Origin of the sequence: Pseudomonas sp. MF6776 (assembly GCF_016613125.1) — a bacterium.
GTDB classification, from domain to species: domain Bacteria; phylum Pseudomonadota; class Gammaproteobacteria; order Pseudomonadales; family Pseudomonadaceae; genus Aquipseudomonas; species Aquipseudomonas iridis.
Genome location: NZ_JAENSQ010000004.1, coordinates 115,109 through 230,451, shown reverse-complemented (window position 1 = coordinate 230,451; position 115,343 = coordinate 115,109). Strand labels below are relative to the sequence as shown.

Below are 115,343 nucleotides of genomic sequence, written 5' to 3'. Positions count from 1 at the left end.
CTAAGATTTCGCATTCCTTCGGGTTTCGCTGGAAGGTATGAGGTATGGATGAATTATCGTAGGGGGCCAAATGTCGAAGTTGTTCTTGAACCTCAGTTGTTCGAGGCAGGTCAGTGGCTTTCGATTTACGTTTCCGGTCTGAAAGACGGTACTGGCCAGTTTGAGGGTTATTGGAGTATTTGGGGGGGACCTGCGAAAGCAGGAATTCAACGTGTTCTTGTGGAACCACCGGCCACTTTTGATGATGGTTATATTATTCAAAGGCAACTCACAGGTAGTGCTGTGTGGGGCAGTACTGTATACCTTGTAGAGGATGTCGCGGGGCAACAGATATCCAATGCTGTTACTGTTGGGTCCGACGGTAAGTGGATGTTGACTTTGAATTCGGGTGTCAAGCCAGGACATTTCAGAATCCATGAGAAACTACCTGGCTTAGTTGAAAGGATTTCGCCATCGGTGGTTTGTGTCGAATTAGCTGCAGCCGTTTTAACCAGTCCAGTAGAAGCTGCAGTGATGACGGAATTTAAAGGAACCGCTGCCTCCGGTACTACTCTAGTAGTGGTTAAAGCGTCTGATCATTCTTTCAAATTGTCAGAGAGAAAAGTTGTGGGTTCGAACTGGTCGCTCCCGCTAAGGCCAGATACGCCACTATCTTGGGAGCAATTGCAGATTCAACTGCAGTTCCAAATCAAGGGGTCGCAACTCCGTTACTCGAAGCCATATACCGTGCAAGCTTTTGGGTTGCCAGTAATAACTCATCCAGCCTCCGGATCAACGCTTGAAATGGCCGCTACTATTTCGGGCGACCGTGGAGTTTGGGGCGCAGTAATCGAAATTTTGCAGGATGGGGGGGGCAGATTGGGTTGGAAAGCGGCGACCCCCACCTGGGATGTGCGTCTTGACTTGCGCCCAGGACCTATATCGCTTGTACCTGAGACGGTTGTGAACGGTGTGCGATTTGGGCGTGGTGTACCGCGCGCCTTCAAAGTTCGCCCCCCCAAAATTGCCGATGTCAACGTCGAAATGATCGACAAATCCATAACCTTCTCTGGCACTGGCTACCCCGGTGCAACGGTTGTGATCACCGTCCAGGGCTGGCAGGTCACCCTGCCACAGCCGGTTGTTGCCGTAGATGGCAAATGGGAAATCAAGGCGACTGACTTACCGCTCGGCAAGCTCCCTGCAAGCATTTTGCAGAAGGTTTCCGACAATGCCAGCGGCTGGGTCGAGTCGTTGCCATACAACTTCGAAATCAACAATTCACTGCCCGACGTGTATGCCGTGAGTTCCACTGATGATTATCAGCCGACCTTCAGCGGCAAGGGTTTTACCGGTGCCACCGTGAGGCTTTTCAACCCCGGCGGCGGCAGTCAGGCCGCACCCGAGGTGGTCGTGCGGGATGGGGAATGGCAGAGCAAAGCCAGTCAACAGTGGGGGCCGACGCTCAACCGGGAAGTGCATATCAAGCAGTTTCTGGACAGGCATCAGTCGCTTAATTGGGTTAAACATCCCGTCACCATCCCGCCGCAGGCTCCGACTATTGATTTGCCAGTCGAGGACGGTCTGTCACCGACTTTTAGCGGCACCTGTTGGCCGAATGCGCTGGTGAACATTGCGTTCAATGACGACCCCGCTCCGTATAACGCAACCGGGACCGCAGGTATCTGGACCTTCCGCCGCCCCACCGAATTCAGGCACGACATCACTTACACGATCACCGTCAGTCAAACCGTTGCTACCCAGACCTCAACTGTCACGACGAAATCCTTCACGGTTTTGAGGTCCATGATCACTCCGGTCATCACTCACCCCAGCGAAGGCAGTGACGTGGGGCACGAACTCGTGATCAAGGGCTCCGGCGGGATGAAAGGCGCCACGATGCAGGTGCGTGATGTGGTGTACGACAAAAACTTGTCTGCGTCCCAAGTGCTGAGTTCGGATGGGGATTGGGAGGTCCTCGTCCGCAGCCTGAATCTCAGGTCATACGGCATCGAAGCACTCCAGAGCGACAAGAACCGCGTCTCCAAGAGCAAGCGGCTCAACTTCAACGTGGTGGTGCTGCCGCCGCAAATCACTCAGCCGACAGCGGGCGGAAAACTGCCCCGAACCGCGAAGCTTAAAGGGCTGGGCCGGCCAGGAGCGCGGGTCCAGGTCTGGGTGGTGGGCGCCACCAAGCCTTGGCTCGAGGACATTGTCGTGAGGGCGGATGGTCAGTGGGAGTGCGAGGCGGCATCGCCGGTGGGCGTCAAAAACATTCGAGCCCTGCAGAGTTTTGAAGAGGACGGCACGCAGCACCATTCAAGGTTCACGGACGCTGTGCAATACAGCGTCGTCCCGGCGGCGCCTTTTGTCGAGACGCCGGTTGCTGGCCAGCTCATCGGGCAGCGGGTGGTGGTGTCGGGCTTTGGCGTGCCGGGCGACACCGTCAAGGTGAAACTCGGCGCCGTACAAGCCAGCGCTACAGTCATGGCGGACCGTACCTGGTCGATGAACCTTGTGCTCACTCAAACCGGCGGTATGCACAGCCTGGAAGTGACATCGGCGCTGGATGAATTCGAATCTGAAGCCGCACAGCGTCCAGTGGTGTTGGGCACGTTTGTTCCGTCCATCGATATCCCGGCGGCAGGGCGTCGGGTCGAGAATCCGCTGCTGTTTGCCGGACGAGGGCGGACAGGCGTCGGGGAGATAGTGAGCTGGTACGACCCGGATCAGAAGTGGCTGGCGGATGTTCCCGTCACTGGCAATGGCTGGCGAGGCCAGGCCGCGACCCCCCTGAGCTTGGGCGGTCAATGGGTGCGGTTCAGCCAGACGCTGGCCGGAGGAAATGAGGGATCACACTCGGCCTGGGTTATCAGCCCGCGTTTTGAGGTGGAACCCGAGATACCGGGTAAAGCTGGCCTGTAAATCCGACAGGCGGTCATAAAACCTGTCAGATCTGACAGTAGATCTCGGCGTTGAATCGGCGCCAAATCTAAACCAGAACATTGCAGCCTGACGCCATCGTAAGGCTGCAACAGACGGTTATCGACTCAAGGAACAGGATCATGGCTCAAGCCATCCGCCCGGCAGTGCAACTGTACGAGCAGTTGTTCAGTGAAGAGCAACAGATGCAGGTCATCGGTCTGCAAAACCTCAAGACTTACCTTGTGGACGGCGGTTCGATTTTTCCATTGGTGCAAAAGGGCGTACCCGGCCTCGTCAGGGAGTACGGCTTGAGTGTCGAAGATGCGCAGCGTTTTTTGCGTCGGGCCAACAGTATGGCCACGTATGTGCGCCGCCAGTTTATCGAGCACATCCTTGTCGCTGACCGAAGCGCGCAGGGCGCTCCTTCTTCAGGGCTGTTGTCGATGGTCGACGGCCCGAAATATGAAGACATTTTCAAAACCGCTTTTGAAGAAATGAGCCCTCCGGACGCGCTGGAATCGTGCATTTCACCGGTGGCGTATCTGATCGATTTGCTGGTCTGGGTTCGCGACCGTATCGAGACTCAAGGCGACGGGGACAAGATCGCGCTCGATAAGCGCCGTACCGACTTGAAGAAGTTGTCGATCGATTTCAATGCGGTGTACCAATCGTTGTCCTCGGTCGACATCATCACATCGGTGTTGGAAGCCTTTATCGTTGCGAACCAACCGAGCAGCGACATTGAAGACATCTTGATCACATCGCGTTATCCCAACGGCTTGCCCTATTACCAGCATTGGGTCACGGTCGACGGCATCGCTCAGCTCAAAGCGCTGTCGGTGGGCGACTTTGTAGACGCTGTGGATTTGTCTTACCCCTATTTTTTAGGAGGATCCAAGGCTGCCCGCCCCGCTCGGGCCCTTTCACATGCTTCGCGTCTGGGGCCCTATCAGCGAGATTTGCTGACGGAAGCGATGCCTGCCGCAGATGCCTGGGAAGATTTTTATCTCGTTAACTTCGGCGCAGGGGAGACGGAGTGGAAGACGCTGCACCATGTTCCGTACTTCGCCGCGCAAACCAAACTTGACACTTTGTCGCTCGAAAGTCTGTTATCGGTCGAGGCATTCGCTCCGGTGCGTTCGGCCAACGTGACCTATGACTCACCACCGACAACGCAGCAGCCCGAAAGCGGCCGATCCGGCTCGGTTTACATCAATGCCAATAGCCATCCTGGTGTATCTATCACCACGGATACCACTTCGCTTTTAAACCGTTTGTCCGTGAGCCCCGATAGTGTCGAAGGACAGTTTGCCTTCGACCGGATGAACCGCAAGATACGTCTGGACATCTGGCTGCAATTGCCCTGCGATGAAGTGGACGCCTTATTGGTGGCCGCGATGCGGGCCGAGAAGCGTGGCGATTCGAGCGGCGATGGTGAATGGCTGATCTCGGACAAAACTGTACATGCGCTCGGGTTGTTCCAGATTCTGCGCCAACGCTACAAATGCAAAGCAGCAGACTTTGCTGTGTTCCTCGATGGCATGTCGATCTACGGTCGCGGCGAAGCGTTCTCGCAGTTTGATCAGGTGTTCAACACTCAAGCGAACTATGGCCAGCCCATGAAGCTTGATAATGGGGCATTCCCGGTGGTGCCGGAACCGGGTGCGAATGACCTGACGATCAACCAACTGTGCGCCGGCCTGCGAATCGACTTGCGTACTTATCAATACCTTGCGGTGGCCGTTGCCCGCGCGCACAACATGACCAACAACCAACTGCAACGCACCCTGCCGATCATCTCGAGCTTTTACCGGTTGGTGTGGTTGCCCAGGGTGTTGCGCATGACACCGCTCGAAGGCGTGCTGATGTTGCAGTCGCTGGGGGGCGATAACTGGGTCAATGGTCTTGCGGGGGCGCCTGCAATCAAATCCGCAGCCGGCGATAAACCGGATATCTTGACGCTTATTAGCGCCATGGACGCCTGCGCGCAGTGGTGCGAGCAAAGCGAACTGCCAGTGCTGTGGGTGATGCAGCACGCGGTTGAATTGTCGCCAGGGCGAGAGGCGTGGGAGCGCGATCTGGCGCTCTTCGAGCAACTGCGCAATCTGCTGCCGAACGCGCTGTTTACCAATGCCGGTGTGTTGATGGCCGGCTTGCCTCCTGCCGGAGCATCAGACTGGCTGGACTTTCTGACGCACAGCGTCGACGTGGTGCTGCCCGATGGTAGTTTCGAGTCACTGGGGCCGATTGTTGATGCCAGCGGTTTGGTGCTGGCACCCGTCGGGACGCCGGACGAATACCTGATCTTTGCCCGTAAACGGCTTGGCTGGGCGGTCGATAATGCGCTTGGCGCCACCTGGGCTACTCAACGCGACGCTCTCGTTGAAAGCATGCTCAACGTGCTTTTGGAAGCCCGTGATGCGCAGGTTTCGGTCGTAAAAGAAACGCTGGCAGCCTATGCCGGTGTTGCGGTGGAACTTGCGATTCCGGTCATCAATTGGGCCGGCACAACGGTTTTCCGTTTGTTGAAGCAATTGATCCAGCGGATCGGTTTAACCGGCGACCCCCGGAAGCTGAGGCGCAATGCCGAAACCGATTCGTTGATCGATCTGTTGGCCGATGTGCGACGGCGTAGTGAGGTGGTTTCGACCCTGGAACTCACAGCTGAGTTGTTGCAGGACTATCTGGATTACGGCCATCTGGCCTGGCTCGGTCAGACCGATAAATACGCGATTTCAGTGAACACGCTTTATTACCTGTCGGTACTCAAGCGGGCATTTTCACTCAGCGAACAACCGCAGCAGAAACTGCTCGACTACCTGCGTCAGGTCAATGCACTGCCAACCTTGTCCGTTCACGCCCGGGCCCTGGCGCACCAGGCGTCGACCATCAAACTGGCCGAGTTTTTCGGCTGGAGCGTGCAGGAGGTGCGCGAGTGTATCCGTCACATTGACTCCGCTCTGCCGATACTCAAGAACCTCAAACAACTGGATCTGTTGATGCGGGTCCTGGTGCTGTCCACCAGGACCGGTATAGATGCCCTGACGATTTTGCAGATCGGTACCTTGCCTGCGACTGTGAACGACGGCGATTCCAAAAAGGCGTATGCCGACGCGGCCGAGCGCGCCTTGTTGAGCGAAACCGGTGAACAGGCACCCCCCGTCGAGCTGGCGGCTGATTTGAAACAACTGGTCACTACAACGTGTAGCGTCGATAACACAGAACTCATTGCCAGGAAGCCCGGCGAGAAAGCCACCTTTACAGTGACGGTGAAGGATGCTGCGGGACTGGCACTTGAGGGGGTCACGGTTTATTGGCAGACCACACTGGGCACGGTACAGAAGGGCACAACCGACAACAAAGGCACGTTGATGGCCGACTACGTGCCCGGCAGGACTATGGGAGCGGAGACGCCGAAGTATTGGCTCGATCTTTTCGATCCCGAATACGCTCCGACCATCAACATTGTTGCTGATGCCAAGACCATGGAGTTCCCGCTCTTCTACAGATCCCCCGAGCCATCGGAAGTGGTGCGCAAGGGGGAGGAGGGCGTGCTCTACGCCACGATGATGGATAAGTATGGAAACCTTGGTCAGGACATGTTGGTGGACTGGTTCGTAAGTAACGTCGAGTCCACAAAAGAACCTATAGCGAGTGTGCGGCCCTCACAAACCTTCACCAATCAGGAAGGGCTCACGCGGGTTTTCGTCTCCAGCCCCACCGGGGGAACCTTTGTGTTCAGTGTGCTCAGCCAGGGCAGTGAGCAACAGGCCGTGTTCAACCCCATCACGTTCGAGGGCGATGAGGCCCCGGAGTAATCGGTCGTCTCATCAGGGATTTTTCTCGGGTTTCCCCAAGGAGCAAGGATCATGGCACTGAGTGACATTGGCGTTCTGCTGGAAAAACGCCGTTCTGCACTGCTCGAATACTGCATCGGTCAAGTCAATAAAACGCAATACGGGTTTGTGAAGACACCCGCCGATATCTTCGAGCTCTTGCGGATGGACCCGCTGGATACGTTTGCGGTGCAGAGCTCCTGGGTGGCCGAAGCGACCAGTTGTGTGCAGCAATACATACATGCCGTGTATCGCAAGCTGGAACCTGGCTACACCACGCATCAGTTCCCGCCGAGTGACCTGGCCGAATGGCAGCTATACAGCAACTATCCGGACTGGGCAGCGGTGCAGTTGATTTCAATCTACCCGGAAAACTACATCAACCCCTTTGTCCGGCAACGCAAGTCCAGCCTGTTCAAGAATCTTGAAAACGACCTTAACCAGAGCCGCTTGAACAATGATTCGGTGCAGGCCGCGCTGCAAGGCTACCTGCATAGATTCGAGCAGACCTGTGATCTGGATGTGCTCAGTTGCTACATGGACGGCGCCACGCCTGCCGTGGCTGATTACTATTTTATTGGGCGCCAGCGAGCGCAGCCGTTCCAGCACTACTGGCGCAAGGCCGAGATCGAGCTTACGCCCGGCTGCGTTGGCGTCAATCCCGCGGCCTGGAGTGAATGGCAGGAGATAGGCATTCAGCCGGCCCATCGGGTGCTGGATATGCGCCCGGTGTTCTGGAACGGTCGCTTGTGCCTGGTTTGGGCTGAGTGGCGGGACAAGGTTGCCGGCCAAAAAGCTGATGATTTCCTGCCGGCTCATTTGAGTGTCAAGCTCGCGTTCATGACGCAGAGTGGGCAGTGGTCGGCGCCGCTGGATGTCTACAGTGAAGATGCCGAGTCCGACGATGAGCCGAAGAATTTTCGTTTGGTTGCCACCGTGTTGATGGAGAGGCCCCCGTCGAAGGGCAAGCTGGGGATTTTGATCACGGCGGATCAAAATCCAAACAATTTGAGGGTGCACAGGATTTTCGATGTGCTGATGCGCCTGGACACAATTGACGTCGGCACTTGGCTGGATGTGGCAAGGAAGCGATTTGACTCGCCGGAAACTGTTCAGCATTCACTGGGCAATCAGGTAACGATAACTAGCGAGGGCGCCCCCGAGGGGCCCCTGTCGCCTTTTCTGAGTCTGCAAGCCACCGCCGTGCGTGATGGCCAATTTGACAAGGTGACAGTGATCGGTTCGTGTGCACCAACAGGGTTGCCCAACACCCCGCAAACGCTTCGCTTTGTATTGGGGTTGGTGAATAAAACGGTGGACGATGAGGACCTGATCGTTGACCTTCCCCCCGCCGGTGGCTGGACAACCGAACCGCTGACGGTGAGTCGCCAACAAGGCTCATGGCCGCAACCCACGGAGTTCAGGCTCGATACGGAAACTCCCGATTATGGTGGTAGAAAGTTCAAGCTGACGATTGTCGATCTATCAGACTTCACTGCGCCGACCCTGCTGAAAAACAGCGCTGACGCGGCGCAGTTTCTCTGCTTTAACCTGCCGTCGCCGTATCTGAAGTACGCCCGCCTGAATTCAATGTTCGGCCCTGAACTGGTCGAGCGCGGCAATATTTCCGTGAGTGCAGTACTGGATTGGAACACTCAGTTCATCGTCGAACCGCCACCTGAAGATGATCCGACGTTCAAGGAACCCAACGGGGCGTTTGACGGGGCCAACGGGCTGTTTTTTTGGGAGCTGTTTTTCCATCTGGTGCATTTGGTCGCCAAGCTTTTGTGCAACGAAGAGCGCTTTGCCGATTCGCAGAGCTGGCTGCATTACGTGTTCGACCCACAGGCGACGGCGGATCAGTCTGACGTTAATGGCAAACCACTCTACTGGCGCTGCCGACCGCTGGCCAAAAACCAGGGTAACCCCGGTTGTGAAGCCAAGGCCCCCACCGATCCGGATGCCATCGGCTATTCGAAACCCGAACACTTCAAGATTCTGATGTTCTGCGAATACGTGAGAAATCTAATTGCCTGGGGCGACTGGCATTACCGGCAGTTGACCCGCGATAGCCTTGTGGCGGCCAAGCTGTGCTACGTGCAAGCGGGGTTCCTGATGGGCAAGCCACCCACAGCGCGCACGGTGTCGCATTGGCAGACCTCGACGGTTAAAGAACTGTTGGATCAGTGCAAAACCCGCCCAGAGCTTGAAGCCTTTGAACAATCGCTGAACTTCAGCCTGGCGCAAGTGGCCTCCGGCTCCGATGTGGCACCCATGCTGGGCATGCTCGCCTGCGGGCCGTTCAAGGCGCCGATCAATCAACCGCTCGTGGATCTGATTGCGCTGCCAAATTACCGTATGAATAACCTGCAAAACAACCTCACCATTGACGGCAAACCGCTGAATATTCCGCTGTTCAGCCCGCCAACCGATCCGAACCAGTTGCTGCGTGATCTCGCAGCCGGCGGTGGCGCTGGCCCTCGGCCGATGGGCGGAGGGCAGGTGGCTTGCGCGTTTCGCTGGAAGATAACCTTCGAAACGGCATCGCGCGCTGTGCAGATACTGGATGACCTCGGTGCCAAGGTGTTAAGCACGCACGAACGGCGTGATCGCGCCGAGCAGGATGAGTTGCAGCAAACCCATCTGGTGGAACTGGGCGCGTACTCCAAAACCGTGCAGGAACAGTCCATTGCGCAATTGGAAGCCAGCGTGACGGCGCTTGAGCAAAGTCGCGCCGTGGCGCAGCACCGCGCTGAGGCGTACGCACGCAATTATGACGAAAACGTGTCGGCTGCCGAATACGAGGTCATGGACAGTCTGTACTCGTCCAAACAACTCGCGCTGGCGTCCACCCACCTCAAGCCTGCGGCGGCGTCGGCGGCGGCGCTGCCGAATATCCTCGGGTTTTCCAATGGCGGGCATCGCGTGGACCAGGTGATTGAGGCCGTCAGTTTAGTATTGGGCATTACCTCGTCGGTGAAGCTGATGGACGCCGATAAGCAGGCAACCACCGAAGGCTATCGTCGACGCCGTGATGATTGGCAACTGCAACGTGATCAGGCGTTGTTGGAAGTCGATGCCATCGATGCGCAAATCGAGGCGCAACGTCATGCAGTCACTGCTGCCCGAACCAGCCTGGCGCAAACCCTGCGTACCAATAGCCAGGCGTTGACGATCTACAACTACCTGAAAAAACGCGCGACCAATGCGGAGCTGTTCGGCTGGATGCTCGGTCAGCTCAAGGCTTTGCATTACCAGGCTTATGACGCGGTCGTCAGTTTGTGCCTGACGGCGCAGAACTCGATGAATGCCGAAACCGGCGACTACGATACGCAAATCCCCATACCTCAAGTGTGGTTCGACCAGCGTCATGGCTTCACGGCAGGCGAGCATTTGCGTGGGCACTTGCTGCGCATGGAGCGCGAATATCTCCAACGCTATGAGCGGCGACTGGAACTGACGAAAACAGTGTCTCTGAAAAAGCTTTTTGACGACCCGATCGATCGACAGAAAAGTGCAGACAGCTGGGATGAAGCGCTCAAGCAGTTGCGGGAAACAGGCTCGCTGGAGTTCAGCCTGTCGCAGTTGCTCTTCGACCGCGATCATCCGGGGCATTACTGCCGCCAGATCAATTCGGTAGAAGTCAATCTGCCGGTGCTGCTTGGGCCCTACGAGGATGTTCGAGCCACGCTGGTGCAGATCAGTAGCAGAACGGCGACCCGGGCCACCACGCAATCGGTGCAGTACTTGCACAATCCGCAAGGGATCGCGCCTTCCGATGTGCTGTTCAATTTGCGCAGCGGTCAGCAAATCGCCTTGTCATCGGGCATCGCCGACACAGGCATGACGGCGATGAAACCCGACGAAGGCCTGCTCAATCCTTACGAAAACACGGGTGCCGTATCCACGTGGAGGCTGGACTTCCCGCGGCCGACAAGTCCATCGCAATCGGAGTTGCTGTATGCAATCACCGACATCGTCCCGGTCTTGAAGTACACGTCCAGAACCAGTGATACAACGTTTGCCAGGCAGGTGACGGAGCTGGTCAACGCGATTGAAAATCCCGAACAAGGCAAATCCGGCAAAGGAGCGCGCAATCATGGATGAACCCGCCATTCAAGCGAATGAAAGTCTGGTGGTCGATGGGGATTTCACCCGTCTGACAGGGTGGAAAAAGGGCGGGTTGGTCGGCATTTCAGCGGATTGGTATGGATCGGAGCGGATCAATTTTCTAGAGGCCTCCGACGGGGGATGGGTTAAGCAGACCATCAAGATCCCCTTGGAGCCAGGCATCAATGCGCGATATGTATTGAGCTTTCTTTGTGAGGTGCGACATGTCCAGTCAGGCTGGATGCGAATCCTCAGGGAAAAGGAAGAATTGCTCGCTATCGAGCTTAAACCCGGTGGCGCGAACCGTCTGGATCAAGTTCAGTCTTCTTTAGCGAGCGGGGAGCCACTGGATTTCGTACCGATTGAATATGCTCAGGACCTCGTGTCGGTTGCACAGGATGATGAGCTGACCATTGAGATCACCAGCCCGAAGAATGACCCTTCGGACAGGCAATCGAAAATCTGTATAACGCGCGTAAAAGTGCTGGTGCATCTGACGCCACTGAAGCTGGAAAAAATGCAGCTCGACGAGCAGACGCTGCTGCCAGGCACCCCGCTATACCTGTGCCTGGGAACCAAAGAAGCTGGCCTGCCCCATCAACTGAAGTTCGTACCCGAATCCGACAATATTTGGCTGGGCAGTGGCGCGTCGCTCAATGCTGACCTCAATCCGCAGGAAGCGGTGACCGCCAAACCCGGCTGGGGGGTGAATCAGTCGCTGGAATCAGCATGGCTGCTCTATATCCCCCGGATCGATGATCGGCAAGGTCATGAATTCCATCTGAGCCTGCGTAACCGCTACAGCGCCATCCCCTACGCTATCCCCGTGTTGCTTGGGCATCACCGATTGGCGTTCACGGATGAGCGCGAAGCCACCCATTATCCGGTGCTGGAGTACGCGCAGAATGTCGGGCTGGGTGTGCGAGTGGTGTCGTATTACACCGGTCAGCCGATGGCCGGCCACGCAGTCACCTGGTCGGTTGAAGGACAAGGGTTGAAAGCATCGACCGTCACCGACGAAAACGGCTGGTGTGATTATGTCTATGAACCGACGGCTGCCGGTGGTTTTGTTGTCACCGCGTCGGTTGCCAGCCCCTATTACGCCGACGGTGTCGTCATTCGAACGTTTCCGGTCACGGTGCTGGCGAAGGATCCGTGGCCAGAGCTGCAGACCGTTGTGGATGGCAGGTTGACGGCCTGGGAGGCGCAAGGTTATCCGAACCGGGGCAGTGCCCATCCGGTTCGGCTGAGATTTGCCGGGAACAGCCTCTTTGCAGGTACCGAGCTTTCAATGATTTGGCAGGGTGACAGCGCTGCTCAACTCGGCGTTGATGTCAGCCCGGCGCTGGATACTCCGGTGCCTGTGACATCGGCAGATCTGGTGTGGATGCTGACCAGTGAAGACAGAATTGACGGTCGGTTCCAGCTGATACTGCGCTGTTCGAAACTGCTGCACCTCTCGCCGCCAAAACCGATGTCGCTGGCGCGCAACCGGGTCAAAATCGGCAAGGTGCACGAGGCCAACAAGTCGCCGATTGTGGACGAAGACGAAAGCGTACTGTTGCGGGTGCAGGTGCTGTATGAGGCCTCTTTGGGTGATGGCGCTCCAGTCAGCAATGCGCTGGTGGACTGGCGAACACCTGAAGGTGAGGTCATTAAGTGTGTGACCGGCGCCGATGGCTGGGCGAGCTTGTTGTACACGCCGAAAACCGCAGGCGAGGTTGTCGTCACGGCCAGCATCAAGGCGCATCCCGAAGCGGTCTCGCTCAATCGAGACTTCACCGTCCACGCCCTTGCGACCAGTCCCTGGAAAAGCCATGTGAAGATTTTGCTCGACGGCAAGACAGTCGATCTGAAATCGGTCGGTGTGCTCTGCCGACAGGGGCACACACATACGCTGAAGGTCGAGCCAGTCGCCAACAGCCCCTGGATTGGCAAATTCATCAAGCTGAAGTGGCGTGGCGTTGACCCGGACATCGGTCTGACACCCTCTGACCTTGACGATTACAAGGCGTTGCCGGAAACAGGCGCGGAGTGGACGCTGGATTCTGCGGCAGATAACAGTACCAGCAGCTTGTTCGATCTGGAGTTACACCTTAATGGCGAAATGTCTGTTCGAGCGCTGCCCGGGAGGTTGCTGGCCGCGGATTTGAATAAAGAAGTGCAACTGATGCTCGATCAGGTGCGGGCGCAGTTGGACGACCAATTCCTTTATCCGTGCATGGGGGCCATTCACCATTTCAAAATCCTGCCCAATGCTCTGAGTCCGTTGGTGGGGCTCAAGACTGAATTGAAATGGACGGGAGATTCCGCTGAGAAGCTGAATGCAACGATTGAGCCGGCGCTGGATGTTGTGCGAATCCTGGACGATGGTGGCGTGGCCTGGACGCTGGATTTTTCCGCCAGCGAGCAGCGGGGACGTTTCGATTTGACCGTCGGCCTGCCTGAACTGGACTTTGTTGCTGTCGCTAAACCGATGGATTTGTATCACAACAAAGTCAGGATTCAGACCCTGCTCGAATCGGCGGTGGATCTGGTCGTTGGTCAAGAACCGGTGTGGCTGTGGGCACGGGTCTTTTCGCACTTCACCGGCCGGCCGGTGGGGCAAGCCAACGTGAAGTGGTGGGACGGCGTCGACGGTGGCATTCAACCGACCGATGATGAAGGCTGGAGCCGATTCCCCTTCGCACCGAAAACGGCCGGCGAGCATTCGGTGAGCGCGTTGGTAGACAGCAATTTCGATGACTACGCAGACTCGAGCTCGATACAGGTCAAAGCGCTGGCGAGAGATCCGTGGGACGGGTTGATGGTGAGCTATGAAGGGCGGCCGACCCAGGCGTGGGGTGAAAAAACCTACTTCCCGCGGCGCAAAGGCACGTACACGCTCAGAGTAACGGCAGCGCAAAACAGTGAGTTGTTCAATCACCAGCTCGCGCTGGGGATGACGGGCACCGGGCCTGCGCAATTAGGCCTACGTTTCCTTGAACCTGTGCTCGGGAAGCCGATTCCATTTGGCACCGCAGGGTTCGATTACCAATTCACCGTCGATAGCGTTGTCGATGGCAGCTTCGGATTGTGCTTCGCCTCCAATCGACTGGCGAACTTGTCCCCGGTGAACGCGATGTCCTTGGGTGAAGGCTCGCAGGTGGTAAAAATTGCCGAGCGTCAGATCCTCAACCAGACGTTGTTCTGGGGTGATGAGGTGTTTGAACAGATCACGGTGGTCTCCTCGGTTACGGATCAACCGATGGCGGGCATGACTGTAACCTTGAGCAGTCCTGACTTTGGGGAAGTAACAACCGAGAGCAATTTTTATGGGGTAGCGAGCATTCGTTTTGTTCCCGTTACACCGGGGGCATTTGAGTTGACTGCTACGGTCGGCGATGCGCTGTACTCGGAGTCACTTTCGTTGCCGTTTTTCCTTCATGAACCCCGGCAAATTCGCTCACTCACCAGTCCCAATCCCAGTGGCAAACCCGGAGATCCGGTATCAGCTGTCGTTAATGTAGTGTCGGCCCTTACTGGCGAGCCATTGCCGGACGTCGAAGTGGAGTGGGAATACCCTGACAGAATTCTTGCGCCGACCAGAACAGATATCCACGGTGATGCACGGGTCCAATTCAGATTGGCAGGCAAACAACGTGGGGCGCTCCAGGCCTCTGTAAAGGGTGGGTTGGCCGGATGGCAAGTTCGGTCGATTGAGTTTGTGCTGGTGCCGAATGCTGGCTGACCTTATTGGGGAAGTCATTCATCTATTTAGTTAGTTTGCTCTGGCGTTTTACAAGGGAGTTATAAGCATGAGTACTAATGCGATGCCCCACTCAAATACCTGGCTGCAAGAGTTTGCGCCCTACGTTAATGGTCAACGTGTGAAGTGGCCTGACCTGACGCTGAATTTATTGGATAACGACGAATGCACACTGACACTGGACTATGAATACAGTTGGCTGATCGGCGATCCGGACGCCTTTATTACTATGCGATACCAGTCCGGCCAAGAGGGACACGGGCTGGTTTTCGATCCTCCTTTAGGGCAGTTGATTGAAATGGCCGAAGGTTCCACTTCGTTGACCTGGACTATCAAAACAGATGGCGCACCCAGTGGAGCTTTTGGATTGGAATTTGCCTTGCCTTTAATTGGCGACCTACCACCGTCACCACCTGTGCCGGGGACGATATTGAATATGGCGCAGGAACTGGAAATCAAGTTTGACGAATTCGATGTTGCCTTTGGAGGTGGTGCTTTTCCATGTCTTGGTGCAAAGCACACGTTTACCGTTCGGCCCAAACCCTCCAGCAAATTACTGGACAAGGCTTTCAAACTGACTTGGGGCGCGGAGCCTGGCGCAGATCTCGGGGTGAAGATTGCACCTGCTCTGGGGGCAGAGGAGGTGCTAACGGAGGAAGGAAAAACGTGGGATCTGGACTGTCTCAACAGTACTCAGTCAGGGGATTTTTCCTTGCAACTGACGTTAGTCGAATCGGGAGTAACGTCATCGCCATTAACTCTGTTATTGGCCCATAACCTTGTAACTGTTCAGCGTTGGACAGAGGAACATTGGCAATATCCAGCCCTTACTTGGTATACGCACCATATTCGTGCTACGTCGGTTTTTTTAAATAAGCCTGCTGCGGGCGTTGTCGTAACTGTAATAAGAGATGATTACATCAGTTACCCGAGAACCAATGGGGCTGGCTTGTTTGTTATGGATAATCGCAATAACGCGAATATCAGTATGTCTGTTTTGAATCACTATAACGGGATCGTCGTCTGATCGACGTTTTTTGAGTTTCCACAAGGAGGTCATGAGTATGAGTAATGATCCAACGCCCGAGTCGAATACCTGGTTGCAAGAGTTCATGCCTTTCGTAAATGGCCAGCGGGTGAGATGGCCTGACTTGAAGTTGAATTTATTGCCTGGCGACGTCTGCACGCTGACACTGGACTATGAATACAGTTATTTGATTGGCCTGCCTGAGAGTCGTATTGGTCTGTATTACCTGGCTGGTGATGACGAATCCGGACTGGTTTTCGAACCGCCCCTGGAGCAGTTGATCGATATGGCGACAGGCACCACGTCGGTGAGTTGGACTATCACGGCGCAAAACGCACCCAGCACCGCTTTTGTATTGCAGTTTGAACTTCCACTCTTTGGCTTACCCGGGTCACCGCCCGTGCTGGGGACGTTGTGGAATTTGGCGCAGGAACTGGACATTAAATTTGACGAAGTTGATGTCGCCTTCCCGGGCAGCGCTTTTCCATGTCTCGGTGCAAAGCACAAGTTGACCGTTCGACCCAAACCCTCCAGTCGCTTGCTGAATAAGCCAATAAAACTGGAATGGGAAAAGGCTCCTGGCGCGAATCTCGGTGTGGAGATTTCACCTGCGCTAGGGACAGAGGAGCTGCTCACGCAGGAAGGTATAACGTGGGAACTGGACTGTCTCGACAGTACCCAGTCCGGGGATTTTTCCTTGCAGATAACGCTCGTGGAATGGGGAGTAACGTCATCGCCATTAACCATGTCGTTGGCCCATAATCTTGTGACGGTTGAGCGTTGGACGACGGAACATACAACGCCGATAGGTCACGAAAAGTGGATCAAGCGTCATATTCGCGCGACCTCCAGGTTTTCGGGTAAGAGGGCGAATGGTGTCCGAGTTAACAAAGCCGGTTCCAGTCAAACTTTTAGGATCACCGATTCATTGGGTGAGGCAGCTACAAATGTTCATACACAAGGAGTCCGGCGGCTGGAAATTCTCAACCGATATGACGGAACGATCGTTTGACACGGCTTGAGGGGGCGCTGAGCAATAAACACCTTTTCACTGAGAAAGGGTGTTTTGCTCACCGGTTACAAATTACCCGCCTTCTTTAATGCCAGATACCGTGTCACCAAGCCAACCCCTAGCTCAAAGGGGCGCGAATCCAAAAACTGGATTTCATGAGCACTCAATCGCTCATGCAGTTCTGCCCGTTCGTTCAAATAGCTCACGGTGCCGCAATAGGCTAATGCTTCGGGCAGTGTTTGCACTGGCGACTTACGCAATATGTCGAGTGTGTCCTCGCGCAGGCTCGCCACCAGCACTCGGTGTTGCTGGCTCAGACGCTTGACTGCATTTAGCAGTTCCTCATCGTCCTCATCGCGCAAATTGGTGACCAGCACCACCAGTGCCCGGCGTTTTTGTCGGGTCAGGAGTTGGTTGATGGCGGCTTGGTAATCGGCGGGACGTTGCGTGCTGTCGAGGTCATAGACGCTATTGAGCAGTACGTTGAGTTGGCCATTGCCTTTCACCGGCGCAACGTAGCGCGGTTGATCACTGGCAAAGGTGCTCAAGCCCACGGCATCGCCCTGGCGCAGGGCCACGTAACTGAGCAGCAGGCAGGCATTGAGCGCGTGATCGAAGTGCGACAGTTCATCGTCCTGACTGCGCATGCGTCGGCCACAGTCGAGCATGAAGATGATCTGCTGGTCGCGTTCGTCCTGATATTCGCGGGCAATCGGTGTGCGTTGGCGGGCGGTGGCTTTCCAGTCGATCTGACGCAGACTGTCGCCCTCACGAAATTCACGCAGCTGGTGAAACTCCAGCCCTTGGCCGCGACGTTGCCGTTGGCGCACGCCGAGCTGGCTGAGCCAGTTGTCTACCGCCAGTAATTGGCCGCCGTAGAGTCGCGCGAAATCCGGATAAACCCGGGTGTTGTCGATAACGCTGAGCAGGCGTTTGCCCGACCATAACCCCAGTGGACTCGGCAGGCTGGTTTCGCACTGTTCGAAGCTGAAATGCCCGCGCTTGAGAGGGCGCAGACGATAGCTGATCTGGCTGTGCCGACCCGGTTGCAGCGCAACATTCAACGGCAGGTTTTCGAAACTCAGGCCATCGGGGACATGGTCGAAAATCTGGATGTTCAATGGCTCGGCAAAATCGTGTTCAACCTTGAGCTGCACCTCACCCCAGCGTCCTAATGCGAGGCTGCCGGGCATCTGTCGCTTGATCCGCACGGTGGGCAAACGCTTGAGGCGCACCGCGTCGAGTGTCGCCAACGCCAACAGTGCCAGCAGCAGTCCCCAGTTGATCGAAAGCAGACTGGCCGGGAGCTCGATTTGCAGTGCCTGCAAAGTGCCGAGCACGATGGCGATGGCCAGCAGCACGGCGACCCAGCTCAATAACAGTTTCGAGGGTTTCACAGACGCGGCGCCGGGACTTGGTCGAGCAGTTGCTGCAGCACCTGATCGACTTGCAGGCCTTCGATGTCCAGCTCCGGGGCAATGCGCACACGATGGCGCAACACCGCCAGCGCGCAGCCCTTGATGTCATCCGGAATCACGAATTCACCGCCGCGTAACAAGGCTCTGGCGCGGGCGCACCGCACCAGCGCAATCGTGGCGCGTGGCCCGGCGCCGAGGCTCAGGCCTGGCCAGGTGCGGGTGCTGCGCGCCAGGCGAACGGCGTAATCGAGCACCTGATCATCCAGCGGCAAATCGCTGGCGATGCGTTGCAGGGCTTGCACGTCCTTTGCTTGCAGCACGGTGCGCAACGGCTGCACATCAAGCATGTCGGCGCGGGTCGAGCGACTGACCTGACGCACCATGTTCAGTTCCTGTTCCGCGTCCGGGTAGTCCATGCGCACCTTGAGCATGAAGCGGTCGAGTTCGGCTTCGGGCAGTGGGTAGGTGCCTTCCTGTTCGATCGGGTTCTGCGTCGCCAGTACCATGAATGGCTGAGCGATCGGCAGGGCGCGTCCCTCCAGCGTGACCTGGCGCTCCTGCATCGCTTCGAGCAGCGCCGCCTGGGTTTTCGCCGGGGCGCGATTGATCTCGTCGGCCAGCAGCAGATTGGTGAACAACGGGCCTTTGCGCAGCTTGAATTGCTCGGTTTGCAGGTCATACACGGCATGGCCGGTGACGTCGCTGGGCATCAGGTCGGGAGTGAATTGAATGCGTGCGAATTCGCCGCCAAAGCAACGCGCCAACGCCCGCACCAGCAAGGTCTTGCCCAATCCGGGAACGCCTTCGAGCAGCACATGGCCGCCAGCGATCAACGCCGTCAGGACGTCATCAATCACCGGATCCTGGCCGATGACCGCTTTGCGCAATTCGCTGCGCACCGCTTGCGCCAGTTGACTGGCGCGCTGGCGTTGCTGGGCGGCGTGGCTGGCGCTGCCGGGCTCGATCTGTTCAGTCATAGCGTGTTCCTCAAGGTTTGCAGGTGGGCGACCTGGCGGCAGAAATCGGCGCTGGACATCCGCCGGTTCGGCACCGGGCTCAAGGCCTGGCTGATGGCGCGGGTGGGTTGTCGGGTCAGACGCGACAACGCCAGCCATTGTTCGGCAACATTCAATTGATCAAAACCAGGATGGCGGCGGCGGGCACGGCGCAACACGTCTTGTTGCAGTGCCTGCAACAGCGCTTGCTGACCGTTGTGCCGAAGCATGAAATCGGCACTGGCGCGCAAGTGTTCCTGCAACTGCCGGCGGCCATTTGCGGCTGGCGCCTGAAGTGGGCCATGGCGCACGCCGGCCTGCCAGAGCCACAAACCGATCAGCGCAAGCAGGGCGACGATGGCTTGCGGAAAATAGCGCCAGAGCAGCGTCAGCAAGCCATCGTGTTCGGTGTTGTAGATCAGCGTGACATCGGTGTCGGCGCTCAGATACCAGAGCAGCCAGGCGTTGTCGTACTGGGCGATCGCCGTGGTTTTCCACAACTCGGCATCAGTGACCACTGTGATCGAACCGAGGCTGTAGGCCAGTTGCATCATGTGTGTGGCCTTGGCGCTGTTGGCCCAGGCTTGCGCAAGATTCTTCGGGTCGTCGAGGTGGAAGTCTGTGTCGAACCCGGCGTAGGCCGGGGCGTCTTCGTCCTCCAGATACAACTTGGTCAATTTCGGGTACGGATCCGTCTCCTGATCGGCGGGCGAATCCTTCAGATCCTTGCTCAGGGATTGATGCAGTTGCACCCGATCAAGCAACAGGTCGTTGCTCTGTTTTGACTGTTCATCCCACAACGATTCGGCGACGAACACCAGCCGCCCGCCAGCCCGCGTCCAGTTCAATACCTGATCGACCTGACGCGGGGTCATCCGCGAGCGGTCGTTGAACAGCAGCAGGGTGTGCCCGTGCGGTTCGATATCCGGCAGCACAGCCAGGCTTTCGGCATGGCTGACGTTGATGCCGCGCTCACGCAAGAACATTTCCGCCGCCAGATAAGGATTGGCCTGTGCGGCGGGCGATGGGCCGTGATCGATCTGTTCCTGATAAGGCTTGGCCACAAGGTAGAGAAAAATGCCCAGCACACTCAGCAGCGCGACGAGCAATGCGCCGCCCCACCACAGCGTGTGCCGATTCAACGGGACGCTCCATGGCCGAATAACGCGCGCCAGCCATCGCACAATTCCTGTTGCAGGTGCACCGCCGGTACGCGATGCCCGTAGGCCATGTTCTGCCAATGGGTGGTCAGGGTGCGGCTGAATGCGAGCAGCTCCGGACGCTGGAGTTGTTCGACTCGCGCCAGCACCTGATTTTCGGTGTCGGCAGCTTTCAGGGTCAGATCGAAATCGTGGAGCAAGTGACTGAGCAGGCCACGATAGAGCAGGCTCAGGGCCGCGCGTGGCTGACTCTGCCAGAGTTGTTCGGCGTGGGCGGCGATATCGTCGGGCAAGGTGTCGCGGTTCAGATCCAGGCCGAAGGCTTGCTGCGGCACGGGCCTTTTTGCCCGGGCGGGCAGGGCCGGACGGCGGCTGACAAACGCTTGCAGAAATTCGCGGTAACGCCAGATCAGCCAGCCTAGCGCAGCGATCAATGTGCCCCACAGCAATACTTCGATGATCGTGGCCAAGGCGTTGAAGTGTTGGCCATCCAGCCAGCCCAGCAGGGTTTTGAGCCACTGCGGGGCTTCACCGGGTGGTTCTTCTTTGGCGGTGTTTGCCGGGTCATCGCCAAAGCGGTAACGGGTGACGGATTCCGGGTTCTTGAAGGGTGGTTGTTCGAGCAGTGCCTTGATGCTGTCGCGTGATGCCTGACTGGTCAGTGGCTGATTCAACAGACGCGGAGCGTCCGGCGCATCAACAGGCTCGGCAGCCCAGACCGGTTGCACAGGTGGCAGCAACAGACACACCGCCAGCAGCACGCCGAGCACGCTGCTGCTCAGCCGTTGGCGCAAGCGTCGGAACACCAGTTCAATGTCCCACGCTTCCAGTTGCGTGCGCCGGTTCAGATAGAGGCTGAACCCGCAAGCCACGTAGATCGGCTCCCACACCACCAACACCAGCGCATAGAAGACATTGGTCAGGTGCTCCAGCCAGCGCCATTCGTGATCCGCCGCGAGAATCAACGACTGCCAGTCCCAATCGGTTTCAATCTGCTGCGGCAACAGCAGGTAGAACAGCACCAACAGGCCGATCCACAGCGCCGTTTCCAGATGCACGCCGATGATGGTCAGCCACTGCGCGGCGCCGGCGTTGCGTTGCAGCAGCACCTGTAGACGTTGTTGCCGTTCACTGCCGTCCAGGCCTTCGAGTTGCACCACGGGCATCAGGAAACTGCGGCTGAAACTCAGCCGTCGCCACGTCAGGCTGGCCAGCAATTGTGGCTTGAGCAGGCGCGGCCACTCGCGCAGGGCTTGCTTGAGCGTCGGGGTTTCGCCGAACAGGGCTTTGGACAGAATGTACAGCGGCAGGCGTTCGTAGGCCGGCTTCAGCCACCAGAAGATAAACACAGCCAGGGATGGCGAGTCCCACAACAATACGCTGAGCAAGGCGAACAGCGGCAGGGTGACGATTGCCCAACTGGTCATTAACAGGCGCCGGTGTTGCTGGCTCATGAGCACGCCCAGGTCCATGGCTTCCCATGTTGCGCGCGGGCGGATCACCACGGTGGCATCACTCAGGCGCATGACGGGTCCTTCCGGCGAACAGCAAATAGCTCGCGACCAATATCCACAGACCGGCGCCGACAAGGTATTTGGTGAGCGGCGCGACGCTGGTTTTCGACGACCAGTACGCTTCGATGAACGCTGCGATCAGCAAGAACAGCATGACCCCACAGATCAGCAGCACGCTCTTGCGGGCGGCGCGTTTCAACGCTTCTGTGCGGGTCAGGCGCCCCGGTGCGATCAATGCCCAGCCAAGTTCGAGCCCCGCGGCGCCGGCCAGGGCGATGGCCGTCAGTTCGAAAGCGCCATGGGCGATGACGAATGACCAGAAGGTCTGGCCGAAACCGATTTCGCTCAGGTGCCCGGCCACGGCGCCGATGACCAGACCGTTGTAGAACAGGAAAAATGCGCTGCCCACGCCCATCAGCAAACCGCTGGCGAACGTCTGAAAGGCAATGCCGATGTTGTGCATCACGTAGTAACCGAACATCATCCAGTCTTCACTGGCAGCCCGCTCGGCCGGGCGCCCGAGGTGGCCGGCCACCGGGTCGTACATGCTTTGCATTTCACGCACTTGATCGGCGGGGATGAGGTTGTAAACCAACTCGGGGAACATGTAGACCAGCACCGCGACACCGATAAGGCTGCCAAAAAACAGCAGGCCGGCGACCAGCACGAAGGGCCATTCGCTGCGCACCAGCCGGGGGAAACCGGCGAGGACGAAGCCGATCAGGTTGGCGCCCAGTCGACTGCGATGCCGATACAGCTGTTGATGGCCGCGTAACACCTGTTGTTGCAGAGAGTCGATGAGAAAACTGCTGTAGCCGCGTTCCTGCGCCAGCGCCAGGTGTTGGCAAAGGCGTCGATAGGCCTTGGGGAAACCCGCCACTTGCGAGGTTTCCTTGCCTCGTTCGAGGCGTTCAAGGGCCAGCGCAAAACGCTCCCATTCGGCCTTGTGGCGACTTTCGAAAAGACTTTGCTTCATGTGGGGCCCAACAAACCGCGAGCGATCCCGTTGAGTTCGGCGACGGCTTTGGGGGCGGAAATATGCAGCGGCTGGGCCAGCAAACCGGCCAGCTCATTGACCCGTGCGGGTGACAGTTCACCTTGGCGTTCCGCAAACCCGAGCACAGCACGTTGCTCGCTCAGGGTGAGCGGCACGGGCGCACGGCGGGGTTCGGCGTCGGGTAATTGCGGGCGGGTCAGCGGGCGTTCGCTGTACACCACCAGCGTACCGGCGGCGATATCGCCCAGACGTTTGAAGGTTGGGTGTTGCAGGCAACTGATGGCGCCGAGAAAGTAGCCGAACGGCAGCAGGTCGACAAAACGCAGCAGGTTGCGCAGCAAGGAGGCCGACCAGCCGATGGGGGTGCCGTCGTCGTGCACCACCCGCAATCCCATCCATTGTTTACCCGGCGAGCGCCCCTGACGCAGCACTTCGAACAGCACCATGTACCACCAGCTGATCGCAAACAACAGCAGAGAGCCAAGGCCCATGCCGAGTCTGCCGAGCAACGCCAGCACAATAAACAGCACGCCCATGATCAAGCCACGAATCCCCAGATCAATCGCGAAAGCGATGGCCCGCACCATCAACCCGGCAGGACGCAACGGCAAGTCGATACCCTCCGGCGTTTCGACCTGATGCCGCGTATCCAGCGGTGCTTTCCTTGGCGGTGCTGTGGGTTCGAGCATGGGCTACCTGATGTTCGCCTGTTCGGGATGCAAGTGGGGTCGATGCTAGCAGCCTCTCGGGGGAAAACGACATAACTATGTATTGCACATCGTGTGTCGCCCGGTGGTTGAATGACGCGAGGCTGGCCGCGACCGCGGTTGAGCGCCTAGACTTCGCCGATCTTCAGTTCAGGAACCGCCCGTGACTTCCATCTTCTGGTACGACTACGAAACCACCGGCATCAATCCCCGTTGCGACCGGCCGCTGCAGGTTGCCGGGATTCGCACCGACCATGAGCTCAACGAAATCGACGAGCCGGTCAATCTCTACTGCCAGCCCAGCGAAGACATCCTGCCGCACCCGGCCGCGTGCGCGATCACTGGCATTACCCCGAGCCAGCTCGCCGAAAAGGGTTTGAGCGAAGCCGATTTCATGACCCGGGTACACGCGCAATTGGCCGCCCCCGGCACGTGTGGCGCGGGTTACAACACCTTGCGTTTCGATGACGAGATGACGCGCTACAGTTTGTATCGCAATTTCTTCGACCCGTACGCGCGCGAATGGCAGGGCGGCAACAGTCGCTGGGACTTGATCGACGTGGTGCGTGCCGCGTATGCCTTGCGTCCGGACGGGCTGGTCTGGCCGACCGATGACGAGGGGCGGGTGACCCTCAAGCTCGAGCGCCTGACGGCCGCCAACAACATTGATCACGGGCATGCCCACGAAGCCTTGTCGGACGTGCGTGCGACCATCGCGCTGGCGCGGTTGATCCGTGAAAAGCAGCCAAAGCTGTACGACTGGCTGTTCCAGTTGCGCAGCAAGCAAAAAGTCATGGATCAGATTCGCCTGTTACAGCCGATGGTGCATATCAGCGGACGCTTCTCCGCGGCGCGCAGTTATGTCGGCGTTGTACTGCCGCTGGCCTGGCACCCGAAAAACCGCAACGCCTTGATCGTCTGCGACTTGCACCTCGATCCGCAGGGCTTGCTCGATCTGGATGCGCAAACCCTGCGCCAGCGTTTGTACACCCGCCGTGACGATTTGCTGGAAGGCGAGTTGCCGGTGCCGCTCAAGTTGATTCATATAAACCGATGCCCGGTGGTGGCACCGCTGACGGTATTGCGTGCGCAGGATCAGCAACGGCTGGGCCTGGACATGGCGCTTTATCAGGAACGAACGCTGCGACTAACTGACGCACAACAAGTTTGGAAAGATAAAGTTGCGGCGATTTATGCCAGTGAAGATTTCACCCCGAGCGAGGATCCGGAACAACAGTTGTACGACGGATTTATCGGTGACCGCGACCGGCGTCTATGTGAGCAAGTCAGAGCGGCCGATCCTGCTCAATTGGCGCAAGAGCAATGGCCTTTCGATGATGAACGGTTGCCTGAATTACTCTTTCGATATCGAGCACGCAACTTTCCAGAGACGTTGAATTCTGAAGAGCAGGAACGCTGGCAAATATTTTCGCGGCAGCGTTTGTCCGAGCCTGAATGGGGTGCACCCAATACCTTGAAATCTTTTACGGAGGCCGCAGAGCAATGGTTGCTAAGTGCGACACCGATGCAGAAAGAGGTGCTCAATGAATGGCAGAATTATGTCCAGGCATTACGCAAACGTTTGAATCTTTGAAATCGAACATCGCCGGGAGCAAATTCCAGGCATAAAAAAACGCCAGCATTCGCTGGCGTTTCTTTTTTCGCGGATCGCTCTGCGAAGGCGTTGCGGCTTAGCCCAGCAGGGTAGCCCAGCCTTCAACCACGTCACCGCCCCACTTGGCTTTCCACTCTTTCAGAGTTTTGTGGTTGCCACCTTTGGTTTCGATGACTTCGCCGTTGTGCGGGTTTTTGTATTGTTTAACTTTGCGAGCACGCTTGGTGCCGGTAGTTTTTACTGCGCCGCCGCGTGGTGCTTTGGTTTTCGATTCCGGATCCAGCAGCGCGATGATGTCACGCAGGGATTTGGAGTATTCGCCCATCAGGGTGCGCAGTTTGCCTTCGAATTCCAGCTCGGTTTGCAGTTTGTCGTCTTGCGACAGGTTCTTCAAACGGGCTTGCAGCTCTTTGATTGCTTCTTCGGTGGCGCGATATTCGTTGATCAAGGACATGATTACTACCTTAGTAGAGTGCTGAATTGCAGGGGACAGTGGCGCAATAATAGTCAGGCTGTTTCATCAAGTAAACATTTAACCGGGTTTTTTATTTAAATGAGTTACAAGAATTAGCGGCAAATTGAATGTCCAGTTAAATAGTGTGATGCAGTCATCACAGATATTCACAGTGAACGGCACAAGAGGGGCCATTGGTGGGTGGGCAAAGTTGACGGTGGTCCCGTGAAAAAAACGCCATGCTGCGGGGCCGGTCGCGCGTGCGCGTTCATCAATACTGCAGTTTTCCTGCGCAGTCGCTAGAATGGCGGCCTTTGCGAAGTTCTGGAGTTACCCCCTCATGCGCACTTTTCGGCTGGTGATTTCTTGCCCGGACCGCGTTGGCATCGTTGCCAAAGTCAGTAATTTTCTGGCATCCCACAACGGCTGGATCACCGAAGCGAGCCACCACTCCGACAATCAGGTTGGCTGGTTCTTCATGCGTCACGAGATTCGTGCCGATTCGCTGCCGTTCGGTATTGAAGTATTGCGCGAGAAGTTTGCGCCAATCGCCGAAGAGTTCTCGATGGACTGGCGCATCACCGATACCGAGCAGAAAAAACGCGTGGTGTTGATGGCCAGCCGCGAATCCCACTGCCTGGCTGACCTGCTGCACCGCTGGCACAGCGATGAGCTGGATTGCGAAATATCCTGCGTGATTTCCAATCACGACGACCTGCGAAGCATGGTCGAGTGGCATGGCATTCCTTATTACCATGTTCCGGTCAATCCGCAGGACAAGGAACCGGCCTTCGCCGAAGTGTCGCGTCTGGTCAAACAGCACGACGCCGAAGTTGTAGTGCTGGCGCGCTACATGCAAATCCTGCCGCCGGCGCTGTGCCGCGAATATGCGCACCAGGTCATCAATATTCACCACAGCTTCCTGCCGTCGTTCGTCGGCGCCAAGCCTTATCATCAGGCGTCGCTGCGTGGCGTGAAGCTGATCGGCGCGACCTGCCATTACGTGACTGAAGAGCTGGACGCGGGGCCGATCATCGAGCAGGACGTTGTGCGCGTCAGCCACAGCGACAGCATCGAAGACATGGTGCGTTTCGGTCGTGACGTCGAGAAGATGGTTCTGGCGCGCGGTCTGCGTTATCACCTCGAAGATCGAGTGCTGGTGCACGGCAACAAGACTGTGGTGTTCTGATCGAACTCACGCATGCTTGAAAAAGGAAGGGCCTGGGCGTTCAATCGTCCAGGCCCTTTTTTGTATAAATCCCTTTGCCGTTTTTTGATCCGAGGAAAAGCCATGAGCGATCCACTGGACAAAGCCACTTCCAAAGCACCCGCTACGTTGGGCGAGGGTTGTTTGAGTCGCTATGACTCGGATGACATGAGCCCGGAGGATGGCACCGAGTTTCCCGGTGCGGCCGAGTTGTGGGAACAACTCATGGATGAACAGGATGAGGCTAAGAAGCCTGCCTGACTTTCATCAGTTTCCTCAGCAACGGTCGCCCAAGCATCAGCAGAAACACCGGCCCACCCACCACCAGATAGAAGTAAAACGTCACCACCCGCCAGATCAGAATCGCCGCCGCTGCTGTCGATTTGCCGACCATGGGTGCCAGCAGCGCCGCCGAGGTCAACTCCGCAGCGCCCGCGCCACCGGGCAACAGACTGAACTGCCCGGCGCCCAGCGAAAGCATCTGCACCAGAAAACTCCAGGCCCACTGCAAATCCGCTCCCAGGCCGCGCAATGCCAGATACAGCACGCTGTAGCGCAGCAGCCAATGCACACAGGTCAGGGCGAAGACTTTGCTCAAGGTTTGCCATGGCAATTTCAGCGTATCGATAAATGCCGCGAGAAAATGCAGCAGCTTGCGTGCCCAGCGGCGCCGGGTGTTGGGTTGCACGTTCATGCGTGCCAGCACCCGGCCGCTGAGGCGGATCAGTCGGCGATGGTAGCGCGCCAGTAGTACGCAACTGCACAACCCGCCGAACAGCGACACGGCGCTGATAATCAGCAGCCACTCCATACGGTCGCTGAGGTGTTGAAACAGGGCGTAAATCAGAATTCCGCTCAGGGCGCAGAGAAAAAACAGCAGATCACTGAGTTGATCCATGGCAAACACCGCACTGCCACGGGCCGGCCGTACGCCGCAGCGGGCCAACAGCGCCATGATTGTCAGCGGTCCGCCGCTGCCGCCAGGTGTCGCGCAATAGGCGAACTCGGCCGCCATGACCACGCCAAGGCTTTTCAGCGGCGTGACGCGGTCGCGTTGATCGCCCAGCAACAACCGCAGGCGCAAGGTGTTGATGCCCCAGCACAGCAGAATCATGCCGAACATGATCAGCAGCCACTTCAGGGGAAAACTTTGCAGGCGCCCCCAGATTTCACTGCCGCCGAGCAGCAGCGGAATCAGCACCGCAGCGAGCAGTCCGATCAGCAACACAATGCCGCGGTTCATGCGGCGTGCTCCAGTTGATCGCGCTGTTGGGCCAGCCAGTTGATTTTGGTCATCGGTACTCGTCCATCCGTCAGCAACCGTTCGAGGGTATTGCGCCAATATTCGCGGGAGAACCCGTGGCGCATGTCCACCGGGTGCAATCCTAGCCGAATCACCGGCGCTTGGCGCCAGCGCTGTTCACGTTGCTCGCTGAGAATTTTTGACAGGCCACGACGCCAGGCGCTGCGGGCACTCCAGACCAGGCCCGGTGCGTCGATCGGGGTGAAATCCGGCAAACGATACAGATGCTGCGGATCACTGGTGTAGCGCAACGGCAACTCGCTCAGCGCCAGGCGTGTGCCTTCGCTCATCAACCAGGCCGGGGCGACGAAACCGTGCAGTGGCCAGTCGTAGCGCTGGAACATCTCAATGCCGGCGCGAAGACGGGCGAGAGCAGCCTCGTGGGACAATCGATAGAACTCGCCCTCATGGGTATAGACGCGGCGCATGAACCAGTCTCTTGGTGTGCGCGGTCGAGGCTCCTGGTCATCATGGAAAAAACCGTGAAGGGCCAATTCATCGCCACGGGCAACGCGCTCGCTCAGAAGTCGACGAAAGTCCGGGTGCGCATCAAGATTGTCGTGGCGATGAAAGTCCGGCACCACCAGCCAGGTCATCGGCACGTTGCCCAGTGCGTCGACCGCCTCGACAAACGGTTGGTAATCCGCCCAGGTCGATGGCGCCACATCGTGCAACACCAGCAGCACAGCGGGTCGGTTCATGAGATCAGCCATTCGCCACCCGAGGCATCGCGTGGCCGAGGACTGCGTGGTAGTGACTCAGCAGGCTATCGACGACCGTGTCCCAGGCGTAATGGTGTTCGACATGTTGGCGCGCCTGAGCACCGAGTTTGCTAACGCCGCGACTGAACAATTCGCGCACGGCATTGGCCATCGCCTGCGGGTTATTCGGTGCGCAGAGCAGGCCGCAGGAATCGGGGACGATTTCTTCAAACGCCCCGGCCGCCACCGCCACGACCGGAATGCCGCAAGCCATCGCCTCAAGGATCACCAGACCGAAAGTTTCCTGATCACCGGCGTGCAGCAACGCATCGGCACTGGCCATCAGTCGTGCAACGGTTGGTGCCGTGCAGAATTCATTGATGACACTGACGTTATCCGGCACCACAGCGGGCATCGACGAACCGACCAATAACAAGTGATAGCGCGGGCCGAGGCGTTGCATGCATTTGAGCAGCACTGGCAGGTTTTTCTCTTTCGAACCACGCCCGGCGAAGATCAGCAGGCGTGTGTCTTCCTCGATCCCCAGTTCGGCCCGCAGGCCTGAGTCACGGGCGGCAGGGTTGAAGGTTTGCAGATCGACACCCAGCGGTTGCACAAAGACGTTGCGCACTCCGAGGCCGATGAGTTTGTCAGCCATGACCTGACTGGGCGCGAGAACCCGGTCAAAGTTGCCGTAAAGCTTGGTGACGTAAGCCTCGATGTTCGGCGTGACCCAATGGCCCATGCGGTTACTGACCAATAGCGGCAGGTCGGAATGATAAAAGCCGATTACCGGCACATCCAGTTGTCGCCGTGCATCCAGAGCGGCCCACGCCGTGAGGTACGGATCGCCGACTTCGATCAGATCCGGCTGCAAATCCTGCAGGACATTTCGCCAAGGGGCCAGGCGTACCGGAAAGCGATAACCCTTGCCGAAGGGCAGGGCGGGGGCGGGAACCGTGTACACACCATCGTGTTCGCCGAATTTTGCGCCGGGAATCAGCAAGCTATGGCGAATCCCTGATTTGATGCCCAGCCGACGGTGCTTGGCATCCAGATAAGTGCGTACGCCGCCGCTGGCCGGGGCGTAGAACATGGTGATGTCGGCAATGTGCACGGTGATCATCCCTCCGCTGTTGTTCTCCCTTGGTTGACCTTTATGAAGAATAGATGTTCTGTCGGGATTTTTGCGTTGGAACGAAGAGTCCCCTCTCCCGGGGGGAGAGGGGACTGATCGGGGTGTTTGGGGTTGCTGTTTCGACCTGAGCTTCTGAGCCGAACTCAGATTTGAAAAGCTTGAAGATCGGCTCCCTTTCCCCTCGCCCCCTCTGGGGGAGAGGGTTGGGGGAGGGGGTAAGCTCTTGATCTTAAATGCGGAAACTCCCCACCAATTGCGTCAACCGCGAAGCCTGCTGCTCCAGATCCGAACACGCGCGCAGCGTCGCGTGCAGGTTCTCCACGCCTTCCTGGTTCAGCGTGTTGATCTCGGTGATGTCGACGTTGATCGACTCAACCACCGCCGTCTGCTCCTCGGTCGCGGTCGCCACCGACTGGTTCATCCCGTCGATCTCGCCAATCCGCTGAGTCACGCTGTTCAGACGCTCACCGGCAAGGTTGGCGATCTCGACGCTGTCCTGGCTGTGACGCTGGCTCTCACTCATGGTGCTCACCGATTCCCGCGCGCCGACTTGCAGCTCTTCGATCATGGTCTGCACTTGCTGCGCTGATTCCTGCGTGCGATGCGCCAGGTTACGCACTTCGTCCGCCACCACGGCAAAACCACGACCGGCCTCACCGGCACGCGCCGCCTCAATGGCCGCGTTGAGCGCCAGCAGGTTGGTTTGCTGGGAAATGCTGGTGATCACTTCGAGAATCTGCCCGATGTTCACGGTTTTGCTGTTGAGCGACTCGATGTTGCTGCTCGACGCACTAAGCATGCTCGACAGTTGATTCATCGCCTTGATGCTGCGATCCACCACTTGCTGGCCGTCTTCGGCGAGGCCGCGGGCATCGCTGGCCTGATTCGAGGCCTGGGCGGCATTGCGGGCGATCTCCTGCGCGGCGGCGCCAAGCTGATTGATCGCGGCGGCGACACTGCTGGTGCGCGAAGCCTGCTGATCGGAGTTGTACATCGACGAATTAGACGCAGCGACTACGCGCAGGGCGACTTCGTTGACTTGGCCGGTGGCCGACGACACTTCGCGAATCGAGCCGTGGATCCGCTCGACGAAGCGGTTGAACGCCGTACCCAGCACACCAAATTCATCGTTATTGACGATGGTCAGGCGCTTGGTCAGGTCACCTTCGCCATCGGCGATGTCTTCCATGGCGCGGGTCATGACGTGCAAAGGCTGAATCAGGATGCGGATCAACATGCCGAGCAGGGCGAGGATGATGCCGACGGCGATGATGGTCGCAATGACGGCAGAGGTGCGGAATTCGCTGAGCATCGCGAAGGCCTGGTCCTTGTCCACCGACAGGCCGATGTACCAGTTCACCGACGGCAAGCCTTTGATCGGCGCGAAGGTAACGATGCGGGTTTTGCCATCGACGGTGACTTCACTGAAATCGCTGCTGATGCGCGGGGTGTCCTGTGGATACGCTTCCTTGAGTGATTTCATCACCAGGGCTTTGTCCGGGTGCACCAAAATCTTGCCGTCGGCGCTGACCAGGAACACATAACCCATGCCGTCAAAATCCCGGGCGGCGAGGGTGTCGACCAGTGATTGCAGGCTAAGGTCGCCGCCGACCACGCCGACGCTCTGGCCGGATTTTTTCGAGGCGGTGGCGACGGAGATGATCAACTGACCGGTGGCCGCGTCGATGTACGGTTCAGTCAAGGTCGAGGTGCTGCTGCTCTCGGCACCTTTATACCAAGGGCGAACCCGCGGATCGAAACCGTCGGGCATCTTCACGTCCGGGCGGATGGTGAAGTGGCCAGTGGCATCGCCCAGGTAGGTGGCCATAAACGTCGACGTCAGGGTTTTCTGTTCCAGCAGACTGGCGACATTGGCGGGTTCGGGGTTGATGGCGATGTTCTGGGCGGCGTTCTCGACCAGCATAATGCGGCCGCTGAGCCAGGTCTGGATGCTGCCGGCAGTGACTTCGCCCATCTCGTTTAGATAGTTATCCAGATCTTCACGAATCGCGTTGCGCTGCAGCCAGTCGTTGTAAAGCGTAAACGAGGCAAAAGCGGCGATGACGATGAGGGCGGCGGCAAGCAAAATTTTATGGCTGAAGCGCAGATTTTTGTTCATGGCTTGGGGTTCCGCTAAGGTCTTAATGTCCTGGGCGTGCTTTTATAAAGACGCGCAATATGGGCAAAGGTGAATAAAAGCTGATATTTCCGTCTCTCCTTAGGGAAATGTCCTACCGACTTTTCAGTCAGGTCTACGCCTTTATCTATCGGCCATCGCGAATTAAAGATTAACCATTGGGTGACAAAATGCCTGACTCATCGCAACTCGTAATCGGCGCCGATCTCGCGGGGCAACCGATCGCACAGGCCCTGCGCCTGGCAAACCGTCACGGTCTCATCGCCGGCGCCACCGGTACCGGTAAAACCGTGACCTTGCAGCGCCTGGCAGAAGCCTTCAGCGACGCCGGCGTCGCTGTATTTGCTGCCGACATCAAGGGCGACCTGTGCGGCCTCGGTGCTGCCGGCAACCCTCAGGGCAAGGTCGCCGAACGCATCGCCGGCATGCCTTGGCTCAATCACCAGCCGCAGGCTTATCCGGTGACGTTGTGGGATATTCACGGCGAGTCCGGTCATCCATTGCGCACCACGTTGAGCGAAATGGGCCCGCTGTTGATCGGCAGTCTGTTGGAACTCACCGACAGTCAGCAGTCGGCGTTGTATGCCGCATTCAAGGTCGCGGATCGCGAAGGGCTGTTGCTGCTGGATCTGAAGGATCTGAAAGCGCTGCTCAACCACCTCAAGGACAACCCGCAGTTGTTGGGCGAAGATGCGGCGCTGATGACTACCGGTTCCAGTCAGGCGCTGTTGCGCCGCCTGGCAACCCTGGAACAGCAGGGCGCCGAAGCCTTGTTCGGCGAGCCGGCGCTGCAGCTCGAAGACATCCTGCAACCGGCCGCCGATGGCCGTGGGCGCATTCATCTGCTGGATGCAAGTCGTCTGGTGCACGAGGCGCCGAAGGTGTATGCGACGTTCCTGTTGTGGCTGCTGGCCGAATTGTTCGAGCAGTTGCCGGAGCGCGGCGATGCCGACAAACCGCTGCTGGCGCTGTTTTTCGATGAGGCGCATTTGCTGTTCGGCGACACTCCCAAGGCGTTGCAGGAACGGCTGGAGCAAGTGGTACGGTTGATCCGTTCCAAAGGCGTGGGTGTGTATTTCGTTACTCAATCGCCAGCCGACTTGCCGGACGACGTGCTGGCGCAGTTGGGCCTGCGCGTTCAGCACGGCTTGCGCGCGTTCACCGCCAAAGAGCAGAAATCCCTGCGCGCGGTGGCGGACGGCTTCCGGCCCAATCCGGCATTCGACAGTCTGTCGGTGCTGACTGAACTGGGGATCGGCGAGGCGCTGGTCGGCACACTGACGGAAAAAGGCACGCCGGAAATGGTTCAGCGCGTGCTGGTGGCGCCACCGCAGTCGCGGATCGGGCCGCTGACGGAAACCGAGCGCACGGTGCTGATTGCCGGGTCACCGTTCAAAGGGCGCTATGACAAACCGATCGATCGCGAGTCGGCGTATGAAATCCTCATGGGGCGTAAAGGCCTGGCACCGGAGGCAGAGGCGCCGGTGGGCAAACCTGCGGCCGAGGAACCGAGCCTGGCTGATCGTGCCGGGGAATTTCTCGGCACGGCGGCGGGCCAGGCCTTGAAGTCAGCCATGCGCCAGGCAGCCAATAATCTGGGCAAACAACTGGTGCGCGGCCTGATGGGCTCGCTGCTCGGCGGCAGCAAGCGCCGCTAAAAAGCAAAGATCGTCCGATCGCGGCCCGAGCCTGCGGCAGCTCCTAGAGAGGAATGCATTTCCAACTGTAGGAGCTGCCGCAGGCTGCGATCTTTTGATCTTGCTTTCAGGTTTTGTCTTTTGCGTGTGCCGCCAACCGCTCCAGTGCCGCGCGCAACCCCGGGTCACTGATCCCGTCTGCCGTGGCCTGAATGGTTGCCGCCGCGTTCGTCGACAGATCCATCGTGTGCCCGGTCGCCCCGCGCTGAACCGTCGGCGGCTGCACCTTGAACAGAATCCGCGTCAGGCTGGCGAACTCATCGAACATCTGCAATTGCCGTTGCAGGCGTTTTTGCTGATAACGCAGGCGCGTGGCCCAGTGGCCATCGGTCACGATCAACAGCAGATTGCCTTCACGCCACGACGCTACATGGCAATGTTCGCGGGCAGCGGGTTGCAGTTGGCTTTCGAGCAGGCGTTGCAGATGACCCAGTCGATGGGCATGGCCGAGGATGGCTTTGAGCGGCTTGGCTTCGCGTAGCAAAACGGCGGGTGCTTTGGCCGTAAGAGGGCGAAATGCCATGATCGAACACCTGAAGTAACAGAAGCGCCATGGTAGCAGAAAGCACCGAAATCACTCGCCCATTGCTTTTGACCCTGCTTTACCCATTAAATCAACGACTAACTTCTTTCCCGTGTGGGTTGAAGTTGAGCAAAACGCCCCTATTTTAAGTGAGCCCCGTCAAAGCGCAGTGCCAGCATCGTGGAACATCGCCACTTTCCTCACCACCGTTTCCGGGTAGAATGCTCGTTCGCATGCGGCCATGAGGGCTGCTCGGGCGACTCACGGGGCCGCCCTCCATCCCTTTAGTGTGGAAGATCCTGCCGATATGTTTGCGCCTTTGTTAAAGAAACTTTTTGGAAGCAAGAACGAGCGTGAAGTAAAACGCATGCTCAAGACGGTACAGAACGTCAATGCCTTCGAAGAGCAAATGGTAGCCCTTTCGGACGATCAATTGCGCGCCAAGACTGAAGAGTTCAAGGCCCGCATCGCCAAAGGGGAAACCCTCGACAAGCTGTTGCCAGAAGCCTTTGCGGTTGCCCGTGAAGCCGGCAAGCGCGTCATGGGTATGCGCCACTTCGACGTGCAACTCGTCGGTGGCATGACCTTGCACGAAGGCAAGATTGCCGAAATGCGTACCGGTGAGGGTAAAACCCTCGTGGCGACCCTGGGTGTTTACCTCAACGCACTGTCCGGCAAGGGCGTGCACGTTGTGACGGTGAACGACTACCTGGCGCGTCGTGACGCCAACTGGATGCGCCCGCTGTATGAATTCCTCGGCCTGACTGTCGGCGTCGTGACGCCGTTCCAGCCGCCGGAAGAGAAGCGCCAGGCTTACGCTGCGGACATCACCTACGGCACCAACAACGAATTCGGTTTCGACTACCTGCGCGACAACATGGCGTTCAGCATGGAAGAAAAATTCCAGCGCGAACTCAATTTTGCCGTGATCGACGAAGTCGACTCCATCCTCATCGACGAAGCACGTACTCCGCTGATCATTTCCGGTCAGGCCGAGGACAGCTCCAAGCTGTACACCGAGATCAACAAACTGATCCCGCAGCTGGAACTGCACGTTGAAGAAGTCGAAGGGGAAGTCACCAAGGCTGGTCACTACACCGTTGACGAGAAGACCCGTCAGGTCGAACTCAACGAAGCCGGTCACCAGTTCATCGAAGACATGCTCACCCGCGTCGGCCTGCTGGCTGAAGGCGAGAGCCTGTACTCGGCACATAACCTGGGCCTGTTGACCCACGTTTATGCCGGTCTGCGTGCGCACAAGCTGTTCAATCGCAACATTGAATACATCGTGCAGGACGGTCAGGTCGTACTGGTCGACGAACACACCGGTCGTACCATGCCGGGCCGTCGTTTGTCCGAAGGTCTGCACCAGGCCATCGAAGCCAAAGAAGGCTTGAACATTCAGGCCGAGAGCCAGACCCTGGCATCGACCACTTTCCAGAACTACTTCCGTCTTTACACCAAGCTGTCCGGCATGACCGGTACCGCTGACACCGAAGCGTTCGAATTCCACCAGATCTATGGTCTGGAAGTGATGGTCATTCCGCCGAACAAGCCGTTGGCGCGTAAGGACTTCAACGACCTGGTGTTCCTGACTGCCGAAGAGAAGTACGCGGCAATCGTTACCGACATCAAGGAAAGCATGGCTGCCGGTCGTCCGGTGCTGGTGGGTACTGCCACCATCGAAACTTCGGAGCACATGTCCGCATTGCTCGTGAAGGAAGGCATCGAACACAAGGTTCTGAACGCCAAGTTCCACGAAAAAGAAGCCGAGATCATCGCGCAGGCCGGTCGTCCGGGCGCACTGACCATCGCGACCAACATGGCCGGTCGTGGTACCGACATCCTGTTGGGCGGCAACTGGGAAGTTGAAGTGGCGTCGCTGGAAGATCCGACCCCTGAGCAGATCGCCCAGATCAAGGCCGACTGGCAGAAGCGTCACCAGCAAGTGCTGGAATCCGGCGGCTTGCAGGTGATCGCGTCCGAGCGTCACGAATCCCGTCGTATCGACAACCAGCTGCGTGGCCGTGCCGGTCGTCAGGGTGATGCCGGTTCCAGCCGCTTCTACCTGTCGCTGGAAGACAGCCTGATGCGCATCTTCGCCTCTGACCGGGTGAAGAACTTCATGAAAGCCCTGGGCATGCAGCCGGGCGAAGCGATCGAGCACCGCATGGTGACCAACGCGATCGAGAAGGCGCAGCGCAAGGTTGAAGGCCGTAACTTCGACATTCGCAAGCAACTGCTCGAGTTCGATGACGTCAACAACGAACAGCGTAAAGTGATCTATCACATGCGTAACACGTTGCTGGCCGCTGACAACATTGGCGAGACCATCGCTGACTTCCGTCAGGACGTACTCAACGCCACCGTCAGCGCGCACATTCCGCCGCAATCGCTGCCAGAGCAGTGGGACGTCGCCGGTCTGGAAGCTTCGCTGCAGAGCGATTTCGGTGTGGCGCTGCCGATCCAGCAGTGGCTCGACGAAGACGATCACCTGTACGAAGAAACCCTGCGCGAGAAGCTCATGACCGAGCTGATGGCCGCGTACAACGAGAAAGAAGATCAGGCCGGTGCCGAGGCACTGCGCTCCTTCGAGAAGCAAATCGTTCTGCGCGTGCTGGATGATCTGTGGAAAGACCACCTGTCGACCATGGATCACCTGCGTCACGGCATTCACCTGCGTGGCTACGCCCAGAAAAACCCGAAGCAGGAATACAAGCGCGAGTCGTTCACGCTGTTCTCCGAGCTGCTCGATTCGATCAAGCGCGACTCGATCCGTGTGCTGTCGCACGTTCAGGTCCGCCGCGAAGATCCGGAAGCCGAAGAGCAACGTCTGCGTCAGGAAGCCGAAGCACTGGCCGCCCGCATGCAGTTCGAACACGCCGAAGCGCCAGGTCTGGAGCAACCGGAATTGCTCGGTGAAGAGGTCGATGTGGCCCTCGCCACCGCCCCGGTTCGCAACGAGCAGAAGCTGGGCCGCAACGAACTGTGCTACTGCGGTTCGGGCAAGAAATTCAAGCATTGCCACGGGCAGATCCAGTAAAACCCGTTTCAACCGCTGAAATACCCCGCGCCGCGACCGGCTCCTGCCGTCGCGGCGTTTTGCCATTCAAACCACTGCCTGCAAATGGGCGGTGCAGACATCATTGAGTAAGGAGCGCATTCATGGCTGTTGGTCTTGGTCCTTTGCCAACGTTGCACCCGGTTGCCGGTTTTGAACTCGGTATTGCCTCGGCCGGCATCAAGCGCCCCGGGCGCAAAGATGTCGTGGTGATGCGCTGTGCCGAAGGTTCGACGGTGGCGGGCGTGTTCACGTTGAACGCCTTTTGTGCAGCGCCGGTGATCCTGGCGAAAAAGCGCGTACAGAACGATGTGCGCTACTTGCTGACCAACACCGGTAACGCCAACGCCGGTACCGGTGAGCCGGGCCTGGCCGCCGCCGAGCGCACCTGCGCGAAGCTCGCTGAGCTGACCGGCGTCGATGCAAACCAGATTCTGCCGTACTCCACCGGTGTTATCGGCGAGCCACTGCCGGTCGAGAAGATCGAAGGTGCACTGCAAGCCGCACTGGACGATCTGTCGGAAAACAACTGGGAAGCGGCTGCCACCGGGATCATGACCACCGATACGTTGCCCAAGGGCGCCAGCCGCCAATTCCAGCATGACGGCGTGACCATCACCGTCACCGGCATCAGCAAAGGCGCGGGCATGATCCGCCCGAACATGGCAACCATGCTGGGCTACATCGCTACCGACGCCAAAGTCTCCCGTGACGTCTTGCAGAACCTGATGCTCGACGGTGCCAACAAGTCGTTCAACCGCATCACCATCGACGGCGATACCTCGACCAACGACTGCTGCATGCTGATTGCCACCGGCAAGGCTGCACTGCCGCAAATCACCCGTGCCGAAGGCGAACTGTTCGCCAAGTTGAAGCAGGCAGTCTTTGAAGTGTGCATGGACGTGGCCCAGGCCATCGTGCGTGATGGCGAAGGCGCGACCAAGTTCGTGACCGTTGAAGTGAACGGCGGCGGCAATCACCAGGAATGCCTGGACGTTGGCTACACTGTGGCGCACTCGCCGCTGATCAAGACCGCGCTGTTCGCCTCCGACCCGAACTGGGGCCGTATTCTGGCGGCTGTCGGTCGTGCCGGCGTCCCGGATCTGGACGTGAGCAAGATCGACGTGTTCCTCGGCGAAGTGTGCATCGCCAGCCGTGGCGCCCGCGCCGCGACCTACACTGAAGCGCAGGGTTCGGCGGTGATGCAGCAGGAAGAGATCACCATCCGCATCGAACTGGGTCGCGGCGATTGCAGCGAAACCATCTGGACCACCGACCTGTCGCACGAATATGTGAAGATCAACGCCGAGTACCGGACCTGAGCCAGTCTGAGACCGAGTCGCTCCATTGGCGAGCGGGCGCGTTCCGACACTGATCTCGGGTGCTCACAAAAGTTGTGTGCACCGGTGAACTCTGTGGGAGCGCGCCGGCTCGCGAAGGTGGCGGTCCAGACGCAACAGATCCCAAGGTTTTTCCACTGACGAAAAGGCGCCACACCATGTCCCTGCACCTGATCATCGGCGACAAACTGCTTTCCTCCTGGTCGTTACGCGCCGCGTTGGCGCTTGAGCTGACCGGCGCCCCCTACACCGAAGAGTTGATCAAACTCGGCAAGCCTGACACCCGTGCGCTTTTGCTCAAGCATTCGCCGACCGCCAAGGTACCGCTGCTGAAAACCGCCCTCGGCACTGTTGCCGATTCGCTGGCGATTGCCGAATACCTGGCCGAGCAGTTTCCTTCCGAGCAACTCTGGCCAACCGATATCGCCGCCCGCGCCCAAGCCCGATCAGCCTGTGCGCAGATGCACAGCGGCTTTTTCGCCATGCGCAACCACATGCCGTTCAACCTGAGCCACGACGCGCCGCTGAATCCGGTGCCGCCCGAGGTTAAGGTCGATATCGAGCGCATGCTCGCGTTGTGGGCAGAATGCCGTGCCGTCGCCACCGAGTCCGGGCCGTACCTGTTTGGCCGGGTGAGCCTGGCTGATGCGTTTTTTGCGCCGATCGCCGTGCGCCTGCGCACCTATCAGGTGAAACTGCCGGACGCCGACGAAGCCTATGTTGAAACCGTCTACCAATGGCCCGCCTTCAAGGCGTGGCAAAAGGCTGGACTGGAGGAATTGAATCCGTGAAACGCGTACACGTCGCCGCCGCCGTCATTCGTGACAGCAGTGGCAAAATCCTTATCGCCCGCCGTGCCGACACCCAGCATCAGGGTGGTTTGTGGGAGTTTCCCGGCGGCAAGGTCGAGGCCGACGAATCGGTCGAAACCGCGCTGGACCGAGAGCTGCAAGAAGAATTGGGCATCACCGTGGGTGCCGCTCGGCCGTTGATCAAGGTGCGTCACGATTACCCGGACAAGCAGGTGTTGCTGGATGTCTGGGAAGTGTCGAGTTTCAGCGGCGAGCCGCACGGCGCCGAAGGCCAGCCATTGGCCTGGGTGACGGCGAAGGAGCTGGTGAACTACGAGTTCCCTGCCGCCAACCAGCCGATCGTCGCAGCGGCACGCTTGCCTGCCGAATACCTGATCACACCGGAAGATCTGGAACCCCCGGCTTTGCTGCGCGGGATTCAGAAAGCGATTGCCGGCGGGATCAAATTGATCCAGCTGCGCGCCCCCAATGGCTATGACCCGAAGTACCGCGATCTGGCGGTGGACGCCGCGGGGCTGTGTGCAGGCAAGGCGCAGTTGATGATCAAGGGGCCCTTCGAATGGCTCGGTGATTTTCCGTCTGCCGGGTGGCACATCACGTCCGCGCAGTTGCGTAAATACGCGGCGGCGGGGCGTCCGTTACCGGCGCAGCGCTGGCTCGCGGCGTCTTGCCATAACGCCGAAGAACTGGCGCTGGCCGAGCAGATGGGTGTGGATTTTGTGACCTTGTCGCCGGTGCAGCCGACCCTGACGCATCCTGATGCTCAGCCCTTGGGCTGGGAGCAGGCTTCGACGCTGATCGAGGGCTTCAGCAAACCCGTGTTTTTGTTGGGCGGAGTTGGCCCGGCGGAGCGCGAAAAGGCCTGGGGTGTTGGCGCGCAGGGTGTGGCAGGGATTCGGGCGTTCTGGCCTGAGGCTTGATTATGTAGAGCGGCCACCGGCCTCATCGCTGGCAGGCCAGCTCCCACAGAGATTTATGTCGTTCACAGATGATGTGCACACCAATGGAACCTGTGGGAGCTGGCTTGCCAGCGATGGCGTACCGACAGGCTCTAATCCTTTGTCGGTTTTGCCGCCGGCTGCCACAAAATTTCCGCAATCCCCTGTCGCCGCGCAATCACCCTTGCCGCGACAAACAACAAATCCGACAACCGATTGATATAAGCCAACCCAACCCCGGCCAAGGGTTCTTCAGCATTCAAATGCTGACACCGCCGCTCGGCACTCCTTGCCAGACTCCGGCACACATGCGCCTGAGCGATCAGCATCGAACCGCCCGGCAAGATGAAATTCTCCAGCGGCCCCAACTCTTCATTCCATACATCAATCGCCGCTTCCAGCCGTTCGATTTCCGCCTCGTTCAGCGCCTGATACTGCGGCATCGCCAACTCGCCCCCAAGGTCGAATAGCCGATGCTGACAAGGTGTCAACACCTCGACCAGCTCGTTCAAGCCTGGATACGTCTCACTCTCGGCAATCAAACCGGCCAGTAACACGCCGACCTGACTGTTCAGCGTATCGACCTCGCCAATGGCCTCGATGCGTGGGTGATCCTTGGGCACGCGGCGGCCATCGCCCAGGCCGGTTTCGCCTTTGTCGCCGGTGCGGGTGTAGATTTTCGACAGGCGAAAGCCCATGGGTTACCTCGTTAATTGATTGGTTGAGCCGCGATAGGCAGCGGTTGGGCCAGCGGCAGACGCAAAGTGAAACACGTTCCTTGCCCCGGCGCCGACTGCACTTCCATCTGCCCTTTGTGGTTATTGGTGATGATGAAGTACGACACCGACAAGCCGAGCCCTGTGCCCTGGCCGATTTCCTTGGTGGTGAAAAACGGTTCGAAGGTGCGCTTGCGCACGTTCTCGCTCATGCCGATGCCGTTGTCCTCGACCTGAATCTCGGCCCACGGCGGATTGAGCCGCGTGCGCAGGATGATCCGTCCTGGCTCGCTGTCCTCTTCGCGCTGATGAATGGCTTGCGCGGCGTTTTTCAACAGGTTGAGCAGCACTTGCTCCAGCTCGTTGGCGGTGCCCGGCACCGGGCCTAGCGCCGGATCGAACTGGCGGATGATCGCCTGACCCTTGAAGTCAAAACCGATCGCCAGGTCGAAGTCGTTACCGGCGATTTCCACCGCTTGATCAATCAGGGCTGGCAGATCGCACGGTGCCATCTGACGAGTGCTGCGGCGACTGAAGCTGAGCATGTGGGTGACGATTTTCGCTGCCCGCGCCCCCGCCTGTTGAATACCATCGAGCAGTTTCGGGACTTCCCGGCCTTGCAGATAGCGGTTGACCGTGTCCAGCTCAATGCCCAGTTGCTCGGCGGTTTCGAGGTTCTTTGGCAGGTCTGTCGACAGGCGCCGACGGATGTTTTGCACGTTGTGCAGGATCGCACCGAGCGGGTTGTTGATTTCATGGGCCATGCCCGCCGCGAGGCCGCCGACCGAGAGCATTTTTTCTGACTGCACCATCATTTCTTCCAGCGACAGGCGCTGGGTGATGTCGTCGATACGGATCACCACGCCACGCCCGGTACCGCCCATCAGCGGGTAGAAGGTCAGCGCGTAATGTTTGGGCTCATCGTCCTTGAACCATGTCACCCGTTCGATCTTCGCCACGGTGTGCTGCTCGACCGTCTGCTTGAGCTGCGGCAAAAACGGTTTCAGCGGTTCGAACGCGAGGAAGATCGGCTGGTTCAGCGCTTCGTCCAGGCGCGTGCCGGAGAGGGCGCTGGCTTCCTGGTTCCATTGGGTGACGTAGAGCTGCTCGTCGAGCGCAATCAGCGCCGAAGGCATCGAGTCGATGATGCTGTTGAGGTAATTCTGGAAACCGGTGAGTTTCTTTTCGATTTTGCTGCGCACCTGAACTTCCAGCTCAAGCTTGCGGTTGGTGTGGCGGGTTTCCTCGGCCAGCCCCTGCGCCTGATCGTAAGCGGCTTGCGAGTCATCGCGGGCGCGTTTGAGCTGCTGTTCGCGGGCTTCGATACGCGACAGCATGGTGTTGAACGCCTCGGCGAGACTGCCGATTTCGTCATGGTTGCCGCGTGAGGCGCGCAACGCGTAATTCTCTTCGCGGGTGACCTGACGCGACAGCTCTTCGAGCTGATGGATAGGGCGGGTGATCAGCCGTTTGATCTGCCGGGCAATCACCAGCCACAACAGCACGCTGAAAATCAGGATGCCGAGGCTGGCCGTGAGCGTGCCGGTGTAGAACGCCATCGGCAGTTCGCTGCTGGCTACCAGCAGCAGATGACCCGGCTCGGTGCCGGGGCGGGGCAGGGTAATCACCTGGTTGGTGCGAAATTCGGTGAGTTGCCAGGCTTCGATGTGCCGGTAACGTTCCGGCAGGTGGAGTTTGTCGCCGTGTTGCAATTGCGCCAGCCGTTCGCCTTTGCCGTCATACAGGGCGGCGGCGCGCAGTGGTGAATAACTGTCGAGTTCCTTGAGCAGGCGTTCGGCGCTTTGCGGTGATTGCAGGGCTTCACTCACCAGGCTCGGGTTGGCGATCAGACGGCCGATGGTCTGCAAGGCCTGCGGGGCCATGCTCTCTTGGGAAATGTAATAGGCGGCGCTGATAAAAGTCAGGTTGGCGACCAGCAACACGGTGGTCAACAGCACCAGCAGGGCGGCCAGGAGTTTCTGGCCGACCGGCAGGTTTTCGAGGCGCTGGCGCAATGGCATCGGGTTTTTCGCAGCAAAGGAACAAGTCGCCAGCGTAGCCGCTGCTCAGTCGCTGGGCAATCCGAGGCTGCGCAGATGAGCGATCAGGCGTTGCTGCAGTTGATTGAGGTGCGGCAGATTCAGCTGGTGGCGTGCGGCGACTTTGCAGGCGTGGCCCAATAGATAGCTGATCTCCGTGCGGCGCTGATTGGCGACATCTTGATACATCGATGAGTAATTGGCCGCGGTGGCCTGGATCACCCGTTCGACTTCCTGTTGCAGGTTTTCCGCCGCCGCAGGTTGGCCACAGCGCTGCAGCAGTTCGGCGAGCTCGGCGCAGAGCGTGGCGACTTCGCAATGATGCGCCTGTAAGCCACCGTTGCGGCAGTTGTGCAACACCGTCAGCGGATTGATCGCACAGTTGAGCGCCAGTTTGCGCCACAGCCGTGTGAGGATGTCGGTGCTCCATTCGTGGGGGATTTTCGCCGCCTCAAGATCATCCAGCCAGATCGGCGCCACCGGATGAGCGGCATCACCGAGCCAGGTAAAACCGTGGCCGGCGAACACCACACGCCAGTCGCCATCGCGGAACGCACCTTCGGTACTTGAAGCGCTGATGCAGCGTGCATGCGGTACTCGCGCGGCGACAGCGTCCTGACTGCCGAGGCCGTTTTGCAGCAGAATAATTTCCGCATCGGGCGTCAAGCGTGGGGCGAGGCGGGCCACTGCGTTTTCGGCGTCGTAGGCCTTGCAGGCCACCAGCAGGCGACGGATCGGTTCGGGATTGTCCGGGGTTTCGCCGGGAACTGCATAAGTGTTGGCTTGTCCGTTTTCTACGAGGGTCAACCCGTCGGCTGCGTTATAGCTGTGCAAACGCGTCACGTCGCGCACGATCAGCCTCACCGGCAGGCCGGCCCGAGCCAGCCGCGTAGCCCAGAGTGTGCCGAGACTGCCGGCGCCGAGAATGTGCCAAGGGGTAGACATCAGTTTTTTGCTCGATTGGGGAGAGGCATGCGCGGCTCGCGTGTCGACAGGAAAAGACCCGTTATAATGAGCCCGATTTTAACCGCAAGCCAAGCGCGCTCCATCCACATAGAGCGCGCCTTTTTATTGGAGAAATTACATGCCGTCGTTCGACGTGGTATCCGAACTGGACAAACACGAACTCACCAACGCGGTCGAGAACGCCGTGAAGGAACTCGATCGTCGTTATGACCTGAAAGGTAAAGGCAGTTTCGAGTTCAAGGAAAAGGACCTGACTGTCAGTCTGACCGCTGAAGCCGGATTCCAGCTGGAAGCGATGATCGAAATCCTCAAGTTGGCCCTGGTCAAGCGCAAGATCGACGTGCAGTGCCTTGAAGTCAAGGATGAGTACGCCTCGGGCAAGCTGATGAAGCAGGATGCCGTGCTCAAGGAAGGCATCGACAAGGAACTGGCGAAGAAGATCGTCGGCCACATCAAGGACGCCAAACTCAAGGTGCAGGCTGCCATTCAGGGCGAGCAGGTGCGTGTGACCGGCAAGAAGCGCGACGACCTGCAAGAAGCCATCGCGGCCTTGCGTGCCAAGGAATTCGGCATGCCGCTGCAGTTCAACAACTTCCGCGACTAAGCGTTATCGGCGGACCTGTGGGAGCGAGCCTGCTCGCGAAGGCGGCGTGTCAGTCAACCTCATTGCTGAATGACACACCGCCTTCGCGAGCAGGCTCGCTCCCACATTTATTTGTGCACATCCCGGGTAGCCGGAAATCAGGAGATAGAACATGGATTTGAATGCTGAAGTAGACCACCTGGTCAAGGCATCCCAGGCGTGGATCCCGATGATCATGGAGTACGGCAGCCGGGTGCTGCTGGCAGTGATTACCTTGGGGATCGGCTGGTGGCTGATCAACAAGGTCACGCAAAAACTCGGTGGTTTGCTGGCCCTGCGTAACGCTGACCTGGCACTGCAAGGCTTTATCAGCAGCCTGGCCAACATCATTCTCAAGGTGCTGCTGATCGTCAGCGTGGCTTCGATGATCGGTGTCGAAACCACCTCGTTCGTTGCCGCGATCGGTGCTGCGGGTCTGGCCATCGGTCTGGCGTTGCAGGGCAGCCTGGCGAACTTCGCCGGCGGCGTGCTGATTTTGCTGTTCCGTCCGTTCCGCATCGGCGACTGGATCGAAGCGCAAGGCGTGGCGGGTACCGTCGACAGCATCCAGATTTTCCATACCGTCCTGCGTACCGGCGACAACAAGACCGTCATCATGCCAAACGGCAACCTGTCGAACGGCATCATCACCAATACCAACCGTCAGCCAACCCGCAAGGTTGTGTTCGATGTGGGCGTGGATTACGAAGCCGATCTGCAAAAGGCCCGTCAGGTGCTGCTGGATCTGGCCAAGGATGAACGTGTTATGCAGGACCCGGCGCCGCAGGCAGTGGTTTCGACACTGGGCGACAGTTCGATCACGGTTTCCCTGCGTGTGTGGGTTAAAACTGCAGACTATTGGGATGTGATGTTCATGTTAAATGAACTGTCCCGCGATCGTTTAAAAGCTGCAGGCATTGATATTCCGTTTCCGCAGCGAGTTATTCGTGTGGTTCAGGAAGGGGCACCGCAGTAAGCGATCGATTATTTGCCCTGACGGTCAAGTAAGGCAATTAAACCCAAGAGCTGCAAAGTCTCTTGGGTTTTTTATTGTTCGCAGTAAGCCCGCTTCGCTCGACATAATTAGCTTGCTATTCAAATATGCTTAGGCCGCTATTGAATAAGCAAAAAAAACCGCCCACCTGTCAGGGTGAGCGGTTCTAATTAGAGCAGAGCTCTACAGTACTGCTGAACTACATCCGGATTACAAGATGCTCAGCGGGTACTCAACGATCAGACGCAGATCGTTGTTGTCACCGCCGTTATAAGCGGTGTTGGAGCGGTACCAGGCGCTACGCAGGCGGAAGGACAGGTCTTTTGCCGGGCCATTCTGCATTACGTACTTGGTTTCGAAGTCCAGCTCGTGTTCCTTGCCTTCTTCAGCACCGGTAGAGATGTTGTCGCCTTTGATGTAACGGGTCATGAAGCTCAGGCCCGGTACGCCGTAGGTTTTCATGTTCAGGTCGTAGCGACCCTGCCACGAACGCTCGTCTGCACCGTTGAAGTCGGAGTACTGCACGGAGTTGGCGAGGAAAATGGTGCCGCCGCCGTCTACGCCGTATACGTAACCGGTATCACCGGTCGAACGCTGGTGAGCGAGGGTGAATTTGTGGGCGCCGATGCTGTAAGCGGCAGCCAGGGACCAGATGCGGTTGTCGATATCGCCCGACAGTTCCTGACCTTGGCTCTTGCTCTTGTACCCGTTGAAGTCGAAGTTCAACGACTGTTCATCGTTGATCGGCAGGGTGTAGTTGGCGTTGAGGTACTGCTTCTTGAAGTGGTCATCCACGTCGGAAGCCGCAACACCGGCGACGAAGTTGTCGGTGAACTGGTAGGTGGCACCACCGATATTGGCAGACGGCAGGCCGCCGTCAACGATGGTGTCATGGCCCATGCCGGTCTGGGAGCTCATCGCGGTGAAGCGACCAGCGCTCAGCTCAAGGCCAGGGATTTCCTTGGATACGAGCAAGGTGCCGGTGGTGGCTTCAGGCAGCAAACGGCTGTCGTCAGTGGAGAATACCGGGCTGGCGACGAATTGGTCGCCATACTTCAAGACAGTATTGGACAGACGGAATTTAACTGCGCCACCTGCTTTGGACTGGGTGTCTTCAGGTGTGCCATCGCTATCGAAGGCGAACAGGCCGTTGCCGGTACGACCGCGGCCGCTGTCGAGCTTGATCGAGCCCAGACCGAAAGCGTCAACACCAACACCGATGGTGCCTTGAGTGAAGCCGGATTCGAAGATGGCGTGCATGCCAATACCGGTTTCTTCGCGGTAGCCTTGGCGCTCACCCGATGGGCTAGTTTTCAAGTTTTCATTCTTGAAATCACGATTCATATACAGCATGCGGGTCTTTACATTGAAGGTACTGTCTTCAATGAAGCCTTGGGAATCATCCTGGGCGGACGCCATTGCGAACTGCGAGGTGCCTGCTGAAACAGCCAGTGCGATCATGCTCCACTTCATCACGCGCATCGTGATTTGCTCCTTTGGTTTTTAGAAGAGTACTGCCGTCCCACCTGTTTTATTATCTGGGCGGCTCTTTCTTTTTGTGTCGGCGCAAACTTATATCACGCCGACATTGTTGGCGATACTTGCTAATCGAACCTTTCGCCTTCTTTACGACGCTGTCGCAGATGGCTTGGTAGATGTCGCAAATTCACAGTACCGATGCAATCGGACCGACAACTTTTTCGCTGTTTTTCTAGCCTTTTGCATCGCTAAAAAAGAGTCCCTGGCAAAACACTTGAATCTCCATCGGGCAACCCTGCCACTGTTTTTATCGGGCTTAAGGCTCCCACATCCCGTGGTGCGCTTATAGTCCATATGAGTACGCTTGCAACAAGCGTGCACAAACTGCAATTTCGGTGCGGTTATTTTTCAACACGCTTGTCTTTACCTGTAAAAGCCTCATAAATACGGGGCGCCAAGCCGCTTTTTGTAAGGGCTTGACGCGATTGTTCGTATGGTGTTGCCACGCCGTAATTGGCGCGCGACAACCAAAAACGTTACCGGTTCACCCCGCCAGTGAGTATTCGGCGGATGCCCGACGCACTGAGCGTAGACCCACTGTGCGGTTTTGGTGCAAAAAATTTACGCGCTGTACCGTATTCATACAGACCTGTCTGCGAGCGATCGTGAGCACCTCACGGTTTTACGGTCATTTCAGCGCACTGGTCATCTGGTCGGGTTCCGAGCTGGTGCATCAAATCAAAAAATGTCACATGTCGGGGCGTCCGGAGAAATGGCCGGGGCACAGTCCTCGTGAAGGCGAGCGCATTCGCAGGTATGCTGCGGTTCTGTCGCTTGGTGCGCTGCCTGTCGGGTGGCCCGCCAAGCTGAATTATGTAGATCAGCCGGGAGTGCGCGCAGTGTTTGCTTTAGATTCACGACTACAACAGGACACACTGGCCATCGGCGACTTTCCGCTCTGCCGTCTGTTGCTGTCCAACGACGCCAACTACCTGTGGTTCATCCTGGTGCCACGCCGCAACGATATCAGCGAGTTGTTTCAGTTGGATGTCGCCGATCAGCAACAGCTCTGGCTGGAAACCACCGCGCTGGCCGAGTTGCTCAAAGACTTGTTCGATGCCGACAAAATGAACGTCGCTACGCTGGGTAACGTGGTCAGCCAGATGCACATGCATGTGATCGTGCGCAAACGTGACGACGCGGCGTGGCCTGCGCCGGTCTGGGGCAAGCATCCGGCAAAGCCTTATGACAGCGAACAGGTGGCCGCCATTCGCGCGCAGTTGCGTGTGGTGCTGACCGAAGATTTCACCTTTTTGGAGGGCTGAGTCATGACCCTGGAAGAACGCGTTAACGATCTGGAAAGCCGTCTGGCGTTTCAGGACGACACTATCCAGACGTTGAACGACATCCTGGTGGCGCAGCAGCGGGTGGTCGAGCGCCTGCAATTGCAAATGGCTGCGTTGCTCAAGCGTCAGGAAGAAATGGTCGGACAGTTCGAATCCTTCGAGGAAGAAGCACCTCCGCCACACTACTAAGGCGCGGTCTTTTCATCAGGCGTAAAAAAACCGCGAACAGCACGCTGCTCGCGGTTTTTTTATGCCTTGGATCAGCGGCGCGGCAGCGCGGCGATCACGTCCTCGGCTTGCAGGCCTTTGTCCCGGTTCATCACCGAGAACTCCACGCGCTGGCCTTCGACCAGAACGCGGTGGCCTTCGCCACGGATCGCGCGAAAGTGCACGAAAATGTCATCACCGGAATCCCGGGAGATAAAGCCGAAGCCTTTGGAAGTGTTGAACCACTTGACGGTGCCGGTATCGCGGTTGGTCATGTCGTAGGTGGTTGGCGTGGCTGCCGGTGAAGATCGATAAAAGCTGACGGCCAGGTGCAGGACCACGGCAACCAGGGCAATCACCAGGCTGAACAACACGGCTGGCTGGCCGGCGATGACAGGCATCGGCGCGATCAGGGTCAAGGTTTGGAGGACGACAGTCAGCACCAGAAGAGCGCTGACCAGATTTTGCAGATGCTGGCGCGGGCCTTTGTTCCAGTAAGGAATCACCGGGGCAATGACCAGGTTCAGCAGGCCGAAAAAGGCCAGGTAAAGTGCATCGGGTTGTTGCAGGTAGGGAACGGCTTCGGATTTCAAGCTAGGTATGAACGACAGCAGCAATGCCGCTGCGCCCATTAGCAGGTGGACGATTTTCAACATTTTGATTGGCTCACGTTATTAACGGCTCACAAGGAAGAGCTGGAGGCGCACGGTTCGCTTCGGGACAAAATAAGAGGCGGTGGACACGGACGCAGCATCAGCCTATGCGCAAATCCCCGGAAAATGGGGCATAGCGACACACTGCCTATTTAACAGCAAAGCCTGCAGCTACTCAAATCAGGCCGGCCAGCGGCAGCAAAGTGGTCGATTTGTCGCAGTGCGAGTGTCGATTCGGGGCTGCGAGGGATCGACAGCCTTGCTAGAGTGGGGCGGTACCTTGGATGAATTCAAATCGCCGTTAGGGGGTAAACATGGCAATCGATATCGGTATCAGTGAAGAAGACCGCAAGTCCATCGTCGAGGGGCTGTCGCGTCTGCTGTCGGACACCTACGTGCTGTATCTGAAAACCCATAACTTCCACTGGAACGTCACAGGCCCGATGTTCCGCACGCTGCACTTGATGTTTGAAGAGCAATACAACGAGCTGGCACTGGCCGTCGATTCAATCGCCGAGCGCATTCGCGCGCTGGGTTTTCCGGCGCCGGGCGCCTACGCAACCTACGCGCGGCTCTCTTCTATCAAGGAGGAGGAGGGTGTGCCCAGCGCCGAGGACATGATCAAGCAACTGGTCGCCGGTCAGGAAGCCGTGACCCGCACCGCGCGCGGCATTTTCCCGCTGCTCGACAAGGTCAGTGACGAGCCGACGGCCGACCTGCTGACCCAGCGCATGCAGGTTCATGAAAAAACCGCGTGGATGTTGCGCGCATTGCTCGAAGCCTGACCCAAGTGCGCGGGCAGGCCTTGGGGATGCCCGCGCTGTCCACAGTCTTACTTCTATCGTTGGCTTATCCTACGGGGATGGTCAATTAGTCATCTGGATATAACTTTGCGTCTGCGCTTTTATGAAGTCACAGGATGTGACTTTGAAAAACCCGCAGAGATGGCAAAGGAGTGTCACCGATATGATAGAGGGAGACAGGCGAGGCGACAGGAATGTCGGCTTGCAACATGAATTGAAGTTCGATCCGTTCGTCAACGAATTCGACATGTCATTGGTACAGCCGCTGTCCCGATCCGTGCGTTTGAACGGATACGCGACGTGCCTGCGGCTGGAGCAGGTGTACTGGAACATCCTCGGCGCCATGGCCAAAGACAACTGCTGTTCGATCAGCTCACTTTTATCCCACGTTGACCGTGAGGTACATCTGCGTCACGGCGGGGTGAAAAATTTCAGTGCGCTGGTACGAGTGGTGTGTGTCATGAACGGGATCAAAGTCGCTGAGTCAGCGAAATCGCTCTGAAACAGCGGTTGCAAAGGAGGTTGCGGCCTGTGCAGTCTTACGGCTGCACAGGCCGCATTTAATGGATATAATCCCGCTCTTTCGCCGCAAAGCCCTGCGCGCGGTGGCAATCTGATCGCCGAGACACCTCCATGCCGATGTACGATTATCAATGTGCTTCCTGTGGTCATCAGTTGGAAGCCATTCAAAAGATCAGCGATGCACCGCTGGTCGACTGCCCTGCCTGCCAGGCGCCAGAGCTCAAGAAACAGCTGTCGATGCCCGGCTTTCGCCTCAGCGGCAGCGGTTGGTACGAAACCGATTTCAAGACCGGAACCAAGAAGAACCTGGCCGGTAGCGACAAATCTGACTAGGGTTCAGGCCCAGGTCGAACGACACGCGTGAGTTTCCCCACGTCGCACAAGCTTGAGCGCGACGGGATCTCCACCGAATTTCGAATTACGAGAAGCGAACCACTACCATGATGCGCAGCCACTATTGCGGCCAACTGAACGAAAGCCTGGAAGGTCAGGAAATTACCCTTTGCGGATGGGTTCACCGTCGCCGCGACCACGGCGGGGTGATTTTCCTCGATATCCGTGATCGTGACGGTCTGGCCCAGGTGGTGTTCGATCCGGATCGCGCCGAGAGCTTCGCCGCCGCCGATCGCGTGCGCAGCGAGTACGTCGTGAAGATCACCGGTAAGGTGCGTCTGCGTCCGGCCGGTGCAACCAACGCCAACATGGCGTCGGGCATGATCGAAGTGCTGGGTTACGAACTGGAAGTGCTGAACGAGTCGGAAACCCCGCCGTTCCCGCTCAACGAATACTCCGACGTTGGCGAAGAAACCCGCCTGCGCTATCGCTTCCTCGACCTGCGTCGTCCGGAAATGGCCGAGAAGCTGCGTCTGCGTTCGCGCATGACCACCAGCATCCGTCGCTTCCTCGACGAAAACGGCTTCCTCGACGTTGAAACGCCGATCCTGACCCGTGCAACTCCGGAAGGCGCACGCGACTACCTCGTGCCAAGCCGTACTCACGCCGGTTCGTTCTTCGCGCTGCCGCAATCGCCGCAGCTGTTCAAGCAACTGCTGATGGTGGCCGGCTTCGACCGTTACTACCAGATCGCCAAGTGCTTCCGCGACGAAGACCTGCGTGCCGACCGTCAGCCGGAATTCACCCAGATCGACATCGAGACCAGCTTCCTCGATGAAAAAGAGATCATGGGCCTCACCGAGCAAATGATCCGCAACCTGTTCAAGGAAGTGCTGGGTCTGGAATTCGGCGAATTCCCGCACATGACTTTCGAAGAAGCCATGCGCCGCTACGGTTCCGACAAGCCAGACCTGCGTAACCCGCTGGAGCTGGTCGATGTTGCCGATCAACTCAAAGAAGTCGATTTCAAGGTCTTCAGCGGCCCGGCCAACGATCCGAAATGCCGTATTGCCGCACTGCGCGTTCCAGGCGGGGCGAGCATGCCGCGCAAGCAGATCGACGACTACACCAAGTTCGTCGGCATCTACGGTGCCAAGGGCCTGGCGTACATCAAGGTCAACGAGCGCGCTGCCGGTGTTGAAGGTCTGCAATCGCCGATCGTGAAAAACATCCCGGAAGACAAGCTGAACGTGATCCTTGATCGCGTTGGCGCAGTCGATGGCGACATCGTGTTCTTCGGCGCCGACAAGGCCAAGATCGTCAGCGAAGCACTGGGCGCACTGCGCATCAAGCTCGGTCACGACTTGAAGCTGCTGACCTGCGAGTGGGCGCCAATGTGGGTCGTCGATTTCCCGATGTTCGAAGAAAACGACGACGGCAGCTTCTCCGCGCTGCACCACCCGTTCACCGCGCCGAAATGCACGCCGCAAGAGCTCGAAGCCAACCCGGCCGGCGCTCTGTCCCGCGCGTACGACATGGTGCTGAACGGTACTGAGCTGGGTGGCGGTTCGATCCGTATCCACCGCAAGGAAATGCAGCAGTCGGTGTTCCGTCTGTTGGGCATCAACGAAGCGGAACAGGAAGAGAAATTCGGCTTCCTGCTCGACGCCCTGAAGTACGGTGCACCGCCGCACGGTGGCCTGGCCTTCGGTCTGGACCGTCTGGTGATGCTGATGACCGGCGCCCAGTCGATCCGTGAAGTGATCGCCTTCCCGAAAACCCAGAGCGCTGCCGACGTCATGACGCAAGCACCGGGTGTGGTGGATGCCAAGGCATTGCGCGAATTGCACATTCGTTTGCGCGAAACGCCAAAGGCTGAGTAAGACGGGCCTGAAGGCGCATCTTCGGATGCGCCTTTTTTCTTTCTTATAGATTGAAAGCTGTTCAAGATTTTTTGTTTGCCGGCCGCTGCAAGAGCAGGGCGGGCAACGTTTCAAAGAGAATTCGGAGCGAGTTATGGCGGGTCATTCCAAGTGGGCGAACATCAAGCACCGCAAAGAACGTCAGGATGCCAAGAAAGGCAAAATCTTTACCAAGTGGATTCGTGAGCTGACCGTTGCTGCCCGTCAGGGTGGCGGTGATCCGGGTTCCAACCCGCGTTTGCGCCTGGCTCTGGACAAGGCCCTTGGTGCGAACATGAGCCGCGATATCATCGATCGCGCGGTTGCTCGTGGTGCCGGTGCCGCCGACACCGACGACATGGTCGAGCTGAGTTACGAAGGTTACGGTCCGGGCGGCGTGGCGGTGATGGTCGAGTGCATGACCGACAACCGCAATCGCACCGCAGCGGCTGTGCGCCATGCGTTCAGCAAGTGCGGCGGTAACCTGGGCACCGACGGTTCGGTAGCGTACCTGTTCGAGCGCAAGGGCCAGATCTCGTTCGCCCCGGGCGTTGATGAAGACGCACTGATCGAAGCGGCGATGGAAGCCGACGCCGATGACGTGGTTACGAACGAAGATGGTTCGATTGACGTGTTCACTTCGTTCGCCGGTTTCTATTCCGTGCGTAACGCGTTGGAAGCCGCCGGTTTCAAGGGTGATGACGCGGAAATCGTCATGCTGCCGACCACCAGCGCCGAACTGGACCTGGACGGCGCGGAGAAGGTGCTCAAGCTGATCGACATGCTTGAAGACCTGGACGATGTGCAGAACGTTTATTCCAACGCGGATATTCCAGAAGACGTCGCTGCTCAGCTCGGTTAAGAGCGACTAGGCTTTCATGTGGGAGCTGGCTTGCCAGCGATGGCGTCGGCACATCAGAAAATGATGTGGTCTGACACTCCGTCATCGCTGGCAAGCCAGCTCCCACATTTGTTATTTGTTGTACCGAATTTCGTGCTTTTTCCGAACCCGCAGGCGTTATGACTTTAATTCTTGGTATCGACCCCGGTTCGCGCATCACCGGTTACGGCATTGTTCGCGATACCGGACGTGGCGGCTGCATCTACGTCGCCTCTGGCTGCATCCGCACCGGCGCTGGCGAGCTGCATGAACGACTGCAAATCGTCTATCGCGGCGTGCGTGAAATCATTCAGACCTACGGCCCGGTCACCATGGGCATCGAAAAAGTGTTCATGGCGAAAAACGCCGACTCCGCGCTCAAACTCGGGCAGGCCCGTGGCGCGGCGATTGTTGCCGGTGCCGAAGAAAGTCTGGAAATTGCCGAGTACACGGCCACCCAGGTCAAACAAGCCGTAGTCGGCACGGGCGCGGCCAATAAAGAGCAGGTGCAAATGATGGTCATGCACATGCTGAAGTTGACCAGCAAACCGCAAATCGATGCTTCGGACGCCCTGGCCATTGCCATTTGCCACGCTCACACTCGTTCCAGTCTGCTGCCGCATGGCCTGGGAGCGGCACGCAGTCGTGGCGGGCGCCTGCGTCTCTGATAGCATCAGCAATCAAATTTTCCGGAATGCGGGTTTCGCGCCTGGGTTGTCGGCCTGAAGCACGCTTTCCGTCAGTCGCCAGCCCACGGCTGGCCAACGCTCAAGGATCTGAAACGTGATTGGACGCTTGCGCGGCACCCTGGCTGAGAAACAGCCGCCGCACCTGATTCTCGATGTAAATGGCCTCGGGTATGAGCTGGAAGTGCCCATGACCACCCTCTATCGCCTGCCGCCGGTCGGTGAACCGCTGACCCTGCACACGCACTTGGTCGTACGCGAAGACGCGCAGTTACTCTATGGTTTCGCCGGCAAGCGTGAGCGAGACTTTTTTCGCGAGTTGATCCGTCTCAATGGTGTCGGGCCGAAATTGGCCCTGGCATTGATGTCGAGTCTGGAAGTCGATGAACTGGTCCGCTGTGTGCAGTCGCAGGACACGTCGGCGCTGACTAAGGTGCCGGGCGTCGGCAAGAAAACCGCCGAGCGTTTGCTCGTCGAGCTGAAGGATCGCTTCAAGGCCTGGGAAACCTCGCCGGCCATGTTCGCGTTGGTGCCAAACCAGCCGGACGGCCCGGCGCCGGTCAATACCGCCGAGAACGATGCAGTCAGCGCGTTGATTTCCCTGGGTTACAAGCCGCAGGAAGCGAGCAAGGCAATTTCGGCCATCAAGGACAAGAATTTGAGCAGTGAAGACATGATCCGCCGCGCCCTGAAGGGAATGATTTAAGTGATTGAAGCTGATCGTCTGATCGCCGCTGCGCACATTCCGCGCGAGCGCGAAGAAATCCAGGATCGCGCCATTCGTCCGGTCAGTCTGGCTGACTACATTGGCCAGCCGACCGTGCGCGAGCAGATGGAACTGTTCATCCAGGCTGCTCGTGGCCGTAGCGAATCGCTTGATCACACGTTGATCTTCGGCCCGCCGGGGCTGGGTAAAACCACGCTGGCCAACATCATCGCCCAGGAAATGGGCGTGTCGATCAAGAGCACCTCGGGGCCGGTCCTGGAGCGTCCGGGTGATCTGGCGGCATTGCTGACCAATCTTGAGCCGCATGACGTGCTGTTCATCGATGAAATCCATCGTCTGTCGCCGATCGTCGAAGAAGTCTTGTACCCGGCGATGGAAGATTTCCAGCTCGACATCATGATCGGTGAAGGGCCGGCAGCACGCTCGATCAAACTCGACCTGCCGCCGTTCACTCTGGTCGGTGCGACGACTCGTGCAGGCATGCTGACCAACCCGTTGCGTGACCGCTTCGGTATCGTCCAGCGTCTTGAGTTCTATAGCACCGCGGATCTGTCGACGATTGTCAGTCGTTCGGCGAATATTCTTGGTTTGCCCCTGGACCCGGAGGGCGCCTTCGAAATCGCTCGACGTGCCCGTGGCACACCGCGAATTGCCAATCGATTGCTGCGCCGTGTGCGCGATTTCGCTGAAGTGCGCGCCAAGGGCCACATCACCAAAGCGGTGGCGGATCTGGCGTTGAACCTGCTGGATGTCGACGAGCATGGTTTCGATCATCAGGATCGGCGCCTGCTGTTGACCATGATCGAGAAGTTCGATGGTGGGCCCGTCGGTATCGACAGCCTTGCAGCGGCCATCAGTGAAGAACGCCACACGATTGAAGACGTGCTGGAGCCGTATCTGATCCAGCAGGGTTACATCATGCGCACGCCACGGGGCAGGGTAGTGACACGGCATGCGTATCTGCATTTCGGTTTAAACATTCCGTCACGAATGGGTGAGACGCCCGTGGTAGACGAGTTTCTCGATGCCGTGGACGATTAATACACATTTGTTGTCGATTTATTCAGGGTTTGTACTGTCAGAGGACGGTACTTTTGCGATAAAGCCCTGAAACAACGAAAAACAGTTGTCTGGCCGGATTGGCAACATGAGGAGTAAGCACTAGAGTATGCGCGCGCAAAACGGGCTTGAGCCGTTCGCACATCGTTGTCGCGTTTATTACGAGGACACCGATGCGGGCGGCATCGTGTATTACGTTAATTACCTCAAGTTTATGGAACGGGCTCGAACCGAGCGGCTCCGCGAACTGGGCTTTGCCCAATCGCAGCTTGCCGGGGAGGACCTGTTGTTTGTCGTGCACTCCAGCGAAGCGCGTTACCACGCGCCGGCGCGACTGGACGACGAGCTTCTGGTAAGTGCTGAAGTAATCGAATTGAACCGTGCCAGCCTGCGTTTCAAACAGCAGGTCAGGCGGGCAACGGATAATGTGCTGCTCTGTGAAGGGCAGTTTTTGGTGGCCTGTGTGCGCACTAACAGTTTGAAACCCCGGGCCCTTCCCGAAGACTTGCGGGCGGCCTTCGCCGACGCGGTCGGCCCGGGTAAACACTCAAAGCAGGAGATAAAGCGTGGAAGCTAACGTCGTCGACCATTCCTCCATGTGGAGCCTGGTCAGCAATGCCAGCATCGTGGTGCAGTTGGTAATGTTGACTCTGGTGGCCGCATCGGTGACCTCATGGATCATGATCTTTCAGCGCAGCAACCTGCTGCGTGCCGGTCGACGCGCCCTGGAGAGCTTCGAAGAGCGCTTCTGGTCGGGTATCGATTTGTCCAAACTGTACCGTCAGGCCGGCAGCAACCCTGATCCGGATTCGGGCGTCGAGCAAATCTTCCGCGCCGGTTTCAAAGAGTTCTCCCGTCTGCGCCAGCAGCCAGGTGTCGATCCTGAAGCGGTAATGGAAGGCGTGGCTCGCGCCATGCGTGTGGCCATCTCCCGCGAAGAAGAGAAACTGGAGCAAAGCTTGCCGTTCCTCGCCACTGTGGGTTCGGTCAGCCCGTACATTGGTCTGTTCGGTACCGTATGGGGCATCATGAACTCCTTCCGCGGTCTGGCCAGCGCCCAGCAAGCGACCCTGGCCACCGTGGCTCCGGGTATCGCCGAAGCACTGATCGCCACGGCGATCGGCCTGTTTGCGGCAATCCCTGCAGTAATCGCTTACAACCGTTTTGCTGCTCGCAGCGAAACCCTGCTGGGCCGTTACTACACCTTCGCCGATGAATTCCAGGCGATCCTGCACCGCAAAGTGCACACCAGCGAAGAATAAGCAGGTAATTTCCAATGGCTTTAATCGCTCGAGCTCGCAAAAAGCGCAAGCCGGTCGCCGAGATGAACGTGGTGCCTTACATCGACGTGATGCTGGTACTGCTGGTCATTTTCATGGTGACCGCGCCGATGCTCAATCAGGGCGTGAAAGTTGATCTGCCCAAGGTTTCCAGCGAAGCCTTGCCGCAGGACAACAACACCCAGGTCCTGACCATTTCGATCAAGGCTGACAAGACCTATTACTGGAACCTTGGCAGCGAAGTCGACACCGAGAAGCAACAGGACAGGGCCATGACCCTGCCGCAGATGACCGACGCGGTGACCAAGATCATTCGCGCCGGTACCGAAGGCGGCAAGCGTACCCAGGTCTTCATCCGCGGCGACAAAACCGTCGACTATGGTTCCGTCATGGGCGCCATGGGCGGATTGCAGAAAGCCGGGGTCGGTAACGTTGGTTTGATTACCGAGGCCCCCTGATGCAGCCACTGCGAGAGCCGTCTGCCTCGGAAAGCTACTTCTGGCCTAGTGTTCTGGCGATTGTCCTGCACGTGCTGGTGTTCGGCATGCTGTTCGTCAGTTTCGCCTTTACACCAGAGCTGCCGCCGGCCAAGCCGATTGTCCAGGCGACCCTGTACCAGCTGAAATCGAAAAGTCAGGCAACCACCCAGACCAATCAGAAGATTGCGGGTGAGGCGAAGAAATCCGCCGCGCGCCAGACTGAAGTCGAGCAGATGGAACAGAAAAAGGTCGAGCAGGAAGCGGTGAAAGCTGCGGAACAAAAGAAAGAAGAAGCGGCTCAAAAGGCCGAGGAAGCCAAGAAGGCCGACGAGTCGAAAAAAGCGGACGAGGCGAAAAAGGCTGATGAAGCCAAAAAAGCCGATGACGCGAAGAAGACCGCCGAAGCCAAGAAGGCAGAAGAGAAACAATTGGCTGATATAGCCAAGAAGAAATCTGAAGAAGAAGCCAAAAAGGCTGCTGAAGAAGAGGCCAAGAAAGCGGCCGCTGAAGAAGCGAAGAAAAAGATCGTCGAAGACGCGAAGAAGAAAGTCGCCGAAGACGCCAAGAAGAAGTCTGAAGCTGAAGAGGCGAAGAAGAAAATCGCCGACGAAGCGAAGAAGAAAGCTGCTGCCGATGCTGCGAAGAAGAAAGCGCAGGAAGCGGCACGTAAATCTGCCGAAGACAAAAAGGCTCAGGCCTTGGCAGATTTGCTTTCCGACACGCCGCAGCGTCAGCAGGCCTTGGCCGATGAACAGGGTGACGAAGTCGCGGGCAGTTTCGATGACCTGATTCGTGCGCGGGCAGCGGAAGGCTGGGCTCGTCCACCTTCGGCACGCAAAGGCATGACGGTCGTGTTGCAAATCGGCATGTTGCCGGACGGTACGGTGACTTCGGTCAGCGTGTCCAAATCCAGTGGCGATGGTCCGTTCGATGCTTCGGCAGTAGCGGCGGTCAAGAATATTGGACGTTTGACAGAAATGCAGGGAATGAAGCCGAGCGATTTCGCTCCGTATCGTTCATTCAAGATGACATTCACACCTGAGGATCTAGCCTTGTGAGAAACCTTCTTCGAGGAATGCTGGTCGTGATCTGCTGCATGGCAGGGATCGCGATGGCTGATGAAAAGAACATTCTGGTCACCAGCGGCAGCGATCGGGCTACTCCGATCGCCGTCGTACCGTTCGGTTTGCAGGGCGGCGCCGTCCTGCCGGACGACATGGCTGAAATCATTGGTAACGATTTGCGTAACTCGGGCTACTACTCGCCGATTCCAAAGCAAAACATGATCAGCCAGCCAAGTCAGGCGAGCGAAATCATCTTCCGTGACTGGAAGGCGGTAGGTGCTCAATACATGATGGTCGGCAGCATCGCCCCAGCGGGCGGTCGTCTGCAGGTGCAATGGGCACTGTTCAACGTAGCCACCGAGCAGAAAGTGGCTGACGGCAGTGTTTCCGGTACCACGGAGCAGTTGCGCGATATGGCGCACTACATCTCTGACCAGTCGTTCGAGAAACTCACCGGTATCCAGGGCGCGTTTTCGACCCGCCTGCTGTACGTGACGGCTGAACGCTTCTCCGAGAAAAACACCCGTTACACCTTGCAGCGTTCGGACTATGACGGTGCTCGGGCCGTGACTCTGTTGCAATCGCGCGAGCCGATCCTGTCGCCGCGTTTCGCACCGGATGGCAAGCGCATCGCTTACGTGTCGTTCGAGCAGAAGCGTCCACGTATCTTCATGCAGAACATCGACACGGGTCGTCGTGAGCAGATCACCAACTTCGAAGGCCTGAACGGCGCACCGGCCTGGTCGCCGAATGGTGATCGTCTGGCGTTCGTGTTGTCTAAAGACGGTAACCCGGATATCTACGTGATGAACCTGGCTACGCGTCAGATCAATCGTGTAACGGCGGGCCCAGGCATCAACACCGAACCGTACTGGGGCAAGGATGGTTCGACCATCTACTTCACCTCGGACCGCGGCGGCAAGCCACAAATCTACAAAACCAGCGCCAGTGGCGGTGGTGCCGAGCGTGTGACGTTCGTAGGTAACTACAACGCCAACCCGAAACTTTCGGCAGATGAAAAGACGCTGGTGATGATCCATCGCCAGGATGGTTTCACCAATTTCAAGGTGGCAGCCCAGGATTTGCAGCGAGGTAGTGTAAAGATCCTCACTGATAGCACTCTGGACGAGTCACCCACTGTTGCACCCAACGGCACCATGGTAATCTACGCCACCCGCCAGCAGGGCCGGGGAGTCTTGATGCTCGTGTCCATTAATGGACGCGTTAGGCTCCCGCTTCCTACCGCTCAAGGCGAAGTCAGAGAACCGTCCTGGTCCCCTTACCTGAAGTGAGCGGGCGCTACACGTTTTACTTAACACACTGGGGTTCATTAGGAGTTTCACGATGGAAATGCTGAAGTTTGGTAAATTTGCTGCGCTGGCTCTGGCCATGGCTGTAGCTGTAGGTTGCTCGTCCAAAGGCGGCGACAACGCCGGTGAAGGCGCTGTTGATCCAAACGCTGGTTACGGCGCAAACACTGGTGCCGTTGACGGTTCCCTGAGCGAAGAAGCTGCTCTGCGCGCAATCACCACCTTCTACTTCGAATACGACAGCTCGGACCTGAAGCCAGAAGCCATGCGCGCTCTGGACGTTCACGCCAAAGACCTGAAAGCAAACGGCGCTCGCGTTGTTCTGGAAGGCAACACCGACGAACGTGGTACTCGTGAGTACAACATGGCACTGGGCGAGCGTCGTGCGAAAGCCGTTCAACGCTACCTGGTACTGCAAGGTGTTTCCCCAGCTCAGCTGGAACTGGTTTCCTACGGCGAAGAGCGTCCAGTTGCTACCGGCAACGACGAGCAGTCCTGGGCTCAAAACCGTCGCGTCGAACTGCGTAAGTAATTCGATATGCGAACGTGCCGTCGTGCTGTAACTGTTCTGGCTCTCAGTCTCGCACCGCTTGCGGTGTGGGCTGCGGTTCCTGTGGTCGATGACAACTCCGGTTATAACAATAGCGGGAGCAGTTATCCGCCTGCGGGTTACGGTACGAACGGCGCCTATGCCGGGGGAGCGGCTTCGGCCCCTGCCTCGGCACAAGGCATGCTGTTTAACCAACTGCAACAGATGCAGGATCAGATATCCCGCCAGCAAGGTGTGATTGAAGAACTGCAGAACCAGGTTGCGCGTATGAAGCAAGAATCCCTGGAGCGATACCAAGATCTTGATCGACGCATAGGATCCGGTGTTGCACCTGCCGCGACTCCTGAGAATTCTTCTGCCGGTGGCGATGCAAGTGCTGCCGCTGGCGCCGGGGCTGCTGCCGCCCAGGCACCTGCTGCGGGTAGCGAACCGGCTGATCCGGCCAAGGAAAAGCTGTATTACGATGCCGCTTTCGACCTGATCAAAGCCAAGGATTTCGACAAGGCCAGCCAGGCTTTCTCGGCATTCCTGCGCAAATACCCGAACAGCCAGTACGCGGGCAACGCCCAGTACTGGTTGGGCGAAGTGAACCTGGCCAAGGGTGATCTGCAAGGTGCAGGTCAGGCTTTCGCCAAGGTTTCGCAGCTGTATCCCAAGCACAACAAGGTGCCGGATTCGCTGTACAAGCTGGCTGATGTAGAGCGCCGCCTCGGTCACACCGACAAGGTGAAAGGCATTCTGCAACAGGTGGTGGCCCAATATCCGGGTACATCCGCCGCTCAGTTGGCGCAACGCGATTTGCAGCGCATGTAAGCCTGAGCTTTTCAGGTGCTGCACCCGTTTAGAAGAAACCCGCGCCTGTCGCGGGTTTTTTCGTTAGAATTCACGCCCTTTTTCTGAAACACGCTTCTTGTGGTCCGCGCGTTGGCGCGATTGCCTGAAGTGCCTGACGGAGGCGGACAGCCTGTTTAGCTGTTACGCCCGTGGCGACTATGCAAGACACATTGAGAATTACCGAAGTTTTCTACTCTTTGCAGGGGGAAACGCGGACTGCCGGGCTGCCCACTGTTTTTGTGCGCCTGACCGGTTGCCCATTGCGTTGCCAATACTGCGACAGTGCCTACGCGTTCAGCGGCGGCACCGTCCGCACGCTCGACGATATCCTCGAGCAAGTGGCCGGATTTCGTCCGCGTTACGTCTGTGTCACCGGCGGTGAGCCGTTGGCGCAGCCGAACGCCATTCCCTTGCTCAAACAGCTGTGTGATGCCGGTTATGAGGTCTCGCTGGAAACCAGCGGTGCTCTCGATATTTCGGCGGTCGATCCGCGCGTCAGTCGCGTGGTTGACCTGAAGACACCGGGTTCGAAAGAAGCCCATCGCAACCTTTACGAAAATATCGAAATGCTGACGCCCAACGATCAGGTGAAGTTTGTCATCTGCTCGCGGGAAGACTACGACTGGGCGGTGTCCAAACTGATCCAGTACGGGCTCGACCGGCGTGCCGGCGAAGTTCTGTTTTCTCCAAGTCACCATGACCTCAACGCAAGGGATCTGGCGGATTGGGTGGTGGCGGACAACCTGCCAGTGCGGTTGCAACTGCAGCTGCATAAATATCTATGGAATGATGAGCCGGGGCGCTGAAATGACTGAACAACTGAACACAACCGAAAAACGTGCGGTGATCCTGCTGTCCGGTGGTCTGGACTCGGCAACGGTCGTGGCCATGGCCCGCGCTGAAGGCTACGCCTGCTACACCATGAGTTTCGATTACGGCCAGCGCTCCCATGCTGAATTGCATGCCGCTGCGCGCGTCGCTCGCGACCTGGGTGTGGTCGAGCACAAGGTGATCGGCATCAACCTGAATGGCATGGGCGGCTCGGCACTGACCGACACCAGCATTGATATCCCTGAAGAGCTGGGTGAGGGCATCCCCGTCACCTACGTGCCGGCACGCAACACGGTGTTCCTGTCTCTGGCGTTGGGTTGGGCAGAGGTGCTTGGCGCTCGCGACATCTTCATCGGTGTGAACGCGGTGGACTACTCCGGCTATCCGGATTGCCGTCCCGAGTTCATCGAGTCGTTCGAGCGCATGGCCAATCTGGCGACCAAGGCCGGCGTCGAGGGCGATGGTTTCCGCATTCAGGCGCCGCTGCAGAACCTGAGCAAGGCGCAGATCGTCCAGGCGGGCGTGAAGCTGGGCGTTGATTACGGGCTGACTGTTTCCTGCTATCAGGCCGATGATGAAGGCCGTGCCTGCGGTAAATGCGATAGCTGCCGCCTGCGCGCAGAAGGCTTCGCAGCGGCCGGCGTGAGCGATCCAACACCTTATTTTTGATTATTTTCAAAAAGGTGTTGAATAGTCCTTAAAAATCAGTATTATACGCGCCACCACACAGCGGGTCGTTAGCTCAGTTGGTAGAGCAGTTGGCTTTTAACCAATTGGTCGTAGGTTCGAATCCCACACGACCCACCATTTTTGGCGGTTTAGAAAATCCGGAAGGCCCACGTAAGTGAGGATTTCCGGGTTTTTTTTTGCCTGTGATTTGGGCGTGCGTTGTTCCAGTGCAAGTTGCGCTGACGCAGGTCAGAATCATCTTTTGTATCCCCGGGATATTCTGTAGCCTTGCGCAGCTTCAACGCTGTCCGTGCCTGATAAAACTCACTCTCCCGGCGGTACCCTCAAGCGGTCCGGAGCCGGGTGTATACTCGACTTTCGCGCGAAAGCGCCTGCAGGTCTTGCGAACATGACGCAGATTTCCGAACGCCTTCTGGTTCAAGCCCACCTCGACGCCAAACAGCCCAAACCGCTGACTGCCGAGGAAGAGGCTTATTACCGTTCTGCCATCGCCGCCGAGCTCAAGGCTCAGGACGCGGTGCTGGTTGCCCACTTCTATTGCGATCCGGTGATTCAGGCCTTGGCCGAAGAAACCGGTGGCTGTGTATCCGACTCTCTGGAAATGGCCCGCTTCGGCAATGCCCATCCGGCCAAGACCGTGGTAGTCGCCGGCGTAAAGTTCATGGGTGAGACCGCCAAAATTCTCAACCCGGAAAAACGCGTGCTGATGCCAACCCTGGAAGCGACGTGCTCGCTGGACCTGGGTTGCCCGGTTGACGAATTCTCGGCGTTCTGCGATCAGCACCCGGAGCGCACGGTGGTGGTCTACGCCAACACCTCCGCTGCCGTCAAAGCCCGGGCCGACTGGGTGGTGACGTCGAGTTGTGCACTGGAAATCGTCGAAAGCCTGATGGACAACGGCGAGACCATCATCTGGGGGCCTGACAAGCATCTGGGCACCTACATTCAGCGCAAGACCGGCGCGGATATGTTGCTGTGGGACGGAGCCTGCATCGTCCACGAGGAGTTCAAGTCCAAGCAGCTTGAAGACATGAAAGCCTTGTACCCGGACGCCGCCATTCTGGTGCACCCCGAATCGCCGACTGCCGTGATCGAACTGGCAGACGCCGTGGGCTCCACCAGTCAATTGATCGCCGCGGCGCAGTCCCTGCCGAACAAGACCCTGATCGTTGCCACCGACCGCGGCATCTTCTACAAGATGCAGCAGCTGTGCCCGGACAAGGTCTTCATCGAGGCGCCAACCGCCGGTAACGGCGCTGCGTGCCGCAGTTGCGCACATTGTCCGTGGATGGCCATGAATACCCTTGAGCGTACGCTCAAGAGCTTGAAGGAAGGGACGAACGAGATCTTTGTTGATCCGGCGTTGATTCCGCAGGCGATTCGACCTTTGAAGCGGATGCTGGATTTCACCCAGGCGGCGCGGATGAAGCTGGCCGGTAACGCCTGAGATCTATAAGCAAAACACAAAACCTGTGGGAGCGAGCCTGCTCGCGAAAGCGGTGTATCAGTCGACTTGAACATTGACTGATACACCGCCTTCGCGAGCAGGCTCGCTCCCACATTGGTTTGTGGTGTGAAGAGTTACTTGGTCTTCTTCGGAACCCGCACCACGCAGGTGTCCGAGTAGATGTCATGCCACGTGCGCTTCTGCTTGTCGTACAGCGACCAGAAGAAACCCAGCCCCACGCACAACCACGACGCAATCGACACCATAAACCGCAGCAACGCCTGCCACAGGCTGATTGCGGTGCCATTGGCGTTCTGCACGCGAATGCCCCACACCTGCATGCCCAGCGTCTGCCCACCATGGGTCCAGAACTTGGCGAAGAATCCAAACAACACCAACAGCAGCACGGTCGAGTACAACGGATCACCGTCGAGCTGTCCGGCGTCGGTCATCACCCGCAGGCGTTCTTCACCGATGATCAAACCCTGGATGAACTTGTAAACGAAGCCGGTCACGATCAGCAGGGCGGTGCACAACAGAAAGTCGTAGAACATCGCGGCCAGACGACGGCCGAGGCCAACGGCAGGAAAATCGCCCTGGGGAGTGAGCAGGTTTTTCGACATGGCAGCCTCTGGACGCTTTAAGGAATTGCCATTTTACGGATTCGCGCGCACAAAAAAGCCCCTGATATCAATATCAGGGGCTTTTTTGTTAGACAGATCAGGCTTCTGCTTGTACTTCGTCAGCCTGCATGCCTTTTTGGCCTTGCACCGCAACGAAGGTCACTTTCTGGCCTTCTTTCAGGCTCTTGAAGCCGTTGCCCTGAATGGCGCGGAAATGCACAAACAGATCCGGACCGCTTTCTGGAGTGATAAAACCAAAACCTTTCTCGTCGTTAAACCACTTGACGGTACCGCTCTGACGTGTGGACATTTCTTATTTCCTTTGACGCAATAAATTAATGACAGCCTCTTTCTCATGAAAGAGTACTGGGGCTGGTTGCAGGAGAGTAAGAAGACGTCGAACGGGATGTAGCTAACTTGTAGGCTACTGCCCAGGTCACGATTCCAAGCTGACCCATGCAAACACAGTGGGGAAACTCTACGCCAACTACCGGAGAAAAAACAAGCCCCTTGCAGGCCCGGTTTTGCTGCGCTTGATGGCACTTAGTCAATCCACTAGTGCGGGCTTAGACGATTAGCTTGTTCAAATGTTTTCGAAGGTTATAAGTAAAGTTCATATTCGAATCGGTTGTTAGGAACTGCACTGTTTTATGGCGATTGCGTTACACATTAGTGCACGCATAACGCAATCGCGTTACTTATAGAAACAGTCAATCAACCACGGTAGTAGCGTTGTGGAACAAATGGCATTTTGCTTACAAGCATTTGCACCTTTTTCCCACGAACGATTGCCCACACGGGCGTATCTAGCGAGACATAAGCACTGTCGAGGTAACCCATTGCCAATGGCCCGCCCAGCGTCGGACCGAAGCCGCCACTGCACACGCTACCGATGATGTCGCCGGCTTCGTTGACGATTTCCGCGCCTTCGCGCACTGGCGTGCGTTCCTGCGGCAGCAGGCCGACGCGTTTGCGTGCGACGCCATTTTGTTGTTGGGCGAAGATAGGTTCAGCCCCCGGGAAACCGCCGGCCCGTGCGCCATCGGCGCGGCGTGGCTTGGACATCGCCCACAGCAGGCTGGCTTCGATGGGCGTGGTTTCGGTGTTCATGTCGTGGCCGTACAGGCACAGACCGGCCTCCAGGCGCAACGAATCGCGAGCGCCGAGGCCGATGGCCGCTACTTCAGGTTCGGCGAGCAGGGCACGGGCGAGTTTTTCTGCGTCGGCGGCCGGCACCGAGATTTCGAAACCGTCTTCACCGGTGTAACCGGAACGGCTGACGAAGCAATCCACGCCGAGTAGCTGCACGCGGTTGAATTGCATGAAGGTCATCTTCGCCACTTCCGGAGCAAGACGCGCCAGTGCTGTTACCGCCGCAGGACCTTGCAGCGCGAGCAGTGCGCGCTCCTCGAACAGCGCCGTAATGGTGCACTGATCGCCAATGTGTTTCTGCAGATGTGCCAGGTCCTGATCCTTGCACGCGGCGTTAACCACCAGGAACAGTTCATCATTGCCGAGGTTGGCAACCATCAGGTCATCAAGAATGCCGCCGTGCTCGTTGGTGAACATCGCGTAACGCTGCATGCCCACCGGCAGATCGATGATGTCTACCGGCACCAGGGTTTCCAGGGCTTTGGCGGCATTCGCGCCGGTCAGGTGGATCTGGCCCATGTGCGAGACATCGAACAGCCCAGCCTGCTCGCGGGTGTGCTGGTGCTCTTTCATCACGCCGAGGGGGTATTGCACCGGCATGTCGTAGCCGGCGAACGGCACCATACGGGCGCCGAGTTCGATGTGCAGGGCGTGCAGCGGGGTTTTCGACAGTTGTTCGGTGGACATGCGTGGCTCCTTGAATAACGGGTCAGGATCAAAAGCCCCTCACCCCAGCCCTCTCCCGGAGGGAGAGGGGGCTAAGTACGATCCTCTTCCAAAGGAAGAGGACATCAAATTCACTTTCTGCTGACGGAGACGACGTCAATCAGCATTCGATAATGTTGACCGCCAGACCACCGCGGGCGGTCTCTTTGTATTTGCTTTTCATGTCAGCGCCGGTCTGGCGCATGGTGCGGATGACCTTGTCGAGAGAGACGAAGTGTTGTCCGTCACCCCGCAGTGCCATGCGCACCGCATTGATCGCTTTCACCGAGCCCATCGCGTTGCGCTCGATGCACGGCACTTGAACCAGCCCGCCAATCGGGTCACAGGTCAGGCCGAGGTTGTGTTCCATGCCGATTTCCGCCGCGTTTTCGACTTGCTGCACGCTGCCGCCGAGGACTTCACGCAACGCACCCGCCGCCATCGAACAAGCCACGCCGACCTCGCCCTGACAACCGACTTCGGCGCCGGAGATCGAGGCGTTTTCCTTGTACAGAATGCCGATTGCCGCCGCCGTGAGCAGAAAACGCACAACGCCGTCGTCATTTGCACCGGGAATAAAGCGAATGTAGTAGTGCAGCACCGCCGGAATGATTCCCGCTGCGCCGTTGGTAGGCGCGGTCACTACGCGCCCGCCATTGGCGTTTTCTTCGTTGACGGCCAGCGCGTAGAGGTTGACCCAGTCGAGTACCGACAGCGGATCACGCAGCGCGGATTCCGGGTTTTTGCACAGTTGCCGATGCAGCGCCGCCGCACGGCGTTTGACCTTCAACCCTCCCGGTAAAATGCCCTCGTTGCGGCAGCCGGCGTCCACGCAATCCTGCATTACTTGCCAGATTTTCAGCAGACCGGCGCGGGTTTCCGCCTCCGGACGCCAGGCGCTTTCGTTGGTCAGCATCACCTGGCTGATCGACAGGCCATACGTGCTGCAATGAGTGAGCAAGTCCTTGGCGCTTTTGAAGGGGAACGTCAGTGGGGTGACATCTTCGACAATGCGGTCAGCGCCGGCCGCGTCCTCGTCGACAACAAAACCTCCGCCGACCGAGTAGTACTCGCGGCTGCGGATCTGAATCCCCGCCGCGTCGAACGCACGGAAGATCATGCCGTTGGGGTGATAGGCCAGCGGCTTGCGGATCATCGCCAGCTGTTCTTTCTCGTTGAACGCAATGCTGTGTTCGCCGAGCAGATTCAGGCGTGCGTTGCTGCGAATTTCCTGTAAACGCGCGGCGACGGTTTCGGTATCAACGGTGTCGGGGTGTTCACCTTCGAGGCCTAGCAGCACGGCTTTGTCGCTGCCGTGACCTTTGCCGGTGGCGCCGAGAGAACCGTACAACTCGACGCGAACGCTGGCGGTAGCAGTCAGCAGGTTTTCACGACGCAAACCCTCCGCGAAGCGCGCAGCTGCGCGCATCGGGCCGACGGTGTGGGAGCTGGAGGGGCCGATGCCAATCTTGAACAGGTCGAACACGCTTAACGACATAGGGGCTCCTGCGGAGCAGTTGCTAGCTGCGAGCTGCAAGCTGCAAGTAAAAGCGGATCGGATTTTCCTTGCAGCTCATGTTCAAGGCGCGGTGCAAGCAACTAGACACAAGCCGCAAGTAAAAAGCAGATCAGCCCTTACTTGCAGCTTGTAGCTCAAAGCTCGCAGCTGCTTTCCTTAAGCGTAGCTTTCGATCGACGGGCAGGCGCAGACCAGGTTGCGGTCGCCGAACACGTTGTCGACGCGACCGACCGGTGGCCAGTATTTGCCTTCGATCAACGAGGCAACCGGGTAAACGGCTTGCTCGCGGCTGTACGGGTGAGTCCACTCGCCGACCAGTTCCGCTGCGGTGTGCGGAGCGTTTTTCAGCGGGTTGTCTTCCTTGTCCAGTGTGCCGTTTTCCACAGCGCGGATTTCTTCGCGGATGCGGATCATGGCGTCGCAGAAGCGGTCGAGTTCTTCCCTGGATTCGCTTTCGGTCGGTTCGATCATCAGCGTGCCGGCCACCGGGAACGACATGGTCGGGGCGTGGAAGCCGAAGTCGATCAGACGCTTGGCGACGTCATCAACGCTGATGCCGCTGCTGTCTTTCAGCGGACGCAGGTCGAGGATGCATTCGTGCGCCACCAGACCGTTGCTGCCGGTGTACAGCACTGGGTAGTGCTCTTCGAGGCGACGGGAAATGTAGTTGGCATTGAGGATCGCCAGTTGCGAAGCGCGCTTCAGACCGGCGCCGCCCATCATGCGGATGTACATCCAGGTGATCGGCAAAATGCTTGCGCTACCGAACGGTGCCGCGCAGACCGCGCCTTCCTTGCGTTCCATCTGGCCGTGGCCTGGCAGGAATGGCGTCAGGTGCGATTTGACGCCGATCGGGCCGACGCCCGGGCCGCCACCGCCGTGGGGAATGCAGAAGGTTTTGTGCAGGTTCAGGTGCGACACGTCGCCGCCGAACTTGCCTGGCGCGCAGAGGCCGACCATCGCGTTCATGTTGGCGCCGTCGATGTACACCTGGCCGCCGTTGTCATGAATGATCCCGCAGATTTCGCGGATGCCTTCTTCGAACACGCCGTGGGTCGACGGGTAAGTGATCATCAGCGCGGCGAGATGATCGCGGTGCTCGATGGCTTTGGCGCGCAGGTCTTCGATGTCGACGTTGCCACGAGCATCGCACGCGGTCACGACCACGCGCATGCCGGCCATGTTGGCAGTAGCCGGGTTGGTGCCGTGGGCGGATGACGGGATCAGGCAGATGTCGCGACGGTCATCGCCACGGCTCTGGTGATAGGCGCGGATCGCCAGCAGACCTGCGTATTCACCTTGCGAACCGGCGTTCGGTTGCAGCGAGATCGAGTCATAACCGGTGGCGGCGCAGAGCATCGCTTCCAGTTCATCGGTCAGTTGCTGATAACCGGCACTTTGTGCGGCTGGTGCGAACGGGTGCAGGGCGCCGAACTCGGCCCAGGTCACCGGGATCATTTCGCTGGCGGCGTTGAGTTTCATGGTGCACGAGCCCAGCGGGATCATGGTGCGATCCAGTGCCAGGTCCTTGTCCGCCAGTTTGCGCAGGTAGCGCATCAGCTCGGTTTCGGAGTGATAACGGTTGAACACCGGGTGGCTGAGGATCGGCGACTGGCGTACCAGCGCAGCAGGAATGGTGCTCTGCACGGTGGCGGCGAGGGCGGCGAAGTCCGGCAGGGTTTTGCCGTCGGCGAAGACGCTCCACAGGGTTTCGATATCAGCCTGAGCGGTGGTTTCGTCAACCGACAGACCCAGACGCTGGGCGTCAATGACGCGCAGGTTGATCTGCTGGGCGTGAGCCTTGTCGTGCAGCGCAGCGGTTTGCGCGCCGGTAGCCACTGTCAGGGTGTCGAAAAAGCTTTCCTGCTCGACATTCAGACCCAGCGCAGTCAGGCCCTTGGCCAGAATCGCGGTCAGGTGATGGATGCGGTTGGCGATCTGCGTCAGGCCTTTCGGGCCGTGATACACGGCGTACATGCTGGCGATGTTGGCCAGCAGCACTTGCGCGGTGCAGATGTTCGACGTGGCTTTCTCGCGGCGGATGTGTTGCTCGCGGGTCTGCATCGCCAGGCGCAGGGCAGGCTTGCCGAAACGGTCAACCGAAACGCCGACCAGACGGCCCGGCATGTCGCGCTTGAACGCATCTTTGGTGGAGAAGTAAGCCGCGTGCGGGCCACCAAAGCCCAGCGGCACGCCGAAGCGTTGTGCGGAACCGATGGCAACGTCAGCGCCGAACTCGCCCGGGGCGGTCAGCAGGGTCAGGGCGAGCAGGTCGGCGGCTACGGCAACCAAGGCGTTGGCGGCGTGGAAGCGCTCGGTCAGTTCGCGGTAGTCGAACACATCACCGTTGCTGGCCGGGTATTGCAGCAATGCGCCGAAGAATGGCGTTACATCGGTCAATGCGTGCTCATCGCCCACGACCACTTCAATGCCCAGCGGCTCTGCACGGGTGCGCAGCACGTCGAGGGTTTGCGGGTGGCTATGGATCGAGGCGAAGAATTGGTGGCTGCCCTTGTTCTTGCTCAGGCGTTTGCAGAAGGTCATCGCTTCGGCAGCGGCAGTCGCTTCGTCGAGCAGGGAGGCGTTGGCGATCGGCAGGCCGGTGAGGTCGCTGATCAGGGTCTGGAAGTTCAGCAGCGCTTCGAGACGGCCCTGGGAAATTTCTGGCTGGTACGGGGTGTAAGCGGTGTACCAGGCCGGGTTTTCCAAAAGGTTACGCAGAATCGGCGACGGCGTGTGGCAGTTGTAATAGCCCTGGCCGATGTAGGTCTTGAACAGCTGGTTCTTGCCGGCGATGCCCTTGATCATGGCCAGTGCATCGGCCTCGCTCAGGCCATCGTCCATGCCGAGCACGCTGGTGCCCTTGATGCTTTCCGGGATGACGCTGGCGCTCAGGGCTTCGAGCGAGTCGAAGCCGAGGCTGTTGAGCATGGCTTGCTCGTCACCGGCGCGCGGGCCGATGTGACGGGCGATGAATTCGTTGGCGGTGCCCAGGTTTACTTGTGTCATGTCGGCTCTCCTCAGGCTTCGGCTTGGGCTTTGATCAGACGGTCGTAAGCGTCTTGATCAAGCAGTTTGCCGACAGCGGCGGCGTCGCTTGGTTTGAAGCGGAAGAACCAGCCTTGGCCCAGTGGATCTTCGTTGACCAGTTCAGGGCTGTCTTCCAGCGCCGGGTTCACTTCCAGCACGTCGCCGTCGAGGGGCATGTACACGCCGCTGGCAGCTTTCACCGATTCGACGGTGGCGGCTTCGGCGCCTTTTTCGTAAGCCTGCAGTTCAGGCAGTTGCACGAATACCACGTCGCCCAAGGCGTTCTGCGCGAAAGCGGTGATGCCGACAGTAACGCTACCGTCAGCTTCGGCGCGCAGCCATTCGTGATCTTCAGTAAAACGCAACTCGCTCATGGAAACTCCTCAGGGACCAGACTCGTCTGGTGGACGCGGTGGAAGGCTTGGGCCGGGAAGCCCTTATTTATGAGGAATTAATTAGCAAGATCGCGGCCAATGTAAATTTATCTATATAAAACAATGGCTTATTGATTTTTGGCGGCAGAGCTGAAGATGCGCGTGTAGCGAAATCGCTACAGCATGAGGCGAGGAAAAAAGCTGAACGGGATCAAAGCCTTGCACAGCGGTGACGGAAGGAGGGTGTAGCGATATCGTTCCGCTGTAGCGCTTTCAGTACAGATGTAGGTCGTTTTTAGCTCGAATTCCGAATGCACTGCAAAACCATGTGGGAGCGAGCCTGCTCGCGAAGAGGGAGTGTCAGTCACTAACGATGTCGCTGATACACCGCTTTCGCGAGCAGGCTCGCTCCCACAGGGAAGTGTTTGGGCTTCAGGATTTGTTGGGGATGCCGTACTTGCGCAAACGATGGGCGATGGCCGTGTGCGACGTTTGCAAGCGGCTGGCCAGTTGGCGGGTCGAGGGGTAGCTGGCGTAGAGTTTTTCCAGCAGCGATTTCTCGAAGCCTTCGACCGCTTGTTCAAGGCTGTCGACGTCACTGTCGGCCTGGCGCGCAACGGACGTGCCGGCGATGTCGAGGTCGCCGATGTCGACCAGGCTGCTCTCGCAGATCGCGGCAGCGCGGAAGATCACGTTCTGCAGCTGCCGCACGTTGCCCGGCCAGCGATTGCCGAGCAGTGCCGGGTAAGTGCCGGGTGCGAGGCGGCAAACCGGGCGCTGAATCTGCGCACACGCCTGCTGCATGAAATAACGCGCCAGCAACAGAATGTCCTGACCGCGTTCGCGCAGCGGCGGCACCTCAACATTGAGCACGTTAAGGCGGTAGAACAGGTCTTCGCGAAACGAACCTTCGCTGACCATTTTTTCCAGGTCGCGGTGGGTCGCGCTGAGAATTCGCACGTTGACCTTCACCTCACGGTCACCGCCGACCCGACGGAAGCTGCCATCGTTGAGAAAACGCAGCAATTTGGCCTGCAAGTACGGTGACATCTCGCCGATCTCGTCGAGAAATACCGTGCCTTGGTTGGCCAGTTCCATCAGCCCCGGTTTGCCGCCACGCGCCGCGCCAGTGAAGGCGCCGGGGGCGTAGCCGAACAGCTCGCTCTCGGCGAGGTTCTCCGGCAGCGCTGCGCAGTTCAGTGCCAGGAATGGCGCACTGTGCCGCGCACTGATCGCGTGGCAGGCACGGGCGACCAGTTCTTTACCGGTACCGGTTTCGCCTTGAATCAGCAACGGCGCATCAAGGGCGGCAACGCGCTGCGCACGAGCCTTGAGGGTGCGGATTGCCGGGGATTCGCCGAGCAGCGCGTCGAAACCTTCAGCGTGGTCGTGGTGCAACGCCGAGAGCTGCTCGCCGATGCGGTTCGGTTGATACAGCGTGAGCAGGGCGCCAGCGTCGGTGATCGGCGTAGCGTCGAGCAACAGCGTCTGGCCGTTGACGGTGATCTCGCGCAGCGGCAGGCGAAAACCGTGCTCGAGCAGGGTCTCCAGCAGACCGGGATCGTTGAACAGCTCAGAGACGCCTTCGCCCGCCGGCTCACGCCCGTACAACGCGATCAATGCCGGGTTGGCCAGCAGCACTTTGCCCGCACTGTCGAGGGCAAGCACCGGGTCGGTCATCGCCGCGAGCAACGCATCGAGTTGCAGATGCCGACGCTGGCCGGGGAGGATGTCGACCACCGTTACCGCTTCCACGCCGAGCACGCGAAACAGCGCATCTTTGAGTTCTTCGAGCACTTGCGGGCTCAGGGTCGGGGCGTCGATGTAAACGTTCGGCGGGATCATCTCCACGGCATCCAGATTAAGGTTGCGCCCACCGAGAATGGCCAGTACTTCCTGGGTGATGCCGACGCGGTCGATGAAACTGACGTGGATACGCATGGGGGCGGTTCAGTGTTCTGCAGTGCGGAGGGTGGCAAGTATGCCTTGAGGCGGGCTAATGGTGAAATTTACGGCGATTTTCAGAGCTACGTAGTTCCCTTGTGGGAGCGAGCCTGCTCGCGAATGCGGTGTGTCAGAAATGAAGAAGTTGACTGACAGATGGCGTTCGCGAGCAGGCTCGCTCCCACAGGGGGAATGTGGCGGGTGCGGGTTATTCAAAATGCTCAAGATTGACCGGATCGCCGGATTTCATATCCAGCTGCTTGCGGATGTCTTCAAACATCATGTCGTAATGCTTGTGAACCGAGCCGATCTGGCTGTGCGTCTTGGGAATGCCGTACTTCTCGGCGATTTTCGTCACATTGTTGGCAAAGTTGTAGGCCTCTTCTTTGGGCAGGAAGAAGGTCTCTTTCATGTCCTTGCCCTGAAGGTTGCCATGCATCGTGAACTGGATGCCTCTGCCTTTTTGAGGATCGGTGAACACCTCGTAGTCGAGGTGCACGTTGTAACTGACGTCGTCCGGGGTCAACGCGTGCCGCTCAATGTGCAAGTGACCAGGTTCAAACTGGGCCATGGATTTCTCCTTTCAAGGCATGGGAGAAGGGCAGACCCTGGGCCTGCCCCCGGCGTTTCTGATTATCGATAGGTGATACCGGGTTTCGCCGTGGTGATCCGCGTACCGGCGGTGCCCTGGACAATCGCTTCGATGTCCGCCAGCGAACCGATCACCGCGACCTTGCCAGTATGGCGCGCGAATTCGCAGGCTGCCTGAACCTTTGGTCCCATGGAGCCCGCGGCGAAGCCCAGGCGTTCGAGTTCGTCCGGGTGGGCCTCGGCGATGGCTTTCTGCGTCGGCTTGCCGTAATCGATGAACGCGGCGTTGACGTCAGTGGCAATCACCAGCAAATCCGCCTCCAGCTGTTCTGCCAGCAGCGACGAGCACAAGTCCTTGTCGATCACCGCCTCGATGCCCTTGAGGTTGCGGTTTTCGTCGTACATGGTCGGAATCCCGCCGCCACCGGCGCAGATGACGATGCTGCCCTTGTCCAGCAGCCACTTGATCGGACGGATTTCGAAGATGCGTTTTGGTCGTGGACTGGCGACCACACGGCGGAACTTGTCGCCGTCCGCAGCGATGGCCCAGCCTTTTTCGGCGGCAAGTTTTTCTGCCTCGGCTTTCTCGTAGACCGGGCCGATCGGTTTGGTCGGGTTCTTGAAGGCCGGGTCATTGGCGTCGACTTCGACCTGGGTGAGCAGGGTGGCGAACGGTACTTCGAAGTCCAGCAGGTTGCCCAGTTCCTGTTCGATGATGTAGCCGATCATGCCTTCGGTTTCGGCACCGAGCACGTCCAGCGGGTAAGGGGTGACGGAGGTATAGGCCGCTGCTTGCAGCGATAGCAGGCCGACTTGCGGGCCATTGCCGTGGGCGATGACCAGTTGGTTGCCGGGATGGATCTTGGCGATTTGCTCGGTGGCGATGCGGATGTTGGCGCGCTGGTTGTCAGCGGTCATCGGCTCACCACGGCGGAGCAGGGCGTTACCGCCCAACGCTACGACGATACGCATGGTGCATGTCCTTCTAAAACGGAGGAATGGCAAACGACTCGGTCACACTGTCGCAACCGCGATTCACTGTGGGAGCGAGCCTGCTCGCGAAGGCGTCAGATCAGTCGACATCTCTGTTGAATGACCCACCGCTTTCGCGAGCAGGCTCGCTCCCACATTTGGAACCGGTTCCTTCAGTGGGAGCTATTTCAGTTAGATATCCGCCAACGCCGACACGATAATCGCCTTGATCGTGTGCATGCGGTTTTCCGCTTGCTCGAAGGCGATGTTGGCCGGGGATTCGAAGACTTCTTCCGTTACTTCGACGCCATTGGCCAGGTGCGGATAGCGCGCGGCGATGTCTTTGCCCACCTTGGTTTCGCTGTTGTGGAACGCCGGCAGGCAGTGCATGAATTTCACCCGTGGATTACCGGAGGCTTTCATCATCTGCGTGTTGACCTGGTACGGCAGCAGTTGCTCGATGCGCTCGTCCCACGCTTCTACCGGTTCACCCATCGACACCCAGATGTCGGTGTGGATGAAGTCGACACCCTTGACCGCTTCTTTCGGGTCTTCGGTGATGGTGATGCGCGCGCCGCTTTCTTCGGCGAACTCTTTGCATTGAGCGATGAAGTCAGCGTGTGGCCACAGGGCTTTCGGCGCAGCGATACGCACGTCCATGCCGAGTTTGGCGCCGATCATCAGCAGCGAGTTGCCCATGTTGTAGCGGGCGTCGCCGAGGTAGGCGTAGCTGATGTCATGCATCGGCTTGTCGCTGTGTTCGCGCATGGTCAGCACGTCAGCGATCATTTGCGTCGGGTGGAATTCAGCGGTCAGGCCGTTGAACACCGGGACGCCGGCGTACTTGGCCAGCTCTTCGACGATTTCCTGTTCAAAGCCACGGTACTCGATGGCGTCGAACATCCGGCCGAGGACGCGGGCGGTGTCTTTCATGCTTTCTTTGTGGCCGATCTGGGACGACACCGGGTCGATGTAGGTGACGTGAGCACCCTGATCGTGGGCCGCGACTTCGAACGCGCAACGGGTGCGGGTCGAGGTTTTTTCGAAGATCAGCGCGATGTTCTTGCCTTGCAGGTGTGGACGCTCGGTGCCGGTGTACTTGGCGCGTTTGAGGTCGCGGGACAGGTCGATCAGGTAATTCAGTTCGCGAGTGGTGTGGTGCATCAAGCTCAGCAAACTGCGGTTGCGCATATTAAAAGCCATGATGGATCTCCTTCGGTATCGGTTATCCCCCTGGCCGCACGTTGTAAGTGCCGGCCAGGGCTCAGAGGTTTAGTAATCGATTGGGTCGCGGATGATCGGGCAGGTCATGCAGTGGCCGCCGCCACGGCCACGGCCCAATTCACCGGCGCTGATGGTGATGACCTCCACGCCTGCCTTGCGCAGCAGAGTGTTGGTGTAGGTGTTGCGGTCGTAGCCGATGACCACGCCCGGTTCCACGGCCACCACGTTGTTGCCGTCGTCCCATTGCTCGCGTTCGGCGGCGAAGCTGTTGCCGCCGGTTTCCACCACGCGCAGCGCTTTGAGATTGAGCGCGGCCGCGACGGTGTCGAGGAAGCTGGTTTCTTCGCGGCGAATGTCGATGCCGCCCTGTTTGCTTTCATCAGGTCGCAGGGTGAACGCGACGATCTGGTTGACCACTTCCGGGAAAATCGTCACGAGGTCGCGGTCGCAGAAGCTGAACACGGTGTCCAGGTGCATCGCGGCGCGAGACTTCGGCAGGCCGGCAACGATGACTTTCTCCACGGCTTTGTTCTTGAACAGATTCAGCGCCAATTGACCGATGGCCTGACGGGATGAGCGCTCGCCCATGCCGATCAACACCACGCCGTTGCCGATTGGCATGACGTCGCCGCCCTCAAGGGTGGAGTTGCCGTGGTCCTTGTCCGGGTCGCCGTACCAGATCTCGAATTCGGCGCTGGTGAACTGCGGATGGAATTTGTAGATGGCGGTGGTCAGCAGGGTTTCCTGGCGACGCGCCGGCCAGTACATCGGGTTCAGCGTCACGCCGCCGTAGATCCAGCACGTGGTGTCGCGGGTGAACTGAGTGTTCGGCAGCGGCGGCAAAATGAAGCTGGAGTGGCCGAGGAAATCGCGATACATCTGAATGATCTTGCCGCCGAAGCTGTCCGGCAGATCATCGGCGGACACGCCGCCAATCAGGAATTCGGCGATGTGCCGTGGCTCAAGGCTTTTCAGCCAGGACTTCACTTCGCTGATCAGGCCCAGGCCGACCGAATCGGCGGTGACCTTGCGATCGAGAATCCAGTCCAGCGCTTCGGGAATGGCGACGATGTCGGTCAGCAGGTTGTGCATTTCCAGCACGTCGATCCCGCGCTCACGCATCTTGGTGACGAAATCGAAGTGGTCGCGCTTGGCCTGGGCAACCCACAGCACATCGTCGAACAGTAATTCATCGCAGTTGTTCGGGGTCAGCCGCTGATGGGCCAGACCTGGGGAGCAAACCATGACTTTGCGCAGTTTGCCGGCTTCGGAATGGACGCCGTACTTAACTTTTTCCGTGGTCATTGCAGTGATCCTCCAGAGATAAAACGTTTGGCAATTACAGAGTCAGGAAGCCGTCATACAGTCCGTAGGCAGCCACCAGGGCGCCTACGACCACTGCGGCGAAAATCAGCTTCTCGACGTTGGTGAAAACCGGTTGTTTGAGTTCGAGCTTGGCCTTGGCGAACAGGATCGCGCCGGGCGCATAGAGCAGGGCCGAGAGCAGCAGGTACTTCACGCCACCGGCGTACAGCAGCCACACCGCATAGATCAGGGCAATGCCGCCGATGATCAGATCCTTGCGCCGCTCGGCCGCAAAACCTTCATAGCTTTCACCGCGCACAGCCAGCAGCAGGGCGTAGGCGGCCGACCACAGATAGGGCACCAGAATCATCGACGTGGCGAGGTAGATCAGCGACAGGTAAGTGCTGGCCGAGAACAGGGTGATGATCAGGAAAATCTGCACCATCGCGTTGGTCAGCCACAGGGCGTTGACCGGTACGTGGTTGGCGTTTTCCTTGCGCAGAAACTCCGGCATGGTGTGGTCTTTGGCGGCGGCGAACATGATCTCCGCACACAGCAGCACCCACGACAGCAGCGCCCCCAGCAGCGAGATGATCAGACCGACGCTGATCAGCGCTGCGCCCCACGGACCGACCACGTGCTCAAGCACGGCAGCCATCGACGGGTTCTGCAATTTGGCCAGTTCTGGCTGAGTCATGATGCCCAGCGACAGCACGTTCACCAGCATCAAAAACAGCAGCACGGTGATGAAGCCGATCACGGTGGCTTTACCCACGTCGGAGCGTTTTTCAGCGCGGGCCGAGAAAATGCTCGCGCCCTCGATGCCGATGAACACCCACACAGTGACCAGCATCATGTTGCGTACCTGGTTCATCACGCTGCCCAGATCCGGGTTTTTCAGGCCCCAGATGTCGGCGGTGAAGATGTCCAGTTTGAAGGCGAAGACGGCGATCAATACAAACAGCACCAGCGGCACGACTTTGGCGACGGTGGTCACGAGGTTGATGAACGCCGCTTCCTTGATCCCGCGAAGTACCAGGAAATGCACCGCCCACAACAGAATCGAAGCACCAATGACCGCAGCAACCGTGTTGCCTTCACCGAAAATCGGGAAGAAATACCCCAGGGTGCTGAACAGCAGAACGAAGTAACCGACGTTGCCCAGCCATGCACTGATCCAGTAGCCCCAGGCGGAAGAGAAACCCATGTAATCGCCGAATCCTGCCTTGGCGTAGGCGTAGACACCGCCGTCCAGGTCAGGCTTGCGATTGGCGAGGGTTTGGAAGACAAAAGCGAGGGTGAGCATGCCGACAGCGGTGATCGCCCAACCGATCAATACCGCGCCGACGTCGGCACTGGCGGCCATGTTTTGTGGCAAGGAGAATATCCCGCCACCGATCATTGAGCCGACGACTAATGCAACCAGTGCGCCGAGTCTTAGTTTTCCGGGAGCTTCAGACATTGCATGACTCCATTGCAGGAAGAGATCACAGCGTAGTTCTGTTGTCTGTTCAAATAGCTGACATAGATCAGTTCATGGTCACATTCCATTGTTAATGAATGACTTAGGGAATCGCTTCAGGCATAAAGCGACCGTCTGCAAGGCCCGTTCTAGAAGGGTTTTCGCAATGTGGTTGGGAATGGCTATTATTACTTTCGAGTTATGACGCTAGTTCTTTTTCCGGGTTTGGCAAATTTTCCCCTTCTGTTTTCAGTACAGAATTGATTTATCAGGATCAGCGCACAAAACTGTCTTAACGTGGTAGGCATTAGCTTTATCCGCTATATATTTACTGGCTTTAACTGATAGGCGTCATCCTGTTTTATTCATCTAATTAATTGTTCTTATAAATAATCGCTCACCACATCAGAGGGAGACTGGAATGTCGCAACCGACGCAAAAGCTGCGCCTTGGTGCGTTGATCGCCCTGGTGGTGGGGTCGATGATTGGCGGCGGAATTTTCTCGCTGCCGCAGAACATGGCGGCACGCGCCGATGCGGGGGCGATCCTGATCGGTTGGGGGATTACTGCCATCGGTATGCTGACCCTGGCCTTCGTGTTTCAAACCCTGGCCAATCGCAAGCCCGAGCTGGATTCCGGCGTCTATGCCTACGCCAAGGCAGGGTTTGGCGACTACATGGGCTTCTCGTCGGCCTGGGGTTACTGGATCAGCGCATGGCTGGGCAACGTCGGTTACTTCGTTCTGCTGTTCAGCACCCTCGGTTATTTCTTTCCGGTATTCGGCCAAGGCAATACGCCGATCGCCATTGGCTGCGCGTCGGTGCTGCTGTGGGCTGTGCACTTTCTGGTGATGCGCGGGATCAAGGAGGCGGCGTTCATCAACCAGGTGACCACCGTGGCCAAGATCGTGCCGCTGATCATGTTTATCGTCATCGCCGCGCTGGCGTTCAAGGCTGACATCTTTACCCGCGACATCTGGGGCCGCAGCAACCCGAGTTTCGGCGGGGTGATGGATCAGGTGCGCAACATGATGCTGGTGACGGTGTTCGTCTTTATCGGCATCGAGGGCGCCAGCGTGTACTCGGCGCGAGCGGAAAAACGCAGCGATGTCGGGCGTGCCACGGTGATTGGATTCATCGGCGTACTGGCGCTACTGGTGCTGGTCAACGTGTTGTCACTGGGGATCATGAGCCAGCCGGAACTGGCCAACCTGCAAAACCCGTCGCTGGCGGCGGTGCTTGAGCACATCGTCGGGCCGTGGGGGGCGCTGGCGATCAGCATCGGTTTGGCGATCTCGCTGCTCGGGGCGTTGCTGTCGTGGGCGTTGCTCTGTGCCGAAATCCTTTTCGCCACGGCCCGTGACAAAACCATGCCGGCGTTCCTGAAAAAGGAAAACGCCAACCATGTGCCGGTCAACGCGTTGTGGCTGACCAACGTGATGATTCAGATATTCCTGCTGATCACGCTGTATTCCGCCGGCACTTACACCAGCCTGATTTATCTGGCGTCATCAATGATTCTGGTGCCGTACCTGTGGTCGGCGGCCTACGCGGTGTTATTGAGCGGGCGCGGCGAAACCTACGAACATGCCTCGGCCGAGCGCACCAAGGATCTGCTGATCGGCGGCATCGCCCTGAGTTATGCGGTGTGGCTGTTGTATGCCGGCGGGATGAAATATCTGCTGCTGTCGGCGTTGCTGTATGCGCCGGGGGTGATCCTGTTTGCCAAAGCCAAACATGAGCAGGGCGAGCCGCTGTTCACCACGGTCGAGAAGGGGATTTTTACCTGCGTGGTGATCGGTGCGGGGTTGGCGGCTTATGGGTTGTACAGTGGTGTGTTGTCGTTGTGAGAACGCTTCCCTCACCCCAGCTCTCTCCCGGAGGGAGAGGGAACCTTTGACCCTGTGGGAGCTGGCTTGCCAGCGATAGCGGTGCGTCAGTCGACCCCTGTATCAACTGACCCGCCGTCATCGCTGGCAAGCCAGCTCTCACAGGGAATTGAGGTGATGCACTAGACGCGGAACTGATCCATCAACTTCATCTGCTGACTGGCCAGCGCATTGAGCTGGCTGCTGATCGCCGCCGACTCCGTGGCTTGCCCGGTCAAGGTTTCAGTCACCGTACGAATCGCCGAGACGTTGCGGTTAACCTCTTCAGCCACTGCGCTCTGCTGTTCGGCGGCGCTGGCGATTTGCAGGTTCATGTCACTGATCACGGTTACCGCATCACTGATCTTGCCCAGCGCATCCACGGCCTGGCGGATCTGCCCGGCGTTGTTGTGCGCCTGGGTCTGGCTCGAATGCATGGTCGCAACCACGCCGCGAGTGCCGGTCTGAATCTTCTCGATGACGATGCGAATTTCTTCCACCGAATCCTGCGTACGCTTGGCCAGGTTGCGCACTTCATCTGCGACCACAGCAAAACCGCGACCGCTTTCACCGGCGCGAGCGGCTTCGATGGCGGCGTTGAGCGCCAGCAGATTGGTCTGTTCGGCGATGCTGCGGATCACTTCCAGTACCGAGCCAATCTGCTCGCTATTGACCGCCAGTGCCTCGACTTCGGTCACCGCTTTGCTGACTTCATCGGCCAGTTGATTGATGTCGCGGGTGCTGCGCTCGATGATCGACATGCCGTCCTTGGCTGACTGGTCGGCACCTTTCGCGGCGTTGGCCGCGTTCGATGCGCTGTTGGCGACATCGTGGGCGGTGGCGCTCATTTCGTTGGACGCGGTGGCGACCTGGTCGATTTCGCGGAACTGCACCTGCATGCCTTCGCTGGTCTGACGGGCGATTTCCGAAGACTGGTCGGCAGTGCCGCGAGCCTCGGTGATGCTCTGTTTGATCTGGGCGATGGTCGGTTGCAGCTTGTCGAGGAAGCGGTTGAACCAGTTCACCAGTTCGCCCAGTTCATCCTTCTTGCTGTAGTTCAGGCGTTGGGTCAGATCACCTTCACCGCTGGCGATGTTTTTCAGCATCTCGGCGACGCTGTTGATGGGACGAGTGACGCCGGAAGCGGTGAGCCATATCAGCAGCAGGCCAATCAGACCCGCGACCACAGCCACTGCCAGCGCAGTGATCACACCGGTTTGCTGTGCTTCGTCGAGCACCGCTTGCAGCTTGACCGAGTCGGCCAGCAGCACTTGTTTGGGCAGGTCGATGACCACGCCCCATGCGCGCGAGTTGCCAATCGGATCGACCGGATACACCGCCCGGATCAGGTCGCCCTGTTCAAGGATTTTCGGCGTTGCGCTGCTAAGCAGTTGCAGCACTTCATTGCCATCGGCACCGAGGGTGTCGCTGATCTTTTTGCCGACCTTGGCCGCGTCGGAACTGTCGGCTGCCAACACGCCGCTGCCTGAAACGATCAGCATGTGTCCGGCGTGGTTGAACAGGTCGCGCTGCGACTCGATGGCCGCTCCTTGCAAGGCATCGAGGGCGATATCGATGCCAGCGACACCGATGGTTTTACCGTCGACGATCAATGGCACGGAAATGGTCGTCATGAGCATTTCCTTGGTGCCCACGGTGTCGGAATAGGGGTCGAGCAAACAGGTGCGCTTGTTGTCGCGAGGGCAGGTATACCAGCTGTTATAGGGCGTACCGCTGAGGCTTAGGGTAGTTTTGGTCAGGTCCTCTTCGACCATGATCGTGTTCAGTGATGCGCCACCGGCGCGGCTCCAGTAGGTGGCGAAACGCCCGGCTTCGTTGGACTGACGCGCGGCGTCGTTGACGAACTCGCTGTCCTTGCCATCGAGGCCATCGGGTTCGAAAGCGAGCCAGATGCCGAGCACTTTATCGTTGCGTTCGAAGGCGGTTTTCAGGCTCAGGTTCAACTCTTCACGCAGGGCACCGGCGTCCAGCGAACGCTTGGCGGCCATCACGCGCATGTCCCTGATCTGGTCAGCGAGGGCGGTGATTACCGACAGGCTTTCGCCGAAGGTTTTCTGCACCCGCACCGCCTGTTCGGCGGCTTTGGCCTGCAGCAAGTCTTGCACACTGGCGGTGAGCATCTTGCTGCTGGAATGGCTGACCAGTTCGTCGTTCTGGTTGGTCTGGTAAATGTTCATGCCGACGATCAGCGCAACCACACCGAGCAGGCACAGGCCGGAGAGCAGAACGATTTTCAGGCGAATGGAAAGAGAGTCGAACATAGGGCGATCTCGCGAATGAATAAACGGGGGGCTGTGGGTACGAGGTACCCGAATCGCCAAATCCATTCAGCGCCATTCAATGCTCATCGGCGTGGAACGAGAGCGCATGAGGTGTTTGCCGACGGACGGTCAGCGCTAAACGTTTGCGCAGGGGAATGTGCTGAAAAGGGGATTAATTACAGGGATGTTTCAGCTGTGAGACGCAGTGCGTTGTATCAGGAAGGATTTGTGCGGGACTCGGGCCGCGACCAGATCCACAGATTGCCCAACCCCATCCCGGCCATTGCCAGATAGATCGGCCAGCCGTGATCGAGCATCACCAGCATCAACGTCGCACACAGCAACATGCTCACCGTGGCGCTGACTTTGGCCTTGCGCGCGATGATCTTGCCGTTGCGCCAGTTACTCAGGATTGGCCCGAACAGCCGATGATTTTCCAGCCAGGCACTCAGGCGCGGCGAACTGCGGGTGGCCGCCCAGGCGGCGAGAAGGATGAACTCGGTGGTCGGCAATCCGGGTACGACAATAGCGATCAGGCCGATGCCGAGGCTGACATAGGCCAACAGACCGAACAGCAGGCGGGCGAGTTTGGAGGAGGCTGGTTGCGGCATGGGCTCGGGATTGCTGTGAGGCGAGATGGGGATCTTACAGACTTGCGTTGTTCCCTGTGGGAGCTGGCTTGCCAGCGATAGCGGTGGGTCAGGCAACATAAATGGAGACTGACCAGCCCTCATCGCTGGCAAGCCAGCTCCCACAGGATTTTGTGGCGTGTCGGGTATCAGGCCATTTCGGCTTCTGTGGCGTAAGCCTGTTCCAGCAGCACGGTGAAGCGGTTGAACGCATCGAGCGCGCCTTGCTCGACTTCAGCCTCTTCTTCAGCGCTGAACTGCAGCGAGTCGAGAGTACGCACAAAGCGCTTCCAGCCTTCAGCACGGCCACCTTCAGGCTCGCCCAGATGACGGGCGCCAAAGGTTTCACTCAGTTCCAGCGCCACGGCGCGTTTGATCAGGAACGCAGCACCGAGCTTCGAACCTTCAGAAACAAAGATCCAACCCAGCGCACGCGCCTTGCTCGGGTTCTTCACCGCACCGGCGACCGGGCCCGGCACTTCGGTGTCGAGATCTGCCAGGTCGGCCTTGGCCGCGTCGGCGCGGCAACGGGCGGGCAGGTCAGGGACGATCCCGATCAGTTCGGCATCGTTGTAGAGCTCAACCAGTTCCGACTGGAACAGGTATTGCGCGACCACGAAACGGGCAAAGTTGGCGCGGGTTTCAAACGGCGCATGGGCTTTGACCAAGGTGTCGAGTTTGCTGTGCGGCTCGTGGGTGATCTGGTTCAGGCGTTGTGAACGCAGGGCTTTTTCCGAAGAGGTCATGACGTGTCCTTGATAAATGAGGCGCTTGATAACAAGACGAACGGGCAAGTGCCGGACAGTAAAAAAAGCCTCACGGCGCGGTGCTTGAACACGCGCAGTGAGGTGGATGGGGTCAGATGTCCCAGATCAGATTGATCGCGAAGTTGCGACCCGGTTGGGTCAGGCGATCAAGGTTGGCCGGTTGCGTCACCGAAGCTTCGCCGACGCTGTCGTAACCGCGCACGTCATCCCACAGCCAGTATTTCTTGTCGGTCAGGTTGTAAATGCCGCCGCTGACGGTGACGTCGTTGGTGACTTTGTAGAACCCGGTCATATCAAGAATGCCGAAACCCGGCGACTTGAACTGGCTGCTGACGCCGTCCGGCGACTTGAAGTTGCTGTCGTCGACGCGATCTTTCTTCTTCACCACGGTCCAGCTCAGCAGGCCGCCGTAGTTGTCCTGGTCGTAGCCCAAACCGAACACACCGGTCAGCGGGTTAACGCTGTTGAGCGGCTCGCCGCTGTCGTTGTTGCGACCGTAGGCATAGGCAATCGAGCCTTGGGTGTAGAGGCCCTGCGGTGCGCCGAACGCGTCAAGGTTCAGACGACCTTTGACTTCAGCACCCTTGATGGTCGCGTGCTTGATGTTGCTCGACTGGAAAGTCAGCTCGTTGTAACCCGGCGACACCGCGTCTTCGTTGATGAAGTCGCGGTACTTGTTATAGAACACCGCCACATCGAATGAGCCATGCTCGAAGTTACCGCGCAGGCCGGTTTCGTAGCTTTTGCTTTTTTCCGGTTCCAGGTCCGGGTTCGGCGCCACGTGGTAACCGGTGGTGCCGTTCTCGAAGCGGCCGTACAGGGCTTTCGCGGTGGGCGTGCGGAAACCTTCGGCGTATTGACCGTACCAGGTGTAGTTTTCGCTCAGGGCGTAGGTCAGGCCGAATTTTGGCGAGACTTTGTGCCAGGTCTTGTTCTTGTCGCTGACCGTGCCTTGGCCATCGGCCGCCACGGTATTGAGAAACTCCTGAGTGATCTTCGGCTTGAGCTGGGTGTAGTCGTAGCGCAGGCCTGGCAGGAAGGTCCAGTCATTCCAGCTGATCTGATCCTGGGCGAACAGGCTGTAGGTGTTGATGGTCGGATCCGGGAAGTCGGTGGCCTTCACCAACACGTCAGCGGTACTGGTTGCGCCGATCGCGGTGCAGCCACGGCCAACCGCCAGGCACTTGCCGTCGCCGCTGCGCGAACCGGTGACTTTCTGTTGCTTGATGGTGGTGCCGTAGGTCAGGACGTGATCGGTGTCACCGATGGCAAAGGCCTTGTCCAGTTGCGCGTCGAATACCCACTGTTTTTCTTCGTAAACGGTATCGCGGGTGCGCAGTACTTTTCGGGTGATGGGGTAGTAATACTCTTCGGTGCTCTGGTCTGTCTTGGCGATCTGGTGGTTGAGGCTCCACTTGACGTTGTCCACCAGCAAGCTGTCGAGCGCGAAGCGGTGTTCAAGGCCGAAACGCTCACGGGTAATGGTGTCGTTGCCGGTGCGCCACTGGTACATGCCGCCGGGCAATACGCTGTTGGGGATGGTTGGCGCGCCATTGAAGTACGGGCCGCCGTACGCGCTTTTCTGATCGGTGTCGCGATCATCCTTGTACTTTTCGTAAGTCAGGCCCAGGCGCGAATCTTCGCTGTAGTTCCAGCCGATCTTGGCCAGCACGTTGCTCGTCTTGACGTCTTCCGGGTTAGCGGCGGTGCGCTCAAGGCCGGTGCCGTTGTGGCTACCGTATGAGTCGGTTTCGTGACCGTCGCGCTGGCTGTAGTGCAGCAAACCGTCGAATTGGTCGGCACGGCCGGCGACGGTGGCGGATTTCAGCCAGCTCTCATCGGCCGAGCTGTAACCGGTTTTCAGGCGCGCGCCAACATCGTTGCCAGGCTTGATGATGTCGTCCGGATCGAGCGTGTAATAGCTGACGGCGCCGCCAATAGCGTTGCTGCCGTACAGCACCGACGCCGGGCCACGGAGAATCTCGACGCGTTTGACGATTTCCGGGTCGACGTAATTGCGCTGAGTCTTGGCGTACGGACCGTTGAAGAAACCGTCCGGGACTTCGACGCCGTCAACCTGAGTCAGGATGCGGTCGCCGTCGATGCCGCGGATGTTGTAGCCGCTGATGCCGCCACGCTGACCGGCGCCGCCGACAGACACGCCTGGCTCATAGCGCACCAGATCCTTGATGGAGTTGACGTTGTTGCGATCGAGCTCTTCACGTGTGTGCACGGTGACGGTGCTTGGCACGCTGTTCACCGACTGTTCCTGGCGGGTGGCGCTGATGGTCACCTGATCCAGATTCAGTGCGCCGCTGCTGCTGCGCTTCTCCAGCACGACGTTGTTGTTGCTCAGCTTGCGGAAGCTCAGGTTGGTCCCCACCAACAGACGCTCCAGAGCTTTTTCCGGTGGCAGTGACCCGCGCACACCCGGCGACGATATGCCCTGACCCAGTTCTGCCGGCAAGCCGATCTGCCAACCCGTCACGGTGGTGAAAGCGTTGAGCGCCGACACCAGCGGCTGCTGACTGATGGAGAAAGAGTAATCACCCATGTTGCGCGCCGGTTGCTCGGTCGCAGCCATCAGTGGCGCGGTGCCGGCCATGAGGATGGCCGCGGTCAGCAGCGACAATACGCGGGAAGGGGAAGAAGTCTGGCGGGTAAGGCGAAGGGACATCGATAGCGCTCCGTGTCGCACGAATCTTTATAGTTGCTGATTCTCATCCGAGGATGCGAATCAATTGCATTGGCTATAACTAGACGAACGCGCTCACGCTATCGAGTAAAAATAATTCTCATTTAGTTCAAGATGACCAGCGCCGGGAATTCCTGCAAACGCGCCGAGGTGATGTGCGCGAGAGAACGCACCACGTCGAGCGGCTGATCGAGGCGGTAATTGCCGGTCACGGCAACGTCGGCCAACTGCTCATTGTTGTTGATGATCCAGCCTGGATAGTAACGGCGCAATTCGGCCAGCACCTGATTCAGCGGGCAATTCTCGAACACCAGTCGACCTTGCACCCACGCCAGTTCGGTGGCCGCGTCGAGTTTGGCCGGGCGATCGAAACCGTTGGGGCCGATGCGGATACTTTCCCCGGCAGACAGGCGCATCCGCGCATCGTTGTGGGTGGCGCGCAAATCGACATCGCCACGCTGCACATTGACCTGCGCGATCCCGTCCAGATAGCGCACGGCGAACGCGGTGTCGCGCACGCTGGCCTTGACCGGGCCGGCATCAATTTCCAGCGGTTGAGTGCGATTGGCTGCGACCTCGAAAAACGCTTCGCCCTGATACAACCGCGCGACGCGCTGCTGATCATCGATGGTGCTGGAGAACGCCGAGTTGGTGTTGAGCAGGACCTGCGAACCGTCCTCCAGTTGCAAGCGCTGACGTTCGCCGACCACGGTCAGGTGATCGGCCTGCAACCGCATCGGCAGGTTGCTGAAACTGAACAGACCAAGCACCAGAACGGCGGCGGTGGCCAGCGGTTTCCAGTGTGGACGCAGGCGCTGGAGGAAGGTGACTTTCGCGGGGTTCAACGCCAGGTTTTGCGCGCACTGGGCGATTTGCGGACCGTCCCAGATCGCCTGAGCCTTGGCGAACGCCTCGGCATTCAACGGATCCGCTGCCAGCCAGGCATGGAACTGCCGGGTCTGCTCCTCATCCGGGCTGCCGAGCACGATGAGCCAGTCCAGGGCCTGGTCCATTGCCAGTGCGGCATCCTGCGCCGATGAGGGCGAAGGCGAGCGATGGGTGTCCGTCACGGTGTTTCCTCGGGCTTCTGGCGAAGCAGTTTCAAGTTTCAAGCTGCAAGCTGCAAGCCAGACGCGTGAACTGCTTTTCGTTTTTACTTGGGGCGTGAAGCTTACAGCTTGCCGCTGCTGTCGTGTCGTTCGGCGACGCCGATGCAAATGCTCATGATCAGTTTGAGTTCTTTCTGCACGGTGCTGAGGGACACGCTCAGTTCTTGCGCGATTTCCTGATAACTGTGCCCGTGCAGGCGGCTGAGGATGAAGATCTGCTGCTGGCGCGGGCTGAGTTGACTGAGACTCACGTTCAAGCGCTCCAGCATTTGTTCGGCGTGGGCGGCGTCTTCGGCGCTACTGGCCGGGGCGGCGATGCTGTGCACAATTTCTTGCGGCACGTCATCGACCATGGTTCGCGAATGGATCTTGCGCGCACGCAGATGATCGAGCGCAAGATTGCGCGCGGTCTGGAAGACAAAGGGTTCGAGGTGATCGATGGCCCGCTCGTTCAGCGCCCGTGCCACGCGCAGATAGGTCTCCTGCAGCAGGTCTTCAGCGGTGCTGTGATTGTTGACCATCCGTTCCAGCGTACGCAGCAAAGACATGCGCTGGGTGAGGAAGACGTGGTTGAAGCGCGATTGACTCACGGGAGGACCTGATCCATTTCAAGCGAATGATAATGCTTATCATCTAGCTGAATGGTCAAGTATTGATTTTGAATTGGAATAACCGACCTTGTGGGAGCTGGCTTGCCAGCGATGGCGATGGGCCAGGCAATATCCATGTTGGATGTGCCTGCCTCATCGCTGGCAAGCCAGCTCCCACAGGGATCAGGGGCGGGGCGGGTAATTACTCGGCGTTACACAGCGCCAGGCAGTTATCCAGCATGCGGTTGGAGAAGCCCCACTCGTTGTCGTACCAGGCCAGCACTTTCAGCAGTTTGCCGCTGGATTTGGTGTGGTTGGCGTCGAAGATCGACGACAGCGGGTTGTGGTTGAAGTCGCTGGAAACCAGCGGCAACGTGTTGTAACCAAGAATTTTCGAGTGCTGACTCGCCGCTTTCAGCAAAGCGTTGACTTCTTCGGCAGTGGCCTCTTTCTTCAGCTGCACGGTTAAATCCACCAGCGACACATTGATGACCGGCACCCGCACGGCCATGCCGGTCAGTTTGCCCGCCAGTTCCGGCAGCACCAAGCCCACTGCTTCAGCGGCGCCGGTCTTGCTCGGGATCATGTTCTGCGTGGCCGAACGCGCGCGGTACGGGTCGGTGTGGTAGACGTCGGTCAGGTTCTGATCGTTGGTGTAAGCGTGGATCGTGGTCATCAGACCGCTTTCGATGCCAAGTTCGCGGTGTAGCACTTGCGCCACCGGTGCGAGGCAGTTGGTGGTGCACGAAGCGTTGGAGATGATCTGGTGCGACTGGCGCAGAATATCGTGGTTCACACCGTAAACGACGGTGGCATCGGCACCTTTGGCCGGGGCCGAGATGATCACTTTGCGCGCGCCGGCAGTAATATGCGCAGCGGCTTTGGCACGGTCGGTAAACAGACCGGTGCATTCGAAGACTACATCGATTTTTTCCGCAGCCCATGGCAGCTCGGCCGGGTTGCGAATGGCGCTCACCGCAATGCGGTCGCCGTTGACGGTCAGGCTTTCGTTGTCATGCGCCACTTCGGCGTCGAACGTGCCATGAACGGTGTCGTATTTGAGCAGATGCGCATTGATCGAGCTGTCGCCCAGATCGTTGATGGCGACAATCTGCAGATCCTGTCGATAGCCTTGGGTATACAGTGCGCGCAGGACATTACGGCCGATGCGGCCAAAACCATTGATTGCAATTCGAAGAGTCATGGAACAGCGCCGCCGTCGTTTTGTTGTTGGAATTACAAGATTATTCGCATAAAAATAGAAAACAAGCCTTTTTAGTGGCAATATTTTGTTTTATCTACAACGAGTGACCTGAATCAACTGGTCCGAATGATCAAGAAAACCGTCCGTCATCCCGAATGTGCGGGCCCTTGATCAGCATAGACAATCAGGTCGCCATATCCGTTAGCCTGGAGTTCTACACATGCATCCCCGCGTCCTTGAGGTCACCGAACGGCTTATCGCCCGCAGCCGCGCCACGCGTCAGGCTTACCTTGCGCTGATTCGCGGCGCTGCAACTGACGGCCCGATGCGCGGCAAGCTGCAATGCGCCAACTTCGCCCACGGTGTGGCCGGGTGTGGCACTGAAGACAAGCACAGCTTGCGGATGATGAACTCGGCGAACATCGCCATTGTTTCTTCGTATAACGACATGCTTTCGGCGCACCAGCCGTACGAGGTCTTCCCTGAGCAGATCAAAAACGCCTTGCGTGAGATCGGTTCGGTCGGCCAGTTCGCTGGCGGCACTCCGGCGATGTGTGATGGCGTGACCCAGGGCGAGCCCGGCATGGAGCTGAGTCTGCCGAGCCGTGAAGTGATCGCAATGTCCACGGCGGTGGCGTTGTCCCACAACATGTTCGACGGCGCGCTGATGCTCGGCATCTGCGACAAGATCGTGCCGGGGCTGATGATGGGCTCGCTGCGTTTCGGCCATCTGCCGACAATCTTTGTGCCGGGCGGGCCGATGGTCTCGGGCATATCCAACAAGGAAAAAGCCGACGTTCGGCAGAAGTACGCCGAAGGCAAGGCGACCCGCGAAGAGCTGCTGGAATCGGAGATGAAGTCCTACCACAGCCCGGGCACCTGCACGTTCTACGGCACCGCCAACACCAACCAGTTGCTGATGGAAGTCATGGGCCTGCACTTGCCGGGCGCCTCTTTCGTCAACCCGAACACGCCATTGCGTGATGCGCTGACCCGCGAAGCGGCGCATCAAGTCACGCGTCTGACCAAGCAGAACGGCAACTTCATGCCGATCGGCGAAATCGTCGACGAGAAGTCGCTGGTCAACTCGATCGTCGCGCTGCACGCCACTGGTGGCTCGACCAACCACACCCTGCACATGCCGGCCATCGCCATGGCAGCGGGTATTCAACTGACCTGGCAAGACATGGCCGACCTCTCCGAAGTCGTGCCGACCCTGAGCCACGTTTATCCGAACGGCAAAGCCGACATCAACCACTTCCAGGCAGCGGGCGGCATGTCGTTCCTGATCCGTGAACTGCTGGGTGCCGGCCTGCTGCACGAAGACGTCAACACCGTGCTCGGCCACGGCTTGAGCAAGTACACCAAAGAGCCGTTCCTCGATAACGGCGAACTGGTATGGCGTGAAGGCCCGGTCGACAGCCTCGACGAAAACATTTTGCGCCCGGTGGCACGCGCGTTCTCGCCGGAGGGTGGTCTGCGGGTGATGGAGGGCAACCTCGGTCGCGGTGTGATGAAGGTGTCTGCCGTGGCCTTGGAAAACCAGATTGTCGAAGCGCCGGCCATGGTGTTCCAGGATCAACAAGATCTGGCCGATGCGTTCAAGGCCGGTTTGCTGGAGAAAGATTTCGTCGCCGTGATGCGCTTCCAGGGCCCTCGCTCCAACGGCATGCCCGAGTTGCACAAGATGACGCCGTTCCTTGGCGTGCTGCAGGATCGCGGCTTCAAAGTGGCGCTGGTGACTGACGGGCGCATGTCGGGCGCCTCGGGGAAAATCCCGGCGGCGATCCACGTCAGCCCGGAAGCTTATGTCGGTGGTGCTTTGGCTCGCGTGCAAGAGGGCGATATCATCCGCGTCGATGGCGTCAAAGGCACTTTGGAAATTAAAGTGGACGCCGACGAATTTGCAGCGCGCGAACCCGCCAAAGGCCTGTTGGGCAACAACATCGGCAGCGGTCGCGAACTGTTCGGTTTCATGCGCGTGGCCTTCAGCTCGGCGGAGCAGGGCGCCAGCGCCTTCACTTCTGCCCTGGAGACGCTTAATTGAAACTGGCTTTGGTCGGTGACATCGGAGGCACCAACGCACGATTCGCGTTGTGGAAAAACCAGCAACTGGAATCGATTCAGGTGCTGGCCACGGCCGACCATGCCAGCCCGGAAGAGGCCATCAGCCTCTACCTGAGCGGGCTCGGTCTGGCGCCGGGCGCTATCGGTTCGGTATGCCTGTCGGTGGCCGGCCCGGTCAGTGGCGATGAATTCAAGTTCACCAACAACCACTGGCGGCTGAGCCGCGAAGCGTTCTGCAAAATTTTGCAGGTCGAGCAGTTGTTGCTGGTCAACGACTTCTCGGCGATGGCGCTGGGCATGACTCGTTTGCAGCCGGGTGAATTCCGTGTGGTTTGCGAAGGCACCCCAGAACCGTTGCGTCCTTCGGTGGTGATTGGTCCGGGCACTGGCCTTGGCGTGGGTACTTTGCTCGATCTGGGCGAGGGTCGATTTGCGGCGCTGCCGGGCGAGGGTGGTCACGTTGATCTGCCGTTGAGCAGCCCGCGTGAAACACAGCTCTGGCAGCACATCCACAACGAGATCGGCCATGTCAGCGCGGAGACTGCGTTGAGTGGTGGTGGTTTGCCGCGTGTCTATCGGGCGATTTGTGCGGTGGATGGCCATGAACCGACGCTCGAAACGCCAGAAGCCATTACCGCCGCTGGCCTTGCAGGCGATCCGATTGCCCTGGAAGTGCTGGAGCAGTTCTGCTGCTGGCTCGGCCGCGTGGCCGGTAACAATGTGCTGACCACGGGCGCACGGGGTGGGGTGTATATCGTCGGTGGGGTGATTCCGCGCTTTGCCGACTTCTTCCTTGAAAGTGGTTTTGCCCGCAGTTTTGCCGACAAGGGCTGCATGAGCGATTACTTCAAAGGCATTCCGGTGTGGCTGGTGACGGCACCGTATTCCGGGCTGGTTGGCGCCGGCGTGGCGCTGGATCAGGCAATCCCCGCCTGAAATGCAATCCAATTGTGGGAGCGAGCCTGCTCGCGAAAGCGGTGTGTCAGTCAACAGATGTGTTGAATGTTAAAACCGATTCGCGAGCAGGCTCGCTCCCACAATGGTTCTGTGGTGTTTGCAAGTTCGATGCTTAAGGCATAATCCGCCCCAATTCCAACAACAAGGATGCCTTCGAAGTGAGCTCAGTCAACAAGTCGATATTGTTGGTCGATGACGACCAGGAAATACGCGAGTTGCTGGAAACCTATCTGACCCGCGCCGGGTTTCAGGTACGGGCCACAGCCGATGGCGCCAGTTTCCGTCAGGCCCTCAACGAGGCGCCGAGCGATCTGGTGATCCTCGATGTCATGCTGCCCGACGAGGACGGTTTCAGTCTGTGCCGCTGGGTGCGTCAGCATCCGCGTCAGGCGCAGGTGCCGATCATCATGCTCACCGCCAGTTCCGACGAGGCCGACCGGGTCATCGGTCTGGAGCTTGGCGCCGACGATTACCTCGGCAAACCTTTCAGCCCCCGCGAACTGCAGGCGCGCATCAAAGCGCTGCTGCGCCGTGCACAATTCGGGCAGGAACGCAGCGGCAGTGAAGTGCTGGCGTTTGACGATTGGCGGCTGGACATGGTCAGTCATCGGCTGTTTCACACCGACGGCGAGGAAGTGATTCTGTCCGGTGCCGATTTCGCTCTGCTGAAACTGTTCCTCGATCACCCACAGGAAATTCTCGACCGCGACACCATCGGCAATGCCACCCGCGGCCGTGACCTGATGCCGCTCGATCGCATTGTCGACATGGCCGTCAGCCGCTTGCGCCAACGTCTGCGTGACACGGAAAAGCCGCCACGGCTGATTCGCACGGTACGCGGCAGCGGCTATCAACTGGCAGCCAACGTGGTTGCCGGCAATGGTCACTGAGTCGCTACGCCGGCTCGCCAGCAAAGTGCCGGTGCCGCGTTCGCTGCTGGGGCGGATGTTGCTGCTGACCTTGCTCGCGGTGCTGTTTGCGCAGACCTTGTCGAGTGTGATCTGGGTTTCGCAATTGCGCGCCACCCAGCTCGAAGGCCTGGTCACCAGCGCCCGCAGCCTTGCTCATTCGATGACCGCCAGCGTCAGTTATTTTCGTTCGTTGCCGGTGGCCTATCGGCCGCTTGTGCTCGATCAGTTGCGCAGCATGGGCGGCACGCGATTTGTCGTAACGCTCAACGACAAGCCGCTGGGCATGGACGTGCTGCCGGTCACTGCGCGTAAAGCCGCGGTAATGAAAGCGGTCGACGAAGTGCTGCGTCAGTCTCTCGGGCAAGACACCGACATCTCGGTGTCTTTCGTCAGTCCCGAGGATCTGCGCATCTTCAACGCCGGGCTGAAACTCGATGAATTGCCGCGCTCCTGGGCGCACTACGCCCTGACCCTTGAGCCGGTGAATCCGCCAGTGCTGGTCACGCAGATTCAGATGGCGCCGGGCGAATGGCTGTACATCGCCTCGCTGTTGCCCGAGCCCTACACCAGCCTTGAAGAGCAAGGCCTGCCGTCGCAGCAAGTGTGGTTCATCGTCCTCACCAGCGGCTTTCTGCTGCTGTTCATCGGTGTGCTGGTGCACTGGCAGAGCCGGCCGCTCAAGCGCCTGGCCCGAGCCGCGCGGGATCTGTCGCTTGGCGCCGACGTCGAACCGGTGGCGGAGGGCGGCGGCAGTGAAGTGGTCGAGGTCGGCCGTGCGTTCAACACCATGCGCGAGCGCATCAGCCGTTACCTGACCGAACGCAGCCAATTGTTCAGTGCGATTTCCCATGACTTGCGCACGCCGATCACCCGTCTGCGTTTGCGCGTCGAACTGCTCGAAGACGAACAACTGCAAATCAAGTTTGGTCGTGATCTGGATGAGTTGGAACTGCTGGTCAAAGGCGCGTTGCAATGCGTGAAAGACACTGACATCCACGAAAACATCGAACCGGTCGATCTCAACCATGTGCTCGATTGTCTGGTGGAGCCGTATCTGGCGCCTAACGGCAATGGTCGCGTGACCCAGCATGGGCGGGCGCTGGCAGCGTATTCGGGCAAACCTTTGGCGTTGAAGCGCTGCATCGGCAACCTGATCGACAATGCGTTGAAGTACGGACAGAACGCGCATCTGCACATTGATGACGATGAAAGTGCATTCGTCCTGCACGTCGATGATGAAGGGCCGGGCGTGCCGGAGCAGCGGCTGGAGCAGGTGTTTGAGCCGCACTTCAGGTTGGCGGGGCAGCAGCAGGGGTATGGGCTCGGCCTCGGGATTGCGCGCAATATCGCTCATAGCCATGGCGGTGAGGTGACGCTGCAGAACCTGCGTGAGGGTGGGTTGCGGGTGACGTTGCAGTTGCCGCGGTCGATGGATTGAAAATCAAAAGATCGCAGCCTTCGGCAGCTCCTACACCGATCCCTGTAGGAGCTGCCGAAGGCTGCGATCTTTTGACTTTGCTTTTCATGTCACGAATCAGTGACAAAACCCGTCCCCTTCGTTACAAGCCCACCCCGGCCCGTTGTTTAGACTCCCCGCAGTCATAACAACAAAAAAGGCCACCCATGGACCACTTCGAACCCGGCTTCAGCAGCTGGCTCAATGCCCCCGCGCACCAGCGATGGCTTGCCGCCGAAGGCCAGCGCCTGCTGGATTTCGCCAGGGCGTCACGCCTGCCCGAAGGCTTCGGCAACCTCGACGAACGCGGCCGTTTGCCTGCGAACGCACGAGCCGAAACCATGAACACTGCGCGCATGACCCACAGCTTCGCCATGGCCCACATTCAGGGGTTGCCGGGGTTTGCCGAACTGGTCGATCACGGCATTGCCGCCCTGCGCGGGCCGCTGCGTGATGCGCTGCACGGTGGCTGGTTTGCGGTGGCCGAGCATCGCGATGACAACACCGGCAAGAACGCCTACCTGCACGCCTTCGTGGCACTGGCGGCGAGCTCGGCGGTGGTCGCACGACGTCCCGGTGCGCAGGCGCTGCTGGATGATGCGATCGACATCATCGACACCTATTTCTGGAGCGAAGAAGAGGGCGCCATGCGCGAATTCTTCAATCGTGACTGGAGCGAAGAGGAAGCCTATCGCGGCGCCAACAGCAACATGCACGCGACCGAAGCGTTCCTCGCCCTGGCCGATGTCACTGAAGACCCACGCTGGCTGGTGCGCGCCCAACGCATCGTCGAGCGGGTAATTCATGGTCATGCTGCTGCCAACGATTACATGGTCATTGAGCACTTCGACCGCGACTGGCAACCGCTGCGCGAATACAACCATGACAATCCCGCCGACGGTTTCCGCCCTTATGGCACCACGCCGGGACACGGTTTCGAGTGGGCGCGGCTGTTGCTGCACCTCGAAGCGGCGCGAGTGCAGGCCGGCATGCTTACCCCCGGTTGGCTCGCCACCGACGCGCAGAAACTCTTCGAGCAAAACTGCCGTTACGGTTGGGATGTCGATGGCGCGCCGGGCATCGTCTACACCCTCGACTGGAACAACAAAGCCGTGGTCCGCCATCGCTTGCACTGGACGCATGCCGAGGCCAGCGCTGCGGCCAGCGCTTTGCTCAAGCGCACCGGCGATGAGCAATATGAAACCTGGTACCGCCTGTTCTGGGATTTTTGCGATGTGAATTTCATCGACCGTTGCGACGGCAGTTGGCACCACGAACTCAATCCGCAAAACATTCCAAGTGCCGATATCTGGCCGGGCAAACCCGATCTGTACCACGCCTGGCAGGCGGTGCTGATCCCGCGTCTACCCTTGGCACCTAGCATGGCCACTGCGCTGGCGCGCTTGTCCCAGAGCATTCCTGTGTAACCATGTGGTGACATTCGCGCGTCCCTTCGTTACCTGCGAGGGGAATCGCCCTGTTTAAACTCCTGTGCAGCGCAAGCACCAGACTTGCAATGCATAACAACAAGAAAGGTACATCTCAGATGAATGCGATTTCTCGCCTCGCTACTGTCATTTCTGTCGCCTCCCTGTTCCCGCTCGCAATTCTGCCTCTCAGTGTTTCCGCTGCCGAATCCAAAGGTTCGGTGGAAGTCGTGCACTGGTGGACCTCAGGTGGCGAAAAAGCTGCCGTTGATGTGCTCAAGGCCCAAGTCGAAAAAGACGGTTTCACCTGGAAAGACGGCGCTGTCGCCGGTGGTGGCGGTGCGACTGCCATGACTGTGCTGAAAAGCCGTGCAGTGGCCGGCAACCCGCCAGGCGTTGCCCAGATCAAAGGCCCGGACATCCAGGAATGGGCGTCGACCGGCCTGCTCGACACCGACGTTCTGAAGGACGTTGCCAAGTCGGAAAAGTGGGACAGCCTGCTCGACAAGAAAGTCTCCGATACCGTGAAGTACGACGGTGATTACGTGGCCGTGCCGGTGAACATTCACCGTGTGAACTGGCTGTGGATCAATCCGGAAGTCTTCAAGAAAGCCGGCATCGAAAAAGCCCCGACCACCCTCGAAGAATTCTACGCCGCTGGCGACAAGCTCAAGGCTGCGGGCTTCATCCCGCTGGCGCACGGCGGTCAGCCTTGGCAGGACAGCACCGTGTTCGAAGCCGTTGTGCTTTCGGTCATGGGCGTTGATGGCTACAAGAAAGCCCTGGTCGATCTGGACAACGCTGCGCTGACTGGCCCGGAAATGGTCAAGGCGCTGACCGAGCTGAAGAAAGTCGCGACCTACATGGACGCCGACGGCAAAGGTCAGGACTGGAACCTGGAAGCGGCCAAGGTCATCAACGGCAAGGCCGGCATGCAGATCATGGGTGACTGGGCCAAGTCCGAATGGACCGCCGCGAAGAAAATTGCCGGCAAGGATTACCAGTGCGTAGCGTTCCCGGGCACCGATAAGGCGTTCACCTACAACATCGACTCGCTGGCCGTGTTCAAGCAGAAAGACGCGGGCACCGCGGCTGGTCAGCAGGACATCGCCAAAGTCGTGCTGGGTGAAAACTTCCAGAAAGTCTTCAGCATCAACAAAGGCTCGATCCCGGTACGAATCGACATGTTGAACGACATGGAGAAACTCGGTTTCGACTCCTGCGCACAAACTGCTGCCAAGGACTTCCTGGCGGACTCCAAGTCCGGCGGCCTGCAGCCGAGCATGGCGCACAACATGGCGACCACGCTGGCCGTACAAGGCGCGTTTTTTGACGTAGTCACCAACTACATCAACGACCCGAAAGCCGACCCGGCCGACACCGCCAAGAAACTCGGCGCGGCAATCAAGTCGGCCAAATAAGCCTTAGTGGCAAGCGGCAAGTTGAAAGCTGCAAGTAAGAGCACTGCCCTGCTTATCTCGCAGCTTGAAACTTGCAGCTTGTAGCTGCTCTTCTCTTTTTTATGGATTTCCCCATGAGTTCTGTTGCTGTGTTCAGCAAAGCCTCGCCGTTCGATGCATTGCAGCGCTGGCTACCTAAACTGGTGCTGGCGCCGAGCATGTTCATCGTGCTGGTGGGCTTCTATGGCTACATCCTGTGGACGTTCGTGCTGTCGTTCACCACCTCGACATTCCTGCCCAACTACAAGTGGGCCGGTCTGGCGCAATACGCGCGGTTGTTCGACAACGATCGCTGGTGGGTTGCGAGCAAGAATCTCGCGATGTTCGGCGGCATGTTCATCGGCATCACCTTGGTGATCGGCGTGTTGCTGGCGGTGTTCCTCGACCAGCGTATCCGTCGTGAAGGCTTTATCCGCACCATTTACCTGTACCCGATGGCGCTCTCGATGATCGTCACCGGTACCGCGTGGAAGTGGCTGCTCAACCCGGGCATGGGCCTGGACAAATTGTTGCGTGACTGGGGCTGGGAAGGCTTCCGTCTCGACTGGCTGATCGACCCGGATCGCGTGGTGTATTGCCTGGTGATCGCGGCTGTATGGCAAGCCTCGGGCTTCATCATGGCGATGTTCCTCGCCGGCCTGCGCGGGGTTGACCAATCGATCATCCGTGCCGCGCAGATCGATGGCGCGAGCATGCCGCGCATCTACTGGAAAGTCGTGCTGCCAAGCCTGCGTCCGGTGTTCTTCAGTGCCGTGATGATTCTGGCGCACATCGCGATCAAGAGCTTTGACCTGGTCGCGGCGATGACCGCCGGTGGTCCGGGTTACTCCTCCGACCTGCCAGCGATGTTCATGTACTCCTTCACCTTCAGTCGCGGCCAGATGGGCATGGGCTCGGCCAGTGCGATTCTGATGCTCGGTGCGATTCTCGCGATCATCGTGCCTTACCTGTACTCCGAGCTGAGGACCAAGCGTAATGACTAGTCTCGCTGCCAAATCCCCCATCAGCCTGAGTCGCATCGCGATCTACGCGGTGCTGATCCTCGCGGTGCTCCTGTATCTGGTGCCGCTGGTGGTCATGCTGCTGACCAGCTTCAAGACCCCGGAAGACATCGGCACCGGCAACCTGCTGAGCTGGCCGACCGTGGTCACCGGCATCGGCTGGGTGAAAGCCTGGGCCACCGTCGACGGCTACTTCTGGAACTCGATCAAGATCACCGTCCCGGCCGTGATCATCTCCACCGCCATCGGTGCGTTGAACGGCTATGTGCTGTCGTTCTGGCGCTTCCGCGGTTCGCAACTGTTCTTCGGCCTGCTGCTGTTCGGCTGCTTCCTGCCGTTCCAGACCGTGCTGCTGCCGGCCTCGTTCACCCTCGGCAAGATGGGCCTGGCGAGCACCACCACCGGCCTGGTGTTCATTCATGTGGTTTACGGCCTGGCGTTTACCACGCTGTTTTTCCGTAACTACTACGTGAGCATTCCCGATGCATTGGTGAAAGCCGCACGCCTTGATGGCGCAGGGTTCTTCACCATTTTTCGGCGGATCATTCTGCCGATGTCGACGCCGATCATCATGGTTTGCCTGATATGGCAGTTCACCCAGATCTGGAACGACTTCCTGTTCGGTGTGGTGTTCTCCAGCGGTGATTCGCAACCGATCACGGTGGCGCTGAACAACCTGGTCAATACCAGCACCGGCGCCAAGGAATACAACGTTGATATGGCAGCGGCGATGATCGCCGGCCTGCCGACCCTGCTGGTCTATGTGGTCGCAGGCAAGTATTTCGTGCGCGGGCTGACGGCCGGCGCGGTCAAGGGGTAATCATGGCAACGCTCGAACTTCGCAACGTAAACAAGACTTATGGCCCCGGCCTGCCGGACACCCTGAAGAACATCGAACTGTCGATCAAGGAAGGTGAGTTCCTGATCCTCGTCGGCCCGTCGGGCTGCGGCAAGTCGACGCTGATGAACTGCATCGCCGGGCTGGAAACCATCACCGGCGGCGCGATCATGATTGGCGATCAAGACGTCAGCGGCATGAGCCCCAAGGATCGCGACATCGCCATGGTGTTCCAGTCCTACGCCTTGTACCCGACCATGAGCGTGCGCGAGAACATCGAGTTCGGTCTCAAGATTCGCAAGATGCCGCAGTCGGCGATCGACGAAGAAGTCGCTCGCGTGGCCAAGCTGTTGCAGATCGAACACTTGCTCAACCGCAAGCCGGGCCAGCTCTCCGGTGGTCAGCAACAGCGTGTGGCGATGGGCCGTGCGTTGGCGCGTCGGCCGAAGATTTATCTGTTCGACGAACCGCTGTCCAACCTCGACGCCAAGCTGCGCGTCGAGATGCGCACCGAAATGAAACTGATGCACCAGCGCCTGAAAACCACCACGGTGTACGTGACCCACGACCAGATCGAAGCGATGACCCTGGGCGATAAAGTGGCGGTGATGAAGGACGGCATCATTCAGCAGTTCGGCACGCCAAAAGAGATCTACAACGACCCTGCCAACCTGTTCGTGGCGAGCTTCATCGGTTCGCCGCCAATGAACTTCATCCCGCTGCGTCTGCAACGCAAGGACGGTCGTCTGTTGGCGCTGCTCGACAGCGGCCAGGCCCGTTGCGAACTGCCGATGGGCATGCAGGACGCCGGTCTTGAAGACCGCGAAGTGATCCTCGGCCTGCGCCCGGAACAGATCGTTCTGGCGAACGGCGAGGGCAACGGCCTGCCGAGCATTCGCGCTGAAGTGCAGGTTACCGAGCCGACCGGTCCGGACACGCTGGTGTTCGTCAATCTGAACGACACCAAGGTCTGCTGCCGTCTGGCGCCAGACGTGGCGCCGCAAGTGGGCGAGAGCCTTACGCTGCAATTCGATCCGTCGAAAGTGTTGTTGTTTGATGCCAAGACTGGCGAGCGGTTGGGCGTTGCCGGTCAAGCACAGACCGATGCGCGGTCTGCGAACGTGGCCCAATTCAAAGGCCGGTGAAGAACAAATGTGGGAGCGAGCCTGCTCGCGAAAGCGGTCTGACATCCAGCACTGATGTCGCCTGATACACCGCATTCGCGAGCAGGCTCGCTCCCACAAAGGAGCACGCGGTGGATTGCCTGTAATCCATCGCACTTTATGTAAACCGCGTTAGATAAAAACAGTTAATAACAATAAAGACGAGGATGTAGGGATGAAAATGAAACACGTCAATGCCCGGTTGATCTGCCAAGTGTCAGCTGCGGCAGCACTGGTGCTGGCCGGCAATGCGATGGCGGCGGATGCTTTCAGCTCCGACTCCAAATGGATGACCGGTGACTGGGGTGGCGAGCGGACCAAGCTGATCGAGCAGGGTATCGACATCAAGGCCGACTACGTTGGGGAAGTCGGTGGCAACCTGAACGGTGGCTTCAACGACGACAAGACTGCGCGTTACGCTGACCAGTTCGGTCTGGGCGTGGCACTCGATCTGCAAAAGCTGTGGGGCTGGGACAACACTCAGGCCAAGATCCAACTGACCAACCGTAACGGCTACAACATCTCCAACGACCGTGTTGGTGATCCGCGTGCCGGCACCTTGAGTTCGTCGCAGGAAGTCTACGGCCGTGGCCACATGGTGCGTCTGACCCAGTTGTGGATTCAGCACCAGTTCTTCGACAACAAACTCGACGTCAAGGCCGGTTACTTCGGTGAAGGCGAAGACTTCAACACCTTCCCGTGCGACTTCCAGAACCTGGCGTTCTGCGGTTCGCAAGTGGGTAACTGGGCGACCAACATCTGGTACAACTGGCCCGTCAGCCAGGCCGCGATCCGTGTGAAGTACAACATCAATGATGAGCTCTACGCTCAGATCGGTGCGTACAACCAGAACCCGTCGCAACTGGAGCACGGCAACGGCTTCAAACTCAGCGGCAGCGGCACCAAAGGCACCGTTTTGCCGGTCGAACTGGTCTGGTCGCCGAAGGTTAACAGCCTGCCGGGCGAATACCGCGTCGGTTACTACAAGAGCACGGCGGACGCTGATGATGTTCGTGAAGATATCAATGGTTTCGACGCTGCCACTACTGGCGACGCCTACAAGACCCACAGCAGCAAAAGCGGTTACTGGTTCGTGGCGCAACAGCAACTCACCAGCCATAACGGCGATGCGACCCGCGGCCTGAACATCGCGGCCAACGCCACGTTCCACGACAAGGACACCAACTTCATCGACAACTATCAGTCGGTGATGTTTGTCTACAAAGGCCCGTTCGACGCACGTCCCAAGGATGACGTCGGTATCGGCGCGGCGCGTATCCACGTCAACAAGGACGTGAAGCGCAACGCTGAACTGCTGAACGCTTCCAACGGTGTGTCCGACTACGACAATGCCGCGTTCTCGCCAATTCGTGAAACCGAATACAACTACGAGATCAACTACGGCTTCCACGTCACCAACTGGCTGACCGTGCGTCCTAACCTGCAATACATCACGCACCCGGGCGGTGTTGATGAAGTGGACAACGCTCTGGTCGCCGGCCTGAAAATTCAGTCGGTGTTCTAACGCGTCTGCGATAAGCTCCTCTCTATGTGCGCATATTTGCGGACAGCGAGGGGCGTTCTCAATTGTTTGTACCCGCCGCGGTGGGGAAACCAATTGAGAACGCCCCTTAGGCTGTCCGCTTTTTTTTGGGGCAGGCGCCGCCCTGTGAAAGACGATTTCAGGACTGTGGTCCCATGCATGAGCATCCGCTGCAACGCTTCTTCAAATCCCTGCGCGAGCAACCTGTTTTCGCTTGGGAGCGCTATCAGATGCGCGACGTATTGGTGATCGATCATCCGCTGTGTCAGGCGGTGTTCAGTCGTCAGGGCGCGCAGTTGCTGCACTTTCAGCCGCGCGGGCAAAAGCCGTGGTTGTGGTGTGCGGCGAAGTGGCCGCATGTGGGTGCGATCCGTGGTGGTGTGCCGGTGTGCTGGCCGTGGTATGGCCGCCATCCAAGCGAAAACGCGTGGCCATCCCATGGTTGGGCGCGCCTGCTCGACTGGAAGTTGCTAGACAGCAGCAGCGCTGAAGATGGCGTGCGCCTGCACTGGCAATTGCAATTGTGCGACTGGCAGGTTGACCTCCACGCTCACCTTGGGGAACGCATGGAGTTGCGCTTGAGCACCGAGCACCAGGACGACATGCCATGCCAGTTGAGCCAGGCTTTGCACGCTTACTGGCGTATTGGCGATGTCGGTGAGATAGCGCTGTCTGGGCTCGAAGGCGCACAAGGTTATGACCAGTTGAACCGCCAGGCTTGCCAGCAGGAAGGCGAGTTGCGGGTCGACGGCGGCTGTCAGCGGGTTTTCCAGCACGACGGCGAATTACAGCTCAAGGATCACGCCTGGCAGCGCGAGTTGTGCATCGATACGGGTGACAGTGCAGACACGGTGGTGTGGCATCCGGGCTCGCGGCCGTTGCTGGGCGTTAGCTGGGATGAGGTGTTGGAGTTTGTGTGTGTTGAAGCGGCGGCGGGGGGCACCGACAGTCTGCATCTGGCGCCGGGGGAGAAGGCGCATTTGAGTTTGCAGGCGTGGGCGGCTGCCTGATTCAAAGCCATGCAGTGAATCGGCTGGCCTCTTCGCGAGCAGGCTCGCTCCCACAGGGAAATCCATTTCAAATGTGGGAGCGAGCCTGCTCGCGAAGAGGGTGTATCTGTTAGCCGAGATTTCGGATCAATTGAACTCGTCGCCAACCGGATACCGGCTCGCATTCAAGCTCTCTTTGATCTTGCGCAGATGCGGCTGGAAATCCACCCCGCGACGCAGCGTCATCCCGGTCGCCAACACATCCAGTACGGTCAACTGAATGATCCGCGAAGTCATCGGCATATAGATGTCGGTGTCTTCAGGCAATGGAATGTTCAGGCTCAAGGTACTGGCCTTGGCCAGCGGCGAATTCTCGGCGGTCAAACCCAGCACCGAAGCACCGTTCTCGCGAGCAATGCGCGCCACTTCCACCAGTTCACGGGTGCGGCCGGTGTAGGAGATGATCACGAACAGCTCGCCGGTGTGCGCAACCGAAGCAATCATCCGCTGCATCAATACATCGGCATGCGCTGTCACCGCCAGGTTGAAACGGAAAAACTTGTGCTGCGCATCCAGGGCCACCGGCGCCGAAGCCCCGAGGCCGAAGAAGTGAATCTGCCGCGCCTGAATCAACAGGTCGACGGCACGGCTGATCAGGTTCGGATCAAGCGCCTGACAAGCGCTGTCCAGTGAGGCAATGGCGCTGCCGAAAATCTTCTGCGTGTACGCTTCGGGATTGTCATCGGCCTCGACCGCCCGGCTGACATACGCCGCGCCGCTGGCCAGGCTCTGCGCCAGTTGCAGCTTGAGCTCGGGGTAGCCGCTGACGCCGAACGACCGGCAAAAACGGTTGACCGTCGGCTCACTCACCGACGCAGCCTGGGCGAGGGCGGCGATGCTGAAGCGGGTGGCCTGCTGCGGGTTGAGCAGGATCACTTCGGCGACTTTGCGTTCGGCCTTGTTCAGGTCTTCAAGGCGACTCTGGATCTGTTCCAGTAAATTTCGCACGCGATCCATATGGAATTCCTAATTCACCTGCGCAAAGGTGCGCCGGGCTATGCAAATTGGGCCTTTGATATCGCCCGTAACGGTGGCCTATCCTACTGATGGCTCCGACCGACCACCACTCGGAATCTATATTTTGCGAAAATGTTGTGTTTATTACTACATTTTCCCTTGAGTGATGCCTTGAAAAAAGGTATTTGTAGCTTAACTTGATAAAAGAACAAACATCATGCCTTCGATTACGGTTGAACCGTGCACCTTTGCCTTGTTCGGCGCTCTTGGCGATCTGGCCCTGCGCAAGTTGTTTCCTGCCCTTTATCACCTCGATGGCGCTGACTTGTTGCACGAGGACACGCGCATCATCGCGCTGGCCCGTGAAGACGGCACCGAGCAGCAGCACCTGGCATTCATCTCCGCCGAATTGCGCCGCTACGTCGGCAACGAGTTGAACGAGGCTGTCGCCGAACGTTTTCTGGCGCGCCTGACCTACCTGCACGTCGACTTCCTCAAGGCTGAAGATTACGTCGCGCTGGCCGAAATGGCCGGCAGCACGCAACGCATGATTGCCTACTTCGCCACTCCGGCGGCGGTGTACGGCGCGATCTGCGAGAACCTGGCGAATGTCGGGCTGGCAGAAAACACCCGCGTGGTCCTGGAAAAACCGATCGGCTCCGATCTGGAATCCTCGCGCAAGGTCAACGACGCCGTGGCGCAGTTCTTTCCGGAGAACCGCACCTACCGTATCGACCACTATCTGGGCAAAGAAACCGTTCAGAACCTGATCGCCCTGCGTTTCGCCAACAGCCTGTTCGAAACCCAGTGGAACCAGAATTACATCTCCCACGTGGAAATCACCGTGGCCGAGAAGGTCGGTATCGAAGGCCGCTGGGGCTATTTCGACAAGGCTGGCCAACTGCGCGACATGATCCAGAATCACCTGTTGCAGCTGCTCTGCCTGATCGCCATGGACCCGCCGGCCGACCTGTCCGCCGACAGCATCCGTGACGAGAAAGTCAAAGTGCTCAAGGCGCTGGCGCCGATCAGCCCGGAAGGCCTGACCACTCAGGTCGTGCGCGGCCAGTACATCGCCGGTCACAGCGAAGGCAAATCCGTACCGGGCTACCTCGAAGAACCGAATTCCAACACCCAGAGCGACACCGAAACCTTCGTCGCCCTGCGTGCCGACATCCGCAACTGGCGCTGGGCCGGCGTGCCGTTTTACCTGCGTACCGGCAAACGCATGCCGCAGAAACTCTCGCAGATCGTCATCCACTTCAAGGAACCGTCGCACTACATCTTCGCCCCCGAGCAGCGCCTGCAGATCAGCAACAAACTGATCATCCGCCTGCAACCGGACGAAGGTATTTCCTTGCGCGTGATGACCAAAGAGCAGGGCCTGGACAAAGGCATGCAATTGCGCAGCGGTCCGCTGCAACTGAATTTCTCCGACACCTGGCGTAGCGCGCGGATCCCCGATGCCTACGAGCGGTTGTTGCTGGAAGTGATGAACGGCAATCAGAACCTGTTTGTCCGTAAAGATGAAATCGAAGCCGCGTGGAAGTGGTGTGACCAGTTGATCGCCGGGTGGAAAAAATCCGGTGACGCGCCCAAGCCGTACGCGGCCGGGTCGTGGGGGCCGATGAGCTCCATTGCATTGATCACGCGGGACGGGAGGTCGTGGTATGGCGATATCTGATGTGAAACTGCCTGCGGGCGTGAATGCCCACGCATTCAAGAGCCCGGTGCTGTTGGCCGAAGGTCTGGCGCTGAATGTGGCCAAGCAACTGAGCGATGCCATCGCCGCACGCGGCAACGCGGTGCTGGTGGTGTCCGGCGGTCGCAGCCCGGTGGCGTTTTTCCAGCATCTGGCCAAGCAGGAGCTGGACTGGTCGAAGGTCGTCGTGACTCTCGCCGACGAGCGCTGGGTGCCGGTTGAACATGCCGACAGCAACGCCGGTCTGCTCAAGCAATATTTGCTCAAGGGCCCGGCCGCCAAGGCGCAATTCCTCAGCCTCTACAGCGCTGCGGCGAATGTCGAGCAGGCTGCCGAACAGGCTGACCGTTTGCTCGCCGAATTGCCGCCGATTGATGTGCTGGTGCTGGGCATGGGCGATGACGGCCACACCGCGTCGCTGTTTCCCGACAGCCCGAACCTGGCCCAGGCGCTGCAAACCGACGGCACGCGTCGTTGCTGGCCGATGCTGGCGCCAAGTGTGCCGCGTCAGCGCCTGACCATGAGTCGTGCGCTGCTGGCTTCGGCCAAACACAAGATTCTGTCGATTTCCGGTCAGTCGAAACTGACCACCCTGAATGCCGCGCTGGCATCCGATGACGTCGCGGCCATGCCGGTGCGCGCGTTTCTGCAACCTACGTTAGAGATTTACTGGTGCCCATGAGCCAAGGAACAGCCGCTATGACAACCCCATCCCCGACCGTTTCCATGGCGGACAAAGTTGCCCTGATCGACAGCATCTGCGCCAAGGCACGGATCCTGCCGGTGATCACCATCGCCCGCGAACAGGACGTGCTGCCGCTGGCCGACGCCCTCGCTGCCGGTGGTCTGACCGCGCTGGAAGTCACCCTGCGCTCACAGTTCGGGCTCAAGGCCATCCAGATCCTGCGTGACCAGCGCCCGGAGCTCATGACCGGCGCCGGCACTGTGCTGGATCGCAACATGCTCGCGGCAGCTGAAGCGGCCGGCTCGCAATTCATCGTCACCCCAGGCATTACCCGTGACCTGCTCGAAGCCAGTGTCGACAGCCCGATTCCGCTGTTGCCAGGCATCAGCAATGCCTCCGGGATCATGGAAGGCTACGGTCTGGGTTATCGCCGCTTCAAGCTGTTCCCGGCGGAAGTCAGCGGCGGCGTGGCCGCGATCAAAGCCCTCGGCGGCCCGTTCGGCGAAGTGAAATTCTGCCCGACTGGCGGCGTCGGCCCGGCCAATATCAAGAGCTACATGGCGCTGAAAAACGTCATGTGCGTGGGCGGTAGCTGGATGCTTGATCCTGAGTGGATCAAGAACGGCGACTGGGCCCGCATTCAGGAATGCACCGCCGAAGCGTTGGCGCTGCTGGACTGATCAATACCTGACACTTCGTTGTGTGTTCTACGGCTTTACGGTGCGCTTGGTCGGTGCACCGTTTTTTTTTGCCTGTAGAAAACGGGCGCTCCCTTGTTTAAAAACCACATCAAAAGATCGCAGCCTGCGACAGCTCCTACAGGAGGCGTGACAGTTTTTCTGTAGGAGCTGTCGAGTGAAACGAGGCTGCGATCTTTTGATCTTGCTTCTAATGAACCAGGTCATCGGTTACTCAGCGATACATAGTTACCGCACCGCAAATTTTTCGTGGCGCTAACCTTGCGTTCATCTTATGGAAGAGAGGACGTACTCATGGAGCGAGATCTCGCATCAACCGCGCAGCAGTCGCTGTATCAACTGGCCCCCGAGCAAATCGCCGGGCCATTCTTTCGCAACCCCAAACTCTTGCGGCGCAACATCAGCGAGGGGGCTGAAGGGGTGCCGCTGATCCTGCGTCTGACCATCGTTGATGCCATGACCGGCGAGCCCGTCAACGGTGCGCTGGTGGATATCTGGCATTGCAACGCAAGGGGTGCGTACTCGGGCTGGAGCCGCCTCAATCCGGACGCGGAAGTCGATGTCGCGGCCATCGGCTCTATCCCGCGCACGGACGATGACACTTACCTGCGCGGCAGCCAGTTCTGTGATCACATGGGCCGCGCCCGATTTACCACCGTCTATCCCGGGTTCTATGCCGGGCGCGCGCTGCACATCCATGTGGCGGTGCGCATCGTTGCCGGTAACGAATACCTGGAGGAGCGCAATGTCGCCTGGGTCGGCCAGCTGTATTTTCCCGAGGTGGTTTCCCGGTCAGTGCTCAATGCCCAGGCCTACCGCGGGCGAGCGTCGTTACCGCTGAACAACGCCGAGGACGTTCTCTATGCCAGCCAGAACGGTGAAGCCTCGACGCTGGCGGTCTGGCCGATCGGTCGAGAGTCGCACGAGGACGGCTTCTTCGGCCACCTGACCATCGGCATCGACACCTTCGCGGTGTCGTCGCAGATCAAACCCGAGGACTTCGACAAGTACACGGTTTGAGCCAGTCAACGCAGCTCGTTGAGCGCGCGGGTCAGTAACTGCATGTCGATGGCGGTGGTGGTCACCCCCGGCGTAATACGGATGCATGGCCCGCACGCGGCGCCGGTGCGCACCACGGTGAACAACTTGTATTCATTGAGCAGTCGCTCGGCCATCAACTGTTGATCGTCATGGCGGGTGAAGCGCATCGCCGTGATCCCGCAATACAGTCGCGGATCATCCGGGGTCATGACTTCGATACCGGGCAAGTGGCGCACAGCGCTGACCCAAAGATTGCGCAGGTAGTTGAGCCGTGCACCTTTGGCCGCAGCGCCTCCCAGTGAACGGTGTTCCTCGAACACCAGCGGCAAAGTCATCAGCGCCGGTATGTTCGGCGTGCTGTACGACGTGCGTGCGCGGATATCGTTGCGTGGGTAATGCATCTCGCCCATGTCCGGATCGATATCAGCCAGGCGTTGCGGGGCAATATAGAGAAAGCCGAGGGTCAGCGGCGCGCCGATCCATTTGTGCAGGTTATAGCCGGCGAACGCGATACCCATGGCTTCGAGATCGAATTCCATCTGCCCCAGCGCATGAGCGCCGTCGAGGATGATATCGACGCCATGTTCCTTGGCCAGCGCGGCAATCGCCTGTACCGGCATTACCAGGCCGGTGCGGTGGGTAACATGGGTCAGCGCCATCAACTTGAGTTTCGGGTGGCGAATGAACGTCTCGCGATACGTCTCCAGCAGGCTGTCGAAACTGGCCGGATGCGCGTGGGCGATCTCGATCACCTCGACGCCGCGATGCCTTGCCAGCCAGCGCATGGCCCCCTTGACCGTGTCGTACTCCAGATCACAGATCAACACCTCATCGCCCGGTTGCAGGCGGTTGTAGTTGCGGATCAGCGATTGCAGGCCTTCGGTGGCGTTGCGGGTGAACGCGATACTCTGCGCACGCACGCCCATCAGCTCGGCCAACTGTGCCCGGATCTCGAGGTTGTCGTGCTGTTCGAAGCGTTGGCGTACATACACCGAGTTGCTGTTGTTGATCATCTCGATGTTGCGCTGATACTCCTCGATCACCGTGCGCGACATGCGCCCGAAGTAACCGTTCTCCAGGTTTATCGGCGCGGATTGAGCGTCGTAGCGATTGCCGAACGTTTGCCAGAAGTCTTCATCACGGGCGCGGCGGGTGTTATCAGGCATGGTCGGCTTAACTCTGATAGAGAAGGGCGCTTCAGTGGCGCGGGGCAGGTTTGCCGTGTTTGGCGCGCAGTGGTTCGAGCAAGTCCGAGAGGCCGTTGTGGTCGATCTCCTGCATCAATGCCAGCAAGCCACCGAGCTCGCCGTGGGGAAACCCCTCTCGGGCAAACCAGTTAAGGTAAGGCCCTGGCAGGTCGGCAATGATCCGGCCCTTGTATTTGCCGAAGGGCATTTCGCGGGTGATCAGCAGTTCGAGTTTTTCTGGATTCATCGGTTTTCGTCTGGATTCAAATCAGATTGAAAAATACAGGCATTCTGCATGCAGGCCAAATGACAGATCATGCAAATTACCGAGATACAGATAGTTCATTTATCTTTAAATTGTTGATTTATAAAGGTTTTTAAAAAATAAAAAAGCTGGCACGCACTCTGCAATATCCCTTGCATCTTTCATCAACCCGCAAGGAATTGAAAAATGACCGACGTTAATAAAGAAGCCATCTCTGTACTGAACGACCTGATCGAAACCAGCAAAGACGGTCAGGAAGGGTTCAAGACTTGCGCTGAAGACATCAAGCATCCTGAACTGAAAACCCTGTTCGCGACTCGCTCCGCCGATTGCGCCACTGCCGCTGCCGAGCTGCAAGCTGAAGTTCGCAAACTGGGTGGCGATCCGGAAACCTCCACCAGTGTCAGCGGTGACCTGCACCGTCGCTGGGTCGACGTCAAAGCCATGTTTACCGGCAAAGACGAAGAAGCCGTGCTGAACGAAGCCGAGCGCGGTGAAGATCACGCCCTGAAGGCTTATCGTGAAGCCATCGAAAAAATCAACAAACACAACCTGGTCGGTATTCGTGATCTGGTTGAACGTCAGTACCACGGCGTACAACGTAACCACGACCAGGTGAAAGCCCTGCGTAACCAGGCCCGCGCACGCTCGTAAGCGTTCGTAGGCTGTATAAAAAACGCCAGCTAGCCTGGCGTTTTTTTATGTCTGGGGGGAAAGATTTTCCTGACGCAGCGCAATCAATCAGCCAATGCTGATCGCCGGCAACGTCGGCAGCGTCACCGTCTGCTGCTTGCGCGGCGCCAGAATCTCGGCCTCGCCATCCACGACCAACTCATCACGCTGGTTGAACACGCGAGTGGCAATGCGCACGCGAAACTTTGGCAGCTTCTCGAGAATTTCCAGACGTACAGTCAAGGTATCGCCAATCTTCACCGGCTTTTGAAAGCTCATCTGCTGACCGATATAAATGGTGCCCGGTCCAGGCAGTTCGCAGGCCACCGCCGCACTGATCAGCGCGCCGCTGAACATGCCGTGGGCGATGCGCTCCTTGAACATGCTGGCGGCGGCGAACTCGGCGTCCAGGTGCACCGGGTTATGGTCGCCCGACATCGCGGCGAACAGCTGAATGTCACGCTCTTCGACAGTCTTGCTGTAGCTGGCGGTCTGGCCGACTTCGAGGGCTTCGTAAGGGATGTTGGTAACCTGGGTCATCGGTCTCGATTCCTGTGATGGATTGGATCAATCCACAAAAATTTATTCGCTGCGCTGAGGGCGTGGATGGCTCAGGGTCTGGTCGATCCAGGCCAGCACATCGGCGATCACTTCGTCGCGATTGGTTTCGTTAAACAATTCGTGCCGCGCCTGCGGGTAGATCTTCAGTTGCAGGTTCTGGCTGCCGGCCGAGCGCAATGCATCAGCCAGATCTTTCAGACGTTTGCCATCGCTCACCGGATCACATTCACCACCGATTACCAGCAGCGGCAGGCCCGGAGCGATCTGGGCGAGATTGGACGCTTTGCTGATTTGCTGCAAGCCGCCGAGCAAGTCGATCCACAGCTGATTGGTGCAGCGAAAACCACACAGTGGGTCGCTGGCGTACTTGTCGACTTCAGCCGGATCGCGGCTCAGCCAGTCGAAAGGTGTGCGCACCGGTTTGAATTTTTTGTTGAACGAGCCGAACGACAGCCACTCGATCAGCGCGCTGCGTCCCTTGCCGCCCTGGCGCAGCTTCTCCAGACGGGCGATTTGCCGCGCCGCACCATAGAGCGCCACTGGTTGAAAATTCGAGCCACTGAGAATTGCACCGTGCAGACTGGCGCTGTGATGCAGCAGATAACCCTGGGCGAGGTAACTGCCCATGCTGTGGCCGAGCAGGATGATCGGCACGCCGGGATGCTGCTGGCCGATGTGCTGGTTGAGACTGGCCAGATCACCGACGACTTTGCACCAGCCGTCGTCATCGGCGAAATGTCCGAGGGTGCCGTTATCGGCGGTTTTGCCATGTCCGCGAAGGTCCGGGGCATACATGCCGTAACCTTTGTCGCAAAACGTGTCGGCTAATCGGGCATATCGAGCGCTGTGTTCCGCCATGCCGTGGGCCAGCAGGATCACCGCTTTGAGTGGCCCGGGCGGCAGCCAGCGATTGACGTACAGGCGGCTGCGGTCACTCGCGTCCAGCCATAAGGTGTCGTGGGTCATGGCGATTCCTTTGCTCAGAGTCGGCACATTGTATAGCGCGTCTGATCAGCCCACGCCACGGCACGAAGATTCACACGATCAATGAGGACCTCGCCCATATTTGCCTGAATGGCCATAACTGCTAGTGTCCGTGAAGCTCCGCTTTTTCAGAAATGACAGAAAGCGGCCCGGATCGGCTCAGGTAAAGAGGACAAGAACAATGCAACCTGATTTCTGGAATGACAAACGCCCCGCCGGCGTACCGCTGGACATCGACATGGGGGAGTTCAAGTCGGTGATCGAGGTGTTCGAGCGTTCCTGCAAGAAGTTCGCGGATCGCCCGGCGTTCAGCAACATGGGCGTGACCTTGACCTACGCCGAGCTTGAGCGCCAGAGCGCAGCCTTCGCCGGTTACCTGCAGGCGCATACCGATCTGGTGCCGGGGGATCGCATCGCGGTGCAGATGCCCAACGTCCTGCATTACCCGATTGCCGTGTTCGGTGCGTTGCGTGCCGGGCTGATCGTGGTCAACACCAACCCGCTGTATACCGCGCGGGAGATGCGCCACCAATTCAAGGATTCCGGCGCGCGGGCGTTGGTCTACCTGAACATGTTCGGCCAGAAAGTCCAGGAAGTGCTCCCGGACACCGACATTCAATACCTGATCGAAGCGAAGATGGGCGACCTGATGCCCACCGCCAAAGGCTGGCTGGTCAACACCGTTGTCAGCAAAGTGAAGAAGATGGTCCCGGCGTATTCACTGCCGCAGGCGATCTCCTTCAAAAGCGCGCTGCGCATGGGGCGCGGTCTGGGCATCAAGCCGCTGAAGGCCGGCCTCGATGATATCGCCGTGTTGCAATACACCGGCGGCACCACAGGCCTTGCCAAGGGGGCAATGCTCACCCACGGCAATCTGGTGGCGAACATGCAGCAAGTGCGCGCCTGCCTTGCGCAACTCGGCCCGGATGGTCAGCCGCTGCTGCGCGAAGGCCAGGAAGTGATGATCGCGCCGCTGCCGCTGTACCACATCTATGCCTTCACCGCGAACTGCATGTGCATGATGGTTTCCGGCAACCACAACGTACTGATCACCAATCCACGGGACATTGGCGGGTTCATCAAGGAGTTGAAGAACTGGAGGTTTTCGGCGCTGCTGGGCCTCAACACCCTGTTTGTCGCATTGATGGAGCATCCGGATTTCAAGACCCTGGATTTCTCCACACTGAAACTGACCAACTCCGGCGGCACGGCGCTGGTGAAGGCGACGGCCGAACGCTGGGAACAGATCACCGGTTGCCGCATCACCGAAGGTTACGGCTTGACCGAAACCTCACCGGTGGCCTGCACCAATCCGTACGGCGACCAGTCGCGTCTGGGCACAGTCGGTTTGCCAGTGCCGGGCACGCTGTTGAAAGTGATCAACGATGACGGCGTCGAGCAGCCCATGGGCGAGCGTGGCGAGTTGTGCATCAAAGGCCCGCAGATCATGAAAGGCTATTGGAACAAGCCCGAAGCTACCGCCGAAGTGCTGGATGCTGAGGGCTGGTTCAAATCCGGCGACATCGCGGTCATCGATACGGACGGGTTCGTGCGCATTGTGGATCGCAAGAAAGACATGATCATCGTTTCCGGTTTCAACGTGTATCCGAATGAAATCGAGGACGTGGTCATGGCCCACCCGAAAGTCGCCAACTGCGCGGTGATCGGTGTGCCGGACGAGCGTTCGGGCGAGGCGGTGAAATTGTTCGTGGTGGCGCGGGAAAGCGGGGTCAGCCTTGAAGAGCTGAAGGCTTATTGCAAGGAGAATTTCACAGCGTACAAAGTGCCCAAGCACATTGTGTTGCGTGAGTCGTTGCCGATGACGCCGGTCGGGAAGATTCTGCGGCGTGAGTTGCGCGATATCGCATAAAGGGCAAAAGCGCAAAGATCGCAGCCTTCGGCA

94 protein-coding genes, 1 tRNA gene and 3 pseudogenes (1 of these 98 cut by a window edge) are annotated in these 115,343 nt (G+C 58.6%); 55 read left to right on the top strand and 43 right to left on the bottom strand.

Features of this window, described 5'->3' with window-relative positions:
* From JJD74_RS06460 to JJD74_RS06435, 6 genes are all read left to right on the top strand, one after another.
* Window positions 1-2,904: the 3' portion of a hypothetical protein gene (locus JJD74_RS06460; protein ID WP_200612348.1), read on the top strand. Its footprint begins 174 nt before the window's first position; 2,904 of the gene's 3,078 nt are visible here — the last part of the coding sequence; its start codon lies beyond the left edge, outside the window; it ends in the stop codon at window positions 2,902-2,904.
* Window positions 2,905-3,044: 140 nt separating this feature from the next.
* The gene (locus JJD74_RS06455; protein ID WP_200612346.1) at window positions 3,045-6,722 is read left to right on the top strand and encodes a Tc toxin subunit A; all 3,678 of its coding nucleotides are present in this window, start codon (window positions 3,045-3,047) and stop codon (window positions 6,720-6,722) included.
* Window positions 6,723-6,773: 51 nt separating this feature from the next.
* Complete coding sequence (locus tag JJD74_RS06450; RefSeq protein ID WP_042560671.1) at window positions 6,774-10,847, top strand: neuraminidase-like domain-containing protein; 4,074 nt, start codon at window positions 6,774-6,776, stop codon at window positions 10,845-10,847.
* Window positions 10,840-14,580 (top strand): hypothetical protein, encoded by a 3,741-nt coding sequence (locus JJD74_RS06445; RefSeq protein WP_200612344.1) that lies wholly within the window; start codon window positions 10,840-10,842, stop codon window positions 14,578-14,580. Before JJD74_RS06450 ends, JJD74_RS06445 begins: the two co-directional genes overlap by 8 nt.
* Before the next feature lie 67 nt (window positions 14,581-14,647).
* Window positions 14,648-15,625 carry a hypothetical protein gene (locus JJD74_RS06440; protein WP_200612342.1) on the top strand — a complete coding sequence of 326 codons (978 nt, stop codon included), beginning with the start codon at window positions 14,648-14,650 and terminating at the stop codon, window positions 15,623-15,625.
* Window positions 15,626-15,662: 37 nt separating this feature from the next.
* Window positions 15,663-16,637: a hypothetical protein gene (locus tag JJD74_RS06435; RefSeq protein ID WP_200612340.1), complete on the top strand. Its 975-nt coding sequence runs from the start codon at window positions 15,663-15,665 to the stop codon at window positions 16,635-16,637.
* Between the two features lie 65 nt (window positions 16,638-16,702).
* On the opposite strand, the gene JJD74_RS06430 is transcribed toward JJD74_RS06435, so the two are convergent.
* Genes JJD74_RS06430 through JJD74_RS06405 form a run of 6 tightly spaced genes read right to left on the bottom strand, consistent with a single transcriptional unit; the run spans window position 16,703 to window position 23,410 of the window.
* Window positions 16,703-18,034: a DUF58 domain-containing protein gene (locus tag JJD74_RS06430; RefSeq protein ID WP_200612338.1), complete on the bottom strand. Its 1,332-nt coding sequence runs from the start codon at window positions 18,032-18,034 to the stop codon at window positions 16,703-16,705.
* Complete coding sequence (locus JJD74_RS06425; protein WP_200612336.1) at window positions 18,031-19,032, bottom strand: AAA family ATPase; 1,002 nt, start codon at window positions 19,030-19,032, stop codon at window positions 18,031-18,033. Before JJD74_RS06425 ends, JJD74_RS06430 begins: the two co-directional genes overlap by 4 nt.
* Window positions 19,029-20,192 (bottom strand): DUF4350 domain-containing protein, encoded by a 1,164-nt coding sequence (locus tag JJD74_RS06420; RefSeq protein ID WP_200612334.1) that lies wholly within the window; start codon window positions 20,190-20,192, stop codon window positions 19,029-19,031. The genes JJD74_RS06425 and JJD74_RS06420 overlap by 4 nt, the downstream gene beginning before the upstream one ends.
* The gene (locus tag JJD74_RS06415) at window positions 20,189-21,736 is read right to left on the bottom strand and encodes a DUF4129 domain-containing protein (protein WP_200612332.1); all 1,548 of its coding nucleotides are present in this window, start codon (window positions 21,734-21,736) and stop codon (window positions 20,189-20,191) included. Before JJD74_RS06415 ends, JJD74_RS06420 begins: the two co-directional genes overlap by 4 nt.
* Window positions 21,723-22,700, bottom strand: coding sequence for a stage II sporulation protein M (locus tag JJD74_RS06410; protein WP_200612330.1), 978 nt, complete (start codon window positions 22,698-22,700; stop codon window positions 21,723-21,725). Before JJD74_RS06410 ends, JJD74_RS06415 begins: the two co-directional genes overlap by 14 nt.
* Window positions 22,697-23,410 (bottom strand): RDD family protein, encoded by a 714-nt coding sequence (locus tag JJD74_RS06405; RefSeq protein WP_047302791.1) that lies wholly within the window; start codon window positions 23,408-23,410, stop codon window positions 22,697-22,699. Before JJD74_RS06405 ends, JJD74_RS06410 begins: the two co-directional genes overlap by 4 nt.
* A 181-nt stretch (window positions 23,411-23,591) precedes the next feature.
* Here JJD74_RS06405 and sbcB point away from each other — a divergent pair, with 181 nt between their 5' ends.
* Complete coding sequence (sbcB, locus tag JJD74_RS06400) at window positions 23,592-25,022, top strand: exodeoxyribonuclease I (RefSeq protein WP_200612328.1); 1,431 nt, start codon at window positions 23,592-23,594, stop codon at window positions 25,020-25,022.
* 97 nt (window positions 25,023-25,119) lie between these two features.
* Here sbcB and mvaT read toward each other — a convergent pair whose 3' ends face one another.
* A complete protein-coding gene (mvaT, locus tag JJD74_RS06395; protein ID WP_007933316.1) occupies window positions 25,120-25,497 on the bottom strand; it encodes a histone-like nucleoid-structuring protein MvaT in 378 nt (125 codons plus the stop codon).
* 340 nt (window positions 25,498-25,837) lie between these two features.
* Between mvaT and purU the strand changes: the two genes are divergently transcribed.
* On the top strand, window positions 25,838-26,686 hold the full coding sequence (purU, locus tag JJD74_RS06390) for a formyltetrahydrofolate deformylase (RefSeq protein WP_042560661.1): 849 nt from the start codon (window positions 25,838-25,840) through the stop codon (window positions 26,684-26,686).
* A 102-nt stretch (window positions 26,687-26,788) separates the two neighbouring features.
* Window positions 26,789-26,965 (top strand): hypothetical protein, encoded by a 177-nt coding sequence (locus JJD74_RS06385; RefSeq protein ID WP_200612327.1) that lies wholly within the window; start codon window positions 26,789-26,791, stop codon window positions 26,963-26,965.
* On the opposite strand, the gene JJD74_RS06380 is transcribed toward JJD74_RS06385, so the two are convergent.
* From JJD74_RS06380 to JJD74_RS31375, 5 genes and pseudogenes are all read right to left on the bottom strand, one after another.
* Window positions 26,949-27,947, bottom strand: coding sequence for a lysylphosphatidylglycerol synthase transmembrane domain-containing protein (locus tag JJD74_RS06380; RefSeq protein WP_047302784.1), 999 nt, complete (start codon window positions 27,945-27,947; stop codon window positions 26,949-26,951). The genes JJD74_RS06385 and JJD74_RS06380 overlap by 17 nt on opposite strands.
* Window positions 27,944-28,720: a DUF2334 domain-containing protein gene (locus JJD74_RS06375; RefSeq protein ID WP_200612326.1), complete on the bottom strand. Its 777-nt coding sequence runs from the start codon at window positions 28,718-28,720 to the stop codon at window positions 27,944-27,946. Before JJD74_RS06375 ends, JJD74_RS06380 begins: the two co-directional genes overlap by 4 nt.
* Window positions 28,713-29,834, bottom strand: a complete 1,122-nt coding sequence (locus tag JJD74_RS06370) for a glycosyltransferase family 4 protein (protein ID WP_200612324.1) — start codon at window positions 29,832-29,834, stop codon at window positions 28,713-28,715. The genes JJD74_RS06375 and JJD74_RS06370 overlap by 8 nt, the downstream gene beginning before the upstream one ends.
* Before the next feature lie 241 nt (window positions 29,835-30,075).
* A complete protein-coding gene (locus JJD74_RS31380; RefSeq protein WP_390896373.1) occupies window positions 30,076-30,840 on the bottom strand; it encodes a methyl-accepting chemotaxis protein in 765 nt (254 codons plus the stop codon).
* Window positions 30,841-30,933: 93 nt separating this feature from the next.
* Window positions 30,934-31,965: pseudogene (locus JJD74_RS31375) on the bottom strand (HAMP domain-containing protein); the annotation flags it as partial.
* A 188-nt stretch (window positions 31,966-32,153) separates the two neighbouring features.
* Here JJD74_RS31375 and JJD74_RS06360 point away from each other — a divergent pair.
* The gene (locus JJD74_RS06360; RefSeq protein WP_047303179.1) at window positions 32,154-33,641 is read left to right on the top strand and encodes a helicase HerA-like domain-containing protein; all 1,488 of its coding nucleotides are present in this window, start codon (window positions 32,154-32,156) and stop codon (window positions 33,639-33,641) included.
* Between the two features lie 106 nt (window positions 33,642-33,747).
* Here the strand turns inward: JJD74_RS06360 and JJD74_RS06355 are convergent, their stop codons facing one another.
* Window positions 33,748-34,203 (bottom strand): DUF721 domain-containing protein, encoded by a 456-nt coding sequence (locus tag JJD74_RS06355; RefSeq protein WP_042560657.1) that lies wholly within the window; start codon window positions 34,201-34,203, stop codon window positions 33,748-33,750.
* 307 nt (window positions 34,204-34,510) lie between these two features.
* Between JJD74_RS06355 and secA the strand changes: the two genes are divergently transcribed.
* The 4 genes from secA to JJD74_RS06335 all read left to right on the top strand — a co-directional run bounded on the left by secA (window position 34,511) and on the right by JJD74_RS06335 (window position 40,336).
* Entirely contained in the window at window positions 34,511-37,246 is a 2,736-nt protein-coding gene (secA, locus tag JJD74_RS06350; protein ID WP_042560656.1) for a preprotein translocase subunit SecA, read from the top strand.
* 122 nt (window positions 37,247-37,368) lie between these two features.
* On the top strand, window positions 37,369-38,586 hold the full coding sequence (gene argJ, locus JJD74_RS06345; RefSeq protein WP_042560655.1) for a bifunctional glutamate N-acetyltransferase/amino-acid acetyltransferase ArgJ: 1,218 nt from the start codon (window positions 37,369-37,371) through the stop codon (window positions 38,584-38,586).
* A gap of 176 nt (window positions 38,587-38,762) precedes the next feature.
* Window positions 38,763-39,395, top strand: coding sequence for a glutathione S-transferase family protein (locus JJD74_RS06340; RefSeq protein ID WP_047302774.1), 633 nt, complete (start codon window positions 38,763-38,765; stop codon window positions 39,393-39,395).
* A complete protein-coding gene (locus JJD74_RS06335; protein ID WP_200612322.1) occupies window positions 39,392-40,336 on the top strand; it encodes a Nudix family hydrolase in 945 nt (314 codons plus the stop codon). Before JJD74_RS06340 ends, JJD74_RS06335 begins: the two co-directional genes overlap by 4 nt.
* A gap of 131 nt (window positions 40,337-40,467) precedes the next feature.
* Here the strand turns inward: JJD74_RS06335 and JJD74_RS06330 are convergent, their stop codons facing one another.
* The 3 genes from JJD74_RS06330 to JJD74_RS06320 are packed head-to-tail and all read right to left on the bottom strand — an operon-like array spanning window position 40,468 to window position 44,054.
* The gene (locus JJD74_RS06330) at window positions 40,468-41,052 is read right to left on the bottom strand and encodes a cob(I)yrinic acid a,c-diamide adenosyltransferase (protein ID WP_200612320.1); all 585 of its coding nucleotides are present in this window, start codon (window positions 41,050-41,052) and stop codon (window positions 40,468-40,470) included.
* An 11-nt stretch (window positions 41,053-41,063) separates the two neighbouring features.
* Window positions 41,064-43,091, bottom strand: coding sequence for a HAMP domain-containing sensor histidine kinase (locus tag JJD74_RS06325; protein ID WP_042560651.1), 2,028 nt, complete (start codon window positions 43,089-43,091; stop codon window positions 41,064-41,066).
* A 45-nt stretch (window positions 43,092-43,136) separates the two neighbouring features.
* Window positions 43,137-44,054 (bottom strand): putative 2-dehydropantoate 2-reductase, encoded by a 918-nt coding sequence (locus JJD74_RS06320; RefSeq protein ID WP_047302768.1) that lies wholly within the window; start codon window positions 44,052-44,054, stop codon window positions 43,137-43,139.
* 139 nt (window positions 44,055-44,193) lie between these two features.
* Here JJD74_RS06320 and JJD74_RS06315 point away from each other — a divergent pair, with 139 nt between their 5' ends.
* Both JJD74_RS06315 and JJD74_RS06310 read left to right on the top strand, forming a co-directional pair.
* Window positions 44,194-44,679, top strand: coding sequence for a YajQ family cyclic di-GMP-binding protein (locus JJD74_RS06315; RefSeq protein ID WP_042560649.1), 486 nt, complete (start codon window positions 44,194-44,196; stop codon window positions 44,677-44,679).
* Between the two features lie 151 nt (window positions 44,680-44,830).
* Complete coding sequence (locus tag JJD74_RS06310; RefSeq protein ID WP_042560648.1) at window positions 44,831-45,673, top strand: mechanosensitive ion channel family protein; 843 nt, start codon at window positions 44,831-44,833, stop codon at window positions 45,671-45,673.
* 228 nt (window positions 45,674-45,901) lie between these two features.
* On the opposite strand, the gene JJD74_RS06305 is transcribed toward JJD74_RS06310, so the two are convergent.
* Window positions 45,902-47,173, bottom strand: a complete 1,272-nt coding sequence (locus JJD74_RS06305) for an OprD family porin (protein WP_200612318.1) — start codon at window positions 47,171-47,173, stop codon at window positions 45,902-45,904.
* An 896-nt stretch (window positions 47,174-48,069) separates the two neighbouring features.
* Here JJD74_RS06305 and JJD74_RS06300 point away from each other — a divergent pair.
* On the top strand, window positions 48,070-48,495 hold the full coding sequence (locus JJD74_RS06300) for an HIT domain-containing protein (RefSeq protein WP_200612315.1): 426 nt from the start codon (window positions 48,070-48,072) through the stop codon (window positions 48,493-48,495).
* A 3-nt stretch (window positions 48,496-48,498) separates the two neighbouring features.
* Complete coding sequence (locus JJD74_RS06295) at window positions 48,499-48,705, top strand: SlyX family protein (protein WP_042560646.1); 207 nt, start codon at window positions 48,499-48,501, stop codon at window positions 48,703-48,705.
* Window positions 48,706-48,776: 71 nt separating this feature from the next.
* On the opposite strand, the gene JJD74_RS31245 is transcribed toward JJD74_RS06295, so the two are convergent.
* Entirely contained in the window at window positions 48,777-49,379 is a 603-nt protein-coding gene (locus tag JJD74_RS31245) for a cold-shock protein (protein ID WP_042560645.1), read from the bottom strand.
* A gap of 311 nt (window positions 49,380-49,690) precedes the next feature.
* Here JJD74_RS31245 and JJD74_RS06285 point away from each other — a divergent pair, with 311 nt between their 5' ends.
* The 19 genes from JJD74_RS06285 to nadA all read left to right on the top strand — a co-directional run bounded on the left by JJD74_RS06285 (window position 49,691) and on the right by nadA (window position 64,772).
* On the top strand, window positions 49,691-50,161 hold the full coding sequence (locus JJD74_RS06285) for a Dps family protein (protein ID WP_042560644.1): 471 nt from the start codon (window positions 49,691-49,693) through the stop codon (window positions 50,159-50,161).
* A 181-nt stretch (window positions 50,162-50,342) separates the two neighbouring features.
* Window positions 50,343-50,681: a ribbon-helix-helix domain-containing protein gene (locus tag JJD74_RS06280; RefSeq protein ID WP_042560643.1), complete on the top strand. Its 339-nt coding sequence runs from the start codon at window positions 50,343-50,345 to the stop codon at window positions 50,679-50,681.
* A 131-nt stretch (window positions 50,682-50,812) separates the two neighbouring features.
* Window positions 50,813-51,034, top strand: coding sequence for an FmdB family zinc ribbon protein (locus JJD74_RS06275; protein ID WP_042560642.1), 222 nt, complete (start codon window positions 50,813-50,815; stop codon window positions 51,032-51,034).
* Window positions 51,035-51,141: 107 nt separating this feature from the next.
* The gene (gene aspS / locus JJD74_RS06270; RefSeq protein WP_042560641.1) at window positions 51,142-52,917 is read left to right on the top strand and encodes an aspartate--tRNA ligase; all 1,776 of its coding nucleotides are present in this window, start codon (window positions 51,142-51,144) and stop codon (window positions 52,915-52,917) included.
* Between the two features lie 133 nt (window positions 52,918-53,050).
* The gene (locus JJD74_RS06265) at window positions 53,051-53,797 is read left to right on the top strand and encodes a YebC/PmpR family DNA-binding transcriptional regulator (protein WP_042560640.1); all 747 of its coding nucleotides are present in this window, start codon (window positions 53,051-53,053) and stop codon (window positions 53,795-53,797) included.
* 158 nt (window positions 53,798-53,955) lie between these two features.
* Window positions 53,956-54,483 (top strand): crossover junction endodeoxyribonuclease RuvC, encoded by a 528-nt coding sequence (gene ruvC / locus JJD74_RS06260; protein WP_007912737.1) that lies wholly within the window; start codon window positions 53,956-53,958, stop codon window positions 54,481-54,483.
* A gap of 115 nt (window positions 54,484-54,598) precedes the next feature.
* Entirely contained in the window at window positions 54,599-55,207 is a 609-nt protein-coding gene (gene ruvA, locus JJD74_RS06255; RefSeq protein WP_042560639.1) for a Holliday junction branch migration protein RuvA, read from the top strand.
* Window positions 55,208-56,269 (top strand): Holliday junction branch migration DNA helicase RuvB, encoded by a 1,062-nt coding sequence (ruvB, locus tag JJD74_RS06250; RefSeq protein ID WP_200612307.1) that lies wholly within the window; start codon window positions 55,208-55,210, stop codon window positions 56,267-56,269.
* A 127-nt stretch (window positions 56,270-56,396) separates the two neighbouring features.
* Complete coding sequence (gene ybgC / locus JJD74_RS06245) at window positions 56,397-56,864, top strand: tol-pal system-associated acyl-CoA thioesterase (RefSeq protein WP_042560637.1); 468 nt, start codon at window positions 56,397-56,399, stop codon at window positions 56,862-56,864.
* On the top strand, window positions 56,854-57,549 hold the full coding sequence (gene tolQ, locus JJD74_RS06240; protein WP_008080223.1) for a protein TolQ: 696 nt from the start codon (window positions 56,854-56,856) through the stop codon (window positions 57,547-57,549). The genes ybgC and tolQ overlap by 11 nt, the downstream gene beginning before the upstream one ends.
* A gap of 23 nt (window positions 57,550-57,572) precedes the next feature.
* Window positions 57,573-58,025, top strand: coding sequence for a protein TolR (gene tolR, locus JJD74_RS06235; RefSeq protein WP_161806672.1), 453 nt, complete (start codon window positions 57,573-57,575; stop codon window positions 58,023-58,025).
* Window positions 58,025-59,104 (top strand): cell envelope integrity protein TolA, encoded by a 1,080-nt coding sequence (tolA, locus tag JJD74_RS06230; protein ID WP_200612304.1) that lies wholly within the window; start codon window positions 58,025-58,027, stop codon window positions 59,102-59,104. The genes tolR and tolA overlap by 1 nt, the downstream gene beginning before the upstream one ends.
* Window positions 59,105-59,121: 17 nt before the next feature.
* Window positions 59,122-60,402 carry a Tol-Pal system beta propeller repeat protein TolB gene (gene tolB, locus JJD74_RS06225; protein WP_080896057.1) on the top strand — a complete coding sequence of 427 codons (1,281 nt, stop codon included), beginning with the start codon at window positions 59,122-59,124 and terminating at the stop codon, window positions 60,400-60,402.
* 52 nt (window positions 60,403-60,454) lie between these two features.
* Window positions 60,455-60,952 carry a peptidoglycan-associated lipoprotein Pal gene (gene pal / locus JJD74_RS06220; RefSeq protein WP_003178634.1) on the top strand — a complete coding sequence of 166 codons (498 nt, stop codon included), beginning with the start codon at window positions 60,455-60,457 and terminating at the stop codon, window positions 60,950-60,952.
* Between the two features lie 6 nt (window positions 60,953-60,958).
* A complete protein-coding gene (gene ybgF, locus JJD74_RS06215) occupies window positions 60,959-61,783 on the top strand; it encodes a tol-pal system protein YbgF (RefSeq protein ID WP_042560635.1) in 825 nt (274 codons plus the stop codon).
* A 179-nt stretch (window positions 61,784-61,962) separates the two neighbouring features.
* Window positions 61,963-62,610, top strand: coding sequence for a 7-carboxy-7-deazaguanine synthase QueE (gene queE / locus JJD74_RS06210; RefSeq protein WP_200612301.1), 648 nt, complete (start codon window positions 61,963-61,965; stop codon window positions 62,608-62,610).
* Window position 62,611: 1 nt separating this feature from the next.
* Window positions 62,612-63,304 (top strand): 7-cyano-7-deazaguanine synthase QueC, encoded by a 693-nt coding sequence (gene queC, locus JJD74_RS06205; protein WP_042560633.1) that lies wholly within the window; start codon window positions 62,612-62,614, stop codon window positions 63,302-63,304.
* Between the two features lie 62 nt (window positions 63,305-63,366).
* A tRNA-Lys gene (locus JJD74_RS06200) sits at window positions 63,367-63,442 on the top strand.
* Between the two features lie 271 nt (window positions 63,443-63,713).
* Window positions 63,714-64,772, top strand: a complete 1,059-nt coding sequence (nadA, locus tag JJD74_RS06195; protein ID WP_042560632.1) for a quinolinate synthase NadA — start codon at window positions 63,714-63,716, stop codon at window positions 64,770-64,772.
* 134 nt (window positions 64,773-64,906) lie between these two features.
* On the opposite strand, the gene JJD74_RS06190 is transcribed toward nadA, so the two are convergent.
* The 12 genes from JJD74_RS06190 to arcD (JJD74_RS06135) form a co-directional block, all read right to left on the bottom strand.
* The gene (locus tag JJD74_RS06190; RefSeq protein WP_200612298.1) at window positions 64,907-65,395 is read right to left on the bottom strand and encodes an RDD family protein; all 489 of its coding nucleotides are present in this window, start codon (window positions 65,393-65,395) and stop codon (window positions 64,907-64,909) included.
* A 97-nt stretch (window positions 65,396-65,492) separates the two neighbouring features.
* On the bottom strand, window positions 65,493-65,705 hold the full coding sequence (locus tag JJD74_RS06185; RefSeq protein WP_003227496.1) for a cold-shock protein: 213 nt from the start codon (window positions 65,703-65,705) through the stop codon (window positions 65,493-65,495).
* 404 nt (window positions 65,706-66,109) lie between these two features.
* Window positions 66,110-67,234, bottom strand: a complete 1,125-nt coding sequence (gene gcvT, locus JJD74_RS06180) for a glycine cleavage system aminomethyltransferase GcvT (protein ID WP_042560630.1) — start codon at window positions 67,232-67,234, stop codon at window positions 66,110-66,112.
* Window positions 67,235-67,373: 139 nt separating this feature from the next.
* Entirely contained in the window at window positions 67,374-68,750 is a 1,377-nt protein-coding gene (locus JJD74_RS06175) for an L-serine ammonia-lyase (RefSeq protein WP_200612295.1), read from the bottom strand.
* A 177-nt stretch (window positions 68,751-68,927) separates the two neighbouring features.
* Entirely contained in the window at window positions 68,928-71,780 is a 2,853-nt protein-coding gene (gcvP, locus tag JJD74_RS06170; RefSeq protein WP_047302749.1) for an aminomethyl-transferring glycine dehydrogenase, read from the bottom strand.
* 11 nt (window positions 71,781-71,791) lie between these two features.
* The gene (gene gcvH / locus JJD74_RS06165; RefSeq protein WP_042560627.1) at window positions 71,792-72,175 is read right to left on the bottom strand and encodes a glycine cleavage system protein GcvH; all 384 of its coding nucleotides are present in this window, start codon (window positions 72,173-72,175) and stop codon (window positions 71,792-71,794) included.
* Between the two features lie 432 nt (window positions 72,176-72,607).
* On the bottom strand, window positions 72,608-74,116 hold the full coding sequence (locus tag JJD74_RS06160) for a sigma-54-dependent transcriptional regulator (RefSeq protein WP_150592874.1): 1,509 nt from the start codon (window positions 74,114-74,116) through the stop codon (window positions 72,608-72,610).
* 211 nt (window positions 74,117-74,327) lie between these two features.
* Window positions 74,328-74,690: a DUF5064 family protein gene (locus tag JJD74_RS06155; protein WP_042560624.1), complete on the bottom strand. Its 363-nt coding sequence runs from the start codon at window positions 74,688-74,690 to the stop codon at window positions 74,328-74,330.
* A gap of 62 nt (window positions 74,691-74,752) precedes the next feature.
* Window positions 74,753-75,682, bottom strand: coding sequence for a carbamate kinase (gene arcC / locus JJD74_RS06150; RefSeq protein ID WP_115146143.1), 930 nt, complete (start codon window positions 75,680-75,682; stop codon window positions 74,753-74,755).
* 192 nt (window positions 75,683-75,874) lie between these two features.
* Window positions 75,875-76,885, bottom strand: a complete 1,011-nt coding sequence (locus tag JJD74_RS06145; RefSeq protein WP_042560622.1) for an ornithine carbamoyltransferase — start codon at window positions 76,883-76,885, stop codon at window positions 75,875-75,877.
* 69 nt (window positions 76,886-76,954) lie between these two features.
* Entirely contained in the window at window positions 76,955-78,211 is a 1,257-nt protein-coding gene (gene arcA / locus JJD74_RS06140; RefSeq protein ID WP_200612292.1) for an arginine deiminase, read from the bottom strand.
* Between the two features lie 34 nt (window positions 78,212-78,245).
* Window positions 78,246-79,673, bottom strand: a complete 1,428-nt coding sequence (arcD, locus tag JJD74_RS06135; RefSeq protein ID WP_042560620.1) for an arginine-ornithine antiporter — start codon at window positions 79,671-79,673, stop codon at window positions 78,246-78,248.
* A 421-nt stretch (window positions 79,674-80,094) separates the two neighbouring features.
* Between arcD (JJD74_RS06135) and arcD (JJD74_RS06130) the strand changes: the two genes are divergently transcribed.
* On the top strand, window positions 80,095-81,522 hold the full coding sequence (gene arcD, locus JJD74_RS06130; RefSeq protein WP_200612289.1) for an arginine-ornithine antiporter: 1,428 nt from the start codon (window positions 80,095-80,097) through the stop codon (window positions 81,520-81,522).
* Window positions 81,523-81,683: 161 nt separating this feature from the next.
* Here arcD (JJD74_RS06130) and JJD74_RS31370 read toward each other — a convergent pair.
* From JJD74_RS31370 to gap, 8 genes and pseudogenes are all read right to left on the bottom strand, one after another.
* Window positions 81,684-82,211: pseudogene (locus tag JJD74_RS31370) on the bottom strand (methyl-accepting chemotaxis protein); the annotation flags it as partial.
* A 330-nt stretch (window positions 82,212-82,541) separates the two neighbouring features.
* A pseudogene (locus tag JJD74_RS31365) lies at window positions 82,542-83,549 on the bottom strand (PDC sensor domain-containing protein); the annotation flags it as partial.
* Window positions 83,550-84,037: 488 nt separating this feature from the next.
* A complete protein-coding gene (locus JJD74_RS06120; RefSeq protein WP_042560617.1) occupies window positions 84,038-84,433 on the bottom strand; it encodes a YbaN family protein in 396 nt (131 codons plus the stop codon).
* Between the two features lie 167 nt (window positions 84,434-84,600).
* Window positions 84,601-85,197, bottom strand: coding sequence for a biliverdin-producing heme oxygenase (locus JJD74_RS06115; protein WP_200612283.1), 597 nt, complete (start codon window positions 85,195-85,197; stop codon window positions 84,601-84,603).
* 112 nt (window positions 85,198-85,309) lie between these two features.
* On the bottom strand, window positions 85,310-87,895 hold the full coding sequence (locus JJD74_RS06110; RefSeq protein WP_200612280.1) for a TonB-dependent receptor: 2,586 nt from the start codon (window positions 87,893-87,895) through the stop codon (window positions 85,310-85,312).
* A 122-nt stretch (window positions 87,896-88,017) separates the two neighbouring features.
* A complete protein-coding gene (locus JJD74_RS06105; protein WP_200612277.1) occupies window positions 88,018-88,983 on the bottom strand; it encodes a FecR family protein in 966 nt (321 codons plus the stop codon).
* A gap of 101 nt (window positions 88,984-89,084) precedes the next feature.
* On the bottom strand, window positions 89,085-89,612 hold the full coding sequence (locus tag JJD74_RS06100) for an RNA polymerase sigma factor (protein WP_047300151.1): 528 nt from the start codon (window positions 89,610-89,612) through the stop codon (window positions 89,085-89,087).
* Window positions 89,613-89,814: 202 nt separating this feature from the next.
* A complete protein-coding gene (gene gap / locus JJD74_RS06095; RefSeq protein WP_047300149.1) occupies window positions 89,815-90,816 on the bottom strand; it encodes a type I glyceraldehyde-3-phosphate dehydrogenase in 1,002 nt (333 codons plus the stop codon).
* A gap of 220 nt (window positions 90,817-91,036) precedes the next feature.
* Here gap and edd point away from each other — a divergent pair, with 220 nt between their 5' ends.
* From edd to JJD74_RS06040, 11 genes are all read left to right on the top strand, one after another.
* Window positions 91,037-92,863, top strand: a complete 1,827-nt coding sequence (edd, locus tag JJD74_RS06090) for a phosphogluconate dehydratase (RefSeq protein ID WP_042560612.1) — start codon at window positions 91,037-91,039, stop codon at window positions 92,861-92,863.
* Window positions 92,860-93,819: a glucokinase gene (locus JJD74_RS06085; RefSeq protein WP_200612274.1), complete on the top strand. Its 960-nt coding sequence runs from the start codon at window positions 92,860-92,862 to the stop codon at window positions 93,817-93,819. Before edd ends, JJD74_RS06085 begins: the two co-directional genes overlap by 4 nt.
* Before the next feature lie 179 nt (window positions 93,820-93,998).
* Entirely contained in the window at window positions 93,999-94,730 is a 732-nt protein-coding gene (locus JJD74_RS06080; protein WP_042560610.1) for a response regulator, read from the top strand.
* On the top strand, window positions 94,720-96,189 hold the full coding sequence (locus tag JJD74_RS06075) for an ATP-binding protein (protein WP_200612271.1): 1,470 nt from the start codon (window positions 94,720-94,722) through the stop codon (window positions 96,187-96,189). Before JJD74_RS06080 ends, JJD74_RS06075 begins: the two co-directional genes overlap by 11 nt.
* A gap of 185 nt (window positions 96,190-96,374) precedes the next feature.
* Window positions 96,375-97,634 (top strand): D-mannose isomerase, encoded by a 1,260-nt coding sequence (locus tag JJD74_RS06070; protein WP_200612269.1) that lies wholly within the window; start codon window positions 96,375-96,377, stop codon window positions 97,632-97,634.
* 119 nt (window positions 97,635-97,753) lie between these two features.
* Window positions 97,754-99,055: an ABC transporter substrate-binding protein gene (locus JJD74_RS06065; protein WP_042560607.1), complete on the top strand. Its 1,302-nt coding sequence runs from the start codon at window positions 97,754-97,756 to the stop codon at window positions 99,053-99,055.
* 113 nt (window positions 99,056-99,168) lie between these two features.
* Complete coding sequence (locus tag JJD74_RS06060; protein ID WP_042560606.1) at window positions 99,169-100,077, top strand: carbohydrate ABC transporter permease; 909 nt, start codon at window positions 99,169-99,171, stop codon at window positions 100,075-100,077.
* A complete protein-coding gene (locus JJD74_RS06055; protein WP_042560605.1) occupies window positions 100,070-100,915 on the top strand; it encodes a carbohydrate ABC transporter permease in 846 nt (281 codons plus the stop codon). Before JJD74_RS06060 ends, JJD74_RS06055 begins: the two co-directional genes overlap by 8 nt.
* Before the next feature lie 2 nt (window positions 100,916-100,917).
* Complete coding sequence (locus tag JJD74_RS06050; protein ID WP_042560604.1) at window positions 100,918-102,078, top strand: ABC transporter ATP-binding protein; 1,161 nt, start codon at window positions 100,918-100,920, stop codon at window positions 102,076-102,078.
* 193 nt (window positions 102,079-102,271) lie between these two features.
* The gene (locus tag JJD74_RS06045) at window positions 102,272-103,621 is read left to right on the top strand and encodes a carbohydrate porin (RefSeq protein WP_042560603.1); all 1,350 of its coding nucleotides are present in this window, start codon (window positions 102,272-102,274) and stop codon (window positions 103,619-103,621) included.
* 173 nt (window positions 103,622-103,794) lie between these two features.
* Window positions 103,795-104,649, top strand: a complete 855-nt coding sequence (locus JJD74_RS06040) for a D-hexose-6-phosphate mutarotase (RefSeq protein WP_042560602.1) — start codon at window positions 103,795-103,797, stop codon at window positions 104,647-104,649.
* 126 nt (window positions 104,650-104,775) lie between these two features.
* Here the strand turns inward: JJD74_RS06040 and JJD74_RS06035 are convergent, their stop codons facing one another.
* Window positions 104,776-105,636, bottom strand: coding sequence for a MurR/RpiR family transcriptional regulator (locus JJD74_RS06035; protein ID WP_171057240.1), 861 nt, complete (start codon window positions 105,634-105,636; stop codon window positions 104,776-104,778).
* A gap of 226 nt (window positions 105,637-105,862) precedes the next feature.
* Between JJD74_RS06035 and zwf the strand changes: the two genes are divergently transcribed.
* The 4 genes from zwf to JJD74_RS06015 all read left to right on the top strand — a co-directional run bounded on the left by zwf (window position 105,863) and on the right by JJD74_RS06015 (window position 109,750).
* Window positions 105,863-107,329 carry a glucose-6-phosphate dehydrogenase gene (gene zwf, locus JJD74_RS06030; RefSeq protein ID WP_042560601.1) on the top strand — a complete coding sequence of 489 codons (1,467 nt, stop codon included), beginning with the start codon at window positions 105,863-105,865 and terminating at the stop codon, window positions 107,327-107,329.
* Window positions 107,316-108,029, top strand: coding sequence for a 6-phosphogluconolactonase (pgl, locus tag JJD74_RS06025; RefSeq protein WP_115146149.1), 714 nt, complete (start codon window positions 107,316-107,318; stop codon window positions 108,027-108,029). The genes zwf and pgl overlap by 14 nt, the downstream gene beginning before the upstream one ends.
* Before the next feature lie 17 nt (window positions 108,030-108,046).
* Window positions 108,047-108,712 carry a bifunctional 4-hydroxy-2-oxoglutarate aldolase/2-dehydro-3-deoxy-phosphogluconate aldolase gene (locus tag JJD74_RS06020; RefSeq protein ID WP_042560599.1) on the top strand — a complete coding sequence of 222 codons (666 nt, stop codon included), beginning with the start codon at window positions 108,047-108,049 and terminating at the stop codon, window positions 108,710-108,712.
* Between the two features lie 312 nt (window positions 108,713-109,024).
* On the top strand, window positions 109,025-109,750 hold the full coding sequence (locus JJD74_RS06015; RefSeq protein ID WP_200612266.1) for an intradiol ring-cleavage dioxygenase: 726 nt from the start codon (window positions 109,025-109,027) through the stop codon (window positions 109,748-109,750).
* Between the two features lie 5 nt (window positions 109,751-109,755).
* Here JJD74_RS06015 and JJD74_RS06010 read toward each other — a convergent pair whose 3' ends face one another.
* Together JJD74_RS06010 and JJD74_RS06005 are read right to left on the bottom strand one after the other, a co-directional pair.
* Window positions 109,756-110,937 (bottom strand): aminotransferase class V-fold PLP-dependent enzyme, encoded by a 1,182-nt coding sequence (locus JJD74_RS06010; RefSeq protein WP_047300135.1) that lies wholly within the window; start codon window positions 110,935-110,937, stop codon window positions 109,756-109,758.
* A 31-nt stretch (window positions 110,938-110,968) separates the two neighbouring features.
* Window positions 110,969-111,205: a DUF3820 family protein gene (locus JJD74_RS06005; RefSeq protein WP_003227425.1), complete on the bottom strand. Its 237-nt coding sequence runs from the start codon at window positions 111,203-111,205 to the stop codon at window positions 110,969-110,971.
* A 204-nt stretch (window positions 111,206-111,409) separates the two neighbouring features.
* Between JJD74_RS06005 and JJD74_RS06000 the strand changes: the two genes are divergently transcribed.
* Window positions 111,410-111,877: a ferritin-like domain-containing protein gene (locus JJD74_RS06000; protein WP_047300134.1), complete on the top strand. Its 468-nt coding sequence runs from the start codon at window positions 111,410-111,412 to the stop codon at window positions 111,875-111,877.
* A gap of 87 nt (window positions 111,878-111,964) precedes the next feature.
* Here the strand turns inward: JJD74_RS06000 and JJD74_RS05995 are convergent, their stop codons facing one another.
* Both JJD74_RS05995 and JJD74_RS05990 read right to left on the bottom strand, forming a co-directional pair.
* Window positions 111,965-112,435, bottom strand: a complete 471-nt coding sequence (locus JJD74_RS05995; protein ID WP_003227420.1) for a MaoC family dehydratase — start codon at window positions 112,433-112,435, stop codon at window positions 111,965-111,967.
* 42 nt (window positions 112,436-112,477) lie between these two features.
* Complete coding sequence (locus JJD74_RS05990; protein ID WP_200612264.1) at window positions 112,478-113,422, bottom strand: alpha/beta hydrolase; 945 nt, start codon at window positions 113,420-113,422, stop codon at window positions 112,478-112,480.
* Between the two features lie 199 nt (window positions 113,423-113,621).
* Between JJD74_RS05990 and fadD2 the strand changes: the two genes are divergently transcribed.
* Complete coding sequence (gene fadD2 / locus JJD74_RS05985) at window positions 113,622-115,310, top strand: long-chain-fatty-acid--CoA ligase FadD2 (protein WP_115146152.1); 1,689 nt, start codon at window positions 113,622-113,624, stop codon at window positions 115,308-115,310.
* Window positions 115,311-115,343 lie beyond the last annotated feature (33 nt).

Coding starts and splice junctions, on each gene's coding strand:
- purU (WP_042560661.1), top strand. CDS start 25,838: ATGCGCACTTTTCGGCTGGTGATTTCTTGCCCGGACCGCGTTGGCATC.
- zwf (WP_042560601.1), top strand. CDS start 105,863: ATGCCTTCGATTACGGTTGAACCGTGCACCTTTGCCTTGTTCGGCGCT.
- fadD2 (WP_115146152.1), top strand. CDS start 113,622: ATGCAACCTGATTTCTGGAATGACAAACGCCCCGCCGGCGTACCGCTG.
- JJD74_RS05995 (WP_003227420.1), bottom strand. CDS start 112,435: ATGACCCAGGTTACCAACATCCCTTACGAAGCCCTCGAAGTCGGCCAG.
- queC (WP_042560633.1), top strand. CDS start 62,612: ATGACTGAACAACTGAACACAACCGAAAAACGTGCGGTGATCCTGCTG.
- JJD74_RS06450 (WP_042560671.1), top strand. CDS start 6,774: ATGGCACTGAGTGACATTGGCGTTCTGCTGGAAAAACGCCGTTCTGCA.
- arcC (WP_115146143.1), bottom strand. CDS start 75,682: ATGCGTATCGTCGTAGCGTTGGGCGGTAACGCCCTGCTCCGCCGTGGT.
- gap (WP_047300149.1), bottom strand. CDS start 90,816: ATGACTCTTCGAATTGCAATCAATGGTTTTGGCCGCATCGGCCGTAAT.
- JJD74_RS31380 (WP_390896373.1), bottom strand. CDS start 30,840: ATGTACAACTCCGATCAGCAGGCTTCGCGCACCAGCAGTGTCGCCGCC.
- JJD74_RS06145 (WP_042560622.1), bottom strand. CDS start 76,885: ATGGCTTTTAATATGCGCAACCGCAGTTTGCTGAGCTTGATGCACCAC.
- nadA (WP_042560632.1), top strand. CDS start 63,714: ATGACGCAGATTTCCGAACGCCTTCTGGTTCAAGCCCACCTCGACGCC.
- JJD74_RS06330 (WP_200612320.1), bottom strand. CDS start 41,052: ATGGGCTTTCGCCTGTCGAAAATCTACACCCGCACCGGCGACAAAGGC.
- secA (WP_042560656.1), top strand. CDS start 34,511: ATGTTTGCGCCTTTGTTAAAGAAACTTTTTGGAAGCAAGAACGAGCGT.
- tolA (WP_200612304.1), top strand. CDS start 58,025: ATGCAGCCACTGCGAGAGCCGTCTGCCTCGGAAAGCTACTTCTGGCCT.
- argJ (WP_042560655.1), top strand. CDS start 37,369: ATGGCTGTTGGTCTTGGTCCTTTGCCAACGTTGCACCCGGTTGCCGGT.
- JJD74_RS06040 (WP_042560602.1), top strand. CDS start 103,795: ATGCATGAGCATCCGCTGCAACGCTTCTTCAAATCCCTGCGCGAGCAA.
- JJD74_RS06315 (WP_042560649.1), top strand. CDS start 44,194: ATGCCGTCGTTCGACGTGGTATCCGAACTGGACAAACACGAACTCACC.
- JJD74_RS06020 (WP_042560599.1), top strand. CDS start 108,047: ATGACAACCCCATCCCCGACCGTTTCCATGGCGGACAAAGTTGCCCTG.
- JJD74_RS06370 (WP_200612324.1), bottom strand. CDS start 29,834: ATGATCACCGTGCACATTGCCGACATCACCATGTTCTACGCCCCGGCC.
- JJD74_RS06075 (WP_200612271.1), top strand. CDS start 94,720: ATGGTCACTGAGTCGCTACGCCGGCTCGCCAGCAAAGTGCCGGTGCCG.
- pal (WP_003178634.1), top strand. CDS start 60,455: ATGGAAATGCTGAAGTTTGGTAAATTTGCTGCGCTGGCTCTGGCCATG.
- JJD74_RS06015 (WP_200612266.1), top strand. CDS start 109,025: ATGGAGCGAGATCTCGCATCAACCGCGCAGCAGTCGCTGTATCAACTG.
- JJD74_RS06110 (WP_200612280.1), bottom strand. CDS start 87,895: ATGTCCCTTCGCCTTACCCGCCAGACTTCTTCCCCTTCCCGCGTATTG.
- JJD74_RS06000 (WP_047300134.1), top strand. CDS start 111,410: ATGACCGACGTTAATAAAGAAGCCATCTCTGTACTGAACGACCTGATC.
- edd (WP_042560612.1), top strand. CDS start 91,037: ATGCATCCCCGCGTCCTTGAGGTCACCGAACGGCTTATCGCCCGCAGC.
- JJD74_RS06305 (WP_200612318.1), bottom strand. CDS start 47,173: ATGCGCGTGATGAAGTGGAGCATGATCGCACTGGCTGTTTCAGCAGGC.
- JJD74_RS06055 (WP_042560605.1), top strand. CDS start 100,070: ATGACTAGTCTCGCTGCCAAATCCCCCATCAGCCTGAGTCGCATCGCG.
- JJD74_RS06120 (WP_042560617.1), bottom strand. CDS start 84,433: ATGCCGCAACCAGCCTCCTCCAAACTCGCCCGCCTGCTGTTCGGTCTG.
- ybgF (WP_042560635.1), top strand. CDS start 60,959: ATGCGAACGTGCCGTCGTGCTGTAACTGTTCTGGCTCTCAGTCTCGCA.
- JJD74_RS06385 (WP_200612327.1), top strand. CDS start 26,789: ATGAGCGATCCACTGGACAAAGCCACTTCCAAAGCACCCGCTACGTTG.
- JJD74_RS06070 (WP_200612269.1), top strand. CDS start 96,375: ATGGACCACTTCGAACCCGGCTTCAGCAGCTGGCTCAATGCCCCCGCG.
- JJD74_RS06325 (WP_042560651.1), bottom strand. CDS start 43,091: ATGCCATTGCGCCAGCGCCTCGAAAACCTGCCGGTCGGCCAGAAACTC.
- ybgC (WP_042560637.1), top strand. CDS start 56,397: ATGCGCGCGCAAAACGGGCTTGAGCCGTTCGCACATCGTTGTCGCGTT.
- JJD74_RS06445 (WP_200612344.1), top strand. CDS start 10,840: ATGGATGAACCCGCCATTCAAGCGAATGAAAGTCTGGTGGTCGATGGG.
- JJD74_RS06320 (WP_047302768.1), bottom strand. CDS start 44,054: ATGTCTACCCCTTGGCACATTCTCGGCGCCGGCAGTCTCGGCACACTC.
- JJD74_RS06415 (WP_200612332.1), bottom strand. CDS start 21,736: ATGCGCCTGAGTGATGCCACCGTGGTGATCCGCCCGCGCGCAACATGG.
- JJD74_RS06425 (WP_200612336.1), bottom strand. CDS start 19,032: ATGACTGAACAGATCGAGCCCGGCAGCGCCAGCCACGCCGCCCAGCAA.
- JJD74_RS06005 (WP_003227425.1), bottom strand. CDS start 111,205: ATGAATCCAGAAAAACTCGAACTGCTGATCACCCGCGAAATGCCCTTC.
- JJD74_RS06435 (WP_200612340.1), top strand. CDS start 15,663: ATGAGTAATGATCCAACGCCCGAGTCGAATACCTGGTTGCAAGAGTTC.
- JJD74_RS06440 (WP_200612342.1), top strand. CDS start 14,648: ATGAGTACTAATGCGATGCCCCACTCAAATACCTGGCTGCAAGAGTTT.
- JJD74_RS06115 (WP_200612283.1), bottom strand. CDS start 85,197: ATGACCTCTTCGGAAAAAGCCCTGCGTTCACAACGCCTGAACCAGATC.
- gcvP (WP_047302749.1), bottom strand. CDS start 71,780: ATGACACAAGTAAACCTGGGCACCGCCAACGAATTCATCGCCCGTCAC.
- JJD74_RS06045 (WP_042560603.1), top strand. CDS start 102,272: ATGAAAATGAAACACGTCAATGCCCGGTTGATCTGCCAAGTGTCAGCT.
- JJD74_RS06060 (WP_042560606.1), top strand. CDS start 99,169: ATGAGTTCTGTTGCTGTGTTCAGCAAAGCCTCGCCGTTCGATGCATTG.
- tolB (WP_080896057.1), top strand. CDS start 59,122: ATGCTGGTCGTGATCTGCTGCATGGCAGGGATCGCGATGGCTGATGAA.
- JJD74_RS06405 (WP_047302791.1), bottom strand. CDS start 23,410: ATGCTCGAACCCACAGCACCGCCAAGGAAAGCACCGCTGGATACGCGG.
- JJD74_RS06185 (WP_003227496.1), bottom strand. CDS start 65,705: ATGTCCACACGTCAGAGCGGTACCGTCAAGTGGTTTAACGACGAGAAA.
- JJD74_RS06410 (WP_200612330.1), bottom strand. CDS start 22,700: ATGAAGCAAAGTCTTTTCGAAAGTCGCCACAAGGCCGAATGGGAGCGT.
- JJD74_RS06160 (WP_150592874.1), bottom strand. CDS start 74,116: ATGCGTATCCACGTCAGTTTCATCGACCGCGTCGGCATCACCCAGGAA.
- aspS (WP_042560641.1), top strand. CDS start 51,142: ATGATGCGCAGCCACTATTGCGGCCAACTGAACGAAAGCCTGGAAGGT.
- JJD74_RS06190 (WP_200612298.1), bottom strand. CDS start 65,395: ATGTCGAAAAACCTGCTCACTCCCCAGGGCGATTTTCCTGCCGTTGGC.
- JJD74_RS06265 (WP_042560640.1), top strand. CDS start 53,051: ATGGCGGGTCATTCCAAGTGGGCGAACATCAAGCACCGCAAAGAACGT.
- JJD74_RS06455 (WP_200612346.1), top strand. CDS start 3,045: ATGGCTCAAGCCATCCGCCCGGCAGTGCAACTGTACGAGCAGTTGTTC.
- pgl (WP_115146149.1), top strand. CDS start 107,316: ATGGCGATATCTGATGTGAAACTGCCTGCGGGCGTGAATGCCCACGCA.
- queE (WP_200612301.1), top strand. CDS start 61,963: ATGCAAGACACATTGAGAATTACCGAAGTTTTCTACTCTTTGCAGGGG.
- mvaT (WP_007933316.1), bottom strand. CDS start 25,497: ATGTCCTTGATCAACGAATATCGCGCCACCGAAGAAGCAATCAAAGAG.
- JJD74_RS06285 (WP_042560644.1), top strand. CDS start 49,691: ATGGCAATCGATATCGGTATCAGTGAAGAAGACCGCAAGTCCATCGTC.
- arcD (WP_200612289.1), top strand. CDS start 80,095: ATGTCGCAACCGACGCAAAAGCTGCGCCTTGGTGCGTTGATCGCCCTG.
- JJD74_RS06360 (WP_047303179.1), top strand. CDS start 32,154: ATGCCTGACTCATCGCAACTCGTAATCGGCGCCGATCTCGCGGGGCAA.
- arcD (WP_042560620.1), bottom strand. CDS start 79,673: ATGTCTGAAGCTCCCGGAAAACTAAGACTCGGCGCACTGGTTGCATTA.
- JJD74_RS06295 (WP_042560646.1), top strand. CDS start 48,499: ATGACCCTGGAAGAACGCGTTAACGATCTGGAAAGCCGTCTGGCGTTT.
- JJD74_RS06175 (WP_200612295.1), bottom strand. CDS start 68,750: ATGTCGTTAAGCGTGTTCGACCTGTTCAAGATTGGCATCGGCCCCTCC.
- JJD74_RS06340 (WP_047302774.1), top strand. CDS start 38,763: ATGTCCCTGCACCTGATCATCGGCGACAAACTGCTTTCCTCCTGGTCG.
- JJD74_RS31245 (WP_042560645.1), bottom strand. CDS start 49,379: ATGTTGAAAATCGTCCACCTGCTAATGGGCGCAGCGGCATTGCTGCTG.
- JJD74_RS06355 (WP_042560657.1), bottom strand. CDS start 34,203: ATGGCATTTCGCCCTCTTACGGCCAAAGCACCCGCCGTTTTGCTACGC.
- JJD74_RS06050 (WP_042560604.1), top strand. CDS start 100,918: ATGGCAACGCTCGAACTTCGCAACGTAAACAAGACTTATGGCCCCGGC.
- ruvC (WP_007912737.1), top strand. CDS start 53,956: ATGACTTTAATTCTTGGTATCGACCCCGGTTCGCGCATCACCGGTTAC.
- JJD74_RS06380 (WP_047302784.1), bottom strand. CDS start 27,947: ATGAACCGCGGCATTGTGTTGCTGATCGGACTGCTCGCTGCGGTGCTG.
- JJD74_RS06310 (WP_042560648.1), top strand. CDS start 44,831: ATGGATTTGAATGCTGAAGTAGACCACCTGGTCAAGGCATCCCAGGCG.
- JJD74_RS06065 (WP_042560607.1), top strand. CDS start 97,754: ATGAATGCGATTTCTCGCCTCGCTACTGTCATTTCTGTCGCCTCCCTG.
- gcvH (WP_042560627.1), bottom strand. CDS start 72,175: ATGAGCGAGTTGCGTTTTACTGAAGATCACGAATGGCTGCGCGCCGAA.
- JJD74_RS06155 (WP_042560624.1), bottom strand. CDS start 74,690: ATGGCCCAGTTTGAACCTGGTCACTTGCACATTGAGCGGCACGCGTTG.
- gcvT (WP_042560630.1), bottom strand. CDS start 67,234: ATGTCCACCGAACAACTGTCGAAAACCCCGCTGCACGCCCTGCACATC.
- JJD74_RS06010 (WP_047300135.1), bottom strand. CDS start 110,937: ATGCCTGATAACACCCGCCGCGCCCGTGATGAAGACTTCTGGCAAACG.
- JJD74_RS06375 (WP_200612326.1), bottom strand. CDS start 28,720: ATGGCTGATCTCATGAACCGACCCGCTGTGCTGCTGGTGTTGCACGAT.
- JJD74_RS05990 (WP_200612264.1), bottom strand. CDS start 113,422: ATGACCCACGACACCTTATGGCTGGACGCGAGTGACCGCAGCCGCCTG.
- JJD74_RS06280 (WP_042560643.1), top strand. CDS start 50,343: ATGATAGAGGGAGACAGGCGAGGCGACAGGAATGTCGGCTTGCAACAT.
- JJD74_RS06275 (WP_042560642.1), top strand. CDS start 50,813: ATGCCGATGTACGATTATCAATGTGCTTCCTGTGGTCATCAGTTGGAA.
- arcA (WP_200612292.1), bottom strand. CDS start 78,211: ATGACCACGGAAAAAGTTAAGTACGGCGTCCATTCCGAAGCCGGCAAA.